This is a genomic window from Pollutimonas rozaliensis, assembly GCF_048751585.1.
GTDB lineage: Bacteria > Pseudomonadota > Gammaproteobacteria > Burkholderiales > Burkholderiaceae_B.
This window is the reverse complement of sequence record NZ_JAZHOB010000008.1, coordinates 168,028-281,158: the sequence shown is the minus strand read 5'-3', so window position 1 is coordinate 281,158 and position 113,131 is coordinate 168,028. Positions and strand designations below refer to the sequence as shown.

104 protein-coding genes, 2 tRNA genes and 1 other RNA gene (2 of these 107 running past the window's edge) are annotated in these 113,131 nt (G+C 61.1%); 70 read left to right on the top strand and 37 right to left on the bottom strand.

The window, feature by feature from the left end:
* The 9 genes from V0R37_RS16580 to V0R37_RS16540 all read left to right on the top strand — a co-directional run.
* Positions 1–799: the 3' portion of a TIGR03617 family F420-dependent LLM class oxidoreductase gene (locus V0R37_RS16580; RefSeq protein WP_420375562.1), read on the top strand. It extends 281 nt beyond the left edge of the window; 799 of the gene's 1,080 nt are visible here — the last part of the coding sequence; its start codon lies off the left edge, out of view; its stop codon occupies positions 797–799.
* Entirely contained in the window at positions 796–2,019 is a 1,224-nt protein-coding gene (locus tag V0R37_RS16575) for a CaiB/BaiF CoA transferase family protein (protein WP_420375561.1), read from the top strand. Before V0R37_RS16580 ends, V0R37_RS16575 begins: the two co-directional genes overlap by 4 nt.
* Positions 2,019–2,726: an NADPH-dependent F420 reductase gene (gene npdG / locus V0R37_RS16570; protein ID WP_420375560.1), complete on the top strand. Its 708-nt coding sequence runs from the start codon at positions 2,019–2,021 to the stop codon at positions 2,724–2,726. Before V0R37_RS16575 ends, npdG begins: the two co-directional genes overlap by 1 nt.
* Positions 2,723–3,694: a 2-phospho-L-lactate transferase gene (gene cofD, locus V0R37_RS16565; protein WP_420375559.1), complete on the top strand. Its 972-nt coding sequence runs from the start codon at positions 2,723–2,725 to the stop codon at positions 3,692–3,694. The genes npdG and cofD overlap by 4 nt, the downstream gene beginning before the upstream one ends.
* The gene (cofC, locus tag V0R37_RS16560; protein WP_420375558.1) at positions 3,694–4,365 is read left to right on the top strand and encodes a 2-phospho-L-lactate guanylyltransferase; all 672 of its coding nucleotides are present in this window, start codon (positions 3,694–3,696) and stop codon (positions 4,363–4,365) included. Before cofD ends, cofC begins: the two co-directional genes overlap by 1 nt.
* A gap of 93 nt (positions 4,366–4,458) precedes the next feature.
* Positions 4,459–5,424 carry a Bug family tripartite tricarboxylate transporter substrate binding protein gene (locus tag V0R37_RS16555; RefSeq protein WP_420375557.1) on the top strand — a complete coding sequence of 322 codons (966 nt, stop codon included), beginning with the start codon at positions 4,459–4,461 and terminating at the stop codon, positions 5,422–5,424.
* Between the two features lie 30 nt (positions 5,425–5,454).
* A complete protein-coding gene (locus tag V0R37_RS16550; RefSeq protein ID WP_420375556.1) occupies positions 5,455–6,237 on the top strand; it encodes an enoyl-CoA hydratase-related protein in 783 nt (260 codons plus the stop codon).
* Positions 6,238–6,345: 108 nt separating this feature from the next.
* Positions 6,346–6,729: a Zn-ribbon domain-containing OB-fold protein gene (locus V0R37_RS16545; protein WP_420375555.1), complete on the top strand. Its 384-nt coding sequence runs from the start codon at positions 6,346–6,348 to the stop codon at positions 6,727–6,729.
* Positions 6,726–7,895, top strand: coding sequence for a thiolase (locus V0R37_RS16540; RefSeq protein ID WP_420375554.1), 1,170 nt, complete (start codon positions 6,726–6,728; stop codon positions 7,893–7,895). Before V0R37_RS16545 ends, V0R37_RS16540 begins: the two co-directional genes overlap by 4 nt.
* Positions 7,896–7,951: 56 nt before the next feature.
* Here the strand turns inward: V0R37_RS16540 and V0R37_RS16535 are convergent, their stop codons facing one another.
* On the bottom strand, positions 7,952–8,776 hold the full coding sequence (locus tag V0R37_RS16535) for a metallophosphoesterase (protein WP_420375553.1): 825 nt from the start codon (positions 8,774–8,776) through the stop codon (positions 7,952–7,954).
* 17 nt (positions 8,777–8,793) lie between these two features.
* Between V0R37_RS16535 and V0R37_RS16530 the strand changes: the two genes are divergently transcribed.
* The 7 genes from V0R37_RS16530 to glnQ all read left to right on the top strand — a co-directional run bounded on the left by V0R37_RS16530 (position 8,794) and on the right by glnQ (position 14,336).
* Positions 8,794–8,869 (top strand) — tRNA-Lys (locus tag V0R37_RS16530).
* Positions 8,870–9,244: 375 nt separating this feature from the next.
* The gene (locus V0R37_RS16525; RefSeq protein WP_420375552.1) at positions 9,245–10,255 is read left to right on the top strand and encodes a methionine ABC transporter ATP-binding protein; all 1,011 of its coding nucleotides are present in this window, start codon (positions 9,245–9,247) and stop codon (positions 10,253–10,255) included.
* Positions 10,252–10,911 carry a methionine ABC transporter permease gene (locus V0R37_RS16520; RefSeq protein ID WP_420375551.1) on the top strand — a complete coding sequence of 220 codons (660 nt, stop codon included), beginning with the start codon at positions 10,252–10,254 and terminating at the stop codon, positions 10,909–10,911. Before V0R37_RS16525 ends, V0R37_RS16520 begins: the two co-directional genes overlap by 4 nt.
* A 19-nt stretch (positions 10,912–10,930) precedes the next feature.
* Positions 10,931–11,722: a MetQ/NlpA family ABC transporter substrate-binding protein gene (locus V0R37_RS16515; protein ID WP_420375550.1), complete on the top strand. Its 792-nt coding sequence runs from the start codon at positions 10,931–10,933 to the stop codon at positions 11,720–11,722.
* 155 nt (positions 11,723–11,877) lie between these two features.
* Complete coding sequence (gene glnH, locus V0R37_RS16510; RefSeq protein ID WP_420375549.1) at positions 11,878–12,633, top strand: glutamine ABC transporter substrate-binding protein GlnH; 756 nt, start codon at positions 11,878–11,880, stop codon at positions 12,631–12,633.
* Between the two features lie 138 nt (positions 12,634–12,771).
* Positions 12,772–13,611 carry an ABC transporter permease subunit gene (locus V0R37_RS16505; protein WP_420375548.1) on the top strand — a complete coding sequence of 280 codons (840 nt, stop codon included), beginning with the start codon at positions 12,772–12,774 and terminating at the stop codon, positions 13,609–13,611.
* A complete protein-coding gene (glnQ, locus tag V0R37_RS16500; RefSeq protein WP_420375547.1) occupies positions 13,608–14,336 on the top strand; it encodes a glutamine ABC transporter ATP-binding protein GlnQ in 729 nt (242 codons plus the stop codon). Before V0R37_RS16505 ends, glnQ begins: the two co-directional genes overlap by 4 nt.
* A 63-nt stretch (positions 14,337–14,399) precedes the next feature.
* Here glnQ and V0R37_RS16495 read toward each other — a convergent pair whose 3' ends face one another.
* From V0R37_RS16495 to V0R37_RS16485, 3 genes are all read right to left on the bottom strand, one after another.
* The gene (locus tag V0R37_RS16495; protein WP_420375546.1) at positions 14,400–15,101 is read right to left on the bottom strand and encodes a DUF6776 family protein; all 702 of its coding nucleotides are present in this window, start codon (positions 15,099–15,101) and stop codon (positions 14,400–14,402) included.
* A 190-nt stretch (positions 15,102–15,291) separates the two neighbouring features.
* A complete protein-coding gene (murU, locus tag V0R37_RS16490; protein ID WP_420375545.1) occupies positions 15,292–15,987 on the bottom strand; it encodes an N-acetylmuramate alpha-1-phosphate uridylyltransferase MurU in 696 nt (231 codons plus the stop codon).
* Positions 15,987–17,030, bottom strand: coding sequence for an aminoglycoside phosphotransferase family protein (locus V0R37_RS16485; protein WP_420375544.1), 1,044 nt, complete (start codon positions 17,028–17,030; stop codon positions 15,987–15,989). The genes murU and V0R37_RS16485 overlap by 1 nt, the downstream gene beginning before the upstream one ends.
* A gap of 142 nt (positions 17,031–17,172) precedes the next feature.
* On the opposite strand from V0R37_RS16485, the gene V0R37_RS16480 reads away from it, so the two are divergent.
* The 3 genes from V0R37_RS16480 to rsmA are packed head-to-tail and all read left to right on the top strand — an operon-like array spanning position 17,173 to position 21,825.
* Positions 17,173–19,554 carry an LPS-assembly protein LptD gene (locus V0R37_RS16480; protein ID WP_420375543.1) on the top strand — a complete coding sequence of 794 codons (2,382 nt, stop codon included), beginning with the start codon at positions 17,173–17,175 and terminating at the stop codon, positions 19,552–19,554.
* On the top strand, positions 19,551–21,035 hold the full coding sequence (locus tag V0R37_RS16475) for a peptidylprolyl isomerase (protein WP_420375600.1): 1,485 nt from the start codon (positions 19,551–19,553) through the stop codon (positions 21,033–21,035). The genes V0R37_RS16480 and V0R37_RS16475 overlap by 4 nt, the downstream gene beginning before the upstream one ends.
* 4 nt (positions 21,036–21,039) lie before the next feature.
* Positions 21,040–21,825: a 16S rRNA (adenine(1518)-N(6)/adenine(1519)-N(6))-dimethyltransferase RsmA gene (gene rsmA, locus V0R37_RS16470; RefSeq protein ID WP_420375542.1), complete on the top strand. Its 786-nt coding sequence runs from the start codon at positions 21,040–21,042 to the stop codon at positions 21,823–21,825.
* Positions 21,826–21,895: 70 nt separating this feature from the next.
* On the opposite strand, the gene V0R37_RS16465 is transcribed toward rsmA, so the two are convergent.
* Positions 21,896–23,125: a nucleoside recognition domain-containing protein gene (locus V0R37_RS16465; RefSeq protein WP_420375541.1), complete on the bottom strand. Its 1,230-nt coding sequence runs from the start codon at positions 23,123–23,125 to the stop codon at positions 21,896–21,898.
* 144 nt (positions 23,126–23,269) lie between these two features.
* Here V0R37_RS16465 and V0R37_RS16460 point away from each other — a divergent pair, with 144 nt between their 5' ends.
* Complete coding sequence (locus tag V0R37_RS16460) at positions 23,270–25,492, top strand: acyl-CoA dehydrogenase (RefSeq protein ID WP_420375540.1); 2,223 nt, start codon at positions 23,270–23,272, stop codon at positions 25,490–25,492.
* Between the two features lie 21 nt (positions 25,493–25,513).
* Here the strand turns inward: V0R37_RS16460 and gloA are convergent, their stop codons facing one another.
* From gloA to glyQ, 6 genes are read right to left on the bottom strand one after another with little or no spacing between them, the layout of a single operon-like run.
* Positions 25,514–25,909, bottom strand: coding sequence for a lactoylglutathione lyase (gloA, locus tag V0R37_RS16455; RefSeq protein WP_420375539.1), 396 nt, complete (start codon positions 25,907–25,909; stop codon positions 25,514–25,516).
* Positions 25,910–25,952: 43 nt separating this feature from the next.
* The gene (locus V0R37_RS16450) at positions 25,953–26,834 is read right to left on the bottom strand and encodes a M48 family metallopeptidase (protein ID WP_420375538.1); all 882 of its coding nucleotides are present in this window, start codon (positions 26,832–26,834) and stop codon (positions 25,953–25,955) included.
* Positions 26,821–27,549 (bottom strand): lysophospholipid acyltransferase family protein, encoded by a 729-nt coding sequence (locus V0R37_RS16445; protein ID WP_420375537.1) that lies wholly within the window; start codon positions 27,547–27,549, stop codon positions 26,821–26,823. Before V0R37_RS16445 ends, V0R37_RS16450 begins: the two co-directional genes overlap by 14 nt.
* 2 nt (positions 27,550–27,551) lie before the next feature.
* Positions 27,552–28,091 (bottom strand): D-glycero-beta-D-manno-heptose 1,7-bisphosphate 7-phosphatase, encoded by a 540-nt coding sequence (gmhB, locus tag V0R37_RS16440; RefSeq protein ID WP_420375536.1) that lies wholly within the window; start codon positions 28,089–28,091, stop codon positions 27,552–27,554.
* Positions 28,088–30,238 carry a glycine--tRNA ligase subunit beta gene (gene glyS / locus V0R37_RS16435; protein WP_420375535.1) on the bottom strand — a complete coding sequence of 717 codons (2,151 nt, stop codon included), beginning with the start codon at positions 30,236–30,238 and terminating at the stop codon, positions 28,088–28,090. Before glyS ends, gmhB begins: the two co-directional genes overlap by 4 nt.
* The gene (gene glyQ, locus V0R37_RS16430; protein ID WP_420375534.1) at positions 30,238–31,146 is read right to left on the bottom strand and encodes a glycine--tRNA ligase subunit alpha; all 909 of its coding nucleotides are present in this window, start codon (positions 31,144–31,146) and stop codon (positions 30,238–30,240) included. Before glyQ ends, glyS begins: the two co-directional genes overlap by 1 nt.
* A 180-nt stretch (positions 31,147–31,326) precedes the next feature.
* Between glyQ and V0R37_RS16425 the strand changes: the two genes are divergently transcribed.
* The 5 genes from V0R37_RS16425 (at position 31,327) to V0R37_RS16405 (ending at position 36,725) form a co-directional block, all read left to right on the top strand.
* Positions 31,327–32,094: a crotonase/enoyl-CoA hydratase family protein gene (locus V0R37_RS16425; protein ID WP_420375533.1), complete on the top strand. Its 768-nt coding sequence runs from the start codon at positions 31,327–31,329 to the stop codon at positions 32,092–32,094.
* 64 nt (positions 32,095–32,158) lie between these two features.
* Entirely contained in the window at positions 32,159–33,685 is a 1,527-nt protein-coding gene (locus tag V0R37_RS16420) for a fumarate hydratase (protein ID WP_420375532.1), read from the top strand.
* A gap of 165 nt (positions 33,686–33,850) precedes the next feature.
* Complete coding sequence (locus tag V0R37_RS16415) at positions 33,851–34,681, top strand: HTD2 family dehydratase (protein ID WP_420375531.1); 831 nt, start codon at positions 33,851–33,853, stop codon at positions 34,679–34,681.
* A complete protein-coding gene (locus V0R37_RS16410) occupies positions 34,678–35,916 on the top strand; it encodes a CaiB/BaiF CoA transferase family protein (protein WP_420375530.1) in 1,239 nt (412 codons plus the stop codon). The genes V0R37_RS16415 and V0R37_RS16410 overlap by 4 nt, the downstream gene beginning before the upstream one ends.
* Entirely contained in the window at positions 35,916–36,725 is an 810-nt protein-coding gene (locus V0R37_RS16405) for an HpcH/HpaI aldolase/citrate lyase family protein (protein WP_420375529.1), read from the top strand. The genes V0R37_RS16410 and V0R37_RS16405 overlap by 1 nt, the downstream gene beginning before the upstream one ends.
* A 12-nt stretch (positions 36,726–36,737) precedes the next feature.
* On the opposite strand, the gene folK is transcribed toward V0R37_RS16405, so the two are convergent.
* Genes folK through hda form a run of 4 tightly spaced genes read right to left on the bottom strand, consistent with a single transcriptional unit; the run spans position 36,738 to position 40,049 of the window.
* The gene (gene folK, locus V0R37_RS16400; protein WP_420375528.1) at positions 36,738–37,226 is read right to left on the bottom strand and encodes a 2-amino-4-hydroxy-6-hydroxymethyldihydropteridine diphosphokinase; all 489 of its coding nucleotides are present in this window, start codon (positions 37,224–37,226) and stop codon (positions 36,738–36,740) included.
* Positions 37,227–37,272: 46 nt separating this feature from the next.
* Positions 37,273–38,634 carry a polynucleotide adenylyltransferase PcnB gene (gene pcnB, locus V0R37_RS16395; protein ID WP_420375527.1) on the bottom strand — a complete coding sequence of 454 codons (1,362 nt, stop codon included), beginning with the start codon at positions 38,632–38,634 and terminating at the stop codon, positions 37,273–37,275.
* 9 nt (positions 38,635–38,643) lie between these two features.
* Positions 38,644–39,345, bottom strand: a complete 702-nt coding sequence (locus V0R37_RS16390) for an HAD family hydrolase (protein WP_420375526.1) — start codon at positions 39,343–39,345, stop codon at positions 38,644–38,646.
* On the bottom strand, positions 39,342–40,049 hold the full coding sequence (gene hda / locus V0R37_RS16385; protein ID WP_420375525.1) for a DnaA regulatory inactivator Hda: 708 nt from the start codon (positions 40,047–40,049) through the stop codon (positions 39,342–39,344). The genes V0R37_RS16390 and hda overlap by 4 nt, the downstream gene beginning before the upstream one ends.
* A 133-nt stretch (positions 40,050–40,182) precedes the next feature.
* Between hda and purM the strand changes: the two genes are divergently transcribed.
* Positions 40,183–41,235, top strand: a complete 1,053-nt coding sequence (gene purM / locus V0R37_RS16380) for a phosphoribosylformylglycinamidine cyclo-ligase (RefSeq protein ID WP_420375524.1) — start codon at positions 40,183–40,185, stop codon at positions 41,233–41,235.
* A gap of 47 nt (positions 41,236–41,282) precedes the next feature.
* Here purM and miaA read toward each other — a convergent pair whose 3' ends face one another.
* Positions 41,283–42,224: a tRNA (adenosine(37)-N6)-dimethylallyltransferase MiaA gene (gene miaA, locus V0R37_RS16375; RefSeq protein ID WP_420375523.1), complete on the bottom strand. Its 942-nt coding sequence runs from the start codon at positions 42,222–42,224 to the stop codon at positions 41,283–41,285.
* Entirely contained in the window at positions 42,221–44,122 is a 1,902-nt protein-coding gene (gene mutL / locus V0R37_RS16370; RefSeq protein ID WP_420375522.1) for a DNA mismatch repair endonuclease MutL, read from the bottom strand. The genes miaA and mutL overlap by 4 nt, the downstream gene beginning before the upstream one ends.
* Before the next feature lie 171 nt (positions 44,123–44,293).
* Between mutL and V0R37_RS16365 the strand changes: the two genes are divergently transcribed.
* Entirely contained in the window at positions 44,294–44,935 is a 642-nt protein-coding gene (locus tag V0R37_RS16365; protein ID WP_420375521.1) for a VTT domain-containing protein, read from the top strand.
* 29 nt (positions 44,936–44,964) lie between these two features.
* On the opposite strand, the gene V0R37_RS16360 is transcribed toward V0R37_RS16365, so the two are convergent.
* Genes V0R37_RS16360 through V0R37_RS16350 form a run of 3 tightly spaced genes read right to left on the bottom strand, consistent with a single transcriptional unit; the run spans position 44,965 to position 47,723 of the window.
* Positions 44,965–46,326 (bottom strand): N-acetylmuramoyl-L-alanine amidase, encoded by a 1,362-nt coding sequence (locus V0R37_RS16360; RefSeq protein ID WP_420375520.1) that lies wholly within the window; start codon positions 46,324–46,326, stop codon positions 44,965–44,967.
* Positions 46,257–46,814 carry a tRNA (adenosine(37)-N6)-threonylcarbamoyltransferase complex ATPase subunit type 1 TsaE gene (gene tsaE / locus V0R37_RS16355; RefSeq protein WP_420375519.1) on the bottom strand — a complete coding sequence of 186 codons (558 nt, stop codon included), beginning with the start codon at positions 46,812–46,814 and terminating at the stop codon, positions 46,257–46,259. The genes V0R37_RS16360 and tsaE overlap by 70 nt, the downstream gene beginning before the upstream one ends.
* Before the next feature lie 9 nt (positions 46,815–46,823).
* A complete protein-coding gene (locus V0R37_RS16350; RefSeq protein ID WP_420375518.1) occupies positions 46,824–47,723 on the bottom strand; it encodes an AEC family transporter in 900 nt (299 codons plus the stop codon).
* Between the two features lie 199 nt (positions 47,724–47,922).
* Between V0R37_RS16350 and V0R37_RS16345 the strand changes: the two genes are divergently transcribed.
* The 3 genes from V0R37_RS16345 (at position 47,923) to V0R37_RS16335 (ending at position 50,548) form a co-directional block, all read left to right on the top strand.
* Positions 47,923–48,909: a tripartite tricarboxylate transporter substrate binding protein BugE gene (locus tag V0R37_RS16345; protein WP_420375517.1), complete on the top strand. Its 987-nt coding sequence runs from the start codon at positions 47,923–47,925 to the stop codon at positions 48,907–48,909.
* An 85-nt stretch (positions 48,910–48,994) separates the two neighbouring features.
* Positions 48,995–49,069 (top strand) — tRNA-Arg (locus V0R37_RS16340).
* 276 nt (positions 49,070–49,345) lie between these two features.
* On the top strand, positions 49,346–50,548 hold the full coding sequence (locus V0R37_RS16335; RefSeq protein ID WP_420375516.1) for a DnaJ domain-containing protein: 1,203 nt from the start codon (positions 49,346–49,348) through the stop codon (positions 50,546–50,548).
* 175 nt (positions 50,549–50,723) lie between these two features.
* On the opposite strand, the gene ybaK is transcribed toward V0R37_RS16335, so the two are convergent.
* Together ybaK and xerD are read right to left on the bottom strand one after the other, a co-directional pair.
* Positions 50,724–51,233, bottom strand: a complete 510-nt coding sequence (ybaK, locus tag V0R37_RS16330) for a Cys-tRNA(Pro) deacylase (RefSeq protein WP_420375515.1) — start codon at positions 51,231–51,233, stop codon at positions 50,724–50,726.
* A 72-nt stretch (positions 51,234–51,305) separates the two neighbouring features.
* The gene (gene xerD / locus V0R37_RS16325; RefSeq protein ID WP_420375514.1) at positions 51,306–52,259 is read right to left on the bottom strand and encodes a site-specific tyrosine recombinase XerD; all 954 of its coding nucleotides are present in this window, start codon (positions 52,257–52,259) and stop codon (positions 51,306–51,308) included.
* Between the two features lie 125 nt (positions 52,260–52,384).
* Here xerD and modA point away from each other — a divergent pair, with 125 nt between their 5' ends.
* Genes modA through V0R37_RS16310 form a run of 3 tightly spaced genes read left to right on the top strand, consistent with a single transcriptional unit; the run spans position 52,385 to position 54,576 of the window.
* Entirely contained in the window at positions 52,385–53,140 is a 756-nt protein-coding gene (gene modA, locus V0R37_RS16320; protein WP_420375513.1) for a molybdate ABC transporter substrate-binding protein, read from the top strand.
* 12 nt (positions 53,141–53,152) lie between these two features.
* Positions 53,153–53,842: a molybdate ABC transporter permease subunit gene (modB, locus tag V0R37_RS16315; RefSeq protein ID WP_420375512.1), complete on the top strand. Its 690-nt coding sequence runs from the start codon at positions 53,153–53,155 to the stop codon at positions 53,840–53,842.
* Positions 53,839–54,576: an ATP-binding cassette domain-containing protein gene (locus V0R37_RS16310; RefSeq protein WP_420375511.1), complete on the top strand. Its 738-nt coding sequence runs from the start codon at positions 53,839–53,841 to the stop codon at positions 54,574–54,576. Before modB ends, V0R37_RS16310 begins: the two co-directional genes overlap by 4 nt.
* Here V0R37_RS16310 and V0R37_RS16305 read toward each other — a convergent pair.
* Positions 54,528–55,400, bottom strand: a complete 873-nt coding sequence (locus V0R37_RS16305; RefSeq protein ID WP_420375510.1) for a TOBE domain-containing protein — start codon at positions 55,398–55,400, stop codon at positions 54,528–54,530. The two genes, V0R37_RS16310 and V0R37_RS16305, sit on opposite strands and share 49 nt — an antisense overlap.
* A 55-nt stretch (positions 55,401–55,455) precedes the next feature.
* Here V0R37_RS16305 and V0R37_RS16300 point away from each other — a divergent pair, with 55 nt between their 5' ends.
* The 12 genes from V0R37_RS16300 to V0R37_RS16245 all read left to right on the top strand — a co-directional run bounded on the left by V0R37_RS16300 (position 55,456) and on the right by V0R37_RS16245 (position 69,698).
* Complete coding sequence (locus V0R37_RS16300; protein ID WP_420375509.1) at positions 55,456–58,110, top strand: PD-(D/E)XK nuclease family protein; 2,655 nt, start codon at positions 55,456–55,458, stop codon at positions 58,108–58,110.
* Positions 58,100–61,438, top strand: coding sequence for a UvrD-helicase domain-containing protein (locus V0R37_RS16295; RefSeq protein ID WP_420375508.1), 3,339 nt, complete (start codon positions 58,100–58,102; stop codon positions 61,436–61,438). The genes V0R37_RS16300 and V0R37_RS16295 overlap by 11 nt, the downstream gene beginning before the upstream one ends.
* A gap of 34 nt (positions 61,439–61,472) precedes the next feature.
* Positions 61,473–61,570, top strand: an RNA gene (gene ffs, locus V0R37_RS16290) — signal recognition particle sRNA small type.
* A gap of 97 nt (positions 61,571–61,667) precedes the next feature.
* Positions 61,668–63,755 (top strand): DNA polymerase III subunit gamma/tau, encoded by a 2,088-nt coding sequence (locus V0R37_RS16285; protein ID WP_420375507.1) that lies wholly within the window; start codon positions 61,668–61,670, stop codon positions 63,753–63,755.
* A gap of 43 nt (positions 63,756–63,798) precedes the next feature.
* Positions 63,799–64,125, top strand: coding sequence for a YbaB/EbfC family nucleoid-associated protein (locus V0R37_RS16280; protein ID WP_420375506.1), 327 nt, complete (start codon positions 63,799–63,801; stop codon positions 64,123–64,125).
* The gene (gene recR, locus V0R37_RS16275) at positions 64,125–64,733 is read left to right on the top strand and encodes a recombination mediator RecR (RefSeq protein WP_420375505.1); all 609 of its coding nucleotides are present in this window, start codon (positions 64,125–64,127) and stop codon (positions 64,731–64,733) included. Before V0R37_RS16280 ends, recR begins: the two co-directional genes overlap by 1 nt.
* Before the next feature lie 90 nt (positions 64,734–64,823).
* Positions 64,824–65,864: an ABC transporter substrate-binding protein gene (locus V0R37_RS16270; RefSeq protein WP_420375504.1), complete on the top strand. Its 1,041-nt coding sequence runs from the start codon at positions 64,824–64,826 to the stop codon at positions 65,862–65,864.
* Positions 65,857–66,666: an ABC transporter ATP-binding protein gene (locus V0R37_RS16265; protein ID WP_420375503.1), complete on the top strand. Its 810-nt coding sequence runs from the start codon at positions 65,857–65,859 to the stop codon at positions 66,664–66,666. Before V0R37_RS16270 ends, V0R37_RS16265 begins: the two co-directional genes overlap by 8 nt.
* A gap of 1 nt (position 66,667) precedes the next feature.
* Positions 66,668–67,462: an ABC transporter permease gene (locus V0R37_RS16260; protein ID WP_420375502.1), complete on the top strand. Its 795-nt coding sequence runs from the start codon at positions 66,668–66,670 to the stop codon at positions 67,460–67,462.
* 88 nt (positions 67,463–67,550) lie between these two features.
* A complete protein-coding gene (gene mnmH, locus V0R37_RS16255) occupies positions 67,551–68,681 on the top strand; it encodes a tRNA 2-selenouridine(34) synthase MnmH (RefSeq protein ID WP_420375501.1) in 1,131 nt (376 codons plus the stop codon).
* On the top strand, positions 68,659–69,039 hold the full coding sequence (locus tag V0R37_RS16250; RefSeq protein WP_420375500.1) for an RNA-binding S4 domain-containing protein: 381 nt from the start codon (positions 68,659–68,661) through the stop codon (positions 69,037–69,039). The genes mnmH and V0R37_RS16250 overlap by 23 nt, the downstream gene beginning before the upstream one ends.
* A gap of 80 nt (positions 69,040–69,119) precedes the next feature.
* Positions 69,120–69,698 carry an NUDIX domain-containing protein gene (locus tag V0R37_RS16245; RefSeq protein WP_420375499.1) on the top strand — a complete coding sequence of 193 codons (579 nt, stop codon included), beginning with the start codon at positions 69,120–69,122 and terminating at the stop codon, positions 69,696–69,698.
* A gap of 22 nt (positions 69,699–69,720) precedes the next feature.
* On the opposite strand, the gene V0R37_RS16240 is transcribed toward V0R37_RS16245, so the two are convergent.
* On the bottom strand, positions 69,721–70,884 hold the full coding sequence (locus V0R37_RS16240) for an aminotransferase class V-fold PLP-dependent enzyme (protein ID WP_420375498.1): 1,164 nt from the start codon (positions 70,882–70,884) through the stop codon (positions 69,721–69,723).
* 152 nt (positions 70,885–71,036) lie between these two features.
* Positions 71,037–72,041 (bottom strand): GlxA family transcriptional regulator, encoded by a 1,005-nt coding sequence (locus V0R37_RS16235; RefSeq protein ID WP_420375497.1) that lies wholly within the window; start codon positions 72,039–72,041, stop codon positions 71,037–71,039.
* A gap of 41 nt (positions 72,042–72,082) precedes the next feature.
* On the opposite strand from V0R37_RS16235, the gene V0R37_RS16230 reads away from it, so the two are divergent.
* Complete coding sequence (locus V0R37_RS16230) at positions 72,083–73,228, top strand: DJ-1/PfpI family protein (RefSeq protein ID WP_420375496.1); 1,146 nt, start codon at positions 72,083–72,085, stop codon at positions 73,226–73,228.
* Positions 73,229–73,243: 15 nt separating this feature from the next.
* Here the strand turns inward: V0R37_RS16230 and V0R37_RS16225 are convergent, their stop codons facing one another.
* Genes V0R37_RS16225 through tal form a run of 4 tightly spaced genes read right to left on the bottom strand, consistent with a single transcriptional unit; the run spans position 73,244 to position 76,964 of the window.
* Positions 73,244–74,314 (bottom strand): PA0069 family radical SAM protein, encoded by a 1,071-nt coding sequence (locus V0R37_RS16225; RefSeq protein ID WP_420375495.1) that lies wholly within the window; start codon positions 74,312–74,314, stop codon positions 73,244–73,246.
* Between the two features lie 51 nt (positions 74,315–74,365).
* Positions 74,366–75,502, bottom strand: coding sequence for a winged helix-turn-helix domain-containing protein (locus V0R37_RS16220; protein ID WP_420375494.1), 1,137 nt, complete (start codon positions 75,500–75,502; stop codon positions 74,366–74,368).
* Between the two features lie 29 nt (positions 75,503–75,531).
* Positions 75,532–75,960 (bottom strand): VOC family protein, encoded by a 429-nt coding sequence (locus V0R37_RS16215; RefSeq protein WP_420375493.1) that lies wholly within the window; start codon positions 75,958–75,960, stop codon positions 75,532–75,534.
* Positions 75,961–76,004: 44 nt separating this feature from the next.
* Complete coding sequence (gene tal / locus V0R37_RS16210) at positions 76,005–76,964, bottom strand: transaldolase (protein ID WP_420375492.1); 960 nt, start codon at positions 76,962–76,964, stop codon at positions 76,005–76,007.
* Positions 76,965–77,163: 199 nt separating this feature from the next.
* Here tal and carA point away from each other — a divergent pair, with 199 nt between their 5' ends.
* Genes carA through V0R37_RS16195 form a run of 3 tightly spaced genes read left to right on the top strand, consistent with a single transcriptional unit; the run spans position 77,164 to position 82,339 of the window.
* Complete coding sequence (gene carA / locus V0R37_RS16205) at positions 77,164–78,318, top strand: glutamine-hydrolyzing carbamoyl-phosphate synthase small subunit (protein WP_420375599.1); 1,155 nt, start codon at positions 77,164–77,166, stop codon at positions 78,316–78,318.
* A gap of 9 nt (positions 78,319–78,327) precedes the next feature.
* On the top strand, positions 78,328–81,570 hold the full coding sequence (gene carB, locus V0R37_RS16200; protein WP_420375491.1) for a carbamoyl-phosphate synthase large subunit: 3,243 nt from the start codon (positions 78,328–78,330) through the stop codon (positions 81,568–81,570).
* Positions 81,571–81,583: 13 nt separating this feature from the next.
* Positions 81,584–82,339: an SDR family oxidoreductase gene (locus V0R37_RS16195; RefSeq protein ID WP_420375490.1), complete on the top strand. Its 756-nt coding sequence runs from the start codon at positions 81,584–81,586 to the stop codon at positions 82,337–82,339.
* Here V0R37_RS16195 and V0R37_RS16190 read toward each other — a convergent pair.
* Both V0R37_RS16190 and V0R37_RS16185 read right to left on the bottom strand, forming a co-directional pair.
* The gene (locus V0R37_RS16190) at positions 82,336–82,782 is read right to left on the bottom strand and encodes a YchJ family protein (protein WP_420375489.1); all 447 of its coding nucleotides are present in this window, start codon (positions 82,780–82,782) and stop codon (positions 82,336–82,338) included. The two genes, V0R37_RS16195 and V0R37_RS16190, sit on opposite strands and share 4 nt — an antisense overlap.
* Positions 82,783–82,812: 30 nt before the next feature.
* The gene (locus tag V0R37_RS16185) at positions 82,813–83,460 is read right to left on the bottom strand and encodes a histidine phosphatase family protein (RefSeq protein WP_420375488.1); all 648 of its coding nucleotides are present in this window, start codon (positions 83,458–83,460) and stop codon (positions 82,813–82,815) included.
* A gap of 139 nt (positions 83,461–83,599) precedes the next feature.
* On the opposite strand from V0R37_RS16185, the gene V0R37_RS16180 reads away from it, so the two are divergent.
* Both V0R37_RS16180 and greA read left to right on the top strand, forming a co-directional pair.
* On the top strand, positions 83,600–84,931 hold the full coding sequence (locus V0R37_RS16180) for a solute carrier family 23 protein (protein WP_420375487.1): 1,332 nt from the start codon (positions 83,600–83,602) through the stop codon (positions 84,929–84,931).
* Positions 84,932–85,244: 313 nt separating this feature from the next.
* On the top strand, positions 85,245–85,721 hold the full coding sequence (gene greA, locus V0R37_RS16175) for a transcription elongation factor GreA (protein WP_420375486.1): 477 nt from the start codon (positions 85,245–85,247) through the stop codon (positions 85,719–85,721).
* Positions 85,722–85,956: 235 nt separating this feature from the next.
* On the opposite strand, the gene V0R37_RS16170 is transcribed toward greA, so the two are convergent.
* Entirely contained in the window at positions 85,957–86,526 is a 570-nt protein-coding gene (locus V0R37_RS16170; RefSeq protein ID WP_420375485.1) for a YhbY family RNA-binding protein, read from the bottom strand.
* Positions 86,527–86,543: 17 nt separating this feature from the next.
* Between V0R37_RS16170 and V0R37_RS16165 the strand changes: the two genes are divergently transcribed.
* The 5 genes from V0R37_RS16165 (at position 86,544) to V0R37_RS16145 (ending at position 92,249) form a co-directional block, all read left to right on the top strand.
* Complete coding sequence (locus V0R37_RS16165) at positions 86,544–87,179, top strand: RlmE family RNA methyltransferase (protein ID WP_420375484.1); 636 nt, start codon at positions 86,544–86,546, stop codon at positions 87,177–87,179.
* A 122-nt stretch (positions 87,180–87,301) separates the two neighbouring features.
* Positions 87,302–89,197, top strand: a complete 1,896-nt coding sequence (gene ftsH, locus V0R37_RS16160; protein ID WP_420375483.1) for an ATP-dependent zinc metalloprotease FtsH — start codon at positions 87,302–87,304, stop codon at positions 89,195–89,197.
* Between the two features lie 18 nt (positions 89,198–89,215).
* The gene (gene folP, locus V0R37_RS16155; protein WP_420375482.1) at positions 89,216–90,055 is read left to right on the top strand and encodes a dihydropteroate synthase; all 840 of its coding nucleotides are present in this window, start codon (positions 89,216–89,218) and stop codon (positions 90,053–90,055) included.
* The gene (glmM, locus tag V0R37_RS16150; RefSeq protein ID WP_420375481.1) at positions 90,052–91,398 is read left to right on the top strand and encodes a phosphoglucosamine mutase; all 1,347 of its coding nucleotides are present in this window, start codon (positions 90,052–90,054) and stop codon (positions 91,396–91,398) included. The genes folP and glmM overlap by 4 nt, the downstream gene beginning before the upstream one ends.
* Positions 91,399–91,463: 65 nt before the next feature.
* Positions 91,464–92,249, top strand: coding sequence for a GNAT family N-acetyltransferase (locus tag V0R37_RS16145; RefSeq protein WP_420375480.1), 786 nt, complete (start codon positions 91,464–91,466; stop codon positions 92,247–92,249).
* A 6-nt stretch (positions 92,250–92,255) separates the two neighbouring features.
* On the opposite strand, the gene ppx is transcribed toward V0R37_RS16145, so the two are convergent.
* Positions 92,256–93,746: an exopolyphosphatase gene (gene ppx / locus V0R37_RS16140; RefSeq protein WP_420375479.1), complete on the bottom strand. Its 1,491-nt coding sequence runs from the start codon at positions 93,744–93,746 to the stop codon at positions 92,256–92,258.
* A gap of 195 nt (positions 93,747–93,941) precedes the next feature.
* Here ppx and ppk1 point away from each other — a divergent pair, with 195 nt between their 5' ends.
* The 13 genes from ppk1 to V0R37_RS16075 all read left to right on the top strand — a co-directional run bounded on the left by ppk1 (position 93,942) and on the right by V0R37_RS16075 (position 109,739).
* On the top strand, positions 93,942–96,011 hold the full coding sequence (ppk1, locus tag V0R37_RS16135; RefSeq protein WP_420375478.1) for a polyphosphate kinase 1: 2,070 nt from the start codon (positions 93,942–93,944) through the stop codon (positions 96,009–96,011).
* A 104-nt stretch (positions 96,012–96,115) separates the two neighbouring features.
* On the top strand, positions 96,116–97,159 hold the full coding sequence (gene pstS / locus V0R37_RS16130; protein WP_420375477.1) for a phosphate ABC transporter substrate-binding protein PstS: 1,044 nt from the start codon (positions 96,116–96,118) through the stop codon (positions 97,157–97,159).
* A 165-nt stretch (positions 97,160–97,324) separates the two neighbouring features.
* Complete coding sequence (gene pstC / locus V0R37_RS16125) at positions 97,325–98,263, top strand: phosphate ABC transporter permease subunit PstC (RefSeq protein WP_420375476.1); 939 nt, start codon at positions 97,325–97,327, stop codon at positions 98,261–98,263.
* Between the two features lie 15 nt (positions 98,264–98,278).
* Entirely contained in the window at positions 98,279–99,139 is an 861-nt protein-coding gene (gene pstA, locus V0R37_RS16120) for a phosphate ABC transporter permease PstA (protein ID WP_420375475.1), read from the top strand.
* 40 nt (positions 99,140–99,179) lie between these two features.
* Positions 99,180–99,956 (top strand): phosphate ABC transporter ATP-binding protein PstB, encoded by a 777-nt coding sequence (gene pstB / locus V0R37_RS16115; protein ID WP_420375474.1) that lies wholly within the window; start codon positions 99,180–99,182, stop codon positions 99,954–99,956.
* Between the two features lie 114 nt (positions 99,957–100,070).
* On the top strand, positions 100,071–101,246 hold the full coding sequence (locus tag V0R37_RS16110; protein ID WP_420375473.1) for a S8 family serine peptidase: 1,176 nt from the start codon (positions 100,071–100,073) through the stop codon (positions 101,244–101,246).
* A gap of 16 nt (positions 101,247–101,262) precedes the next feature.
* Positions 101,263–101,514: a hypothetical protein gene (locus V0R37_RS16105; RefSeq protein ID WP_420375472.1), complete on the top strand. Its 252-nt coding sequence runs from the start codon at positions 101,263–101,265 to the stop codon at positions 101,512–101,514.
* A 329-nt stretch (positions 101,515–101,843) separates the two neighbouring features.
* Positions 101,844–103,220: a substrate-binding protein gene (locus V0R37_RS16100; protein WP_420375471.1), complete on the top strand. Its 1,377-nt coding sequence runs from the start codon at positions 101,844–101,846 to the stop codon at positions 103,218–103,220.
* A 62-nt stretch (positions 103,221–103,282) separates the two neighbouring features.
* On the top strand, positions 103,283–104,137 hold the full coding sequence (locus V0R37_RS16095; protein ID WP_420375470.1) for a branched-chain amino acid ABC transporter permease: 855 nt from the start codon (positions 103,283–103,285) through the stop codon (positions 104,135–104,137).
* Complete coding sequence (locus tag V0R37_RS16090) at positions 104,134–106,050, top strand: branched-chain amino acid ABC transporter ATP-binding protein/permease (RefSeq protein WP_420375469.1); 1,917 nt, start codon at positions 104,134–104,136, stop codon at positions 106,048–106,050. The genes V0R37_RS16095 and V0R37_RS16090 overlap by 4 nt, the downstream gene beginning before the upstream one ends.
* Positions 106,047–106,751, top strand: a complete 705-nt coding sequence (locus V0R37_RS16085) for an ABC transporter ATP-binding protein (RefSeq protein WP_420375468.1) — start codon at positions 106,047–106,049, stop codon at positions 106,749–106,751. Before V0R37_RS16090 ends, V0R37_RS16085 begins: the two co-directional genes overlap by 4 nt.
* Before the next feature lie 30 nt (positions 106,752–106,781).
* Positions 106,782–108,761, top strand: a complete 1,980-nt coding sequence (gene acs, locus V0R37_RS16080; protein ID WP_420375467.1) for an acetate--CoA ligase — start codon at positions 106,782–106,784, stop codon at positions 108,759–108,761.
* 195 nt (positions 108,762–108,956) lie between these two features.
* A complete protein-coding gene (locus V0R37_RS16075) occupies positions 108,957–109,739 on the top strand; it encodes an AraC family transcriptional regulator (protein WP_420375466.1) in 783 nt (260 codons plus the stop codon).
* Between the two features lie 48 nt (positions 109,740–109,787).
* Here V0R37_RS16075 and V0R37_RS16070 read toward each other — a convergent pair whose 3' ends face one another.
* The 3 genes from V0R37_RS16070 to V0R37_RS16060 form a co-directional block, all read right to left on the bottom strand.
* Entirely contained in the window at positions 109,788–110,198 is a 411-nt protein-coding gene (locus V0R37_RS16070; RefSeq protein ID WP_420375465.1) for a DoxX family protein, read from the bottom strand.
* A 109-nt stretch (positions 110,199–110,307) separates the two neighbouring features.
* A complete protein-coding gene (locus V0R37_RS16065; RefSeq protein WP_420375464.1) occupies positions 110,308–110,778 on the bottom strand; it encodes an AMP-binding protein in 471 nt (156 codons plus the stop codon).
* Positions 110,779–110,917: 139 nt separating this feature from the next.
* On the bottom strand, positions 110,918–111,190 hold the full coding sequence (locus V0R37_RS16060; RefSeq protein ID WP_420375463.1) for a hypothetical protein: 273 nt from the start codon (positions 111,188–111,190) through the stop codon (positions 110,918–110,920).
* A gap of 92 nt (positions 111,191–111,282) precedes the next feature.
* Between V0R37_RS16060 and V0R37_RS16055 the strand changes: the two genes are divergently transcribed.
* Entirely contained in the window at positions 111,283–112,218 is a 936-nt protein-coding gene (locus tag V0R37_RS16055; protein ID WP_420375462.1) for a LysR substrate-binding domain-containing protein, read from the top strand.
* 26 nt (positions 112,219–112,244) lie between these two features.
* Here the strand turns inward: V0R37_RS16055 and V0R37_RS16050 are convergent, their stop codons facing one another.
* Positions 112,245–113,131 carry the 3' portion of an alpha/beta hydrolase gene (locus V0R37_RS16050; protein ID WP_420375461.1) on the bottom strand. Its footprint extends 1 nt past the window's final position, so 887 of the gene's 888 nt are visible here — the last part of the coding sequence; only part of the start codon is in view: it crosses the right edge, with 2 bases visible at positions 113,130–113,131; its stop codon occupies positions 112,245–112,247.

Sequence of the window (113,131 nt, the reverse complement as noted above, 5' to 3'; positions counted from 1 at the left end):
GAAAGGCCGGTTCACGCTGGGCCTTGGCCCTCAGGTGAAAGCGCACCTGGTGCGCCGTTTTGGGCTTGACTACACGCCGGCCGGCTCATGGATGAGGGATTATGTCGGAGCCGTACGCGCATTCTGGGACTGCTGGCAAAACGGCACTCGATTGAACTATGTCAGTGATCGCTACAAGCTGGATCTCATGGTCCCCTTGTTCAATCCGGGGCCGATGGAATTTACGCCGCCTCCCATTCATATTGCGGCGCTCAACACCGTCATGTGTCAGGTGGCGGGAGAGGTGGCTGATGGGTTCCGTCCCCATCCTGTTTGCACGCCACGATACATCAAGGAAGTAATGAAGCCCGCCTTCGCGCGGGGGGCCGAAAAAAGCGGCCGTAATGTCGCGGATATGGCAGTTGCCATGAAACCACTGGTTGCCGCTGCAGGCACGGAAGAAGAGCTAGAGAAGAAAATTCGCGATGTCCGCGCGCGCGTCGCCTTCTATGCGTCCACGCCGGCCTACCGCCCGGCCTTTGAAATCTGGGGCCTTGGAGACCTTGCCGATCGTCTTAGTGTGCTTTCCCGCGAGCAACGCTGGGAAGAGATGCCGGGCTATGTCGATGACGAAATGCTCAATACCTACGCTGTCGTCGGGCTGTATGACGAAATCGCCGACAAGATCGTCGATCGCTTCTCGGACACGCTGACGCATGTGGGATTCAGCATCGCAGTGAACAATGAAAAAGACGCCGAAACACTGCGGCCGATGATACGCCGCGTACAGGAAGGCACGGTTGTTACGGAGCAGGCATGAAAGGAGCACTATCGCACCTAAAGGTTCTGGATATGGCCAGGATTCTGGCCGGCCCCTGGTGCACGCAAAATCTCGCGGATATGGGCGCGGACGTCATCAAGGTGGAGCGTCCCGGCCGAGGCGACGACACACGAAGTTGGGGGCCGCCATGGATAAAGGATGTTCATGGCCAGGATACTTCCGACTCGGGATATTACGCTAGCTGCAATAGAAACAAGCGCTCTATTACCGTCGATATTTCATCGAGTGAAGGGCAGGAGATGATTCGCGAGCTCGCGGCTCAATGCGACGTTTTCATCGAAAACTATAAGCGCGGCGATTTGAAAAGATACGGCCTTGATTATGAATCCATAAAGAAGGTGAACCCGCGCATCGTTTATTGCTCCATAACCGGTTATGGGCAGGAAGGTCCATACGCCGATAAACCCGGCTACGACTTCGTATTTCAAGGGCTGGGCGGCATTATGAGCCTGACAGGCGAGCGAGACGACCTGCCTGGCGGAGGGCCACAGAAAGTCGGCATTGCCCTGTCCGACATCATGACTGGGATGTACGCGACGATCGCGATTCTGTCCGCGTTGGAGTATCGCAATGTAAGCGGAGCGGGCCAGTACATAGATATGGCTCTTCTTGATTGCACAGTGGCCATGGGTAGCAACCAGGCGACGGCTTTCCTGTTGAACGGCCAGATTCCGAAGCGATTCGGGAATGCGCACGCGGCAGTGGTTCCCTATCAGGCCTTTGAGGTCGCTGATGGCCACATTATCGTGACAGTTGGAAATGACGGCCAGTGGCAGCGCTACTGCAAAGTGATGGGCCGTCCCGACTTGGCGGGCGATGAACGGTTCTCCACAACGAGTAACCGCATCATCAACCGCGACGCGTTGGTTCCGGAGATTGCGCGAACCATGCTGGAGCGTTCACGTTCCGATTGGCTTGAAACCCTGGAGGCCGCCGGAGTCCCCTGCGGGCCGATAAACAACTACAAAGATGTTTTCGAGGATCCGCAGGTCCGTTATCGAGAACTGCGTGTGGATGTGCCGCGCAGCGATGAAGGGGTCGTTCCGGTCCTGGCAAGCCCGTTGCGGCTGATGGGTACTCCCGCAAGCTATAGGCTCGCTCCTCCTGCTCTGGGAGAACACACTGAACAGATACTGACTTCCTATCTTGGGAAGTCTAAGGATCAAATCGAGCAGTTGCGTACTCGGGGGGTCATCTAGTGCCTGAAATTCTGGATATTCAACAACTGGCCGAAGCCGGGAAGCTGACAATAGCGATTATTGGCGGCACCGGCGATCTAGGTTCGGGCCTTGCGAAGGCGTGGTCGCGGAGCGGACATCGCATCGTTATCGGCTCTCGTTCACCCGAGCGTGCGGCCGAGCTGGTACAAGGCTTGGGTAATGCCCAAGCTCTTTCCTATGCTCAAGCCGCGGCGCAAGGGGATGTCATTGTGCTCGCAGTGCCATTTGGCAGCCACGAACAAGCATTGGACGAAATTCGAGAGGGCGCCGAAGGAAAGATTGTCATAGATGCCGTAGTGCCCCTCGTGCCTCCACGTGTGGCGACTGTGCAATTACCTGCTGAAGGATCAGCAGCTCAAATCGCGCAACGTATTTTGGGGCCGGAAAGCAGAGTGGCATCCGCATTTCATAATGTCGGCGCCTCCAAGCTTCATTTGGGAGAGCGGGTCGACTGCGACGTTCTGGTTTTCAGCGACGACAAGGAAGCTCGCGATGTGGTGATCAAGTTGGCGAGCCAGGTGGCCAGCCGTGGCGTGGATGGCGGCCCATTGGCGAACTCGGCAGCGGCGGAAGCGCTGACCTCTGTCTTGATAGGCCTGAATCGGCGCTACAAGGTATCCGCGGCTGGGATACATATCACAGGCCTGGATGGTGACAGTACCGATCGGCGCGACTTGAAAAAATGATACCGGCCGAATCCTTGTTCCGCCCTGCAGGGCGCGTCGTCGCTTTGTGCGGCGGTGTTGGCGGCGCCAAGCTCGCGCGTGGCCTTGCGGACCTGCTGGGGGGCCGGCTTCAAATTATCGTCAATACAGGCGATGACTTTGAGCATCTGGGTTTGTCCATTTCTCCAGATATCGATAGCGTGTTGTATGCATTGGCGGGCCTCAATGATAAGGAGAAGGGGTGGGGACGGGCAGGAGAAAGCTGGTCTTTCATGCAAGAGCTGGAGCGATTTGGCGAGGAAACTTGGTTTCAATTGGGGGATCGAGATTTGGCGGTGCATGTCGCTCGGACTCGCGCTCTGCAAAGCGGGCAGACGTTAAGTGAGGTTACATCTGGCTTCGCCGAAAGACTTGGGATAGAGGCCTCTGTCATCCCCATGTCCGATGACAAAGTGCGGACTATCGTGCATGTCGATACGTCAGAACTGCCCTTCCAGCACTACTTTGTGAAACATCAGTGCCAACCCAAAGTATGCGAACTGGAATTTAGAGGTGCTGCCGAGGCAAGGGTAAGTCCTCAAGCATTGTCCGCGCTACACGCCAGCGACCTGGCTGCGATTATGGTGTGCCCATCCAATCCCTATCTGAGTATCGGGCCTATGCTCGCAATACCTGGGATTCGCCACGCTCTCGAGAAGACGAGCGTTCCGATTCTCGCCGTATCGCCGCTTGTTGGAGGAAGGGCTGTAAAAGGCCCCCTCTCCAAGCTTATGGAAGAGCTGAGCGTGCGGCAAGGGAATGAGGGGATTGTTCAGTACTACGGCGACTTACTGGACGGCCTAATAATCGACGAAACAGACAGTTGCATGCGTGATCAACTGGGCCTGCCCGTAATGGTCGCACAAACCTTGATGTCGAACGAGGTGGATCGTCGGACATTGGCTGCCGCCGCCATTGATTTTGCGAAGTATCTTGGGAGTGAGGCCTGATGATTGCGGCCGACCTTCCGATTCCACGGGTCTGGGCCATCGTCCCTGTAAAAAGACTGAGTCTAGCCAAACAGCGGCTGGCTCCGGTTCTTACCGATGGCCTTCGCGCAGCGCTTGCTTTGGCCATGCTAGCGGATCTATTTGAACTCCTTAAGGAGCTTCCATTTTTGGCTGGAATTGCCGTTGTCAGCAACGATGCACGAGTCAGAGCCATGGCTCCGGCAGGAGCATTGCTGCTCAACGACCCTACCGAGTCCGGCACGAATAGCGCCGTACAGCACGGCTTGCGGATGGTGGAGCCTCTGCACTCGGATGCATTGATGATCCTGCCAAGCGATATTCCTTTCGCACAAGCAAGCGAACTGTTGAAAGTCGCACAGGCGCTCGAAAATGAATCACTCATTATTGTTCCCGACCGTAGGGGGGTTGGAACAAATTTATTAGCGGGCTACCGCTTCGATGCAATGGATACAAGCTTTGGTGTCGATAGTTTCAAACGCCACGTGTCCAATGCAATGGCAATAGGCATGACGCCGCGGGTTCTTGAGTTCCCGGGGATAGGTTGGGACGTAGACCTGCCGGAAGACCTGCATGTCGATGAAGTCCTGAGCTGCTATTCGAGTGGACGCCATACCCGCGCATTCTTGAGTCGAATAGCCGTGAGTGCATAAAGCCCGCTTTTGGAACCCGCGACGCATCTCGTCTGGGTATGTGCTTAGGCAATTTACTTGCCGTGCTTTTTATAAATCATGGAGAAGACAAAAATGAAAAAATATTGGATAAACCTTGTGCTGGCTCTTATCATACCGGGCGCGGCTGTAGCCGCAGAGGCCACATTTCCCCCGCAACAGATCAGGGTGATAGTGCCGTTCACGCCAGGCGGTCCAACTGATCTCATCGGGCGTCTTGTTGCGAAAGGCTTGCAGGAAAAGCTTAAAGTTCCTGTCGTTGTCGAGAATCGCGGAGGCGCCAGTGCAATTATCGGAGCGGAGGCCGTTGCGAGGTCGACCCCGGATGGCTCCACGCTTTTGTTCAATGCCACGCATCATGTCACCAATCCGGTTTTCTTCAAGTCGCTGCCGTATGACACGAAAGCCGATTTTTCTCCCATTGCACTGGTTGCCGGCATGGCCAGCGCACTTGTCGTTAATCCCCAGAAAGTCCCGGCACGCTCTGTAAGCGAGCTGATCAGCCTGGCCAAAGAGAAGCCTGATCAGTTATCAATGGCAACCTTTGGGGGCGCAAACCAGTTGTCCAGCGCCTTGTTCGAGTTTATGGCGGGTGTCGAGATTGAAGATATCAACTATAAGGGCGCGGCTCCGGCCCTGAATGATGTCATCGCGGGACACGTACCCATGATGTTCAACTCCCTGGTAACTGTCGCGCCCCATGTCCAGGCAGGCAAGATTCTGGCTTTGGGCGTCACCGATTCCAAGCGGTCCAGCTTGATGCCAGAGGTGCCGACAATTGCCGAAGCGGGACCTTTGCCCGGTTATGAGGCTGTGGCTTGGTTTGGACTTTTCATGCCTCGGGATAAAGACAACGAGGTGTCCGAGAAGCTTGCCGCCGTCATGAAGGAAGTGCTTGCCGGTTCGGAATTTCGCGAGCAGTTGAAAAAAATGGGTGCGGAGCCTGGAACCATAGTCGGGGAGGATTTCCAGAAGTTCGTCGATGCGGAGCTGGTTAAGTGGGCTCAGGTTGGCGCGCGGGCTGGCATAAAAAAGCAATAAATTTTTTGTTATCGAAGGTGCTTAGTGATCATGAAGAGCGAGCTTAACTTCTGCAGCGTGAATTGCGTTGAACACGTTTTGATTATTACGATCAATAGGCCGGAAGTGCGTAATGCTCTTCATCCGCCCGCATCTATTGAATTGAATCAGATTTTCGATAATTTCTTTGCTGATCCAATGTTGCGCGTGGCGGTATTGACAGGTGCCGGAACCGCCTTTTGCGCCGGAAATGATCTGAAGCATCAGGCCGGCACAAAAGCACAGGCCTTGCCGGCTGGCGGTTTTGGAGGAATCACGGCAAGGTGGCAGCGAACTAAACCCGTTATTGCCGCAGTCAACGGCCTTGCCTTTGGTGGCGGATTCGAGATTGCGCTCTCATGCGATCTGATTGTTGCGGCTGACAGTGCAGCCTTTGCCCTGCCGGAGGCGAGGGTGGGCGTTGTTGCCACGGCCGGAGGCTTATTGAGGTTGCCGCGTCAGTTGCCGATGAAAGTGGCGATGGCCCTTATCGTCGCCGGACAACGCCTGTCGGCTCAGCGCGCGTATGAATTTGGGTTGGTGAACGAGGTGGTCCCGCAAGAAGAAGTGCTGAACACCTCATTGGAGTGGGCCAAGGAAATAGCACAGGCTTCGCCAGCGGCTGTGCGTGCCGCTATGCAAGTTGTCGATCAAGGGCTATCCGAGCCGGCCATTGAACAGCTATATGTGCGGCAGAAGTCGCTATCGGCGGTGAAAGAGCTCTATGCAAGCCCGGATTTTACCGAGGGGCCGCGCGCTTTCTCGGAAAAGCGCCGTCCCGTCTGGCGGACTTAGCTTATACCTTTAGCCTCACGTTCATCGAAGGCGCGAAGCTCGCCAGCGAAGCCGGGGGGGGCGGTTTGATCTCGGGGCCATCCGAGTTTTTATGGAAAGAGATGCGATATGGAGCAAACAATAGAAGGACCGCAGGCCCATTATTTCAAGGGGTTGGCCAGTGGGGTTTTTGAGATACAGCATTGCCGGGATTGCGGTATGAACCAGTTCTTTCCGCGAGTATTGTGCCATCACTGCGGAGGCACTTCGCTTGAATGGATGCTTCCGTCCGGGGCCGGTGTCATCTATTCCTACAGCATCGTGCGTCGCAAGCTTGAGTCAGGTGGCGATTACAACGTGGTTTTGGTCGATTTGGAAGAGGGTGTGCGTGTGATGAGCAGTGTACAGGGCATTGAGCAGAATCGAATCTTCATCGGTATGCCGGTTCGCGCTTATGTAGAGGTGAATGAAGGCACTGGCACGCTCTATTTCAAAATGGAGGAATCGGCATGAGTGATGGCATTAAAGGCGAGGTTGCCATTGCCGGAATAGGGACGGCGGGTTTAGGCGAGGCCGACGGCTACACTGAAATGGAAATTCTGGCCCAAGCGGCTACTCGAGCGGTCGCCGATGCTGGACTTTCCATGGCCGATATCGACGGCATTGCGACGTGCAGCTCCTCGGCGACCATGTGGGCCATGCCCGTGGTGGAGTATTTGGGCATACGCCCATCATTCATAGAAAGCACCATGCTGGGCGGCTCGAGCTTTTTGGCGCATCTGCTGCCCGCCATTCTGGCTCTAAAAAGTGGGCAATGCAATGCGGTCCTGGTTTGCTATGGGAGCACTCAGCGTAGTGCGCAGTTTGGACGGAAGGATGGGGTGCGTGCCCGTGCAATGCTCGACCCGCAGCCGTATGAGCAGCCTTACCAGCCGCTGTCGCCAATCACTTCCTATGCCTTGGCCGCACAGCGCCACATGCATGCATATGGCACGACGCGCAGGCATTTGGCGGAGGTGGCCGTGGCAGCCAGACGCTGGGCGCAACTGAATCCCGAAGCTGCCAAGCGCGACCCTTTGTCCATTGACGAGGTTCTTGGCTCTCGCATGATTTCGGATCCCCTGTCGCTGCTGGATTGCTGTCTTGTGACGGACGGTGCGGGCGCTTATGTATTGCTGCGTTCCGACCGGGCCACTGAGTTACCGCAAAAAGCCGTTTATCTGCATGGGGCTGCTACCGCGGTTTGGAATCGCCAAATATCGTCAATGCATGACTTGACGGTGACCGCGGCAGCGGAGTCGGGGCCAAGGGCGATGAAGATGGCAGGTGTTACCCATAAAGATATCGATGTTCTTGAGCTGTATGACGCCTTCACGATCAATACCTTGCTGTTTTTGGAGGACTTGGGGTTTTGCAAGAAGGGCGAGGCTCCGGACTTTGTAGAGCATGGCGGAATTGCGCCGGGGGGGCACCTGGCGGTCAATACCAACGGAGGTGGGCTTTCCTGCATACATCCCGGAATGTACGGCATCTTCCTGTTGATAGAGGCGGTCAGGCAACTACGCGGCGTCTGCGGCGAACGGCAAGTGCCGGAGGCCCGGATTGCGATGGTTCATGGCAATGGCGGTACGCTGTCCAGTCAGTCGACGGCAATTCTTTCGAACGAGCGATACTGGTGAACTTGACGTCGCCATAAACACTGAGCCCGGAACAAGTCCTATTCCGGGCTCAGTGTTTATGGCGTGCTCAACTCTATTATCAGATTAGGATCGAATAGCTTGTTTTCGCCGATTCCATCGATGACGTAGCCGCGGGGGTTGCAGACTACACGTGTGCCGTTTACCTGATAGTCGAAGCTGTCATGCGTGTGTCCGTGTATCCATAGCGTGGCGCGGTCCTCGCCCATCAGATATTCGCTGTCGGATACGAAACAGGTATTGATTTGCGAGGTTTTGAATCGTGCATGTATGCTTTTCGGAGAGGGGGCGTGATGGGTGATAACGACGGTAAGGCCATCGAACGGCTTATCAAGGCGTTGCTCCAGCCAGGCCCGATTGCGATTGAACATCGCTTCGAGCTCATCGGGACTCAATGTGGTTCCCGGAGTCAAGTCCGACTTGATGCGGCTGAAATCATAGGTAAATTTGAGGGCTTGAGCGATGGCTTGTTCACGGGGGGCGCCCGGCCCCTCAAGATTGAAGTCAGTCCATAATGTGCTGCCAAGAAAACGGATGCCATTGAGCACGATTTCTTCATTATCAAGAATCCGGATCTGAGTTCCCTCGGCGTGGCGCTTTAGCTGCGCGACAGTTTCCTTAATGCTGCTGCCGTAGAACTCGTGGTTTCCCGGCACATACAGCACAGGTTTGTCTATACGGCTAGCCCAGGTGATGGCTTGCATTGGCCTGCTGATGTCCCCGGCCAGCACAACGATGTCGGCATCGGCGTCGGGCAGCGGCAAGCCCGCTTGGCCAAGATGCAGATCGGAAAGTATGTTGAGTCGAACGTTACGTGATTCAGGCATTATTGTTGATTTGACAGCATTTTTAAAACCCGCCATAATCTCGTTCTTCGGTTGGGTCGTTAGCTCAGTTGGTAGAGCACCGGACTTTTAATCCGTTGGTCGCGCGTTCGAGCCGCGCACGACCCACCAACCCGCTTGTCAAAACACCAGCCATAGGCTGGTTTTTTTGTGGCCGCTACTTATGGCCGCTATTGGCGGCCGCTATTGGCCGCCATTTTTTAGCCGCATGATCGGGAAGCCATGCATTCGGCTTTACTATACCGCTTTTAAGGCCAGGTTTGAAGGGCCGCCCTTGTCCAGGGCAGAGCGACGACACTACATTTGAACGCCGCGATTTGAATACCGCGACAAGCAGGCGGACACGCGCGCTTCGTACATGATTTTTTGTGCATTCTATATAGCTTTAAATTATTATAGTTTGCAAATATACCCTATGTGGTTATGTTAAATTGTGTCGCCATCCTCCGGGTTGGCGTACCGACTCTTTCAGCCCATGCCCATATTTTGATCCGCCTAGAAAACATCCGCAAAACCTACGAATCACCTGGCCGCATCTCGCATGCCTTGGCCGGCGTGGATCTGCATATCCGGCAGGGCGAGATCTTTGGCATCATCGGCCGTTCGGGCGCTGGAAAGAGCACGCTGATCCGCATGCTGAATCTATTGGAGCGGCCCACGCAAGGGAAGGTCTGCGTGCGGGATCAGGACATCACTCAATTCACCGAGGCGCAGTTGCGGCAATACCGGCATCAAGTCGGTATGGTGTTCCAGCATTTCAATTTGCTGCGCTCGCGCACAGTCCTGGACAATGTGTGCTTTCCGCTCAAGCTGGCCGGCATGGCTCGAGCCGAGCGCCTGCGGCGCGCTCACGAGGTACTTGCCCTGGTCGGCTTGACGGAACACGCCGCCAAGTATCCCCGTCAACTGTCGGGTGGGCAGCAGCAGCGCGTGGGCATTGCCCGGGCGTTGGCCAATCGGCCCGAGATACTGCTGTGCGATGAGGCCACATCTGCCCTGGACCCGGAAACGACGCAGTCCATACTGCGCCTGCTGCTGGATATCAACAAGCGGCTGGGCCTGACCATTGTGCTGATTACGCACGGCATGGATGTCATACGCACGGTATGCGACAGGGTGGCCGTCATCGATGCCGGCATGATTGTGGAGTCCGGCGAGGTGCTGGATGTATTCCTGCATCCGCGTCATCCGGTCACGCAATCGCTGTTGTCGGAAAGCGGAATAGATGCCGAAGGCTGGCGCGACATGGCCCAGGGCATAGGCGGAACCCTGATACGGTTGAGTTTCCGGGGCGAGGCGACGGTGCAGCCCATGCTGAGCCGGGCCAGCCGCGAACTTGGATTGGACCTTAGCATCCTGCAGGGATCGGTCAGCCGCATCAAGGACACGCCCTATGGACAACTGGTCATTGCGGTGCAGGGCGATCCGCAAGGGCAGGAAAAGCTGAATGGGCTGTTTGCCCAGGAAGGCGTCGAATACGAGGTGTTGCGGCCATGATATTTGCCAATATGGATTGGGCCCTTATCGGCGAGGCCACTATCGACACCTTGTTGATGACGGGCTTCTCATTGGTATTCACCATCATCATCGGCCTGCCCCTGGGCGTTTTGCTGTTCCTGACCAGCAAACAGCAAATGCTCGAGAACGGCCCCATCTATCATGTGCTTTCATTCGTGGTGAATGTGCTGCGGTCGGTGCCTTTCCTGATCCTGCTGATCGTCATGATTCCCTTCACGCGGGTGTTGGCCGGCACTTCGCTGGGGGTGGAAGGGGCTGTGCCCCCCCTGGTCGCCAGCGCCGCGCCGTTTTTTGCCCGTTTGGTCGAGAACGTTTTGCGCGAGCTCGATCCGGGCGTGTCGGAGGCCTGCCGCGCGATGGGCGCCAATTCGCGCCAGACCGTCCTGATGGCCTTGGTTCCCGAAGCCACCACCGGCATCGTGGCGGCCATCATCGTGACGGCGATTGCCCTGGTGGGCTACTCGGCCATGTCCGGAGTGATCGGCGGCGGCGGCCTGGGCGATCTGGCCTTGCGTTTCGGATACCAGCGTTACCAGACAGACGTCATGGTCGTGACGGTTGTCATTCTTGTCGTAATGGTGCAGCTTTTGCAGGTTTTCGGCGACAGGCTTGTCGCCAGGCTGAACCGGAAATAATGTTATCAAGGAGTCTGTTATGTTCGTGAAAAAAATTGTGCCGGCCCTGGCCGTCAGCCTTGCCGCCCTGATGGCCGGCACAGCCGCCAACGCTGAAAAGCTTAGCGTGGCCGCCACTCCCGTGCCTCATGCCGAGCTGCTCGAGCTGGTCAAGCCCGTGCTGGCCAAGGACGGCGTGGAGCTGGACATCAAAGTGTTCACCGATTACGTGCAGCCCAACCAGCAAGTGGCCGATGGGCAGATCGACGTCAACTTCTTCCAGCACAAGCCCTATCTGGATTCCTTCAACAAGGAGCACAAGACCAAGCTGGTCACGGTCGGCCTGGTGCATGTCGAGCCTTTCGGCGCCTATTCCAGCAAGATCAAAGACACCAAGGACCTGAAGGACGGCGCGCTGATCGCCTTGCCCAATGATCCGTCCAATGGCGCACGCGCCTTGCTGTTGCTGCAGAAGCAGGGCCTGATCAAGCTGAAGGATCCTTCCAATATTCTGGCCACCTCGCGCGATATCGCCGAGAACCCCAAGAAGCTGAAGTTCCGCGAACTGGAAGCCGCCACCTTGCCGCGCATTCTGCCCGACGTCGACCTGGCGCTGATCAACACCAACTACGCTTTGGAAGCAGGCCTGAATCCGGTGAAGGATGCCTTGTTCATCGAAGGCTCCGATTCGCCCTATGCCAATATCGTGGTCACGACCGAGGCCAGGAAAGATGATCCGGCGGTCAAGAAACTGGTCAAGGCGCTGAACAGCCCCGAAACCAGAAAATTCATTGCCGATCAGTACAAGGGCGCCATCGTTCCCGCCTTCTGATTGCTGCCAACACGGCTTTCCGTATGCGTAAAAAGCGGCTTCTTGCCGCTTTTTTTCGGTTACCATACGCTTTTTATGGTTGCCGCCACAAGCGGCCGCCACAGGAACCGCTCATATTCGAGTATTGGCCGTCCACGGTAAACAAGGAGACATGTATGTTCAAAAATAAATTCAAAGCTGTTCTGGCCGGACTGGCGCTTGCCCTGGCATTGCCCGCTGGCAACGCGGCCGCCCAAGCCAAGGAATTGCTGGTTGCAACCGACACGGCCTTCGTTCCGTTCGAGTTCAAGCAGGACGGAAAATATACAGGCTTCGATATCGAGCTATGGGATGCCATCGCCAAGCAGGCCGGCCTTAAATACAGTCTGCGCCCCATGGATTTCAACGGCATCATTCCGGGCCTGCAAACACGCAATATCGATGTGGCCCTGGCGGGCATCACCATCCGTGACGATCGCAAGAAGGTCATCGATTTTTCCGATCCCTATTACGAAAGCGGCCTGGCGATTCTTGTCGGCAAAGACAACAACACCATCAAGACCGCCAAGGATCTTGAAGGAAAGATGGTTGCGGTAAAAATCGGCACGGCGACGGTGGACTACTTGAAGGCCAATGTGCCCAACGCAAAATTGAAGCTGTTCCCCAATATCGACAATGCCTTCCTTGAGCTGGCCACGGGCCGCGTCGACGCCGTCGTGCACGACACCCCGAACCTGCAGTATTTCGCCAAGACCGGCGGGCAGGGCCGTGTGAAAGTGGTGGGCTCGCTCAAGAGCGGGGACTTCTACGGCATCGCCTTCCCCAAGGGCAGCGATCTGGTGCCCACCGTCAACAAGGCGCTCAAGGCCCTGCAGGACAATGGCCAGTACGACGCCCTGTACACCAAGTGGTTCGGTCAAAAGGTCAAGTAAGCCCGACTCGATTCATGACGGATGACGGCGATCCGGCAGTCCGGCGATCCGGTGGGTTCCCACCGCCGGATCGCCGTTTTTCATTGCAACGGCGCAGGTTCGCACGCGGGCGGCGTCCATTTTCCTTAAGGCAATCACGTGACTTTTGAATGGTCTGTCATTTGGGACGCCATGCCCAGCCTGCTCGAAGGCACGAAAATGACGATACAAATCACCTTGCTTGGTTTGATCGGCGGAACGCTTATCGGCTTCCTGACCGGCGTCGTCACGACTTACGTCAAAGTGCTGGTCACCTGGAAAAGCACGGCAATCGCGATTGCCACCGTGATCGTCCTGTATCTGCTGATGCGCCTGGCTTCATGGTTCGGCACCCAATTCCTGTCCGGTGTGCCGGACTGGGCATGGCTGGCGCTGCAGGCTGCTATCGCGGTCGGCCTGTTGCTGCGTTTCTCGGCATATATACCGGTGGCGCTCTCCTTCCTGGCGCAAGTGTATATTCTCTTGATACGCGGTACGCCCATCGTCGTGCAGGTGATGTTCATTTATTTTGCGCTTCCGCTGATATTTGGCTGGCGCATCGATGCGGTGCTGGCGGCCATCTTTACATTGGTCATCAACTCGGGGGCCTACATCGCCGAGATCGTGCGCGGGGCCTTGCTGTCGGTGCCCAAGGGACTGAAAGAAGCGGGCCAGGCCATGGGCCTGCCGTTCTACAAGATACTGGCCTTCATCATCGGTCCGGTCGCCTTGCGCCGCATGATCCCGGCGATGGGCAATCAGTGCATCATCAGCCTGAAGGATTCATCGCTGTTCATCGTGATCGGCGTGGCCGAGCTGACCCGGCAGGGCCAGGAGATCATCGCCAGCAACTTCCGCTCGGTCGAGATATGGGGCGCCGTGGCGGTTCTTTACCTGATTCTGACCGGGTTCATTGCGCTGGTGCTGAAGTTTGTCGAACACAGGACACAGATCGTATGAGCATTGTTGAATTCAAGAACGTCGTCAAGCGTTTCGGCTCCAGCGTGGTGCTAGATGGCATCGACCTTACGATAGAGAAGGGCGAGGTCGTTGTGGTGGTGGGGCCGTCCGGGTCGGGCAAGTCCACCTTCCTGCGCTGCATCAATGTGTTGGAGACCATCGAGGGCGGCGACATCATCGTCAATGGCCTGAGCGTGCTGGGCAGCGGCCCGGAGGTGCGCGAACTGCGCCGCGAAGCGGGCATGGTCTTTCAGCAGTTCAATTTATTTCCGCAATTGACGGCGCTGGAAAATGTCATGTTCGGGCCGGTCCACACGCGCGGCGCGCCGCGCAAGCAAGCCCGCGACGAGGCGCAGGCCCTGCTGCGCAAAGTGGGGCTGGGCGAGAAAATGGATAATTATCCGGGCCAGCTATCGGGCGGGCAGCAGCAGCGCGTGGCGATTGCGCGCGCTTTGGCGATACGCCCGCAATTGATGCTGTTCGACGAGCCCACTTCGGCGCTCGATCCCGAATTGCGCCACGAAGTTCTTAAGGTCATGCAGGACGTGGCCGAGGAAGGCATGACCATGGTGGTCGTCACGCACGAAATGGAGTTCGCGCGCAAGGTGGGCACGCGGCTGATTTTCATCGACCAGGGCAAGATTTCGGAAGACGGCCCGCCCAATGAACTGCTTAGCAATCCGCCCAGCCAGCGCCTGAAGGACTTCCTGCAGCACGTGTCTTAAGGGCGTGGGCGGTAGGCAACCGGTACGGCCCGCAACGCCCGGGCGTTTGAACCGCCAGTGTTTTTAGCGGGGTACCCGTATCGTCCGGGTCGCCACTGTCTTCTCGGAACCTTCACGCATGATTTTTATGGTCACCTGCCGGGGGGTGAAGCCTTCGGGCAGAGGCAGGCTGCCGCCCAGGTGGGTGTAGCGCTGCAATTCAACCTTGAAGGCGGGCAGGTCTATGTGGCCCGACTTGCCGTTGGCGTATCGTCCCGCCACATTCAGTTCGGCCTGACCGGTAAAGGTGTCCGTCTTGCCTTGATCCTGCATGACCAGGATCAGGTAGTCCAACTGTCCATCCTTCGCCTCGAAAGAAGCCGCGCGTATGCCGGGCGAGGTGCCGCGTGGGTCGGGCGGCATGGCGTCGACAAACAATTGCAGGTCGGATGTCAGTTTCGCGGCCTCTTCCTTTGCTTTCCTCAGTTCGACGGCCTGGGCCTGGAGGTTGGCGCGGGTCTCGGTCAGGTCCCGTGTCTGCTGGTTGAGCTGGGATTGCAGACGCTGCTTATCCATATTGACGCTATTCAGGTCGTAATGCAACTGTTCGGATTGCTCGACGGTAAGGCGGATGGGGCCGTAGCTTTTTTGCAGGAACAGCAGCCCCCCCGAACCCAGCACCACGCCTGTGAACATCAACACAAGCCATCGCGGTATGCGGCGTCGGCTGCGGGTCGAACCGTATGCCGTGGGCTTGAAGACGTGACGTTTGGAGGAACCGAGCATGGGTAGATATATCCTGTGGTGCAAGGGCAGTGAGCCCGCGTGTGCCGGGCTCTTACCGAAAAGCCTTAAAGCATAGACCGTATTCCGGAAAGGAAACAGTTATTGCAGGCCTTCGTTTCGCCTTGCCAGTTTTTGAAACATTAGTAATGGGCGCGTAGCGATAAATTGTAACGCGCGCGGGAAGCGGCTGCTAGCCGGTCAGGCGCCGGTCAAGAGCCGCCAGGCGTTCCGGCGTTCCCACGTCGACCCAATCGCCGCCGTGTCGGCTGCCGACGACTTGGCTTTGGCGCATGGCCTCGCGCAACAACGGTGCGAGCGGGGCGGGACGACCGGGCTCCAGCTTCTGAAACAAAGCGGGGTCGTACACACCGATGCCCGAAAATGTCAGGACGGGATCCGACGAGACGCCGTCCTTCAAGCCAAGATGGCCGGTATCGCCCAGACGAAAGTCGCCGCGGGGATGCTGTGCGGGGTTGTCGACCATGAGCAGCCAGGCCAGCTTGCCGCGCAGCTTGATATCGGCGGCGATGGCGGGCGCTCGCGCCGGGTTCCAGTCGCACCAGACATCGCCGTTGATGACGATAAAGGGCTCGTTGCGGAAGAAATGCAGGGCCTGGGCAATGCCGCCGGCGGTTTCCAGGGCTTGGGTTTCGGCCGAGTAGGAAATATCGACGCCATGGCGCCGGCCGTCGCCCAGCGCGTCTTCGATCTTCTGGCCGAGCCAGGCATGGTTGATGATCAATTCCCTTACCCCCGCTTCGGCCAGGCGCCGTATGTGCCATACGATCAGCGGCTGGCCGCCGACATTCAGCAGCGGTTTTGGGGTGGTGTCGGTCAGCGGGCGCATGCGTTCGCCGCGGCCCGCGGCGAGTATCATTGCCCGCATCAGAACGTGTATCCCGTGGTCACCTGGCGGTTGTCGAGCTTGTCGAGCAGACGCAGCAGCGGACGAAAAACGCCGTAGCGCTCCGCGACCTGTCTTGCATAGGCGTTGACCCGGGGCATGTGGTCCAGATAGTGATGCTTGCCGTCGCGGTGCGACAGCCGCGCAAAGACGCCCAATATGCGCAGATTCCGCTGCAGGCTCATCCATTCATATGCGCGATGAAAATCGGCGAAGTCGCCGGCTATGGGCAGGCCGGCGGCTTTGGCGGCTTCCCAATAGCGTATGGCCCAATCCAGTTGCTGGGGCTCTTCCCAGGTGGTGCGCGCATCCATGACCAGCGAAGCGATGTCGTAGCCGATGGGGCCTACCAGGGCGTCTTGATAGTCGATGATGCCCGGCTCGCCGCCGTCGGGGGCGAGCATGATATTGGGCGAATGGAAGTCCCGATGCACCAAGACCGAGGCCTGCCGCACGTTGTCCGCGATCAGGAGGTCGAAGGCGTCGCGCAGCACCGCCTGTTCGGATTCGCTAAGGGAGGCCTGGCAGTGCTTCTGTGCATACCATTCGGGAAAGACGGTCAGTTCCTGGCCCAGCCGTTGCGCATCGTAGGCGGGCAGGCCGGTGGTGGGGGCGCCTTGCAGGCGCACCAGCGCGGCCAAGGCTGCGCGGTAGATTTCCTGAAGCCGGGAGTCGTCCAGGCCAGACTGTATGGCTTGGTAATAAGTCTGTTCGCCCAGGTCGGAAAGCAGCAGGAAGCCTTCTTGCACATTCTGCGCAAGAACGGCCGGGACATTCAGGCCGGCCTGCCGGAGCAGGCCGGTTACGTGCAGGAATGGCCCGCAATCCTCGTGATCGGGCGGGGCATCCATGACGATGGCCGTGCCGCCGGACGATTGAAGGCGATAATAGCGGCGGAAACTGGCATCGCTGGAAGCCGGCCGCAGCGTGGCAAGATCCAGTCCATGCGGCGCGGCTATGCCCTGCAGCCAGTTTCTTAGCGTTGTCAGGCGGGTATCGGCGGGGGAATTCAAGTTTTGTTCCATTGAAGAAGAATCGATAAATACCGCAATCGGCGGACATGCTTTCACCCGGCATGCGCCGGCTTCTCTATAATACCGGGTCGCCAATCCTTACGGTTCGGCTACTGTGCCAAAATATAGTCTGTTTTCAGGAGACGAAATCCTCGTGCGTTTGGTTTGGTGGGCAATTCTATTCGCTATCGGTGGCGTATCGACGGCGCAGGCGCAACAGCCTGCCGCGGATACGGCTACGCGATCAGGCCTGCCGGCACTTCAGGTGGCGCCGAACCTGCGATTGCACAAGAATGTGGACGATAACGAGATGTCAGCCTTCATGGTGGGCGACAAGATGGAAACCGATCCGGACGGCAAGGTCATCTTGACCGGTTCGGCCGAAGTGCGGCGCATCGACTCCATCGTCAAGGGCGATTACATCGACTACGAGCGTTCCACGGGCCAGGTCCGGGTGCGCGGCAACGGCCTGATCATACGCGACGCAAGCGTGATCACCGGCCCTTCGCTGGACTACAACATCAACAGCGAAACGGGCGAGGTCAGCGATCCGAATTTCTGGCTGGGCGCCACCGGCGGGGCCGGCACGGCCAGCCGGGCCGATATCTTCAGCCGCAGCCACATGCGCCTGGCGGATGTGAATTATTCGGGATGCCCGTGTCCCGATCCCTCGTGGTATATAAAGTCGCCCAAGGTCGACCTGCATTTCGATGAAAACGAAGGCATCGCGCGCAATGGCGTGCTGTACTTCAAGGACGTACCCATCCTGTATTCGCCCTGGCTCAGCTTTCCCATCAAAAAAGAACGCAAATCGGGATTCCTGCTGCCTACCTACGGAACGTCCAGCTCGGGCGGGTTCGAGCTTACGCTGCCCTATTATTTCAATCTGGCGCCCAACTACGATCTAACCGTTACGCCGCGCTACATGGCCAAGCGGGGGCTGCAACTGGGCGGGGAGTTCCGCTATCTGGGCAATAGCTACAGCGGTCAGATATACGGCACCTACCTGGCGGACGACAGGGTGGCCGATCGCAAGCGCTGGTACTACGCCGCCCAGCATACTCATAGCCTGGGGGGCGGGGTCAATGCATCGTTCGACATCAGGCGCGCGTCGGACGACGATTATTTCCGTGATTTCTCGTCCTTCGGCCTGAACGAAGCCAGCTATACCTATCTGCCCAGCAACGCGGGTTTAAGCTGGAGCGGCTACCGGTATTTCAATGCGTCCCTGTATGCCTACAAATACCAAACGCTGCAGGACACGACATCGGGAAGCTATCTGGTTCCGCAGTATGACCGCCTGCCCGAGCTGTACGTACGCGGCGCGCGCTACAACTGGGCGGGCTTCGATGTCCAGTCCGACAACTACGCCACGCGTTTCGTTCGCCCGGTTTATTCCGGTTCGTTGTTCCCCAACGTATGGGACAAGCACATCGGCCCGGACGGCACGCGCTATTCGTCCTATACGACGGTAGCCTATCCCATTGTCCGCGCCGGCTGGTACGTGACGCCCAAAGTCGGCCTGCACCTGAGCCAATACAATACCGAATGGCACACCAGGGACAATCCCGGCTTGCTGGGCTATCCGCGCAGCCAGTCGCGTGTGCTGCCCATCATGTCGGTCGATTCGGGCATGGTGTTCGAGCGCGATACGACCCTGTTCGGCAATGACTCCATCCAGACGCTGGAGCCGCGCGTTTACTACCTGCGTGTACCTTACCGCGACCAATCGCAAATTCCTGTATTCGATACCTATTACGCCGATTTCAATTTCGCGCAGGCTTTTGACGAAAACATATTCAGCGGCGGCTGGGATCGCATCGCCGATGCCGACCAATTGACGGTCGGCCTGACCACACGATGGCTGGATGCCGAATCGGGCTTCGAACGGCTTTCCTTGTCGGCGGCGCAGCGCATTTACTTCCGCGACCAGCTCGTTACCTTGTATCCCACGGATAAACGACGCACGAATACCAAGTCGGACTATCTGTTCGGCGCCGCCGCGGCCTTGACCGACAAATTCTCGGTACGCTTCGATGCTCAGTACAATCCTGAATCCAAGGATCGCAACCGCATGACGGCGGGATTCCGCTGGGAGCCCAAGCGCCTGGCGACGTTGTCGCTTGCCTATCGCTATCAACGCGATCCGCGGCTGGTGGCCGATCCATTTGCGGGCGATCAGCCCGGCTATATCGACAACAGCAAGGAGCAGGTCTCCGTGACGGGTCAATGGCCGCTGACTAATAAATGGTATGCCCTGGGCCGCTATGATTATTCCTTGCAGGAAAAACGCTCCACCCAGTCCATTCTGGGTCTGGAGTACAAAGGCGATTGCTGCTGGACCGCGCGCGTCGTAATGCAGCGCTATGCCGTATCGCGCGAGAAGGCCAATACGGCCATGTTCTTCCAGTTGGAACTCTCGGGCCTGGGCTCGCTGGGCACCGATCCCATGAAATTGTTGAGCGAACGGATCTCGGGCTATCAATCCGTTACTCCCCCTATACCGGAAAAAACCACCTTCGAGAGGTATGAATAATGCGTAGTCTGCATGCTAAGCGCTGGCTTGCGCCCGTTCTGATTTCCTTGGCGAGCGTCATGTTTTCGGGCGCCGCCTGGGCGGCCAAGCCGGCCTCCAAGTCCGCACAGCCCGCTCCGGCGCAAGCTTCCGAGCAGTTCGTCGATGGCATTGCCGCCGTCGTCAACAAGCACGTCATTACCTTGCAGCAAGTCAACACCCAGGCGCAAGCGGCTCAGGAACAATTGAAGCGCCAGAATATCCCGGTTCCCGAGTTCGCCGTGCTGCAGAAGCAGGTGCTGCAGCGCATGATTACCGAAGAACTGGAACGCCAGGAGGCCGAACGCCTGGGCATACGTGTGTCCGATGCCCAAGTCGATAACGCCGTCCAGACCATTGCGCAACGCAATCGCATCAGCGTGGACAAGCTGCGGCAGGAAATCGAAAAGTCCGGCGTGCCTTGGGATACCTACCGCAGCAATCTGCGCCAGGAGGTGCGTCTGGACATGTTGCGGCAGCGCACTGTCGACAGCACGATCACCATTTCCGATGCCGAGATCGACGCTTTCCTGAAAAGCCAGGGCAATGGGATCAACCCGCCGCGGCAAGCGGCGCAGCAGGCCGCAGCCGCGCCAGAGCAGCAAGGACCGCAGGTCCTTGGCCTGGCCCAGATACTGGTGGCGGTGCCTGAAGGCGCTCCCGCCGCGCGTGTGCAGGAATTGCGCAAGAAAGCCGAAGGCCTGCTGGCCCGGCTGCGTGGCGGCGCCGATTTCGCCGGCGTGGCGGCCGCGTCTTCCGATGGTCCCCAGGCGCTCAATGGCGGCGAGCTGGGCGTGCGCCCCGTCAACGGCTGGCCTGATCTGTTCCTGAGCGCCACCCAGAACCTGAAGGCGGGCGAAGTCAGCGGCATCGTGCAGAGCGGCAATGGCTTCCATATACTCAAGGTCCTGACGCGCGGTCAGCCGGGACAGCGTCCGGCGGAACCCCAGTTGCAATCGATGGCTCCGCAAACGGCTCCCGCGCAGCAGGGGCCAATGATGGTTACCCAGACCCATGCGCGCCATATTCTTATCAAAACCACCAAGGTCATGTCCGATGCAAAGGCCGAGGCGCGGCTCAAGCAGCTGCGTCAGCGCCTTGCCAACGGCGATAGCTTCGAGGATCTGGCCAAGCGCAATTCCGAAGACGTTACGGCGCCGCAGGGCGGCGACCTGGGCTGGCTTACACCGGGTGAAACGGTGCCGGCATTCGAGCAGGCCATGAATGCGCTCGAGCCTGGCCAGATCAGCGAGCCGGTGAAATCGCAATTCGGCTGGCACCTGATCCAGGTGCTGGAGCGTCGGACCAAGAATATGGAAAAAGAGTTCAAGCGCATGCAGGCGCGCCAGATTCTGTTCGAGCGCCGCGTCGAACCGGCCTTCGAGGATTGGCTTAGCCAATTGCGCGGCCAGGCATACATCGACAACCGCCTGGATCCGCAATCGAACCGTAATCGCCGCTGATTTCATGGCTCATCAGGCACGCAAGCGCTTCGGGCAGCATTTCCTGGTCGATGAAGGCGTCATAGACGCCATCGTGCGGGGGATTGCGCCCAAGCAAGAGGACACGGTTGTCGAGATTGGCCCGGGCCTGTCCGCGCTGACCGGACCGCTGATGCAAAGATTGGATCATCTGACGGTGGTCGAGATCGATCGCGACTTGGCGGCGCGGCTGCGGCATCAATACCCGAAGGATCGCCTGACGGTGGTCGAGGGCGATGCGCTGGCTGTGGATTTTTCCGCCCTGGGCAGCGGCCTGCGCATCGTCGGCAACCTGCCCTACAATATTTCCAGCCCCTTGCTGTTCCATCTGATGGAGTGCGCGGGGCAGGTCCTTGACCAGCACTTCATGCTGCAGCGCGAAGTCATCGACCGGATGGTGGCCCAGCCTTCCTCGGGCGACTACGGCCGTTTGTCGGTCATGCTGCAGTCGCGCTATCGCATGCACAAGCTGTTCGATGTTGCGCCTGAAGCCTTCGATCCGCCTCCGCGTGTGGTGTCGGCCGTCGTGCGCATGGTGCCGCTGCCCGAGTCGCGGTTGAAGCCGAAAAGCGGGAAGGCGTTCGAGCAGTTGGTGGCCCGCGCGTTCGCGCAACGGCGCAAGATGTTGCGGCGCGGCCTGGCGGATTGGGCCGGCTTGATAGACTGGGACGGCCTGGGCATTCCTGCCACGGCGCGTGCCGAAGAGCTGGCGGTGCCTCAATTCATCGCGCTGGCCGACAGTCTCCTGGATGCGGGTGTTTTGAAAGCCTGACCGAGGCCGGAAAGGTCCGCGGCTCTTTGCTGCCAGCCATCGATGGTCAGGCTCCGGTCCCGTTGCGGCATCAAGCAAAAAACCAGTAGCAGACCCCTATGGATGCCAGCAGCCCCGCAAAATCGGCGATCAGGGCGCAGCCCACGGCGTGCCTGGCGCGCTGGATGCCCACCGCGCCGAAATACACAGCCAGTACGTAGAATGTCGTTTCGGTGCTTCCCTGCACGGTGGCTGCCAGCAGGGCGGGGAAGCTGTCCACGCCGAAATGCTGCATGGTTTCTATCAGCATGGCCCGCGCCGCACTGCCCGAGAAAGGCTTGACCAGCGCCGTCGGCAGCGCGTCGACGAATCGCGCATCCAGGCCGGCCGCATGCACCAGCCACCGTATGGCGTCCAGAGCGACATCAAGCGCGCCCGACGCCCGCAATACGCCGATGGCGCACAGCATGGCGACCAGGTAGGGCAGCAGATTGCGCGAAATATCGAAACCTTCTTTGGCGCCTTCGACAAAGCATTCGTAGACTGGAACTTTCTTGTATGCGCCCGCCAGCAGGAAAGCCATAATGATGCTGAACAGCGTCAGGTTGCCCATAAGGGACGACATGGCGCTGATGGCCGCGCTGCTGAGTGTGGCCAGCAAGGCCATGAAGCCGCCCAATATCAGGACCAGTCCGCCTATCCAGGCCAGCACGACGGGATCGTGCAGCCTTAGTCTTTGCATGAGCGCCACGGCCAGCAGGCCCGCCAGCGACGAGGCCGAGGTGGCCAGCAGAATGGGAAGAAAGACCATCGTCGGGTCGGGGGCTCCCTGCTGGATGCGGTACATGAAGATACTGACGGGCAGAAGCGTGAGCGATGAGGCGTTCATTACCAGGAACAGGATCTGCGCATTGGTGGCCGATTTCGGATCCGGGTTGAGCGTTTGCAACTCGCGCATCGCGCGCAGGCCGATAGGCGTGGCGGCGTTGTCCAGGCCGAGCCCATTGGCGGCGAAATTCAGGGTGATCAGGCCCAGTGCCGGATGGCCCGCCGGCACCTCGGGCATCAGGCGGCGAAACAGCGGCGCCAGCAAGCGGCCCAGTCCTTCTATGAGCCCCGCCGATTCGGCGATGCGCAGAAAGCCCAGCCACAAGGTCAGGGTGCCGAACAGCAGGATCATTATCTGGACCGAGAGCTCCGCCATGTCGAAAAGACCGAGCACGATGCGCGAGAAGACCTCGGGGTCGTCCAACGCAATCCATTGGTACAGGCCTGAAATCGAAGCCACTACGAAGAACGCAAGCCAGAGGGTATTGAGCATGAAGCGCCGTTTAAGGACAGTGGTAGGCAGAGCCAGATTGTCGCAGACTCTGCGCAAACAGGGATAGTCCCCCGGGATGCTGTTCAGCGATCCTTCTTTCGGGGGATAATGGCCGATATCGAGAATTGCAAAAAAGGGAGCAACATGAACTGGAGAGCCTGGCGCCGCCAGTGGCTGACCGAGCCTTTATACCGCATGGCGCGCGAGGCCATGCCGCGGCTTTCGCCTACCGAGCAGGAGGCCATCGAAGCGGGCGATGTATGGTGGGATGCCCAGCTGTTTTCGGGCAAGCCCGATTGGCGCCAGTTGCTGGATGTGCCGCCGGTGTCGCTGACGCCGCAAGAGCAGGCCTTCATGGATGGCCCGGTGGCGCAGGTTTGCCGCATGCTGAACGACTGGCGGATTACCTGGCGGGACGCCGATCTTCCCGCCGATGTCTGGGCCTTCCTCAAGGAGCACGGCTTTTTCGGGATGATCATCCCCCAGGAATACGGCGGATTGGGTTTTTCGCCCTATGCCCATTCGGAAGTGGTGCGCCGGATTTCCGTGCGTTCCGTGACTGCGGCGGTCACCGTCATGGTTCCCAATTCCCTGGGGCCGGGCGAACTGCTTATGCAGTTCGGCACCCAGGAGCAGCGCGATCACTGGCTGCCCAGGCTGGCGCGCGGCCAGGAAATTCCCTGCTTCGGCCTGACCAGTCCCGAAGCGGGCTCCGACGCCGCCTCCATGACGGATACGGGCGTGGTGTGCCGGCGGCAAGTCGACGGGGTCGATACCCTTGGGATACTGCTGAACTGGCGCAAGCGCTACATTACCTTGAGCCCCGTCGCCACCGTGCTGGGCCTGGCCTTCAAGCTGTCCGATCCCGACGGCCTGATCGGAGACGATCCCGAGCCGGGTATCTCCGTGGCCTTGGTGCCGACTCATCTGCCGGGGGTGCAAACCGGCCGCAGACACCTGCCCGCATTGCAGGCTTTCCAGAATGGGCCCACGGAAGGCCAGGATGTCTTTGTGCCGCTGGATGCCTTGATCGGCGGTGTGGAGCAGGCCGGGAAGGGCTGGCAGATGCTCATGAGCGCGTTGGCTGCGGGTCGGGGCATCTCCTTGCCGTCGCTTTCGGCGGCCGCCTGCACCTTTGCCGCCCATACGTCCGGCGCCTATGCGCGCGTGCGCACCCAGTTTGGGGTGCCCATAGGAAAATTCGAAGGCGTGCAGGAAAAGCTTGGGCGGCTGGCCGGCAATGCCTATCTGGTCGAGGCCGCGCGGCGCTATACCTGCGCGGGCCTGGAGCTTGGCTACAAGCCGGCGGTGGTGTCGGCCATCATGAAGCTGCATGCCACCGAGCGCATGAGGCAATCGGTTAACGACGCCATGGACATCCATGCGGGCAAGGCGGTCATCGACGGCCCCCGCAACTATCTGGGCAATCTGTACCGGGCGCTGCCCGTGGCCATCACGGTGGAAGGCGCCAATATCCTGACCCGCAATCTGATCGTATTCGGACAAGGGGCGATCAGATCGCATCCCCACCTGATGCAAGAAGTCGTCGCGCTGGCCGATAGCGACCAGCAGGCCGGCGAGGACGCCTTCGACGCGGTCATCTGGACCCACCTGGCACACAGCGCAAGGAATGCATTGCGCGCAACAGGAATGGCCTGGACGGCCGGACGGTTTGCCGCCGCGCCCCGCGAGGCCGGGGCGGCGGCTCCTTACTACCGGGGCTTGTCGCGATACGCGGCGGCATTCGCCCTGGTTTCAGAGATGACCCTGCTGACGCTGGGCGGAACCTTGAAGCGCAAGGAAATGCTGTCGGCGCGCCTGGGCGACATTCTTGCCGAGCTCTTCCTCGTGTCGGCGGTGCTCAAGCGCTGGCATGACGAAGGCAGGCACGAATCCGACCTGCCCCTGCTGCGTTTTTGCGCCTTGCAAGGCTTTGCCGTCATAGAAAAACGCCTGAACGAAGTGCTGCTGAATTTCCCGTCGCGCGGCCTTTCCTGGCTATTGCGCGGCTTATTGCTGCCGGCTGGCCTGGGCGCCGCCGCGCCGTCGGATGCATTGACCGCCGCGTGCGCGACGATATTGCTGGAACCTTCCGATACCCGCGACCGCCTGGTGGGCGCCGTCTGGGAAGGGCACGACAGCCCCAGTGTCGAGCTGCTGGAGCGTGCCTATGGATTGGTGATCGAGGCGCAGCCGTTGCTGGACAGGGTCAAGCATGCCGGCCTGAAGGACTGGCGGCTGGCCCATGCCAAAGGAGCCATTACCGACGAGCAGGCCAAGCTGCTGGAAGCGGCCGAAGACGCGGTTGCGCAGGTCATCGAGGTGGACGATTTCGCGCCGGGCGAATTCGCCCGGCCGCCGGCATAAGGCTGCCGATGTGCTTAAGCTTTAGTCGACCCTTTCCTTGCGCTGGATCAGTTCGATCTTGTAGCCGTCGGGGTCTTCCACGAAGGCAATGACGGTCTGGCCATGTTTCATGGGGCCCGCTTCGCGGGTCACACGGCCGCCTTTTTCCTTGATGCGCGCACAGGCGTCATAGGCGTCCTCGACTTCCAGGGCGATGTGGCCGTAGCCATTGCCCAGATCGTAGGCCGGCGTGTCCCAGTTGTGGGTCAGCTCGATGACGGCGCCTTCGTCCTCGTCCTGGTAGCCGACAAAGGCCAGGGTGAATTTCCCGTCGGGGTAGTCCTTCCGGCGCAGCAGCTTCATTCCCAGCACATTGGTGTAGAAGCTCAGTGAACGGTCCAGATCGCCTACGCGCAGCATGGTATGTAGTAAACGCAAGAAAATCTCCTTGAGGTTGATGGGCTGAACGGTAAGGGGCGCTTCAAATCAGGGGAAGCGAACCCGGATTGTGTTGCCGAAGCACATCGCGCGAGCGCTCGAAGCCCGGAAGTATGCGGCCGACTTCGCGCCAGAAGTCCTTGCTGTGATTCATTTCGCGCAGATGCGCTATTTCGTGCGCAATGACGTAATCGATGACGTCATGGTCAAAGTGTATCAGGCGCCAATTAAGCATGATATTGCCATCGCTGCTGCACGAGCCCCAGCGGGTTGCCGCCGACGACAGCCGCCAGCGCCGGATGGTCAGCTTGTTGGCGTCCAGGAAATGCCGCAGGCGTTGTTCGAACCACTCCTTGGCCTGCTGCTGAAGCCAGGCATGGACACTGTCCCGTATGCGATTGCGGTCGGCGCCCGGGGGAAGGGCCAGGGACAGGATATCGCCATTCTCCGGCTCGAAAGGCCGGCCGCCGAATGCACTGGTCTTTCTTGCTCCGTTCAAGTCCAGGACGATGCGCCGGCCCAGATAGGGAATGCTTCCGCCCGGTTGCCATAATGTGTCCGCCGTGGCCAGATGCTGCTGCCGGGCCCGCAGCGCGCGCAGCTTGTCGAGGATCCAGGAGGCCTTTTCCACCACCGCGGCGTCGATCTGCCCAAGCGTGACCCAGTTCGGCGCGGTGACTTGCAGCCCATCGTCATTGATGACCAGGCCTATGCTTTTGCGGCGCGAGCGCTGCAGGACAAAGCCTATGGTCTGCGCGGGGGTGGCGACTTCCCGCCAGCGCGCATTCTGCGGCAGCGAGGGCGGGCGCGCCGTGGTGACGGCGGCCGGTTCGCTGGCCGGCGGCGGGGCGGGAATGGGCTGTATTGCCGGCGAAGTCACCGCTGGAGCATCTGAAAACAGCTCCAGCTGTCTATTGGGATCCATATCGTTCGGGATTGAGCACGCGCATTTCGGATTCGATCCAATTACGCACTTTTTCGTTCACGGCGTCCGGCTCCAGGCCGGCGGGATCGATCAGGGGACCTATCGATACGGTCACCAGCCCGGGCTTCTTGATGAAGGCTTTGCGGCGCCAGCATTCGCCGGCATTATGCGCAACCGGGATGATGGGAGTGTTGGTGCGTGTGGCCAGCAGCGCGCCGCCCATCTTGTATCGGCCGGCCTTGCCCGGCGCGATGCGGGTTCCTTCGGGAAACAGGATGGGCCAGCGGCCGGCGTCGATGCGTTCCTGGCCGATGCGCACCACTTGTTCAAAGGCATCCCTGCCTTTGGAACGGTCTATGGGTATCATGCGCAGCAGGGCCAGGCCCCACCCGAAGAAAGGCACCCAGTGCAGTTCCTTCTTGTAGACGAAGCACAATTCGCGCGGCATATAGGCGGGAAAGAACAGGGTTTCCCAGGCGGATTGATGCTTGGACAACAGGATGGCGGGACCATCGGGAAGGTTTTCAGCGCCTTTCAGCTGCCAGCGTATGCCCAGGATGGTCTTGGCTCCCCAGACAGCCAGGCGCGGCCAGCCCACCGTCAGCTTGTAGCGCCAGCGCAGCGGCAAAGGGGACCACAGCACGCAGGCCAGGGCGTAGGGGATGACGGTGACGATAAGGAACAGCTGATACAGGGTTGCGCGCAATACAGCCATGATCATTCCTCGGACAGCCAGGCATCCACGACCGAGGCCAGGTCTGCGCGGATTTCAGTGCCTGCCGGGAGAGGCCCCTGGCTACGGGTTTTTTCTCCGTTGCCGGTCAGGACCAGCCAGGTCGCGCAGCCCGCCAGGCTGGCCGCCTGCAGATCGCGCAGCGAATCGCCGGCGGCGGGTACATTCTTCAGGTCGATGTCATAGCGGCGTGCGATGTCCCGAAACAGGCCGGCCTTGGGCTTTCGACATTCGCAGCCATCGTCCGGACCGTGCGGACACACGAAGATGGCATCGATGGCGCCGCCCGCCTGGGCGGCTTCGCGCCGCATTTTGGCATGGATGGCATTGAGCGTGTCCATGCTGAACAGGCCGCGCGCGATGCCGGACTGATTGCTGGCGATGACCACGCGCCAGCCGGCGCGCGAAAGGCGGGCAATGGCCTCCATGCTGCCCGGCAAGGGAGTCCATTCGTCGGGATGCTTGATGAAGGCGGCGCTGTCCTGGTTGATGACGCCGTCGCGGTCGAGTATGGCAAGTTTCACTGGGCTAACCTGGAAATATCGGCAACCTGGTTCATGACTTGATGCAGGTCGTGAAGCAGGGCCAGGCGATTGGCCCGCAGGGCTGGATCTTCGGCCATGACCATGACGTCGTTGAAAAAGTTATCGACCGCGTCCCTGGCCTGGGCCATGGTGGCCAGGCTGCCGGTGAAATCGCCTTCGGCGAATTGCGCCTGAGCTTGAGGCTTGAGCCGCGCAATGGCGCTGGCCAGGGCTTGTTCCGCCGGCTCGGCAAGCGTCCCGTGATCGACGGCGCCCAGGGCGCCATCGGCTTTCTTGAGCAGGTTTGCAATACGCTTGTTGGCGGCCGCCAGGCTATCCGCTTCCGGACGTTCGGCGAAACCGGCGCAAGCCCGTATGCGCGCCTGGACCTGGTGCAGCGCGGGTTGCAGCGCCAGCACGGCATCGACCACGTTGCGGTCGAAATCGTTGGCCAGTTGGTTGCGATAGCGTTCGTAGATGAAGGCCTGGACCTCGGCGACGGTCGCCTCGCCCAGTACGCCGGCTTTGAACATGCCGGCCGCGAACGCCAGCAGATCGGGCAGGCGCAGGGTGGCGCTGTCGTTGATCTTCAGGTAGCCGCCCGCGCCCAACTGCTCGAATGCGCTGATCAGGCCCAGGGCCGCGCGCCGCAAGCCGTAGGGATCGCGTTCGCCGGTGGGCACCAGGCCTATGCCCCAGATACCCATCAGCGTTTCGACCCGTTCGGCGATGAACAGCACAGCGGAACTTAAGGTGCCGGGGTCGACGGGGGCGTCCAGGCGTATGCGGTACTGGTTTTTCAGGGCCAGAACGACATCGTCGGGTTCGCCATCGGCAGCGGCATAGTAGGCGCCCATGATGCCCTGCAGTTCGGGGAACTCGGCCACCATGTTGGAACCCAGATCCGCCTTGGCCAGGAGCGCGGCGCGGTCGGCATGCCGGACATCGGCGCCCAATTGGCCGGCTATGTATCCGGCTATCGCGCGCACCCGCTCGACGCGTTCGAGCTGGGAACCGAGCTTGTTGTGATACACGCTGGTCGCCAGCCCCGCGACCCGGTCGGCCAGCGGGATCTTGCGGTCGGTTTCGAAGAAGAATTGCGCATCGGCCAAACGCGGCCTTACCACGCGCTGGTTGCCTTCGACGATATGCGCCGGATCGTCGACCTGCATATTGCTGACGATCAGGAAGCGGTGAGTGAGCTTGCCGCTGGCCGGCTCGAATAGCGGGAAATACTTCTGATTCAGGCGCATGGTCAGGATCAGGCATTCGGGCGGCACTTGCAGGAACTGTTCTTCGAATTCCCCGACGTAGACTGTTGGATGCTCGACCAGCGCGGTCACTTCTTCAAGCAGGGCATCGACCTCGGGACCGGCGCCGATAGTGGCGCCCAGGGCTTGCGCCTGCTTCTGGAGCTGCTGTTCGATCAGGGAACGCCGCTTTGAGAACGACGCGATGATCCTTCCTTCGTCGTGCAGCTGGCTTTCGTAGGAGCCGGGCGCGGCGATGGAGATGGCCTGGGGAGCCATGAAGCGATGGCCCAGCGTGCTGCGTCCGGCATCCAGACCCAATGCCTGGACGTCGATGATATCGTCGCCCCACAGGGCAATGAGCCGGTGCGCGGGGCGAACGAATTTGACGCTGGTGACGCCGTCGGCCAATTGGTAGCGCATGACTTTGGGAATGGGCAGGCCGGCGATGGCGTGGTCCAGCGCTTCTTGCAGCCCCGCTGCCAGCGTTGCGCCGTTGGCAACGCCTTTGGCGTACAGGTAATCCTGCTTGCCGTCGGACTCGCGGATCAAGTCGGAGGCCGTCAACTGCGCCAGGCCCTTGCCGGCCAGCTTCTTGGCCAGTGCCGGGGTGAGTTCGCCGTTTTCGGTCAGGCCGATCTTGGCGGGCATGAGTTTTTCGGTATAGGTTTGTTCCGGCGCCTGATCCAGGACGGCGTCCAGGCGGACGGCCAGCCGGCGCGGCGTGGAAAAGTCTTCCGTGCCGCATTCCGGCGCAAGCAGATTATGCTGCGCCAGGATCTTGCGTATGCCTTCGGCAAAGGCCAGGCCCAATTTCTGCAATGCCTTGGGAGGAAGTTCTTCGGTAAGCAGTTCTACCAGCAGGGGCCGGATGTTCGTGGCGGAGGCGTTCGTCATTATGCGGCCTCCGTGCCAGCGGTTTTGACCAGCATGGGAAATCCTAGTTTCTCGCGTGAATCGTAATAAGCCTGCGCGACGGCGCGCGACAGATTGCGGATGCGGCCTATGTAGGCGGCTCGTTCCGTGACGCTGATGGCTCCGCGGGCATCCAGCATGTTGAAGGTGTGCGCCGCTTTCAGCGTGGCTTCGTAGGCGGGCAGGGCCAGAGGAACTTCGATGAGCCGCTGCGCTTCGCCTTCATAGTCGCTGAAGTGGGCGAACAGCATGGAGGTCGATGCGTGCTCGAAATTATAGGTGGACTGCTCCACCTCGTTCTGGTGGAAGACATCGCGGTAAAGGACTTTCCGTCCGTCTGCGCTTTCGGTCCAGACCAGGTCATAGACGCTTTCCACGCCTTGCAGATACATGGCCAGCCGTTCCAGGCCGTAAGTGATCTCGCCCGTGGTGGGCGTGCAGTCCAGGCCGCCGACCTGCTGGAAATAGGTGAACTGGGTCACTTCCATGCCGTTCAGCCAGACTTCCCAGCCCAGGCCCCATGCGCCCAGCGTGGGGTTTTCCCAGTCGTCCTCGACGAAACGGATGTCGTGCACCTTGGGGTCGATGCCCAGTGCGACGAGCGAACCAATATACAGGTCGATGATTTCGGGAGGGGCCGGCTTGAGCACGACCTGGAACTGATAATAGTGTTGCAGGCGGTTGGGGTTCTCGCCATAGCGGCCGTCTTTGGGCCTGCGCGATGGCTGAACGTAGGCGGCGCGCCATGGCTCGGGTCCGATCGAGCGCAGGAAAGTGGCGGTGTGCGAGGTGCCGGCGCCCACTTCCATGTCGTAAGGTTGCAGTAGCGCGCAGCCCTGCCGATCCCAATATTGCTGAAGCGTTAAAATAATTTGCTGAAAAGTGAGCATGAGCGAAGGCCAGTAAACCGAAAAGCTGCAAAATCTCTCGATTTTAACTGGTTCCGCCAGGAAGAAGGATTGTCCGGATCAAGATTATCGGCAATTGGTCGTATGATGCGGGCTTGTCGATTGTTAGTAACGCAGGCGGTGTCGACCGCGGTGCAGGGAACTTTTTTAAAGGAAGGTGCTATGTCCGACTTGGTGAAAGTGGAAATAATCGAACAGATTCAGATTATTACGGTTAATCGGCCCGAGGCGCGCAACGCCGTCAATTACGAAACCGCCCACGAACTGGCCAAGGCGTTCGACGCGCTCGATGCCAACGACAATGTGATGATCGGCATCCTCACGGGCGCGGGCAATACCTTTTGCTCGGGCATGGACCTGAAGGCTTTCGCCCATAACGGCCAGCGGCCGCTGGTCGAGGGCAGGGGGTTTGCCGGCCTTTGCGAAAGGCCGCCCAAGAAACCACTGATTGCGGCCGTCGAGGGCTATGCACTGGCCGGAGGCTTTGAAATGGCGCTTTCCTGCGATCTTATCGTTGCGGCCAACAACGCCAGTTTCGGTTTGCCTGAAGTCAAGCGCGGCATCGTGGCGGGCGCCGGCGGCATGCTTAAGCTGCCCAGCCGGATTCCCTACCATATCGCCATGGAGGCGGTGCTGACCGGCGAGATGCTCCCGGCGGCCCGCGCACATGCCTACGGCCTGGTGAATCGCCTGGTGGAACCTGGCAAGTCCCTGGAAACCGCCCTTGAACTGGCGCGCATCATTGCCGCCAACGGCCCGCTGGCCGTGCAGACAGCCAAGAAGATCGTTACCGAGTCGCGCGATTGGCGCCAGGCCGACATGTTCGACTTGCAGCGCCCTCGCGTTGCGCATATCTTCGCATCGGCCGATGCGAAGGAAGGCGCGACCGCGTTTGCGGAGAAGCGCAAGCCCGTGTGGCGCGGCAAATAAGCCTGCGCCGTCAGAAAGAACCAGCGGGCCCGCCGGCCCGCCATTTTTACGATAGCCAAGTCCCATGACAACCACCATACGAGAAAGCGACCTGATCCAGTCCATTGCGGACGCGGTGCAGTTCATCAGTTTTTATCATCCCGCCGACTACATCCAGCATCTGGCCCGTGCCTACGAGCTTGAGGAAAGTCCCGCGGCCAAGGACGCCATTGCGCAAATTCTGACCAATTCACGCATGTGCGCCGAAGGGCACAGGCCTATTTGCCAGGACACCGGCGTGGTCAACGTGTTTCTGAAGATCGGCATGAACGTGCGTTTCGATACGCGGCGCAGCATGCAGGAGCTATGCGACGAGGGCGTGCGCCAGGGCTATCTGAATCCCGACAATCCCTTGCGGGCGTCGATTCTGTCCGACCCCTTGTTCACGCGCAAGAACACGCGCGACAACACGCCCTGTATTGTCAATGTCGAACTGGTCGCGGGCGACAAGGTCGATGTGCAGGTTGCTGCCAAGGGCGGCGGTTCGGAAAACAAATCGAAGTTCGCCATGCTCAATCCCAGCGATTCCCTGGTCGATTGGGTGCTCAAGACCGTGCCGCAGATGGGAGCCGGCTGGTGCCCTCCCGGCATGCTGGGCATAGGCGTGGGCGGAACCGCCGAGAAGGCCATGCTGATGGCCAAGCAGTCGCTCATGGAAGACATCGATATGTACGAGCTGCTGCAGCGCGGCCCGCAAAACAAGCTAGAAGAACTGCGCATCGACCTGTACCAGAAAGTGAACGCCCTGGGCATAGGCGCGCAGGGCCTGGGCGGATTGACCACTGTGCTGGATGTCAAGATACATACCTTTCCGACGCACGCAGCCTCCAAGCCTGTGGCCATGATCCCCAATTGCGCGGCGACCCGTCATGTGCACTTCGAGCTGGACGGCTCCGGTCCGGCCCAGTTGACGCCGCCTTCGCTGTCCGACTGGCCCGATGTGCATTGGGCTCCCGATTACAACAAATCCCTGCAGGTCGACCTGAATACGCTGACACGCGAGCAGGTGGCCAGCTGGAAGCCGGGCCAGACATTGCTTTTGTCCGGAAAAATGCTGACCGGCCGCGACGCCGCCCACAAGCGCATCCAGGACATGCTGGACCGGGGCGAGAAGCTGCCGGTGGACTTCACCAACCGGGTCATCTATTACGTCGGTCCGGTCGATCCGGTCCGCGAAGAGGTCGTGGGGCCCGCGGGCCCGACCACCGCGACGCGCATGGACTCGTTTACCGACATGATGCTCGAGAAAACCGGCCTGATTTCAATGATAGGCAAGGCCGAGCGCGGCCCCGTCGCCATCGAATCCATACGCAAGCACGGTTCCGCCTACCTGATGGCCGTCGGTGGCTCGGCCTACCTGGTGTCCAAGGCTATCCGGGGCGCCAAAGTGGTCGGCTTCGAGGACCTGGGCATGGAGGCCATTTACGAGTTCGATGTAAAGGACATGCCGGTCACGGTGGCCGTCGACGCCAAGGGCACATCGGTTCACGAGACCGGCCCAAGGGAATGGCGGGCCCGGATTGCGGAGATACCGCTGGTGCCCGTTCAATAGGCTTGTGCCTGCCCGGATACGCTGTGATCCGGGCTTTTTTTTCGGTGGCAATCCTGTGGTTTGATTTCTCCAAACCTGGGCTTATTCAAAAACGAATTCAAAAAAACACGCCGTGCAGGCAAGCTATAGCCTGGCTTATTTCTAATCTGACCTTGGAAACAATTCATGACGACACAGGATCCCGCATCGTGGATAGGACGTAAGGAAAGCTGCGACGACAATATCGACGTCGGGCACATCGCAAGAATGGCTCTTAGCCTGGATGCGGCCGCGCCGGCGGAGGGCGACCCCTTACCCCTGCTGTGGCACTGGGGCCTGTTCATAAAAGCCTTGCCGTATCGCGAGCTCGGGGACGATGGCCATCCCCGGCGCGGCGGTTTCCTGCCGCCGGTCGATGACCGCAATCGCATGTGGGCCGGCGGGCGCCTGCAGTTTTTGCAAGCCTTGCGGGTGGGTACGAAGGGACGCCGCGAGTCCACCATATCGGCCGTCACTGAAAAGGAAGGGCGCAGCGGCAAGCTGCTGTTCGTAACCGTAAAGCATGAATATCTCCAGGGCGACGCGCTGTGCATTTCAGAAGAGCAGGATATCGTTTATCGCGAACCCAGCCCGCCCAAGCTAGAAGGCGCCGCGGTCGCGCCCAAGGCGCAGTGGTCAGAGATCGTGGTGCCCGATCCGATCATGCTGTTCCGCTACTCGGCCGTCACCTTCAATGGGCACCGGATTCACTATGACGAGCCCTATACCACCCTGACCGAAGGCTATCCGGGCCTGGTCGTGCATGGTCCCATGATCGCCACCCTGATGTGCCGCGCATTCACCAATGCGAATCCCGGCAAGCAGGCCGTTGCACTGTCGTACCGCGGCTTGCGGCCCCTGATTTCGCCCAGGCCGTTCAATGTGGCGGGAGCGCTGGGGGACGACGGCAGCGCGAATCTGTGGGCCGAACAGGGCGGCACACTGGCCCACCAAGCCGAATTGAGGTTCAAGCCATGAGCACAGACAAGCAAAGCGCGCCAGCCCATAGGCAGGCTTCTGAAGGGGGCTCATCGCCCCGGCCGCTGGATGGCATTACGGTAATCAGCCTGGAACATGCCATCGCGGCGCCATTCTGCACCCGCCAGCTGGCGGATCTTGGGGCGCGTGTGATCAAGGTGGAGCGTCCGGGGGCGGGGGATTTTGCACGGGGCTACGACGAACGGGTCAAGGGCCTGGCGTCGCATTTCGTGTGGACCAATCGGTCCAAGGAAAGCCTTGCTCTGGACTTGAAGCATCCCGATGCGGCCAGGATATTGGGCAGTTTGCTGGAACAGGCCGATGTGCTGGTGCAGAACCTGGCGCCGGGCGCCGCGGCGCGCCTGGGCCTGTCCTTCGACGCCTTGCATAAACTGCACCCACGCTTGATCGTATGCGATATCTCCGGTTATGGCGAAGGCGGCCCATACCAGGACAAGAAGGCCTACGATTTATTGATTCAAAGCGAAAGCGGCTTCCTGTCGGTGACGGGCGGGCCGGAAAGCCCGGCCAAGGCGGGATGCTCGATTTCCGACATCGCCGCCGGCATGTATGCCTACAGCAGCATTCTGTCGGCCTTGCTGCTGCGCGAGCGTACGGGGCTGGGCAGCCGCCTGGACGTGTCCATGCTGGAAAGCATGGTCGAATGGATGGGGTTTCCCATGTATTACGCCTTTGACGGAGCGCCTCCGCCTCCGCGGGCCGGAGCGGCCCATGCCACCATTTATCCTTATGGCCCGTTTCCTGTCGGCGATGGCACCGAGGTCATGCTGGGGCTGCAGAACGAGCGTGAATGGGCAGCCTTCTGCAAGACCGTCCTGGGGCAACCCGAGCTCGCCAACGACAGCCGCTTCAGTTCCAACACCTTGCGCGTGGCCAACAAAGAGGCCTTGCGCGTCCTGATCGTTACCGCCTTTGCATCCTTGTCGCACGAGCAGGTCATCGAGCGCCTGGAACAGGCCAGCATAGCCAATGCGGGGGTGAACACCATGAGCGATGTCTGGGCGCATCCTCAATTGGCGCAGCGTCAGCGCTGGCGCGAGGTGGACAGCGCGGCGGGTCCGCTGCCGGCCTTGATTCCCCCGGCGACCAGTTCGGCCTTCCAGGCCCGCATGGACCGGATTCCCGCCTTGGGCGAGAACTCATCGGCCATCCTGGCGGAACTGGGCTATACGGCGGAACAAATCGAAGCATACGCCCGGCAGGGAATAATCTGATGACTACGAAAATACGATCGGCGCTCTTCGTGCCCGCAAGCCGGCCTGAGCGATTTGCCAAAGCGCTGGCGGCAGGCGCGGACGCCGTGATCATCGACCTGGAGGATGCGGTCGAGCACAACATGAAGGATGCGGCCCGCCAGCATGTGCGCGAATTTGCGCAGGCGCATCCGCAGGCTTCCTTTCTGCTGCGCGTCAATGATGCGACGACGTCCTGGTTTGCCGATGATCTGGCGGTATGCGCCGAATTCTCCGCTGTCGCCGGCATTTTGCTGCCCAAGGCTGAATCGGCGGAACAGGTCGGGAAGGCGTTTGCCGCCGGCAAGCCGGTGCTGCCCATCGTGGAAAGCGCGGCGGGCGTGCTGGCGCTGAGCGAAATGGCGGCCTCGCCGGGCGTCGAACGTTTGTCCTTCGGCAGCCTGGACTTGATGCTGGAGCTGGGTACCGCGCCGGATACGGCAGGGGCGCAATTGCTGCTGAACCATATCCGCTGCCAGATTCTGCTGCACAGCGCGGCGCACCGCCTGGCGCCGCCGCTGGATGGCGTGTATCCCGACTTTGCCAATAAGGATGGCCTGGCGGCCGTGGCCCGGCAGGTGCGCGACATGGGCTTTAGCGGGATGCTATGCATACATCCCGCGCAGGTGCCGGTCATCCATTCGGTTTTTGCGCCGGCCGAAGGCGAACTCGATTGGGCGCGCCGCGTCGTTGCGGTGGCGCAGGAAACCGGTTCGTCGGCCTTCCAACTGGATGGCAAGATGGTCGATGCCCCGGTCATCGAGCGCGCGCGCCGGATGCTGGAAGGCTGATCCGGATCGCCGTCAGATCAATTGCAGCTTCTGGTTGGCGCATGCATCCAGCAGCGCCGCCAGGCTGCCTTGCCGCAAGCGCAGCGTGGGCGGCGCCAGTTCCGCCAGCGGCCGCAAGACAAACGCCCGTTCGTGCATGCGGGGATGCGGCACGATCAGGTGGGGTTCGTTGATTTCCTGGTCGCCGTAAAGCAGCAGGTCCAGGTCCAGGGTACGCGGAGCGTTGCGGTAGGGGCGCAAGCGTCCGTGGTCCTGTTCGATTTTTTGCAGGACGGCCAGCAGCGCGTCCGCATCCAGCGCCGTTTCGATGGCCGCCACCGCATTCACATAATCGGGTCCGCTGGAGTCAACGGGGGCGCTGCTATAGAACCGCGATAGCCGCAGGGCGCTTATGCCGGGTACGCAAGCAAGTTCCGCCGCCGCCTGCTTCAGGCTGGCCAGCGCCTCGCCCAGGTTGGCGCCCATGCCGATGTAGGCCAGCGTCATGGACGGGACAGGCATGCCTTGGCGCTGCGGCGCAGCGGAATCGGGGCGGCGGGCATTGAAGTCAAGCCTGAGTGGGTGCCGGCCTGTTGGCCTGCCTTCGCCTGGGGCTGCGGCGGCGCTTGCCTCCGGCTGCCGGCGCTTTGCCTCGATTCTGGGCCTGGTAGGACTCTATCATTTCGCCGCGCGCGGCATCATCGGCATTGGCCAGGTCCATCCACCACTGAGCCTGGACGCTATCGACTTCGCGCGCCTCGGCCCGCAATTGCAGGAAATCGACCGCGGCGCGGAAACGGGGCTGCTCGGCCATGCGCCAGATGGACTTGGCATTGGCGCGCTCGAAACGGGCCTGCATGAACCAGATTTCCCGCATATCGGCCTGGAAGCGTCGTTGTATGGCCAGCTTGCGGGTCTGTTCCTCGACCACGGAATCGGCGGCCAGCATCAGTGCCTGGGCAGGATGTTCACCGGTGCCGCATAGCTCCTGCCAGCGTTTGTTGACCAGTTTCCACAACAGGGCCGCAAAAAGAAAACTGGGGCTGATGGTTTTGCCCGCCCGTACCCGGGCATCGGTGCGGGCCAGCGCCAGATCGACGAATTGTTCGCCGCCGTCCTCTTTGAAGATCAGGTCGATAAGCGGCAGCAGGCCCTGATGCAGGCCTACCGACTGCAACTGGCGCAGGCAGTCCATGGCGTGACCGCAGGTAAGCAATTTCAGGATTTCGTCGAACAGGCGCGACGAGGGCACGTTCTCGATGAGGGGGGCGAGACGCACAATGGGTTCGCGCGTGGCCGGATCTATGGTGCCGTTCAGCTTGGCGGCGAACCGCAAGGCGCGCAGCATGCGGACCGGGTCTTCGCGGTAGCGTTGTTCGGGGTCGCCTATCATGCGCACGACGCGCTTCTTCAGGTCGGCGACGCCGCGGTGGTAATCGATGACTTCTTCGTTGATCGGGTCGTAATACAAGGCGTTCAGGGTGAAGTCGCGGCGCGCGGCATCTTCTTCCTGGGAGCCGAATAGATTGTCGCGCAGAATGCGCCCATGTTCGTCGGTGTATTCGTCGCTGCCGGCATTGGCCCGGAAAGTCGAAGTCTCGATGATTTCCTGGCCGAAAACCACATGCACCAGTTGGAAGCGCTTTCCGATGATGCGCGCGCGCCGGAACAGTGGGCGGATCTGGTTCGGTGTGGCGTTGGTGGCAACATCGAAATCCTTGGGCTCCAGGCCCACGATCAGGTCCCGCACCGCACCGCCCACGATATAGGCGTCGAAGCCCTCATGGCGCAAGACTTCGCAGACTTTTATGGCGTGGCGCGAGACATTGCGCCGGTCTATTCCATGCTTTTCACGCGGTAGGCGCTCAGGCCCCCGCACTGGCGAGGAGAACAGGCGTCCGACAAAGTTTTTTATTGTTTCTGTAAGCATGGGCGTATTTTAGGACTTTGCGTCCTGCATGTCCTTGAATAAATCAAGAATCCGCCAGCCTCGTTCTTGCGCCACCCGGCGCAATACGGGACTGGGATTGGTTGCAATGGGATGGCTGACCGCTTCCAGCAGCGGCAGGTCGTTGGGCGAGTCGCTGTAGAAATAAACGCGTTCGAAGCCGCTTAGCGACAGGTTCATGCCCGCCAGCCACTCGTTCACGCGGATGACCTTCCCGGCCTGGAAGCTGGGCGTGCCCTGGATGCGGCCGGTGTAGCGGCCGTCCCGGGTCTCGGCAAGGGTGGCGATCAGATGGGGGATGCCGAAGGCGCGCGCAATGGGCGCGGTCACGAATTCGTTGGTCGCCGTCACGATGGCGCACAGATCGCCGTCATCCATGTGGCGACCGACCAGTTCTTGCGCCGACGGCAGGATCGCGGGGCGCACGACTTCGGCCATGAAGGCTTCGTGCCATTCAGCCAGTTCCATGGGGCTGCCGCGAGTGAGCAGGCCCAGCATGAATTCGGCCGACTCCTCGGCGGTCAGCTTGCCCGCGTTGTAGCGCTCCATCAGTTCTTCGTTGCGGCGCTGCGCCTCGGCGGGGTCGCCCGCCCGGCCTGTGCGCGCAAGAAAGTCGGCCCATTGATAATCGCTATCCAGGGGCAGCAAAGTGTGGTCGAGATCGAACAGGGCCAGGCGTTTAGCGGATGTCATGAATTATCGGATTCTTTGGTCGGCTGGCTGGAGGCCAGCAGGTCTTTCAGCAAGGGCAAGGTAATGGCCCGGTGTTTTTCGAGCGAGTAGCGATCCAGTGCGTCGACCAGCGCGCTCAGCCGGCCCATGTCGCGTGCGTAATGGGTCAAGACCCAACTTATGACTTCGGGTGAAAGTTGCAGCCCGCGCTCGCCGGCCCGTTTCCGCAAGGCCTGCGCGCGATCATCATCAGAGAGCAATTCCAGCCGGAATACCAGGTCCCAGCCCAGCCGGGTGCGCAGGTCTTCCCGCAAAGGCATGGCCAGCGGCGCGCGGTCGCCGGCCAGAACCAATGCAAAGCCGTTGTCCGCGGCGGCGACCTCGCGCCAGCGATTGTACAGGGTGAACAGGGCCGCCTGGCCATCGTCATCCAGATGCTGCACGTCGTCCACGGCAATCAGCCGGTAGTGCAGGGCCTCGGAGGTGGCTATCTCTTTCAGGGCGGCGGCGGTGTCTTCGCGGCCGAAATAAAGCGCATCGCCGCCGGTGGCGACGGCCTGAAGCAGGTGGCTGCGGCCCGCGCCGGCGGGACCCCACAGGTAAATGGCGCGGCCCGGCCGCAGGTTGCGCAAGGCGTCCAGGACCTCGTCATTATCGCCGGCAACGAAGTTGTCGAGCGATGCCGGAGAGGGCGGTAGAAGGTCGAGTATCAGCTGCTGCGTCATGTATCGTCTACAGTGAGGCTGCCGGTTGCGCCGGCCCTGGCATGCCCCGGGCGTGTTTTTGCCGCGTTCATCGTAAAATCAGGCTTGGTATTTAATTAAACACGCAATTCTTACACATCCCACGGCATTTCTCATGACAAACAAACATTCCGCTTCCTTGACCTATCGCGACGCAGGTGTCGATATCGATGCCGGCGAAGCCCTGGTCGATCGCATCAAGCCGCTAGCCGCCAAAACCATGAGGGCCGGCGTGATGGCCGGCATAGGCGGCTTTGGCGCATTGTTTGAGGTGCCGCGCCACCTGAAGGAGCCCGTGCTGGTGTCCGGCACCGACGGGGTCGGGACCAAGCTTCGGCTGGCCTTTGAATGGAAGCGCCATGATACCGTGGGCATAGACCTGGTCGCCATGAGCGTCAACGATATCCTGGTGCAGGGTGCCGAACCTCTTTATTTCCTGGATTATTTCGCCTGCGGCAAGCTGTCGGTGGACACCGCCGCCAGCGTGGTGGGCGGCATAGCCAAAGGTTGCGAACTGGCCGGCTGCGCATTGATAGGCGGGGAAACCGCCGAGATGCCGGGCATGTATCCCGACGGCGAATACGATCTGGCCGGCTTTGCCGTGGGCGCGGTCGAGAAATCGCGCATCATCGACGGCAAGTCCATTGCCGTGGGCGACGCGATTCTGGGGCTTGCATCCAGCGGCGCCCATTCCAACGGTTTTTCCTTGTTGCGCAAGATTCTTACCCACGCCAATGCCAGGCCCAATCAGGACCTGGGCGGCCGTTCGCTGGAAGACGCCGTCATGGAGCCCACCCGCATCTATGTCAAGCCGGTCCTGGCGGCGCTGGCCGAGCATGGCGACGCCATCAAGGGCCTGGCCCACATTACGGGCGGCGGCCTGCTGGATAATGTGCCGCGCATTTTGCAGCCCGGCTTGACGGCGCGCCTGTATCGCGACGCCTGGACCATGCCGGAACTCTTCACTTGGCTGCAGCAGAATGGCGGCGTGGCCGATGCCGAAATGCACCGGGTCTTCAACTGCGGCATAGGCATGGTGATGGTCGTGCCGGCCGGCAAGGCCGATGCGATCGCCGCAACGCTGACTGCGCACGGCGAGCAGGTCAGCCGTTTGGGCGAGATCGTCCGGCAGGACGGCCCCGACGCGCCTCAAACCGTCGTCGTCTAGCTTGCCTGTGTAAGGCGGCGCCTGAACGGCACCGCCGCTTTTTGGCCTTAGCGCGCCGCGGGCCAGTGGGCCGCGGCCGCATCCACGACGCGCTCGGCAGCGTCCGGAGCCAGGCAGTCGACCACATGCCGGGCGGGCAGTGAACGCAGCCAGGTCAGCTGGCGCTTGGCCAATTGCCGCGTTGCGGCGACGGCTTGATCCACGGCCTGACCCAGGCCGTTTTTTCCGTCAAGGTAATCCCATATCTGCCGGTATCCCACGCAACGCATCGATGGCAGGCCGGTGTGCAGGTCGGGCCGCTGATACAGGGCACGCACCTCTTCGACCAAACCCATGTCCAGCATCGCCTGGTAGCGCTGCGCGATCCTCGTATGCAGAGCGAGCCGGTCGGACGGCTCCAGGCTGACAGTAATGAATGGCGGCGTATCGCCGTGCCGTATCGGCGGGTCTTTCAGCCAGTCGGACATGGTTCGGCCGCTGATCCGGTGGATTTCAATGGCCCGCTGCAGCCGTTGGCTGTCGTTGGGAGCCAGCCTGGCGGCGGTGTCGGGATCGTAGCGGGATAGCTGGCGGTGCAATTCGGGCCAACCCAATTCGCGCGCTTCGCTTTCTATGGCGGCGCGCACGGCCGCATCGGCGGCCGGAAGTTCATTCAGGCCCTCGCGCAGCGCCTTGTAATACATCATGGTTCCGCCGCAAAGCAAGGGCAGCCTGCCCCGGGCGGCGATATCGGCGATCAGGACGCTGGCGTCGCGCTGGAACTCCGCCGCCGAGTACGACTGGGCCGGATCGCGTATGTCCAGCAGATGGTGCGGAACCCGCGCCTGTTCATCGCCAGACGGCTTGGCGGTGCCGATATCCATGCCGCGATAAATCGTGGCCGAGTCCATGACGATGATCTCCACCGGCCAGCGTTCGGCCAGCGCCAGCGTGGCGGCGCTTTTTCCGGCCGCAGTGGGGCCGGCCAGGCAGATAACCGGGATAGTCATTGGCCGCGCATGAAAAGCTTGTCCAGCTCGCCGACTTTCCATTGCACCCAGGTGGGGCGCCCGTGGTTGCACTGATCGGCTCTTTCGGTTTGCTCCATCCTGCGAAGCAGGCCGTTCATTTCGTCCAGGGTAAGGCGCCGATTGGCTCGTACCGATCCGTGGCAGGCCATGGTCGAGAGCAGCTCATTGCGTTGTTCAGTCAGGCGCGGCGATACGCCGACGCTGGCCAGGTCGCGCAGCACGCCGCGCGCCAGCGATTCGATGTCGCCATTGGCCAGCAAGGCGGGCACGGCCCGCACGGCGACGGAGGCCGGGCCGGCCGCCCGAAGATCAAGTCCCAGCGCGGCCAGCGTGCCGGCGTGCTCCTCGACCAAGCCGATTTCCTTTTCGCTCACGCCGAAAACGACGGGGACCAGCAGTTCCTGGCGCGGCAGGTTCTGCGCATCCATGGCCTTCTTCAATTGCTCATAGACCACGCGCTCATGCGCGGCATGCATGTCGACCAGCACCAGCCCCGCCTGGTTCTGGGCAAGGATATAGATGCCATGCAATTGGCCCAAGGCCATGCCCAGCGGAAACTCGTGCATGGGCTGCTGGCCTGGCTGCGTGTCGATCGCGGTATCGGATGCTTCGATGGGCCGGTAAAGCGACTGCCAGTCAGCCGCTTGTCCGGCGCCGTGGTCGCGCAGGCGGAAGGCCTGCTGCATTTGCGGGATTTGAAAGGACGAGGGTGCGGGAGGGCGGCCGTCAAGCGCCGAAAAGGGCCGCGCAGACGCCTGGCCCGGATGGCCGTAAGCAGCGGAATAGGGCGAATCACCAGCGAGGTTGGCCGTGCCATCCCCGGCCCTGTCGCCGTGTTCCGCAACGGGCTGTACGCTTTCTGGGCCGCCCTGCCCGGTCAGCGTGTGGCCGCCCGCCGCCGACAGCGCCTGGGTCAGTGCCTGCCCCACAAACCGGTGGATCGCGCCGCTGTCGCGGAAGCGCACCTCGTGCTTGGCCGGATGCACGTTCACATCCACCGTGGCCGGATCGACGGAAAGAAACAGCACGTAGGCCGGCTGGCGGTCGCCATGCAGGACGTCGGCGTAGGCCTGGCGTACGGCATGCGCCACGGTGCGGTCCTTGACGTAGCGTCCATTCACATAAAGATACTGCCGGTCGGCGCGGCTGCGCGCATAGGTGGGGCGGGTAATCACGCCTTGCAGCGTGATCAGGCCATGCTCATGCAGGACTTCCAGGCCTTGCTCGATGAAGTCGGAGCCCAATACATCGCGCACCCGCTGTCCGATGTCGGTGGCGCGCCAATTGCGCTGCGCCTTGTCATTGTGGAACAGCCGGAAAGCGATATGAGGCTGGGCCAGCGCAATGCGGTCCAGCGCATCGATGCAATGTCCATATTCGGTGGCCTCCGCGCGCAGGAACTTGCGGCGGGCCGGGACCTCGTCGAACAGTTGTCGCACATCGATGGTGGTGCCGACAGAGCCCGATGCGGGCGTGGGCGCGCCATGCGAAGCCTGGATCTGCCAGGCATGGGGCGCATCGGCTGTGCGTGAAGTAAGCGTAAGCCGCGCCACCGACGAAATCGAGGCCAGCGCCTCGCCCCGGAAACCCATCGACGCGACGGATTCCAGTTCGTTCAGCGAGGTGATTTTATTGGTGGCATGACGAGTCAGCGCCAGTGTCAGCTCATTTTGCGGAATCCCTGTGCCGTCGTCGCTGACGGCGATCCGGCGGATGCCGCCGCCATCCAGACGCACCTCGATCGCGCGCGCTCCGGCATCGATGGCGTTTTCCAGCAGCTCCTTCAGAACGGAGGCCGGCCGCTCGATGACCTCGCCGGCAGCAATCTGACTGATGAGCTGGTCGGGAAGTTGAGCGATAGAGCGACGTTCAGGCATTGCGGCTTTCCGTTGATGTCGAGGCTGGGCACCCGCGCCGGCATGGAAGGGCCCGGCGCGCAGGATGTATGGTATTGCGTATTAATCTGATTTTAGCCGGTCGGGAGCGCATGCTCTTTTACGGCCGGGCTGAACAGCGCTATATTGCTGTAACTTTTTTTGGTAGCGGATATGCTTGATCTCTTCAATATGATTCTCCATATTGACCAGTTCCTGGGAGACTGGGTGGCACAATATGGCGAATGGATTTACCTGGTGCTTTTCCTGATTATTTTTGGCGAGACGGGCCTGGTCGTTCTGCCGTTCTTGCCCGGCGATTCTCTGCTGTTCATTGCCGGCGCTTTCGGCGCCTCGGGCCTGCTGGATCCGGTAACGCTGTCCAGCATATTGATCGCCGCGGCTGTATTGGGGAACACCGTCAATTACTCCATAGGCCGATATATCGGACCCAAGGTATTTACCAGCAATTCCCGCTTCCTGGATCGGAACGCATTGATCAAGACCCACGCGTTCTATGAAAAGCACGGCGGCAAGACCATTGTCCTGTCGCGTTTTCTGCCGATTTTCCGCAGCTTCGCGCCTTTTGTGGCGGGAGTCGCAAGCATGAACGTCCTGCGCTTCCAGCTGTTCAATATTTCGGGCGCGGTCCTATGGGTGGGTGGGCTGGTTACCCTGGGTTACTTTTTCGGCAATGTGCCCATCATCAAGGAGCATTTGAACACCATCGTCCTGATTGGTGTCAGCGCCGCCGCCGTTCCCGTCGTGCTGGGTACGCTATGGAAGCTGTTCAAGCGTAAATCGCCCTCGGTCTAGCAAAGGGACGGGCGGCGCGGCCGCCCCGTTCAGGCCCGGCGTGCAAGCGCCGGGCTGGACGCGAAGTAGCCGCTGATGCCCGTCAGCATGGCCCGCGCTATCTTGTCCTGATGCCCGGGGCTGCGCAGCAGGCGCTCTTCCTCGGGGTTGCTGATAAACGCCGTCTCCACCAGGATGGACGGGATGTCGGGCGCCTTCAATACCGCAAAGCCGGCCCGCTCCACGCTTTTCTTGTGCAGGCGATTGATTTTTCCGATTTCGCCCAGAACCTGGTCGCCCACGCGCATGGAATCATTGATCTGGGCCGCGGTGGAAAGATCCAGCAGGACCTGCGCCACCTGCTTGTTATGCGAACCCAGGTCGACGCCGCCGATCAGGTCGGCTTCGTTCTCGCGTTTGGCCATCCAGCGCGCCGCCGCGCTGGTGGCGCCGTTCTGGGATAGGGCAAAGACGGACGACCCGCGCGCGCTGGGCTTGATCCATGCGTCGGCATGTATGGAAATGAACAGGTCGGCCTTGACGCGGCGCGCCTTTTGCACCCTGACATGCAAAGGCACGAAGTAGTCATTGTCGCGCGTCAGGTAGGCCCGCATATTCGGTTGCGAGTCAATCAGCTTCTTCAGCCGGCGGGCGATGCTCAGGACGATGTCCTTCTCGCGCGTGCCGTTGCGCCCTATGGCTCCCGGGTCTTCGCCGCCATGGCCGGGATCCAGGGCGATCAGTATGGGCCTGTTGTCGCGGCGCGGCTCCGACGCGAGGGGCGGCGGCGCGGCGGGCGCCCTGGGCGGCTTGGCCACGGGCGGCAGTTTCTGTCCCGGCATTGAGGGCACGGGGACGTCGGGCGGTGAATTTTGCGCCAGGTCTTCAAGCACTTCGGCCAGCGGATCCTTGTCGGCCTCGTTCATGATGGCCAGCAGAGGGTCTTGCGCTACCTTGGGATACAAATCGAGCACCAGGCGGTATTTGTATTCGCCGATGGGCTTGAGCGTGAAGACCTGCGGCGCAATGGGCTGTTTCAGATCGAGCACCAGCCTGACCACATCGGGCCGGTTCTGAGCCACCCGCACGGCGCTGATGTAAGGATCGTTGGGCTTGATCTTGGAAACCAGGTTATTGATGGTAGCGTTGATGCTAAGGCCCTGGATGTCCACGACCAGCCGATCGGGATGCTCGAGTATGAAGTGCTCCGCCTTGAGCTCGCTGTCCATTTCCAGCGTGACCCGGGTGTATTCATCCGCCGGCCAGGTGCGCACCGCAACGATGGTTGCAGCATGTGTCAGTGCGGGGATGACCGGCAGGATGAACAGGCTGCCGGCGGTGGTTATGAGTCGGCGCCGGGAGATTCCCGCTGGGGGGATACGGGATGGGGAAGGGCAAGAGTCGTCAGCCATAATTTTCCTTTGTCGCTATGGGCCGTTAGGCTGGCGTACCGCCCGATGTCTGCATATTCCAGGTGGATATCGAGGTCTGGAGGCGCCAATAAAGCGCCTGCTTGCTCTGGCCATTCGATCAAAACCACCGCTTCTTTTTGCAGTATATCGCGAAATCCAGCATCCACCCATTCCCGCGAATCGCTAAACCGATAGAAATCAAGGTGATAGAAGTATAAGTTAGAAAGATTATAGCTTTCAAGCAGTGCGTAGCTGGGACTTTTTATTCTTCCGGTGATCCCCGACGCGCGCAACAGGGCCCGGGCGAAGCTGGTTTTGCCCGCGCCGAGGTCTCCGCGCAGGTGGATCCTGCCTCCGCGCCGCGTCGCGCCGACCGCCGGGTGGGTGCCGCAAAGCAGGGGGGCAAGTCGGGAAGCTAGCGTTATCGTGGCTTCTTCATCCGGCAAAAATACTCTACTTCGGTCAATATCTTGATTTTCTTGTTTCATGGCGGGTTCTCAGTGTAAGGGTCCCACCATTAACCAGAAGGGAATGGTCAGGGCAGACAGCAGGGTTCCGATCGACATCGTAACGGCCACCAGCGATCCGTTGCCGCCCATCCGGGCCGCCAGGACGTGGGCCGATGACGCGGTGGGCAAGGCGCCAAATAGCAACAGTATCTGCCGTTCGACCAGTGTCAGCCCAAGCGCCCACCCGATAAAAATAGCAAAGATGGGGGTGATCATCAAACGCAGGGCGATCATCCAGCTCATGAGCTTGACGCCCCCTTGGCCGCCGCTGAGGGATAGGGTCGCACCCACGCACATCAGCCCGATGGCGATGGCGCAAGCGCCCAGGCGTCCGAGCGTCGCATCGATGGCGCGGGGTATGGGGACGCCGAAGATATTGCACAGCAGGGCCAGCAGGGTCGCGATAATGAAGGGATTGCGGACAATTTCCCGGAACACCTTGCCGCCATTCTGGCGCGCCAGCGCATGCACCGCCGCTATATTGGAAATGGGCACGGCAAATCCCACCAATACCGCCATGATGGTCTGTCCCTCGGAGCCGGCCAGTCCGCCGGCCAGCGACAGGCCTATATAGGTATTGAAGCGATAGCCGCATTGAGCCACGGATGCGTGGGTGATGGGCGAGGGCTTCAGCACGGGTACAGCCAGCCACGCCATGGCCACGCCAAAGCCCATGACGGCAAGTGTGGCCTGCAGCAATGTGTAGGTGCCCGACAGGCTTAATGGCGTTTGCGTGATCGAATGAAAGAGCAGGGCCGGAAACAGCACGAAGTAGACCAGTTGCTCGGCGCCGCGAAAAAAATCGCCGGAAAACCTGAGCTTGTGGAAAAGCAGCCACCCCAGCCCGATGAGCAAGAAATCAGGCAATACGAGTTGAATGACGGACATAAAAAACCAAGGGTGCAGGACAGGTGGACCGGCCGCGTTCAGCGGTTTGCAAGCTTTTCCGGGGTCGAAGAATAGGTAGTAACTAGCAGAGACAGGGAAGCTTGATAGCTGTTATCCTGCCACAAAAATCAGTGAGCTTAGCTGAAATCTGGGCGGCTTGTTTTGTAAATCCATTCGTTTTTTACGGAGTAATTACTAGATGGTTAAATTCCACAATCGATTTGCCGCCGTTGCGCTGGCCGCTGGCGTTGCCTCGCTGTTCGGCGCCTCCGCGCAAGCTGCCGATTATCCGACTCAGGCCATTCGCGTCATCGTTCCGTTTGCACCCGGCGGCTCCACCGATATCGTGGCTCGCATCGTTACCCAGCGCATGAGCCAGGAATTGGGCCAGACCATGGTTGTCGAAAACAAGGGCGGCGCAGGCGGCGCCATCGGCGCGGCGGAAGCGGCTCGCGCCAAGCCTGACGGCTACACGCTTTCCATCGCCACCGTATCCACCATGGCGGTCAACTCGGCGTGCCGTCCCAAGGATCTGCCCTACGATCCCCTGAAGGACTTCATGCCGGTCACCAATTTCGCCAATGTGCCCAACGTGATCGAAGTCAATCCCAAATTCCCCGCCAAGAATTTCAAGGAATTCGTCAAGGCGCTTAAAGACAATCCGGGCAAGTACACGCACGGCAGCTCGGGTACATGCTCGGTGCTTCACCTGTTCGGCGAAGCCTTCAAACAGGCCACCGGCACCGATGCCATCCACGTTCCCTACAAGGGTTCGGGCCCGGCCGTGACCGATGCCGTCGGCGGCCAGATCGACAGCATGTTCGACAATCTTCCTTCGTCCATGGGCCAGATCCAAGCCGGCGGATTGCGCCCATTGGCCATCGCCTGGCCCGAGCGCCTGAAATCCTTGCCAAATGTCCCCACCTTGGCTGAAGAAGGCTACCCCCAGTTGAACCAGCCCGCCTGGTACGGCTTGCTGGCTCCCACCGGCACTCCTCCCGAAATCATCAAGAAACTGCGCGATGCGGCAGTGGTGGCATTGAAGGATCCGAAAGTCGTGGAAACGCTTGAGAAGCAAGGCGCCGCTCCTTCCGGCAACACGCCTGAAGAGTTCGCCAAGGAAATCAAGACGCAGTACGACTGGGCCAAGGAAGTTGTGGCCAAGGGCAATATCAAGCTCGAATAGTGCTGTAGGACCGGTTGTAAAATCGGAAACAGGCCGGGGCGCAAGCCCCGGTTTTTTTGTGCTTTATAATCTCAAGCCCAAACGCGTCCCTGTAGTTAAATGGATATAACTTTCCCCTCCTAAGGGAAGATTGCAGGTTCGATTCCTGCCGGGGACGCCATCAGAGAAGAGAACAGCCATCTCTCTGAAACTTGCCGATTTACGCTCTCGCTTCTTCCAGAGGTATAGGCAACTTCATGCATGATTCAAAAAAACCGCATATTCTGCAACAATAAGCGGAAAATGTATTTGTTTGAAACTCAAGCTGAACAAATGATCATGAATAATTCTACAGGCTTTCATATAACGGCCGTTGCTAAGAATAGGCAACAGTCAGGCATTGTTCAAGCGTGCATACTCAAAGTGCCGACAGTGGCTGGCTTAATCTAAACTTGGTATGACAGAACGTTTTCATACCCATTACGACAATCTAAAAGTCGCTTCTGATGCGCCGCTCATGGTAATCCGAGCCGCCTATAGAGCGCTTTCTCAACAATATCATCCAGACAAGAACCCTAACGATCCACGTGCGACTCGGATTATGGCCATTCTAAATGCGTCATATGATGTTCTGTCGGACCCCGCAAAGCGTAAGCTACACGACGCTGAAATTGCGCGCCGTCGGCAGCAATCTGAGCAGGCTAGGATGGATAGTGCACCTAAGCCAAAGGCTGCTCACCAGCCGTCATCGCCGCCGCATCGCCCTACGTCAGGGAAAGCTCAAAGCAGTGTTTCACGACCTGCACCAACTGAATTTACATCTAATGGGTACAACTGGCCGATTGCCATAATTATTCTTGCCATTGTTGCCCTGCCTTTACTCGTATATTGGCGGTTGCCGGAGCCTACCTCCAGAGCTCCAACTGCGACAGTTCCGACCTATCTAGATCCTCTTGAGCGAAGCAGAAACTCCTCCTCCTTGTTGGCAGATACTAGAACTACCGCGCCAACGGAGCGTACTCCCGCTATTGACGCGGTCATGGGTCGAGTTACTAGTCAAGCGCTCAATTTACGCTTGGGACCAGGTGTCGAGCATCCCGTCATAAGGCGCTTATTGTTTGCGGAAGAGGTCAAAGTGACAGGATCAGATAATGATGGCTGGCTTGCCGTTTCATATAACGGAGAGGAGGGCTATGTAAATGGCGCATTCATAGCTATTGGCGAATCACAAACTACGCTTCAAAAGCTATGTCCTCTAGAACCGCTGTCGCCCGCAAATGGAACTGTATTCACCAGCACTCAAAACGGTGAGCACTCGTTGACTGTTACCGCTCCCGAGTCTGATAATTTACTCCTGAAGCTGAAAGACCGAGCAGGTACATCTGTATTTTTAGCCTATGTGGAGCAGGGAAGGACGGTGACATTTAATACCATACCAGATGGTGATTATCAGGCTTGGTTTGCTACAGGAAAAGCCTTCAGCAAAAAATGTGGCCGATTTACAGAAGGTTCAATTGTGAGCTTCGATTCAGTCTTTAGAAACTATCGAATTCAACAAGCAGGCTATCAACGGTACGCCACGACTCATATGACCTACAAGTTGCGGCGTACCCAAAATGGCAATTTTCAGCCAATGCAGGCTAGGCCCGAGCAGTTCTAGCAGTACTACCTTCCCGAGCCAATATAGGGACTGCTAGGTTGGGTCGTTGTCCGACGCGGTAAAGGAAATATTGATATTGCTTTTTTTGAATGCGATAGCTGGCATGCAGTTTATCGTTGCCCCTAGTCTTTTGCGACAGGCAAATGGCTATATAAAGGTCGGCAAGGCGGTATCTTCATCTATGCTTTGACTTTTCTTTGTGCAGGCCAGCATTCACCAGCTTTGCTTCCAGCAGTCGGATTAGTGCAGCTGGCGGCACGCCCACCAGATAGCCGCGCCGCCCGCCATTCACATAGATGACGGGCGCATCCAGCAGTTCCGCTTCCACCCACACCGGCATCTTTTTGCGCGTTGCGAACGGCGATGTCCCGCCCACCATATAGCCGGAGTGTTTTTGCGCCATATCGACGGAGCAGGGGCTGACCTTCTTGGCTCCTATCTGTCGCGCCAGATTCTTCGTCGATACTTCGCGGTCGCCATGCATGACGATCACCAGCGGCTTGGCGTTTTCGTCTTCCATGATCAAGGTCTTGGCGACCTGGTGCAGGTCCAGGCCCAATTGCCTGGCGGCTTCCATCGCGCCGCCGTGGTCGACATACTCGTAAGGGTGCTCGGTGAACACGATACGGTTTTTTTTCAGCAACTGTGTCGCCGGCGTTTCCGAGACATGTTTGTCTTTAGCCATGTTTTCAATGAATCAAAATAGACAAGAATCGCGCACTGCGGGAAACCAAAGCGCGGCATGCCGCCGATACCGTCATGCGCGGGGATGATGTTTCGCATGCAGCGCCTTGAGCCTTTCGCGCGCCACATGAGTATAAATCTGCGTGGTCGAAATGTCGGCGTGGCCCAGCAGCATCTGCACCACCCTCAGGTCGGCGCCATGATTCAGCAAGTGCGTGGCGAAAGCATGCCGCAGCACGTGGGGAGACAGGGGCGCGTGGATATCCGCCAGCGCGGCGTATTTTTTCACGATCAGCCAGAACGACTGCCGGGTCATGGCGGCGGCCCGGGCCGTAATGAAAAGGGCATCGCACTGGCGCGCACCCAGCAGTTCCGGACGCGATTGCTTCAGGTACAGCTCTATCCAATACTGGGCCTCGTCGCCCAGCGGCACCAGCCGGTCCTTGCCGCCTTTGCCCAGGACGACGCGCACGACGCCTTCGGTCAGGCTTACTTCCAGTGCGCCCAGGCCGATCAGTTCGCTGACCCGCAGGCCGGTCGCGTACAGCGTTTCCAGCATGGCCCGGTCGCGCAGGCCCAGTGCGCTGCGCGTGTCGGGGGCCTGGAGCAGGGCGTCCACCTGGTCTTCCGACAAGGTCTTGGGAAAGCGGGCGGCCTGCTTCGCGGCCCGCAAGGTCAGGCATGGGTCATTGCGGACAATGCCCTGGCGCAAGGCCCACAGGTAGTAGCGCCTTAAGGCGGCCAGGCGCCGGTTGGCGGTGGTGGCCTTGCTGCCGGCATGTTTGGCGGCAAACCAGTCCTGTATGTCGGCGGCATCGGCCTGCTCCAGCGTCTTGTGCATTTTGGCGTGCAGCCACTGGGCGAAGGCGGTCAGGTCGCGCCTATACGCCGACAGCGTATTCTGCGCCAGGCCGTCTTCCAGCCAGATGGCATCCAGGAACGCGTCGATAGTGGCAGGGGGTGAAAAGGTCAAGATGGTCGTAGGCCAATGAAGGTTCAAGGGAGCGGGCAGCTCAAGCGATTGCATCTTATCGCAAGGCTGGGTTGACGAATCGTTATATAGGTATATATATTACGAGTCAGGCATCGGGGCGCGGGCTCCAGGCATGGCCATGGAATGGTTATCGCCGGCCTCCTGAAAAAAGGAAAGAGATGAATACGAAGAAATTCATTGCAGCGGCGGCGCTGGCAAGCATGGGATGGCACGCGCAGGCTTCGGCGGGCGATTTGCTGGTGGGGGCCGCCTCCAGCCTGACCAATGCCTTGACCGAGATTGCAACGGTGTTTCAGCAGGAGCATCCCGATACCAAGGTGTTGATGAGCTTTGCAAGCTCCGACGCCGTCGCTGCGCAAGTCATCCAGGGTGCTCCCATGGACGTCTTCGCTTCGGCGGACCAGAAGGCCATGGACAAGGCGGTTGAGGCCGGCAGCATAGCCGCCGGCACTCAACGTAATTTTGTCCGCAACGAGGTGGTGCTGATTGTGCCGGCCGACAGCAAGCTGGGTATCGATTCGGTGGACGGCCTGAAGGCGGGCGGGGTCAAGCGCATCGCCTTTGGCAACCCGGCGACCGTGCCCGTGGGCCGCTACACGAAGGCGGCGCTGGAGCATAGCGGCGACTGGGATGCCGTCAGGAAACATGAAGTGCTGGGCCAGAATGTGCGCCAAGTGCTGGATTATGTGGCGCGCGGGGAGGTAGACGCGGGTTTCGTATTCGCCACCGATGCCGCCATCATGCCCGGCAAGGTCAAGGTGGCGGCCAAGCTGTCCACACCCGTACCTGTCTTGTATCCGATCGCACTGGTCAAGCGCGACGGCCGAAACCCGCAAGCCCAGAATTTCGTGGATTTCATTTCCTCCGCCAAGGGCCAGGCGATATTGACCAAATACGGCTTCTCCCAACCGTAATCCGGGCCGTTCATGTCTGATGTTAGTGTTCCCCTGCTGTTGTCGCTCAAGGTGGCGGGCTGGGCCACCTTCTTTTCCACCATGCTGGGTGTTTCGATTGCCTACGGCCTGTCGCGCTGGCGCTCGGCATGGTGCGATGCCCTGGATGCGGTGCTGACTTTACCGCTGGTCCTGCCGCCTACGGTCATCGGTTATTACCTGCTAGTTCTGTTGGGGCGCCGCGGCTGGCTGGGGTCATTCCTGGCGGATTGGGGCATCGTACTGGTCTTTACCTGGCAGGGGGCCGTGATCGCCGCAACGGTGGTTGCCTTCCCCATGGTGCTGAAAGCCGCCCGCGCCGCCTTCCAGGGTGTGGACCCCGCCCTGGAGAACGGCGCCCAGGTGCTGGGGGTAAGCGCCAGCGGCACCTTCTTCAGGGTGACGCTGCCGCTGGCCCTGCCCGGCATCCTGGCCGGCGTATTCCTGGCCTTTGCGCGCGCTCTGGGCGAATTCGGAGCCACGCTGATGATAGCGGGCAGCATCCCCGGGAAAACCCAGACCTTGTCCATTGCGATCTACGAGGCGGTGCAGGCGGGCAACGATGGCGTGGCCAACATTCTGGTGATAGTGACATCTTTCACCTGCATCGCGGTCTTGTGGATTGCCGGCAGACTGGCTCCGGACCGATCGCGAACGATGAGCCAGCGGACGGCTTTGCGATGATGCACCTGGATATCAAGCGGCGCATGCTTGCGGGCGCCAGGCAATTTCTTCTGGACATCCGGATAGACGCCAAGGCGCGCCGCATAGCCCTGTTCGGGCCTTCCGGCGCCGGCAAGACATTGACTGTGCAGGCCATTGCCGGGTTGATGCGTCCGGACAGCGGCTGCATACGGGTGTCTGGAACGACTTTCTACGATTCCCGGCAAGGCATTTTCCTGCCGCCCCAGCAGCGCCGGGTGGGCTATCTGCAGCAGGACTACGGTCTGTTTCCCCATTTGACGGTCGCGCAGAACGTGGGGTTTGGCCTGAGCGGCGGCTGGCTTAATCCCCGAGGCCGAACGCTGCCCCAGGCGGCCCGGCGCTGGATCGAGTCGTTCGAGCTGGACGGAATCCTGAACAGCTATCCGGCCGAAATATCCGGAGGGCAAAAACAACGTGTCGCCCTGGCTCGCGCGCTGGCGGTGGAGCCCGGCGTGCTGCTGCTGGACGAGCCCCTGTCCGCGCTCGATGCCGGCCTGCGCGAACGAATGCGCGATGAGCTGGCCGCGTTGCAGGCCAGGCTGGATATTCCGACGATTCTTATTACGCACGATCCCGACGATGCGCTGGTGCTGGCCGACCGCATCTACCAGATACAGGACGGACGGATTGTGGATGAATACGATCCGTCGCAACTGCCGTCGCGTCAGTCCAGAACGCCCACCATCACGCTGGATGCCTTGAAAATTGCATAGGCTTCCTGTTGTTCCCGCAGATTCATCGATGCCAGGCTTTCCATGCTTAGGATGGCGGCCACAATCTGGCCGCCCGGCAGCTCGATGCAGGCCTCGGCATTGACCGCGCCTTCCACGATGCGGCAGATGCGTCCGCGCAATTGATTGCGGGCCGACAGTTTCAGGCCTTTGCCGGGCAGTCCCACCATGACCGAAGACGCCTTGATGAATGCCAGCGCCCGCTTGCCCGGTTGCAGCCCCAGGTTCTGCACGCTTTCGCTGGTGATGGAGGCGACGATCTCGATGCCGCCCTCCAGGTCCAGGACGACTTCATCGTTCACCGCGCCGTGTTTGAGGCGGGCGACGGTACCGGGCAGCTTGTTGCGCACCGATGTCTGTACCATCATGTTCTGTATGAACTCCAGGTTTTGAGGCGAGGAACCGCTGGCCGCGGCCAGCCGCGCCATGAAGCGCTCGTGTTCCTTGCTGAGTAATTGATACAGCTGCAGCAGCTCTTGGGCACGCTGCGTCAGATGGGCGCCGCCGCCGCGCTGGCCGCCGGTGCTGCGCAGCACCAGGGGCTCGCCGGCCAGGTTGTTCATGGTGTCCACGGCATCCCAGGCCGCTTTGTAGCTCAGGCCGATTTTCCGGGCGGCCGCGCTGATGGAGCCTTCTTCGCTTATGGCGGTCAACAGCGCCATGCGCTTTTGGCTTCCCCAGTTTTGCTGGCCCGAACGAAACCATATCGAACCGCTCAATTCGATGTCGGCGGCGCGGGAAGGGGCGTTGTCCTGATTATGCATGGCACCCAGTTTAGGGCCTCTCAATGCTAAAAGGAAAGCCATCTGTCGTGCCGAGTCGTTAGAATGGACCCCTTGCAAATAGCGGCGCCCTAGAACGATGGATATATTCGACTCCGTGGATCTGGACGAGCTTTCGGGACCCGATTCCGAAAGCACACTGGTCCTGACGGTCAACAATCGCCATGCGCGGCGCGTGCTGGCCGAGTTGTCGGCCGGTCTGGGCTCGGGCCGCAGCGTCATGGCAGTACCCGATATCCTTCCCTTGTCGGCCTGGCTGAAAAGGGCTGCGGATCGGCTGTCCTTTGTGCCCGAATCGCGACAGGCCATGCACACGCTCGACGCTTTCGGGTCGCAACTGCTGTGGCAGCATGTCATCGCCGAGGCCGAGGCGGACCATGTCCTGCTGGACGTCGTTCAAGCCGCGCGCCTTGCCGCTGAAGCCGATCGCCTGGCCGACGATTGGCGCATCCGGGTTCCGCCGGAATACGAAACGTCCGACTATCAACGCTTTCGCGTATGGCGCGCCAACTACCGGGCGGCGTTGGACAAGATGGATATGGAGGATGGCAATACGGCCTACGAACGCATTTGCCAGGCCTTGGCCGGGGGCGTTCTGGATGTGGATTTCGATACGCTCGTCCTGGCGGGTTTCAATGAATTATCGCCACGCTTGTCCGGCATGCTGTCCGCCATGCGGGACCGGGGCGTACGCATGCGGACGCTGGCCCGCCCCGCGCAAGAGCCGGCAAGCCTGCAAAGGGTGCAAGCGCCCGATCCGGACGGCGAGTGGAAGCTGGCGGCACAATGGGCGGCAGATCAACTGGAGCGGAATCCCACTGGCAGGTATGCCATTGTGGCGGCGCGGCTGGAGGCCGACGTGGCATTGGCGCACCGCTATCTGCGCGGTGCTTTGGACCGCGGCACGCCGGGCCGCCCCATGGCGTATAACATCGCGGTAGCCCGGCCGCTGGCGGAATGGCCGCTGGCCCGGGCCGCCCTGCTGTGGCTGCGGGTCATGGCGGACTTCTCCCAGAAGAAGTTTTGCGCGCCCGCCGACGCCGGGGCCGCCTTGCTGGCGGGAGGGTGCCGCGCCGACGCCCAAGAGGCGGCCGGCCGGGCAAGCATCGACGCGCTTTGGCGGCGGCGCGCCCGGATCAAGGTGTCGGAAACGGATTTCGCTTCGGCGCTGGATCAGCACGCACCCCGTCTTGGCGAGGCTTGGCGGCTTTGCCGGCAGGCGCTGGACTGCCAGTCGGGGCCGGCGACCGTGGACATCTGGAGCCAGCGCTTTCGCCTGTGTTTGCAAACCCTGGGGTTTCCCGGCCAGTCCGTGCTCGACAGCCATGCCTTTCAAGCGGTCGAGGCCTTCGATGGACTCCTGGACAGCCTGGGCCGCCAGGCCGCGGTGGCCGGACGGATGGGGTTCTCCGGGGCCGTGGGATTGTTGCGGCGGCTTGCCCAGCAGACGCCTTTCCAGCCGCAGCGCGATCCGGATGCCCGGCTCGATGTGCTGGGATTCCTGGAGTCGGAAGGAGGGCGCTGGGACGGCGCCTGGGTGCTGGGACTGACTGACGAGGTCCTGCCCGCCACACCCAAGCCCAATCCCTTCATCCCCATGGCGGCCTTGCGGCAGGCCAACGCGCCGCGTGCCACGCCCGAGCGCGAACTGCATTGGGCGATGACGCTGTATGCCAGCCTGCTGGAATGCGCGCCGCAGGTCTGGCTCAGCCATCCCCAGCGCGAGGGCGAGCGCGAACTGCGCCCCAGCCCATGCATTGCCGGCCTGGAAGCCCGGGCTTCACAGCCGGTTCCTGGAACATCATCCGAATGCCGATTGGAGCGCCTGCTGGATGAGCAAGGGCCGCCATTGCGCAGCCAGGGCAAGACGCGCGGCGGCATCGCCGTCATCGATACGCAGGCGCGCAATCCTTTGTGGGCATTCGTGAAGTATCGGCTCGGCGCCAGCCGCTTGAAGGGCTATGCGGACATATCCGACCAGAATGCCCGCGGCCTGTTGCTGCATCGGGCCGTGGAGCTGGTCTGGCAGGTATTGGCCGACCAGGAAAATTTGCTGCGGCTTTGGAGCGATGGCGGGCTCGACATGCTGGTGGAGCAATCCGTACGGCGGGCCGCCGACGAGTGCCTGGTCGATTACGGTGCGACGCTGCGGGCGCTCGAGGCCGCGAGAGCCATTGCCATCGTGCATGAATGGCTGGCCCTGGAGCGGGCGCGCATGCCGTTCCGGGTACGCGACGTCGAGCAGGAATACGCTTGGCTGCACGGTCCGCTGGAGCTCAGCCTGCGGCTGGACCGCATCGACGAGCTGCAAGATGGCCGGCTGGTGCTGATCGATTACAAGTCAGGCAATGGGAATATCGACCCGAAGCCGGACTGGATGCGTGCGCGGCCGGTGGGACTGCAACTGCCTTTTTACGCGGCGGTGCTGGCCGAGGAGAATGCGCAAGTCGTTGCACTGGTCCTGGCCAAGCTGCATGCCCGCGATACGCTGGTAAAGGGCTTGGCGAAAGAGGACTACGGCTTTAAGGGGCTATCCGCTCCGCAAGACTGGCCCGATTTCGCCGGCTATTCCTGGGAGGGGTTGATGGCGCAATGGCGCGGCGCCATTCATGCGCTTGCGGACGAGTATGTGGCGGGCCATGCGGGCAACCGGGCCTTGCGGCCGGACGATCTGCAATACTGCGACGTGCTGCCTTTTTTACGTTTGACCGAGGAATACAGGCGTGACGACTAAACAGCCCAGCGACAGCGCCGTCCGCGCCGCGGCCATCGACCCCACGCAATCCTTTCTTATCCAGGCACCGGCCGGTTCGGGCAAGACGGAGCTGCTGACCGACCGCATCCTGGCGTTGCTGGCCACCGTCAGCCGGCCCGAGGAAATCGTGGCCATCACCTTTACGCGCAAGGCGGCATCCGAAATGCATGCCCGCGTCCTGGCCAAGCTGCGGGCCGGCCAGGAGCCGGCTCCTGAAGAGCATTACAAGCGGCGCAGTTGGGAACTGGCGCGCCGGGCCATGCAGCGCGACCAGGAACTGGGCTGGAACCTGCTTCAGTATCCCGCCCGTCTTGGCATACGCACCATCGACTCCTTCTGTACCTATCTGGTCCGGGCCATGCCGTGGTTGAGCGCGTTGGGGGGGCTGCCGGCCATAGCCGACGATGCGCGCGAACACTACGAAGCCGCGGCACAGGCCACGCTGGATATGGCGGACGATAACGAGTCGGTTGCGGCCCTGATCGCCCATCTGGATGTGGATGTCCGCGCGGCGCAGGGCCTGCTGGCCAATATGCTGGCCAGCCGCGATCAATGGCTGCCTTTGCTTGGCCCGGGCGGCAATGTCGATCAATTGCTGCGCAGCCTGGATGGCGCCATTGAAGCCGACCTGGCCCGTTTGTCGCGCGCCATGCCGCCCGGCTGGGCGGCGGCGCTGGCGCCCCCGGTCTCCCGCGCGGCCAATGTGCTGGAAGGCAGCGGCGAGTCCATGGATTTAAGCGCCCTGAAACACTGGGACGGACAACCCTTCGGCGACGATATATCCAGCCTGCCGCAGTGGCAGGCGCTGGCCGCCATCCTGTTGACGGGCAAGAATACCTTGCGGCGCACCGTGACCATCAAGCAGGGCTTCCAGGCCAAGGCGGACTACAAGGACGAGTTCCTGGCCTGGCTCAAGGCCATGCCCGAAACCGACGAATGGATTGCAGCCCTTGCCGATATCCGCTGCGCGCCGGGCAATGGCTATAGCGCCGAGCAATTGGAAGTCCTGAACCTGCTCATCGAGGTGCTCTGGCTGGCCGCGGCGCAATTGAACTTGCGCTTCACCGAGACCGCCGAGGTGGATTTCACCGAGATTTCGCGTCGCGCCGTGCAGGCCCTGGGACAGGTGGACGATCCGAGCGATCTGCTCTTGTCGCTCGACGCGGCCATCCGCCATATTCTGGTGGACGAGTTCCAGGACACCAGCCAGTCCCAGATTGAATTGCTCGAGCGCCTGACCTCGGGCTGGATGCAGGGCGACGGACGCACGCTGTTCGTGGTGGGCGATCCCATGCAATCGATCTATCGGTTCCGCAAGGCCGATGTAGGGTGCTTTCTTAAGGTCAAGGAAGACGGGCTGGGCGATATCGCGCTGACGGCCCTGGAACTGAAAGACAATTTCCGCTCGCAGGCCCACCTGGTGGATTGGGTGAATGCCACTTGCGGGCCAGTGTTTCCCAAAGAGAATCATCCTGGCTTGGGCGCAATCAAGTACACGCCGTCGGTGGCATTCAATGACGGCGTGCATGGGCTGGGCGTGGAGTTTCATCCTGTGTGGTCGCGCAAGGGGGAAGAAGAGGGCGGCGCCGCCGATTCCGCCATGGTGGCCGAGTCCATCGCCATCCAGCTTGCCAAGGAGGCCTTGCAAACGTATCAGGACAGCGAGCACCCGGTTGCGATTCTGGTCCGGGCGCGGACGCACTTGGACGATATCGTCCATCGCCTGACGCGGGAAAACATCCCTTGCCGCGCGGTCGAACTGGTTTCTCTGAAATCGCGCCAGGTCGTCGTGGACCTGGTGCAGCTGGCGCGGGCCTTGTCGCATCCGGCGGACAGATTGGCCTGGCTCTCGGTGTTGCGAGCGCCATTCTGCGGCCTTACGCTGGAGAGCCTGCACGCTTTGTTCGGCGCCGACCTGAATGCCGCAATACCCGCCGTCTTGTCCGCATGGCTGGCGCAGGACCAGCGCGGCGATTCGATCCTGGACGACAGCGAGGCCAAGCGCCTGCGCCGCGCCGCCACGGTCCTGCTCGATGCCTCCAATGCATCGGGAACCATACCGTTCGCATCATGGCTGGAAGATTGCTGGCGCCGGCTGGGCGGTTTCGATGTATATGGCGGCGCCAGCGATGCGGCCGATGCGGAACGCCTGTTCCGCCTGATCGAGGATCTGGCTCCTTACGGGAATCTGGATCCGGAAATGCTGGAGGACAGGCTGGAGAAACTCTATGCCGCGCCCAACAGCAGCGGCAAGGCGGTCGAGGTCATGACCATACACAAGTCCAAGGGGCTGGAATTCGAGACCGTGATTCTGACCGGTCTTCATCGGCGCCCCAAGGGCGACACGCCGCCGTTGATGCGTTTCGAGCACAGCGAAGGCGCATTGCTGCTGGGACCGATCCGGCACAGGGCGGCCGAGGAGTCCGAGCCGGTTTCCGTCTATTTGGCGGAGCGCGAAAAAAAACGCGCCGCCTATGAAACCGATCGCTTGCTGTATGTGGCCTTGACGCGGGCCCGCCGGCAACTGCATCTGATCGGCGAAGTCGGCCTGGATGGGGAAATGCAGGTAAAGCGGCCCGCCGGCGCATCGCTGCTGGGGCGCTTGTGGGACTATATGAAAGCGCCGCAGATTCCCGAGGCGTCCGAGCTGGATGCAGGCCCTGCGCCGTCGGCCGCGACGGGCGGGCAGCGCTTCCTGCTGCGCATGCCCCTTGCCTCCTTGCCCGAGCCGCCGACCGGCGTCACCGTTGCCAGGCCGGGCACACCCTGGCAATGGCGGTCGGAATCCGGCGATGAAAGCACCATCGGCACGGTAGCCCATGCCTGGCTGGAGCACATGGGAAAGGAAGGCGCGGACGCCTGGTCGCCCGAGCGCGTCGATGCCTGCCTGCCCATCTTCCGCCGGCAACTGAGCCGTGCCGGCCTGGCCGAGGCGGGGCTGGACGGCGCCGCGCAGGTTTTACGCGAAACGCTGGCCGCCACCCTGTCCAGCCAGAAGGGACAGTGGCTGCTTCGGGTTGCGCAGGCGCATCGGGAATGGTCGCTGCTGGACGTCAGCGGCCGCGTTTCAGTCATCGACCTGGCCATTTCGCAGGAGCGGGACTGGCTGGTGGTGGACTACAAGACGGGCGTGCCGCGCCAGGGCGAGGGCCTTGATGCTTTTGCCGCACGCATGCGCGAACGCTATCAGGAGCAGATCGAGCGCTATTGCGCTCACGTCAGCGCCTTGGACGGCCGGCCGGCGCGCGGTGCGCTGTACTTTCCCCGCGTCGATGTGTGGGTGGAGTTTGCGCCGGCGCTGCAGTAAACGCAACGCGCAAAGTCCTGTTAAACTCTTACTCGGCGGGCCCCTTCGCATGGTTCGGCGGTGAATCTGGTCAGGTCGGGAACGAAGCAGCCACAGTCGCTCAGAATCAGTGCCGAAGTCAGGCTCGCCCTTCCCCTTTCTTCATTTACCCCCAAATACCCCAAGCAGCGTCGAATCCGGTACACTTTTTGTTTATCTTTTCGATAGCTTCCGGTTTCAAGCTCATTGCATGACTTATCTGGTACTGGCGCGTAAATGGCGGCCACGTTCGTTTGACACCCTTATCGGCCAGGACCACGTGGTTCGTGCCTTGACGCATGCGCTTTCCACGCAGCGACTGCATCATGCCTGGTTGTTCACGGGCACCAGGGGGGTGGGCAAGACCACGCTGTCGCGCATCCTGGCCAAGTCCCTGAATTGCGAAACCGGCATCACGGCTACGCCCTGCGGTACCTGCCGCGCCTGCACCGAAATCGATGCCGGCCGATTCGTCGATTATGTCGAGCTCGATGCGGCGTCCAACCGGGGCGTCGAGGAAATGACGCAATTGCTTGAGCAGGCGGTCTACGCGCCCGGCAGCGGCCGCTTCAAGGTCTACATGATCGACGAAGTCCACATGCTGACCGGCCATGCGTTCAACGCCATGTTGAAGACGCTGGAAGAGCCGCCGCCTCATGTGAAATTCATACTGGCGACCACCGACCCCCAGAAGATTCCCGTTACCGTCCTGTCGCGCTGCCTGCAATTCAATCTGAAGCAGATGACGGGCGAATCCATCGTCGGGCATCTGAAAGAAGTCCTGGACCAGGAAAGCATCCCGTTTGAAACGCCCGCCTTGCGCCTGCTTGCGCAGGCCGCCTCCGGCTCCATGCGGGATGCGCTGTCGCTGACCGACCAGGCGATCGCCTATAGCGCCGGCAACCTGACCGGCGAGGCGGTCCAGGGCATGCTAGGCACCATCGACCAACGCCATCTGGTCGAGCTGTTGCAAGCCCTGGCGGCCGGCAGCGCAGCCAAGGTGCTGGACGTCGCCAACGAACTGGCGGCGCGCGGCCTTTCCTATACGGGCGCCCTGGGTGACCTGGCCGTGCTGCTGTCGCGCATTGCCATCCAGCAGCGGATTCCAGGCACTATACCGGCCGACGATCCGCTGGCCGAAGACATTGTTCAGCTTGCCGGCGTGCTGCACCCGGACCAGGCCCAGCTTTTCTATTCAGTGGCCGTGCATAGCCGCCAGGAACTTTCCCTGGCGCCCGATGAGTATGCAGGCTTTGTCATGGCCTGCCTGCGCATGCTGGCGCTGGTGCCCGTGAATGCGCCGGCGCCGCCTGCCCCGGGCCCAACCGGGCCTGCGCGCGCCGAGTCGCCCGGGATGGCGGACGCAGCGCCGCTGCGGCCGGAACCCGAAGCGGCGCCCGAACCATCGCCGGCGGCATTCGCCGGCCAGGCTGAGGCCGCATCGCCAGAGCCAACGCCCGCCAGGGCTTTGCGCAACGAGGCGCCGGCGGTTCGAGTCAACGCCGAGGCGGCTGCGCGCCCCGCTATTCCGGCGCGTCCCGCTGCCATCCCGGAAGCCGACGATGTCCCCGCGTGGGAAGATGCGCCGCAAGGCTCCTCTCAGGCGTCCCCGCCGGCCGGCCATGCCGTCAGGCAAGATCACCCCGTAAATGCTCCGGCGCCGACCACGGCCCAGGCATCCGCGGCGGCGGGCACGCCGGATGATGACGCCGGCGGTTTCGAAACCATGCATATTCCCGACCAGGAATATTTCGATGATGCGGGATACGAGCCTATCGGACTGGGCGATTCCGGGGGCGACGAGGCATCGGGCGATTTCGCGCCGCCCCAAGGTGCGCAAGAAGATATCGTGCCCGCTCTGTTCGCCGCCGAACGCAAAAAGGCCAAGGCCCCCCGCCCGCGCGACATGACCGCGCAGGCGTGGCCGGCGCTGGCGGCTTCGCTTCCCCTGACCGGATTGGCCGCCGAGCTGGCCCGCCAAAGCGAATGGCTCGGCTCGCAGGGCGAGCAGGTCACGCTGCGCGTTGCCATACGCACCCTGGCCGAAAGCCCGGGCAAGGCGCGGCTGCGCACCGTTCTGTCGGAGTATTTCGGCACGGTGATCCAGTTGGATGTGGAATACGGCGCCACCGGCGATGAAACCGCGCATGCCGTCGAACAGATGCAAAGGGCCGAAAGGCAGAAAGAGGCCGAGCAGGCCGTCGCCAACGATCCTTTCGTGCAAACGCTCGTCAACGAGTTCGGTGCCCAGGTGGTGCCCGGCTCGATCAGCGCCACACCCCGGAACCGGGCTGCGTAGGCGCTTTTCTTCTTTGTTTTTAAATTCTTCAGGAAAACCAACCATGATGAAAGGTCAGATCGCCGGTTTGATGCGCCAGGCCCAGCAGATGCAGGAAAACATGAAAAAGGCGCAGGAAGCCTTGGCGGAAATCATCGTCGAGGGCGCTTCCGGCGGCGGCCTGGTCAAGGTGTCCATGAGCTGTCGGCATGACGTCAAGCGCGTCACCATCGATCCCAGCCTGTTGGCCGACGACAAAGACATGCTGGAAGATCTTGTGGCGGCGGCGTTCAACGATGCTTTGCGCAAGGCCGAAGCCACTTCGCAGGAAAAAATGGCGTCGGTCACGGCCGGCATGCCCATGCCTCCCGGAATGAAGCTGCCGTTCTGATGCAAGCGCCGCTGCCCGAACCCGAACCGCTCACCACGCTCATAGAGGCCCTGCGCCGCTTGCCGGGCGTCGGACTGCGTTCGGCCAGGCGCATGGCCTACCACTTGATGCAGCACGACCTTGGAGCCGCGGATCAGCTAAGCCGCGCGCTGGCGTCGGCCGTGAAGGACTTGCGCCACTGTGCGCAATGCAACGGTTTCGCCGAGGAAGAGGTCTGCGCCACCTGCGCCAATCCCAAGCGCGACGGTTCCGTGCTTTGCGTCGTCGAAACGCCCGCCGACCAGAACATGATCGAATCCAGCCACGGGTATCGCGGCCTGTATTACGTGCTGATGGGGCGCCTGGCGCCGCTGGAAGGCGTAGGCCCCCAGGAACTGCAGTTCGACCGCCTGGTGAAGCGGGCCTCCGACGGCGTCGTGCGCGAGGTCATATTGGCCACCAACTTCACGGCCGAAGGCGAAACCACGGCGCACTATCTATCGGAGCTCCTGCGCGCCCAGGGCCTGTCGGTAAGCCGGCTGGCGCGCGGCGTACCCGCCGGCAGCGAGCTGGAATACGTCGATGCCGGAACCATCGCCTGGGCCCTGATGGAGCGGCGCAGCACCTGACCTGTACGGGCGGCATGGTGCAACTCCCGATAATCAGGTGGAATATTCTCGGGTAATATCAGGAAATAAATTTTTTCCAGGAGACTTCCCATGTCCGTATCGCGTCGTGATTTGCTCAAATTGGCCGGCGTAGCCGGTGCCGCAACCGTGGCCCCAGGTCTTGTCCGTGCCCAAGCGCTTGAAAAGAAAGAAGTAACCATCGCTGTGGGCGGCCAGGCGCTTATTTATTATCTGCCCTTGTCCATCGCCAACATCAAAGGCTATTTCAAGGACGAAGGCCTGGATGCCAAGATCGTCGACTTCGCGGGCGGATCCAAGGCCTTGCAGGCAGTGGTCGGCGGCAGCGCCGATGTCGTTTCGGGCGCGTTCGAGCACACCATCAACTTGCAGTCCAAGGGTCAGGCCTACCGCGCCTTTGCGCAGCAAGGCCAGGCCCCCATGATCGTGCTGGTGGTTTCCAAGAAAACCATGGCCGACTACAAATCGCCGGCCGACTTGAAGGGCAAGAAAATCGGCGTTACGGCGCCCGGTTCCTCCACCAACATGATGGCCAGCTTCTTCCTGGCCCAGCATGGCCTGAAGCCCACTGATGTTTCCTTTGTCGGAGTGGGCGCCGGCGCCGGCGCCATTACCGCCATGCGCACCGGCCAGATCGACGCCATGGCCAACCTGGACCCCGTCATCAGCACCCTGATCAAGGAAGACGCCGTCAAGGTCATCGCCGATACGCGCACCCTGAAAGACACCCACCAGATTTTCGGCGGCAACATGCCATCGGGCTGCCTGTATACCTCGCAGGAATTCATCGACAAGAATCCCAACACCACCCAGGCACTGGCCAATGCCATCGTGCGCGCCGACAAATGGATACAGGCCGCCAGCCCCGACGAGATCGCCAAGGTGGTCCCCGAAGGCTATCTGCTGGGCGATCCGGAACTCTACAAACTGGCCCTGAAAGGCAACAAAGAAGCGCTGTCGCCGGACGGCAGCGTGGCTGAAGACGGCCCGAAAACCGCGCTGAAGGCTCTGGCCGCCTTCGTCCCCAACTTCCCGGCCGACAAGATCGACATTTCCAAGATCTGGACCAACGACTTCGTTGCCAAGGCAAACAAAAAATATCCCCATGCTTGATGCCGCACTGTTGCTTGAAAACATTACCTGCACCTTCGCGTCCAACGAAGGCGCGGGTAAAAGCTATACCGCTGTAAAAGAGGCCTCCATCGCCATCGCCCCGGGCGAATTCGTTTCGGTGGTGGGGCCCACCGGCTGCGGCAAGTCCACCCTGCTCAATGTCGGGGCGGGCTTGCTGCAGCCTTCATCGGGCCAGGTCAAAGTCTTCGGCAAGTCGCTGCAAGGCGTGAATCACCGCGCCGGCTACATGTTCCAGGGCGAAGCCCTGATGCCCTGGCGCAGCGCCTTGGCCAATGTCACCGCGGGCCTGGAATTCGCCGGCATTCCGGCCGAACAGGCCAGGACGCAAGGCCTGGAGTGGCTGAAAAGAGTGGGGCTGGGCGGATTCGAGAACCGCTATCCGCACCAGATGTCCGGCGGCATGCGCAAGCGCGCCATGCTGGCGCAAACGCTGATACGCGACCCTGACATCATCCTTATGGACGAGCCCTTCTCGGCGCTCGATGTCCAGACGCGCCAGCTAATGGAAAACGAGGTCCTCGATCTGTGGATGGCCAAGCGCAAGGCCGTGCTGTTCATCACGCACGATCTGGACGAGGCCATTGCCATGAGCGATCGCGTGGTCGTGCTGTCGGCCGGGCCCGCCACGCATCCCATCGGCGAGTTCGATATCGATATCCCGAGGCCGCGCGACGTCGCCGAAGTGCGCAGCAATCCGCGGTTCATCGAGTTGCACAAGGCCATCTGGGATGTCTTGCGCGAAGAAGTGCTAAAGGGCTATGCCCAACAAAAACGGGCCTGAGATGTCGAAGCCAATCAAATCCAATTCCCTCTACTTGCGGTTCTGGCAGATATTGATGCTGGTCATTGTCCTTGTCGCCTGGCACCTGGCCTCGCAAGACAGGAATTTTGCCTTTTTCTTCGGACAGCCGGTCGAAGTGGCCAAGGTCATATGGGCCTGGTTCGTGACCAATGCCGATATTTACCGGCATCTGGGCGTGACACTGACCGAAACCGTGCTGGCTTTCGTAATAGGCACGGTCGCCGGCCTGGGTTTCGGCCTCTGGCTGGGCCTGTCGCGCGGCGCCAGCGCTTTGCTCGACCCCTATATCACCGCCGCCAACTCCATGCCGCGCGTCATCCTGGCGCCGATATTCGGCATGTGGTTCGGCCTGGGCATCTGGTCCAAAGTGGCGCTGGCCGTGACCCTGGTGTTTTTCATTGTGTTCTTCAACGTCTACCAGGGCGTGCGCGAGGTCAGCACGACCTTGCTGGACAATGCCCGCATGCTGGGCGCCAACCGCAAGCAATTGCTGCGCCATGTGTATATCCCCTCGGCCACCAGTTGGGTTTTTTCCAGCCTGCACACCTCCGTCGGCCTGGCTTTCGTGGGGGCGGTGGTGGGTGAATACCTGGGCTCGGCCAGCGGCGTCGGCTACCTTATCCTGCAGGCCGAAGGCACGCTGGACGTGAACACGGTGTTTGCGGGCATCGTGGTCCTGACTATCTTCGCCTTGTTGCTGGATGGATTGGTAACCCTGGTGGAAGACCGCTTGCTGGCCTGGAAGCCCAAGGCGGGCGAAACCGAGAAACTGTAGTCTTCATGACAACACCGATATGTCTTGCGGGCCGCGGCCGCGTTGCGGCTTGCCGCCGCCGGCAAGGCCTTGCGATACAGGTGCTTTAATGCGTGGGAACAGCGACGACTACCGCGCCATCTTCCTGAACGATGTGCCCATCCTGGATGTCCGCGCCCCGGTCGAGTTCGCCAAGGGCGCCTTTCCGCAAGCCTTGAACCGTCCCCTGATGGACGACGACGAACGCGTCCGGGTCGGCACCTGCTACAAGCAGAAGGGCAGCCAGGCCGCCATCGATCTCGGTCATCGTCTGGTGGCGGGCGCCGTCAAGGCTGAACGCATTCAGGCCTGGGCGGACTTTGCCCGCGCCCACCCCGATGGCTATTTGTACTGTTTCCGTGGCGGATTGCGCTCGCAGATCAGCCAGCAATGGCTGAAGGCCGAGACAGGAATCGATTACCCGCGCATACTTGGCGGCTACAAGGCAATGCGCGGCTTCCTGCTTCAGACGATGGACTCGGTGATATCCGAATGCGGCTTCATCCTGCTCGGCGGACTGACCGGCGTGGGCAAGACGGAGCTTCTGGAACAACTGGACAACGGCATCGATCTGGAGCGCCATGCGCGGCATCGCGGGTCCAGCTTCGGCCGTCACGCTACACCGCAGCCGGTGCAGATCGATTTCGAAAATGCCCTGGCCATCGATTTTCTGAAGAAGCGTTCCCGGGGCTTGCGGTCGTTCGTCCTGGAAGAAGAGAGCCGCATGATAGGCCGTTGCTCGTTGCCGTTTGCTCTGCACCAGAAGATGCCCGGCTACCCGTTGATCTGGCTGGAAGACAGCCTTGCCGGTCGTGTCCAGCGTATTCTGGGCGACTACGTGATTGACCTCTGCGCGGAATTCATCGCCCTGCTTGGCGACGAGGCGGGCTTCACCGCTTTTGAAGAGCGGCTCAGGCACTGCCTCCGCAAGATCGTCAAGCGCCTGGGATGGGAACGTTATCAGCGGCTCGCGGGCATCATGGATGCCGCCTTGGCGGAGCAGCGGCGCAGCGGGTCGCTTGATTTGCATCTGGGGTGGATAGAAGGCTTGCTGAACGAATACTACGATCCCATGTACGCTTATCAGCGCGAGCAGAATGCCGGGCGCATCGTGTTCGTCGGCGAGCAGCAGGCGGTGGCGGAGTACCTGCGCCACCGTAAAAACCGGGAGGATCATCATGGACAAGATCCGGATCGATAAATGGCTTTGGGCGGCCCGCTTCTACAAGACCCGCAGCCTGGCGGCGGATGAAATCGGCAAGGGCAGGGTGTTGGTGAACGATCTGCCCGCCAAGCCCTCGCGCGAGGTTGCGGTGGGCGATCTGGTCAGCGTCCGCAAGGAAGATCCCGCTGTCCAGGTGCGTGTATGCGGGCTGAGCAGCGTGCGCGGGCCTGCTTCCGTGGCCAGCCGGCTGTATGAGGAAACACCCGAAAGCGTGGCGGCGCGCGAGCGGGCCGCCGAAATGAGGCGGCTTGCGCCCGGACCGGCCCATGACATGGCCGCCGGACGGCCTACCAAGCGCGACCGAAGGCGGATCGATTTTGCGCGGGGCAAGTAAACTAAGCAGCCCGGCTGCGCGGGCATCCGCCGGTGCCGCTGCTTGAACCCCCGTCCTGTATGCCTTCTATGAGTACGCCCATGACCGAGCCCGCCGACGCGCATCTGATCGAAACCCTGCTTGACAGCCAAACCCTGTTCGACGGAAGCTTCCTGAAGGCACGCCGCGACACCGTGCGCCTGCCGGACGGCAAGAGCGCCAGCCGCGAATACATCGTGCATCCCGGCGCGGTCGTCATCATCCCCTTGCTGGATGATGATCATGTGCTGGTGGAGCGCCAGTTCCGCTACCCCGTCAGCCGGGTCATGACGGAGTTTCCTGCAGGCAAACTCGATCCCGGCGAAGACCCGCTGATCTGTGCAAAGCGCGAACTGCTGGAAGAAACGGGCTTCAGCGGAGGGCAGTGGGCCTATGCCGGCGCGATGCATCTGGCCATTGCCTACTCCACCGAGATCATCCATATTTTCTTTGCGCGCAAGCTTATTCCCGGACCGCCGCAATTGGATGCCGACGAGTTTCTGGAAGCCCGGGCCATGCCTGTGCAAGACCTGCTGGACGCATGCCGCAAGGGCGGCATTACCGATGCCAAGACTCTTACCTGCACATTGTGGCTGCAGAACGTTCGCGCCGGCGCCTGGACTTTGGACTGGAAGGACTGATTGGAGCGTTGGCCGCCGACATTCAGGCCTTTTCCATCTTCCTTGCCGGCTGTTCCGTTTGCTCCATCTTGTTTAAGGCCGCCGCCAGGCTGGCGACCGTGCGATCCACGTTGTGCAGCTTGTCCAGGCCGAACAAGCCGATGCGGAAGGTCTTGAAGCCTTGCGGCTCGTCACATTGCAGCGGCACGCCCGCCGCGGCTTGAAGGCCGGCCTGGGCGAATTTCTTGGCCGATTGCATGCCATCGTCGTCGGTGTAGCTGACCACCACCCCGGGAGCCTCGAAGCCTGGCGCGGCCACGCTTCTGTAGCCTTTTTCCCGCAACAACCGGCGCACCTTGTCGCCCAGTTCCCGCTGTTCGGCGCGCACCTTTTCAAAGCCATAGGCCTCGGTCTCGGCCATGACGTCGCGCAACACGGTCAATGAATCGGTGGGCATGGTGGCATGGTAGGCAAAGCCGCCTTGCTCATAGGCTTCCATGATTTGCAGCCATTTGCGCAAATCGCAGGCGAAGCTGGTGCTGGTGGTGGTCTCGATCTTCTTGCGGGCCGAATCGCCCAACATGACCAGCGCGCAGCATGCCGAAGCCGTCCAGCCTTTTTGTGGCGCGCTGATCAGGACGTCGACGCCCACGGCCCGCATGTCGACCCAGATCGTGCCGGAGGCTATGCAATCCAGCACGAACAGTCCGCCGGCCTCGTGTACCGCCGCCGCCAGCTGCAGCATGTAATCGTCGGGCAGCATAATGCCCGACGCGGTTTCCACATGAGCGGCAAAGACCAGGTCGGGCTGGTATTCCTTGATGGCCGCCACGACGTCCTCGATGGCCGGAGGCGCAAAAGCCGCCTGCTTGCCATCGTCCACGGGGCTGGCCTTCAGGACCCGGGTTTCGGAGGGAATGCCGCCCATGTCGAAAATCTGGCTCCAGCGAAAACTGAACCAGCCATTTCGGATCACCATGCATTTTTTGCCTGTCGCGAACTGGCGCGCGACCGCTTCCATGCCGAAGGTGCCGCTACCAGGCACCACAATCGCCGATTCGGCGTTATAGACATGCTTCAGTGTTCTGGAAATGTCCTTCATCACTCCCTGGAAAGCGCCGGACATGTGATTCAGGGCGCGGTCGGTGTACACCACCGAATACTCGAGCAATCCATCAGGGTCGACATCAGGCAGCAGGCCGGACATGGTGTTCTCCAAAAATAGCGCATGAGGGGCTTGACCGGATGCGCGGGACAGGAAATCGCCGATCTCCCGCAGGGCTTTGCCGCCTGGGGCGGCAATCAGCCGATTTTAGACGCATTGCGCCGCCAGGGTAAGCCCATGCGGCGCGGCCATGTTCAAACGGCAGGAGGGGCGCCATCCCGATAGGCTTGCGGCGTAAGGCCGTGCCGCCGGGAGAAGGCCCGCTGCAGCGCATCCACCGACCGGAACCCGCTGCGTTCCGCGATTCTGTCCTGTGTCCACCGGGTTTGACGCAGCAACTGCGCGGCAACCGTCAGGCGCGCCTGTTCCACGAAACGGGCCGGCGTGCTGCCGGTCTCGGCTGCGAACGCGCGGGCGAAGTGCCGAGGGCTCATCCGGACCCGTCCAGCCAGCGCCTGAACCGACAGATCCCCTTGGGGATGCATGCTTATCCAAGCCGCCAGTTCCCGCAAGCGGTGGCTGGCGGCAGCTTGAACCTGGAGCATCTGGCTAAGTTGCGGATGCTCCCCGCCCCGAAGCAGCGGTAGCGCCAGCGTGCGGGCGATTTCCACTGAAACGGCATGGCCCAGGTCGTCTTCGACCAATGCAAGCGCAAGCTCGATGCCTGTCGTGACGCCCGCCGAGGTCCATACGGGACCGTCGTGTACGTAGATGCGCTCGCGCAGTACTTGAGTCTGCGGACGCAGCGCTTGCAATTGGTCGCAGACGCGCCAATGCGTGGTGGCCTCGCGGCCGTCCAGCAGGCCGGCCGAAGCCAGTGCGAATGCGCCGCTGCATACACTGGCCACCCGGCGCATTTGCGCGGCGGCGCCGGCCAGCCACACGGCGACGCCCTGTTCGACGATGGCCGCGCGCACGGCGGGTTCGTCGCCGCCCGCCACGATCAGCGTATCGATGATGGGCGGCAGTTGGCTCAACGCGCAGGTATCGGCGAAACTCACGCCGCCGCTGGTCAGGACAGTGCCCCCGAAAGGCGATGCGATATGCAGGCGGTAGGAGCCGGGACGCATTTCCTCGGCCTTGCTGAATACACTGGCCGGGCCGGCAACGTCGATCACCTCCACGCCGTTGAACGCGACGAGGACGACATCCCTGGCAGAAAGCGCGGTTTCTTCGTCCTTGTGGGGCAGGGCAGGCATAGCTAGACTCGATACATTACGGTTATGGAAGGGAGGCAGCCATGCTTAGCTTACTACGGGCGATGCTGGGCGCAAGCATTGCGGCATTACTGCTGGCTGCATGCGAGGGGCGAGCGCCCCTGCCGCCCGCGCCGGACGATATCGCCCTTGCCCAGCGCCAGAAACAGGCATTCGTCGAAGCCTTGAAGCCAAGTCGGAGCGGCCGGCCGGTGGTCGCTGTGCTGGCCTTGAACCAGGGTACCGAAATGACGGATCTTCTGCTGCCGCACGCTGTGTTGAAACGGGCCGACGTGGCCGACGTGCGCATCGTCGCGCCGCGTCCCGGCCGGGTGGCGCTGTACCCCGCGCTGCGGATCGAAGGGGTGCGGGACTTCTCCGGTTTCGATCGCACGCATCCCTCGGGCGCGGACTATGTCATCGTGCCGGCCATGGATCCCGATGACGATCCCGCCGTCCTCGCCTGGCTGCAAGGGCAGGCGCAGCGGGGCGCGCGGATAATCGGCCTATGTTCCGGCGCCCGGGTGCTTGGCCGCGCCGGGCTGCTCGATGGCCGGCGTTTCACCGGCCACTGGTACGACCGCGATACATTGCTTGACCACCCCGGTGCGACATACGTGCCGCATCAGCGCTATATGGTCGATCGCGGCGTTGCCACCACGACGGGCATAACGGCTTCGGTGCCGGCCACGCTCGCGCTTGTGGAAGCCATCGCAGGTCCGGACAAGGCGCGAGCCGTCGCCCGGGATATGGGGGTCGACAGTTGGGATACGCGGCACGACAGCGCGCTCTTCGGCCTGAACGCGGGTCGGGCTTGGGAATATGTGTTGAACAAGGCTGCGTTCTGGCGCGACGAGCGCTGGAGTATCGAGGTGGAGGATGGCACCGACGACGTTGCCCTTGCGCTGGTTGCGGATGCCTGGTCGCGCACCGGCCGCGCCAGCATCCAGGCGGCGTCGGCGTCCGGCCCGGTTACCCTGCGCAGCGGCCTTGTGCTTATGGCGCAACCGCTTGCCGGCCAATCGCCGCGCCTGCCTTTTCCAAAAGGACTGAAGCCGGTTCGGCAACTGGACCGGGCTTTGTGCGACATCGCCGAGCGCTACGGGACTGCGCGGCGCGACTGGGTCATGCAGGAGATGGAATACGCCGGACCCGATCCGGCGGCGCCCGGCCTGGCCTGCGCCGGGTAAATGGCGGGCGGATGGTTAAAACAGATCCAGCTGGCGCTTGTTTTCGGCTGGACGGCGGAAAAGCGACGTATCCAGGGGGTGCCGGGTCAGGTTCAGGCCGGCTTTCGCACAGGCCTTCCTGAAGCGCTGCTCAAGAAGGTCGGCAAACACGCCGCTGCCTTTCATCCGGATGCCGAAGTCGGAGTCATAAGCCCGGCCGCCGCGCATCTGCTTGATCAGATTCATGACGTGCGCCTCTTTCAAGGGGTGGTGGGCCGCCAGCCATTCGCGGAACAAATCGGCTATTTCAAGCGGCAGCCGCAGCAGGACGTAGGCGGCGTCCCTTGCGCCCGCGTCCTTTGCGCTGAACAGGACTCTTTCCATGTCGTGGTCGGTCACCGAGGGAATGACGGGCGCGACGATGACACCGGTGGGTACCCCGGCCTCGCTGAGTTTGCGCAGCGCCTCCAGGCGCGCGCCGGGCGTGCTGGCGCGGGGCTCCAGAGTGCGGACGATCTCGCGGTCCAGCGTGCCGACCGACATGAACACCCGGACCAGGTTCTTGCCGGCCATTTGCGCGAGCAGCTCGATATCCTGGGTGACCGAGGCGGACTTGGTCGTAATGGCGACCGGGTGATTGAATTCCTGCAACACAGCCAGGATTGAAGCCGTTATCCGTAGCCGCCGTTCTATGGGCTGGTAGGGATCGGTGTTGGCCCCAAGCGCTATCAGCTTGGGGACATACGAAGGGCTGGACAGGGCCTTGCGCAATAGGTCAGCCGCGTTGTGCTTGGCATAGAGCTTGGTTTCGAAGTCCAGGCCGGGGGAATGGTTCAGGTAGGCATGCGTGGGCCGCGCATAGCAGTATATGCAGCCATGTTCGCAGCCTCTGTACGGATTGATGGACTGATCGAAAGGAATGTCCGGCGAATCGTTGCGCGAAATGATGGATTTGGCCGTTTCGGCGGTGACGGTCGTGGCCGGCTTGGGAGTGCCGTCCGTCTGGCTTGTTTCCCATTCGTCGTCGAACGATACGCGTTGGAAGGCCTCGAACCGGGACGTCCCGTTCGACAGGCTGCCCCGGCCTTTGATGGGTGTGGCGCGCATGGCGTATCCCCGCTATATACTGTATAAATACACAGTATATAGCGCCTATGCCTACGATGCGAATTGAAATTTCTCGAATGAATGCAGCTTTTCTTCGATGATGCGTTTGTGCGTGGACCGGCGGCCTTTCCCCACCCATGTCCAGGCCTGCAACAGCAGTTCGCGGCGGGCGCGATCCGCCTTCAGGTCCAGAACCGCCACGATTTCGTCATCGACCAGCACCGGCAGCCCCATATACCCATAAATGCGCTTCTCCTTGGGCACATAGGCTTCGAACAAGTGCTCGTAGTCGAAGAACATCTTCAGCCGCTTGCGCTGGATGACCAAGGGATCGAAGGGCGAAAGAATATGAACGCCTGCCGTTTCCGATGGGATATCGGCCACTGTTTCGGGGAGCGACCAGTGTTCGGCCTTGCCGGCGCCGTCTATCGCCACGGGAATCAGCTTCCCTTGTTTCACCCGTTTCTCGATGGCCTGGCGAAGCAGGGGCTTGCGCCCGGCGTTCAGGTGACAGGCCGAGTCCAGGCTGACCAGGCCCTGCGATCGCAGCGCCCTGTCCAGTAGATAATCGATGACCTGTTTCTCGCTGGCTTTCCTGGGCGGTCTGTCCCATTGAAAATGCCGGTCCATAAGCTCGTAGGTCTTCAGCATGCCGGTACGTTCGCTGACCGTCAGTTTGCCGATGTGAAAAGCCAATTGCAATGCCCGTTTCGAAGGCTTTCTGCTGGCCCAGGCATGATCTTTTTCCACCAGTTCGTCGTCATCGATATCGCGTATCGATAATGCCCCGTTGTCGCGAACGCGAGTGATCACTCTGCGAAGCTCGCTTTCCGTCACGGAGCTGAACCAGCTTCGCGGCGACAGGCGCTGCTGTTTCATGTCGCCCATGAAGAATCGTAGATCGTCGGCCGGAATGTACGACAAAGCGTGAGTCCAGTATTCGAACACCGTCTTGTCCACGGTCTGCGCCTGCCGCAAATGATCGCGCCGGTAATCGGGAATCCGTGTCCAGAGAATGTGGTGGTGGCAGCGCTCGATGACGTTGATGGTGTCGATCTGCACATAGCCCAGGTGCCGGACTGCCGCAGGCGTGGCTTGGGGGCCGCCGCCGAACGGGGCGTCGGCATCCAGTCTTTGGGCCCGCAGCCATAGCCGGCGGGCCTGCGATTGGCTTATATCGAGCCGCATGCTTGCTTAGTGTCCTGGACGAAAGCGGTTCAAAAAGTGACTTTGACGGATGGGGCGCTGCGCTGCGCCGGCCCATGGAATACCGCTTCGATATTGTTGCCGTCGGGGTCGATCACAAAAGCCGCGTAGTAGTCGGGGTGGTATTCACGCAATCCCGGAGCGCCGTTATCTTTGCCGCCATGATCCAGCGCCGCCTTGTAAAAGGCGGAGACCATGGCCTGGTCGCGTGCCTGGAACGCCAGATGAACGGGACCGGTCAGCCGGCCCTGCGCAGCCGGGCTATCGGCGCTGGAGACGACGAGCTCGTCGGCCCAGAAAAAACCGTCGCCGGTACCGCCCATGGGTATGCCCAGGGTGTCGAGGATGGCGGAATAAAAGGCCCGGCTGGCGTCCAGGTCGCGCACTACCAATTGGATGTGGTCGATCAATCGGCCGCGATGCAATTCATGTATTTCCATTGTTTCTCCGGTTCAACCATTTTTAGCTGTTTGCACCCTGGCTTCTATTTTTGCCGCGCCTGCGCAATGAGCGCGTCCAGCTTGATTCCGTCCGCCGTGAACACGCGTATGCCTTCGGCCAGTTTCTCGGTCGCCATGGCGTCCTGGTTCAGTTCGGTGCGGAACGCGACCTCGTTGCTGGCCACCCATTCGGGCGCGGTTTTCCGGGCTTCCTGCGGGTCGAGAGCCCGTTCCAGCGGTTCGGTGCTTTGCGAAAGCTGATTCAGCAGGTCGGGACTGATGGTCAGCAGGTCGCAGCCGGCCAGCGCCCGTATTTGGCCGATATTCCGGAAACTGGCCCCCATGATTTCCGTGGGGATGTCGTAGGCCTTGTAATAGTCGTATATGCGCTTTACCGACAGCACGCCTGGGTCGGCCGCGCCGGCATTGGCGGCTTCGTCCCATTGGGCGCCCGCCGCTTTCTTGTGCCAGTCGTAAATGCGGCCCACGAAAGGCGATATCAGCTGCGCCTTGGCCTGGGCGCATGCCAGCGCCTGGGGCAGGGCGAACAGCAAAGTCATGTTGCAGCGTATGCCTTCGGCCTGCAATACCTTGGCGGCCTGGATGCCTTCCCAGGTGGATGCCAGCTTGATCAGCACCCGTTCGCGCTCGATGCCGGCGCGCAGGTACATGCCGATAATCTGGCGGGCACGCTCGATGCTGGCTTGCGTATCGAAGGATAGCCGTGCGTCGACTTCGGTCGATACCCGGCCGGGAATGATACCCAGGATTTCCTTTCCGAAAGCGACCAGCAACTGATCGGCCAGCTCCGCGCTGGAGGCGCTGGCGTGATCCGCCACTGTTTTTTCCAGCAGATGCCGGTTTTCTTCTTGTTGCACCGCCTTCAGGATAAGCGATGGGTTGGTCGTGGCATCGGTGGGGCGATGCTTGCGCATGGTATCGAAATCGCCGGTGTCGGCGACGACGGTTGTAAACTGACGCAGGGAATCGAGCTGGTTGGACATGATTTTTTACACCGTTCAAGACAATACGAGGCGGGCCGCGGCGTATTAATCGCCGCTTTGCAAACTGTAGACTATTTCAGCAAAGCCTACAGGCGCAAGGCGCGGCCTTGTACCGCATTTACACCCATTTAATTAGACCTTAGCAGTCTCAAGGTATAATTAGAAGGTTTAATTATTGACTTTACAACCGGGGTTTACAGTGCTGCCGTCACTCTTTTCCGAGGGGTCTGTCCAGGCTCCCACAGCAATTCTTGCCTTGGCGGACGGTACCATCTTCAAGGGTGTCTCTATCGGCGCCGATGGTTATTGCGTCGCCGAAATCGTCTTCAACACCGCCATGACCGGGTATCAGGAAATTCTGACCGATCCCAGCTACAACGGGCAAATCGTTACCCTTACCTATCCTCATATCGGCAATACCGGCGTCAACGACGAAGATGTCGAATCCACGCAGGTGCATGCGGCCGGGCTGGTCGTGCGCGACTGCTCGCTGCGCGTCTCCAACTTCCGTGCCACGCAATCCCTGCCCGATTACCTGAAGGCGCAGGGCGTCGTGGCCATTTCCGGCATCGATACCCGCAAGCTCACGCGCATACTGCGCGACGGCGGGGCGCAGGGCGCCTGCATCCTGGTGGGCGACGATGCCGAACGCGCCGTGCAACTGGCCCGCGACTTCCCGGGCATGTCGGGCCAGGACCTGGCCAAGGTGGTCTCCATCAAGGCTTCGAACGACTGGCATGCCGGCACATGGCAATTGGGCAAGGGTTTTTCGCAACCCGACAGCCATACCTACCACGTCGTGGCCTACGACTACGGCATCAAGACCAACATTCTGCGTTTGCTGGCCGATCGCGGCTGCCGCATCACGCTGGTTCCGGCGCAAACTCCCGTGGCCGACGTGCTGGCCCTGAAGCCGGACGGCATCTTCCTGTCCAACGGCCCCGGCGATCCCGAACCTTGCGATTACGCCATCGATGCCTGCAAGGCGGCGCTTCAGCAAAAGATACCTTTGTTCGGCATATGCCTGGGACAGCAGATTCTTGGCTTGGGCATGGGCGCCAAGACCATCAAGATGAAAACCGGCCACCATGGCGCCAACCATCCCGTACAGGACCTGGATACGGGCCGGGTGTTCATCACCAGCCAGAATCACGGCTTCAATGTCGATCCCGATTCCCTGCCGGCCAACGCCCGCGTTACGCATGTATCGCTGTTCGACGGCACGCTGCAAGGCTTCGAGCTCACCGACAGCCCCGCATTCTGCTTCCAGGGCCATCCCGAAGCCAGCCCCGGCCCACACGATATCGTGGTGCTCTTCGATAAATTCATCAGCCTCATGGCCAATAAAAAATAATTCAGCAATATGCCAAAGCGTTCAGATATAAAAAGCATTCTCATCATTGGCGCGGGCCCGATCATCATCGGTCAGGCCTGCGAATTCGACTACTCCGGCGCACAGGCCTGCAAGGCCCTGAAGGCCGACGGCTACCGCACCATATTGGTGAACAGCAATCCGGCCACCATCATGACCGATCCGGAGACGGCCGACGTCACCTACATCGAGCCCATCACCTGGCAGGCCGTCGAAAAAATCATCGAACGGGAAAAACCCGATGCGTTGTTGCCCACGATGGGTGGCCAGACGGCGCTCAATTGCGCGCTCGACCTGGTCCATCAAGGCGTGCTTGAAAAGTATGGCGTCGAACTGATCGGCGCCAACGAACATGCCATCGAGAAGGCCGAGGATCGCCAGAAATTCAAGCAGGCCATGACCAAGATCGGCCTGGAGTCGGCCAAGTCCGGCGTGGCTCACTCCATGGATGAGGCCTGGGAAGTCCAGCGCCGCATCGGCGACGAAGCCGGCAACGCCGGCTTTCCCGTGGTCATCCGCCCCAGTTTCACCATGGGCGGCTCGGGCGGCGGCATCGCCTACAACAGCGAAGAGTTCGAAAGCATTTGCAGGCGCGGCCTGGAAGCCTCTCCCACCAAGGAATTGCTCATCGAGGAGTCGCTGCTGGGCTGGAAAGAATACGAAATGGAAGTCGTGCGCGATTGCGCCGACAACTGCATTATCGTCTGCTCGATCGAGAACCTGGACCCCATGGGCGTGCATACGGGCGACTCCATCACCGTCGCGCCCGCGCAAACCCTGACCGACAAGGAATACCAGATCATGCGCAACGCATCGATCGCGGTATTGCGCGAAATCGGCGTCGATACGGGTGGTTCCAACGTGCAGTTCGCGGTCAATCCGCAGACCGGCCGCATGATCGTCATCGAGATGAATCCGCGCGTGTCGCGCTCCTCGGCGCTGGCCTCCAAGGCCACGGGTTTCCCCATCGCCAAGGTGGCGGCGCGCCTGGCCGTGGGCTATACGCTGGACGAACTCAAGAACGAAATCACGGGCGGCGCCACGCCGGCGTCGTTCGAGCCTTCGATCGACTACGTGGTGACTAAGGTTCCCCGTTTTGCCTTCGAGAAATTCCCCCAGGCCGATTCGCGCCTGACCACGCAAATGAAATCCGTGGGCGAAGTCATGGCCATAGGCCGGACCTTCCAGGAATCCTTCCAGAAAGCCTTGCGCGGGCTGGAAGTCGGCGTCGACGGCCTGAATCAAAAAACCACCGATCGCGAGAAGCTGCAGATCGAGCTGGGCGAGCCCGGCCCGGAACGCATCTGGTACGTGGGCGACGCCTTCGCCCAGGGCTTCAGCCTTGAAGAAGTCCACGGCTTGACCAGCATCGATCCCTGGTTCCTGGCCCAGATCAAGGAAATCGTCGATATCGAGCTCGCGCTCGAACAGAAGACCCTGGCCGACCTGGACCACGACACCGTCTGGCAACTGAAGCGCCGGGGCTTTTCCGATCGTCGCCTGGCCTTCCTGCTGGACACCTCGGAAGCCGAAGTGCGCAAGTTGCGCCATCAGCTTGGCGTCCGCCCGGTCTACAAACGCGTCGACACCTGCGCCGCCGAGTTTCCGACCCGCACGGCGTATATGTATTCCACCTACGAAGACGAGTGCGAGGCCGCGCCCACCGACCGCAAGAAAATCATTGTGCTTGGCGGCGGCCCCAATCGCATCGGGCAGGGCATCGAATTCGATTATTGCTGCGTGCACGCAGCCCTGGCATTGCGCGAAGACGGCTATGAAACCATCATGGTCAACTGCAATCCCGAAACAGTTTCCACCGACTACGATACCTCCGATCGCTTGTACTTCGAGCCCCTTACGCTCGAAGACGTGCTGGAAATCGTCCACAAGGAAAACCCCGTCGGCATGATCGTGCAGTATGGCGGCCAGACGCCGCTGAAGCTGGCGCGCGCCCTCGAGGCCAATGGCGTGCCCATCATCGGCACCAGCCCCGAATCCATCGACGTGGCCGAAGACCGCGAGCGCTTCCAGAAGCTGCTGAACAAGCTGGGCTTGCGCCAGCCGCCCAACCGCACGGCGCGCACTGAAGGCGAAGCCCTCGCCCATGCCTCTGAAATCGGCTACCCCCTGGTGGTGCGCCCCAGCTATGTGCTGGGCGGGCGGGCCATGGAAATCGTTCACGAGCAGCAGGACCTCGAGCGCTACATGCGCGAAGCCGTCAAGGTCAGCAACGATTCGCCGGTCCTGCTGGATCATTTCCTGAACAACGCGACCGAGGTCGACGTGGATTGCCTGGCCGACGGCGAAACCGTGTTCATCGGCGGCGTCATGGAGCATATCGAACAGGCCGGCGTGCATTCCGGCGATTCGGCCTGCAGCCTGCCGCCGTACTCCCTGTCGGCCGAGATCATCGCCGAGATCAAGCGCCAGACATCGCTGATGGCGCGCGCTCTGAACGTGAAGGGCCTGATGAACGTGCAGTTCGCCATCCAGGACGGCGACGTGTATGTGCTTGAGGTCAATCCGCGCGCCTCGCGCACGGTGCCCTATGTATCCAAGGCGACCGGACTGCAACTGGCCAAGATCGCGGCACGGGCCATGGCGGGCAATACGCTGGCCGAGCAGGGCATACGCAAGGAAATCGTTCCCTCCTATTACTCCGTGAAAGAAGCGGTGTTCCCCTTCGTCAAGTTCCCGGGCGTGGACACCATCCTGGGGCCTGAAATGAAATCCACCGGCGAAGTCATGGGTGTGGGCATGAGCTTTGGCGAGGCCTTCGTCAAGTCGCAATTGGCGGCCAGCGTATTGCTGCCCGAATCCGGCACGGCGTTCATCAGCGTGCGCGCGCAAGACAAGCCGCGCGCCGTGGAAGTGGCCCGAGGCTTAAGCGAGCTGGGCTTCAAGATTGTCGCCACTCGCGGCACGGCCGCGGCGATCGAGGCGGCCGGCCTGGAAGTTCAGGTGGTCAACAAGGTCACCGAAGGGCGTCCGCACATCGTCGACATGATCAAGAACGGCGAAATCGCGCTGGTCATCAACACGGTCGAAGAGCGGCGCAACGCGATCGCCGATTCGCGCATGATACGCACCAATGCGCTGGCGGCCCGGGTAACCTTCTTCACCACCATAGCGGGCGCGCGCGCGGCTGTCGAAGGCCTGCAATATATGCGCCAGGGCGATGGCCTGAAGGTGTATTCCCTGCAAGACCTGCACGCTTCTTTGCCGGCCCAATAAGGGCGGCGCGTTCATGAGGCGCGTGTTCATCACCGGGGCGAGCAGCGGCATAGGCGCCGCGCTCGCCCTGTTTTATGCGCGGCGCGGCGATCGGCTTGCCCTGCTGGGCCGTCGCCGGGATGCCTTGCTGGCATTGCGGGACAGCCTGCCGGGCAGCCATCGCATTTATGTGGCCGATGTCCGCGACCGCGCCGCCCTGCATGCGGCCGCGCAGGATTTCCTGGCCGAAGGCCCGGTCGATATCGTCATCGCCAGCGCCGGGATCAGCGCCGGGACGCTTACCGAGGAACTCGACGATTTCCAGGTATTCGAATCCATCGTTGCAACCAACCTGAATGCCACCGTGGCCACCTTCGAGCCGTTCATTGCTTCGATGAAACAGCGCGGGGCTGGCCGCCTGGCCGGAATCGCCAGCGTGGCGGCCGTGCGCGGCCTGCCTGGGGCGGGCGCCTACAGCGCGTCCAAGGCGGCTGTCCGGACTTATTGCGAAAGCTTGCGGGTCGAGTTGAGCCGGACGGGGATCAAGGTGGTGACGATTGCTCCGGGCTTCATCCAGACCCCGATGACGGCGCATAATCCCTACAAGATGCCTTTCCTGATGCCGGTGGACCGGTTTGCGGAACAGGCCGCGGCGGCTATCGACAAGGGCGTATCGTACAAGGTGATCCCTTGGCAAATGGCCGGGGTGGCCCGCTTGCTGGGCCTGGTGCCCGACAGGCTATACGACTACTTTGCTTTCAAGCGCAAGCGCAAGCCCCGGGTGCATTAAGTCCGCGTGGCCATGGGCAGCGACGCATCGAAATCGGCGTCGCCATCGACATAAAACCAATGTCCATTTTCCAGGACGAAGCGGCTGCGCTCGTGTAGCCGATGGGCGCGTCCCGCTTCCCGGTAGCGCGCCGTGAAAACGACTTCCGCCTGCGTATCGTCCAGCCTGCTGTGGCTTTCCACGATCAATCCCAGCCAGCGTATGCCATGCGCCTGGCCCGGCGGAGCCAGATCCAGGCCGGCCGGCCGGGTCAAGGGGTGCCAGGTCGCCAGCAGGTAGGCCTCCAGGCCCAGCGCATAGGCGGTGTATCGGGATCGCATCAAGCGCTCGGCATCGGGCGCGGACGCCTGCCCGTCTATAAAGCGCTGGCAGCAAGCGGAATAGGAAAGGCCCGGCCCGCCGCCGCAAGGGCAAGGGGCCGCGCCGGGCTTGTCTTGTTTCATGCGCGGCTCCGTATCTTGTGCTGATCGGCCTTAAATGACATCGTCCAGAGCGGCCATGGCCAAGTGTTCGGTTTGGCCCCATTCCCGGATGTGCCAGCGCCTGTTCTCGTCGATGGCGAACTGATTGATGCTGGTGTTCAGGATGGGATCGGGCCGGACGGCGTCCAGCGGCAGGCCGTTGGCAATGCGCCAGGCGATGTCGATGACGCCGCCGTGCGAAAACACCATGATGTTCTTGCCTTGATGGTCGCGCGCCAGGCCCTCGAAGGCTTGAGCGATGCGCGTGGAGAATGCCCTCAGGGTCTCTCCCTTTTCTACCTCCTGGTCGGGGTCGCGGAAATTAATCCGGCATCCGTCTTCCTGTTCGCCATTCAGCAGCGCCCAATCCTGCCCCTCGTAGATGCCATAGCAGCGTTCGCGCAGGCCTGCATGGCGTTCTATGGGCAGGCCGAAATGGCCGGCCGCGTCGCGGGCGGTTTCATAGGCGCGAACCAGGTCGCTGGCGACGATCAGGTCGATCTTTGCATCGAAAGAGGGCGAGCGCAGATGGCCGCTCAGTTGCCGGGCCTGCTGGACGCCGACGGCGCTAAGCGGAATGTCCAGCCAGCCCTGAAGCCGTCTGTCCGCATTCCATTGGGTCTCGCCGTGGCGTATCAGCCAGAATCGGGTGGTATTCACGTAATGCACTCACTTAAGGATGAATCGGATGGCGCTGGAGACACAACAGTATATTAAGTGTTGCGGTCCGATGCTTCGCGACCGTACACTCTCGCCTCAGTAAAACAGCAATTCAATTCCAATAAAGGGCGCGTATCCCATGTCGAACACTTATTTTCCGCGCTGGCGCAAAGTCCAGAGCAACGCCAGCGGCGTCGTTGTCCAGCCTGACGAATGCATGTCCTGGCCGCAGAACATTGCCATGGGCGCCCAGCACGTCGTGGCCATGTTCGGTTCGACGATACTGGCGCCCTTGCTGATGGGCTTTGATCCGAACGTCGCCATCCTGATGTCGGGTATCGGCACACTGATCTTCTTCGTGTTCGTGGGCGGCAGGGTGCCCAGCTACCTGGGCTCCAGCTTCGCCTTCATAGGCGGCGTGATCGCGGTGACCGGCTATGCGGGCGCCGGGGCAAATGGCAATATCGGCGTGGCGCTGGGCGCCATCATTGCCTGCGGTTTCGTTTATACCCTGATCGGCCTGGTGGTATGGTGGATGAATGCGCGTTCCGGCGGGGCCAGCCAGTGGATCGATACCTGGATGCCGCCCGTCGTGACCGGCGCCATCGTTGCCGTCATCGGCCTGAATCTGGCGCCCATCGCGGCCAAGGGCGCCATGGGCGGTTCCACTTTCGACGCCCTGATGGCGCTCATGACAGTGCTGTGCGTGGGCGGAATCGCCGTCTATACCCGAGGCACCACCCAGCGCCTGCTGATCCTGGTGGGCCTGCTGCTGGCCTGCGTCATCTATGCGGTGCTCACCAATGTATTGGGCATGGGCAAGCCCATCGATTTCAGCGGAGTGGCCAACGCCGCATGGCTGGGGCTGCCGCAGTTCGCGGCCCCCGTGTTCCAGTTGCATGCCATGAGCGTGATCGTGCCGGTGGCCGTCATCCTGGTGGCCGAGAACCTGGGCCACATCAAGGCGGTCAGCGCCATGACGGGGAAAAATCTGGACGTCTATCTGGGCCGGGCCTTTGTGGGCGACGGCGTGGCCACCATGGTCTCGGGCGCGGTCGGAGGCACGGGCGTCACGACCTATGCCGAGAATATCGGCGTCATGACGGTTACCCGCATCTATTCCACCCTGGTTTTCGTGGTGGCTGCCTGCATCGCCATCCTGCTGGGCTTTTCGCCCAAGTTCGGGGCGCTGATCCAGGTCATTCCCGGGCCGGTCCTGGGCGGGATGTCCGTCGTGGTGTTCGGCCTGATCGCCGTGGCCGGCGCCCGTATCTGGGTGGTGAATCAGGTCGATTTCAGCGACAACCGCAATCTTATCGTGGCAGCCGTCACCCTGGTGCTGGGCGCCGGCAATTTCTCTATCCAGTTCGGGGCGTTCAAGCTGGACGGCATCGGCACGGCAACCTTCGGCGCCATCATTTTGTACGCGCTGCTGCGTTTGGGATCGGACAAGGGCAAATCGCTGCTGTAAGGCAATCAGTATCGATAATTTACAAGGAAAAATAGTTTATTTTCAATAGTTTGACCGGTTTTTAAAGGCTGCTTGCATTCGGCTCGGTCAAAGGCTTGCAATTTCCTTGAAGTTTGCCGACAATAGCTACATATCCCCGGTTTGCATCCAGGCCGGGGTTTTATTTTGGACTAGACCTAATTGTTGTTTACAGCTATAAAAAACCAGCAATTCCTTTAGTTCGCATCAATGGGCGGTATTCTCCGCCCTAGTAATTTACTAATAGGCGCTCCTTTGTGGGGAGCGTCTTTTTACTTTTTATTCAGGAATACCTATGTCTGCGATACCGTTGACAACACGCGGCGCTGAGCGCTTGCAAGCAGAATTACATCGTTTGAAGACCATCGAGCGTCCTGCGGTCATTAATGCCATCGCCGAGGCCCGCGCCCAGGGCGATCTATCTGAAAACGCCGAATACGACGCCGCGCGCGAACGCCAGGCCTTCGTTGAAGGGCGCATCCAGGAGCTGGAAGGCACCTTGTCCAATGCTCAGGTCATCGACCCGGCTTCGCTCGATGTCGACGGCAAAGCCGTGTTCGGCGCCACCGTCGAAATCGAAGACCTGGCATCGGGCGAACGCGTTACCTATCAAATCGTGGGCGACGTCGAGGCCGACATCCGGGCCAACCTTATTTCCGTCTCCAGCCCCGTGGCCCGGGCCCTGATCGGCAAAGGCGAGGGCGATGTGGTCGAAGTCAAGGCGCCGGCGGGCATACGCGAATTCGAAGTCCTTAACGTCAGCTATCTGTAGCAGGCCGGCGGCGCACGCCATCCTCTTGTAAAATACCCGCATAACCGGCCGTTTGCGGCCGGGCAGCAAAAAAGCCCCCACGCCGCGCCTTCGGCTTGCTGCCCCCAAAGGGGGCGCTTTTTACCTTGGGGCGGCCCGGCGGAAAAAAAAGCCCATACACAGAACGTGTTGGGCTTTATAATTTGCGCGCCGCGAAGCCGCGCGCCATGAAAGCGCATGCCGGCTTGGCCGGCGGTCAGCGTTTTCCGGGGCGTAGATTGCGGCGTGCCCCGGCACGCAACGATAGCGCGCTGCCAGAACGGCGCGGTATGCCATGATCGGCGCGATCAGCCGATGCCGCGCTGGCGCGTCGAGCGCGAGGCGCCGCTGTTTCGGGTTTGTCGGTTTTCTGGGCGGCGCGCTTGGCTTTTTCTGTGCGGCGGGTTCGCGTCAGGCCTTCAGCGGCCTGTTTCTTGGGCGTATGGGGTTCCGACGGCTTGCGTACCGCTCGGGTCGCGTACTGTTCTTCGGCCTTGGCACGCTGGGCCGCGACATCGGGCCGATAGATAATCAGTGTTTTGCCAAGGTGGTGAACCAGCGCGCACGACAGGGTCTCGCAAATGGTTTCCTGCATGGCGTTGCGCGCTTCGCGTTCCTCGCCAGCTATGCGGACCTTGATCAATTGGTGCGCATTCAGGTTGAGGTCGATTTCTTTGAGCACCGATTCGGTCAAGCCGCGGTCGCCAATCAGAACGACCGGGCGCAAAGGGTGGGCGGCGGCGCGCAGGGCGCTACGCTCTTGGGAAGTAATGTCGAGTTTGGGCATATTGAGATTGTACGGGAATGGCCAAAAAAAAATTCTCAAAAGAATGGATTCAGCAACATATTAATGATCCCTACGTCAAAATGGCGCAACAGAAGGGGTACCGGGCGCGGGCGGCTTTCAAGCTTTCCGAGATTCTCGATACCGAAAAACTGATGCGCCCCGGCGATACGGTCATCGATTTGGGTTCCGCGCCGGGCAGTTGGTCGCAAGTGGCCCGCGAGCGCCTTGTGGCTTCGGGCGGGGTCATCAATGGGCGAATCATCGCGCTTGACATGCTGCCCATGGAGCCCGTTGCCGGGGTGGAGTTCATCCAGGGCGACTTCCGCGAGGATGCCGTGCTCGAGCAATTGAAAAATATGCTTGGAGGCGCGCAGGTGGACCTTGTTATATCCGACATGGCCCCCAACTTATCAGGAGTAGGCTCGGCGGATTCAGCTAGAATTCAGCATGTGTGCGATCTGGCCCTGGATTTTGCCTGCGGGCACCTGAAGCCCGATGGCGCATTGATCGTCAAGGCCTTCCACGGCAGCGGTTTCTCGCAGATCGTCGAATCCTTCAAGCGGCACTTTCAAAAAGTCGTCGAACGCAAGCCCAAGGCATCGCGCGACAAGTCGTCCGAGACCTTTCTTGTAGGGCGGCGTTTGAAGCAGTAGGGACACAAGGGTTTTCTTAAACGCGATTCCTTCTATCGAGTAGAATGAGTCATTGACATACTTGTTTTGCTGCCGTTATTGCGGGGGTTTGGCAAGCCGAAGTTACAAGTAGGAGGTTGGCTTTGAACAACTCGTTTTCCAAGGTTGCGATCTGGATGGTGATCGCGCTGGTCCTGTTTACTGTATTCAAGCAGTTCGACGGGCGCGCGACCACGGCCGAAACCGTGACCTATACCCAATTCATGAATGACGCCCAGGCGGGCCGCATCAGCAAGGTGGATATCCAGGGCGACACCCTGTTCGTCACCCCCGATGCCGGACGCCCCTACAGCCTGACCTCGCCCGGCGATCTGTGGATGGTGCCTGAATTGGTCAAGTCCGGCGTGCAGGTTTCCGGCAAGGCTCGCGAGGAACCCTCCTTCCTGACCAGCCTGTTCATCTCGTGGTTCCCCATGCTGCTGCTGATCGGCGTATGGGTATTTTTCATGCGCCAGATGCAGGGCGGCGGCAAGGGCGGGGCGTTCAGCTTCGGCAAATCGCGCGCCCGCATGCTCGATGAGAACACCAACCATATTACGTTTGCCGATGTCGCCGGTTGCGACGAAGCCAAGGAAGACGTCCAGGAACTGGTCGACTTCCTGCGCGATCCCACCAAGTTCCAGCGCCTGGGCGGACGCATTCCGCGCGGCGTGCTGATGGTCGGCTCGCCCGGCACCGGCAAGACCTTGCTGGCCAAGGCCATTGCCGGCGAGGCCAAGGTCCCGTTCTTCAGCATCTCCGGTTCCGATTTCGTGGAAATGTTCGTTGGCGTGGGCGCGGCCCGCGTACGCGACATGTTCGAGAATGCCAAGAAGCAGGCGCCTTGCATCATCTTCATCGATGAAATCGATGCGGTCGGCCGCCAGCGCGGCGCAGGCCTGGGCGGCGGCAACGACGAACGCGAACAAACACTGAACCAGTTGCTGGTCGAGATGGACGGCTTTGAAACCGGCCAGGGCGTATTGGTGGTTGCCGCCACCAACCGTCCCGATGTGCTCGATCCGGCGCTGCTGCGCCCGGGGCGCTTCGACCGCCAGGTCGTGGTGTCCCTGCCCGATATCCGCGGACGCGAGCAAATCCTCAAGGTCCACATGCGCAAGGTGCCTCTGGCCACCAACGTCGATGCGCTGGTGCTGGCGCGCGGCACGCCCGGTTTCTCGGGCGCCGACCTGGCCAACCTCGTCAACGAAGCCGCGCTGTTCGCGGCACGCCGCAATGGCCGCACGGTCGACATGAGCGACTTCGAAAAGGCCAAGGACAAGATCATCATGGGCGCGGAGCGCCGCTCGCTGATCATGCCCGAAGAAGAACGCCGCAACACGGCTTACCACGAGTCGGGCCACGCCCTGGTCGCACGCATGCTGCCCAAGACCGATCCCGTGCACAAGGTCACCATCATTCCGCGCGGCCGCGCGCTGGGCGTGACCATGCAGTTGCCCGAAGGCGACCGCTACAGCATGGACAAGGAACGCCTGCTGAACACCATCGCCGTATTGTTCGGCGGCCGCATCGCCGAAGAGGTCTTCATGAACCAGATGACCACGGGTGCATCCAACGACTTCGAACGGGCCACGGCGATAGCGCGCGACATCGTTACGCGCTATGGCATGACCGATTCGCTGGGGCCGGTGGTCTATGCCGAAAACGAAGGCGAGGTCTTCCTTGGCCGCAGCGTGACCAAGACCACCCATGTGTCCGAAGCCACCATGCAAAAGGTCGATCACGAAATTCGCGCGATCATCGATCAGCAATACACGGTCGCGCGCAAGATCATCGAAGACAACCGCGACAAGATGGAAGCCATGACGGCAGCCTTGCTCGAATGGGAAACCATCGACGCCGACCAGATCCAGGACATCATGGAAGGCCGTCCGCCGCGTGCGCCGCAACCCCCGTCGTCCAATAACGATGCGTCGGGCACGACGCCGCCCACCGGCCTGACGTCGGCCGGGGGCAATGCCGCCGCAACGCCGGTATAGGTTTCATCCAGCACGCGAATGAGTTCATCTTTGCTTTGTGGGCGCTTCGAGCTAAGTCTCGAGCGCCCATTGATAATGGGAATCGTCAACGTCACTCCCGATTCCTTCTCGGATGGCGCTGCGCATTTTGAAACCGCCGCCGCGGTCGCGCATGCCCATGCCCTTATCGATCAAGGCGCCGACATGCTCGATATCGGGGGCGAGTCGACGCGGCCCGGTGCCGAGCCGGTCTCGATCGGGGACGAACTGGCGCGCATCCTGCCCGTGATCGAGGCCCTCAAAGGCTGCGGCCTACCCTTGTCTGTCGATACCTTCAAGCCGGAAGTCATGCGCAGCGCCCTGGCCGTGGGCGCGGACATGATCAACGACATCTATGGCTTTCGCCGCCCGGGGGCGCTGGAGGCCGTTGCGGAGTCGAACTGCGGCCTGTGCATCATGCATATGCAAGGTGAGCCCAAAACCATGCAGCAGGCGCCGCGATACGGCAATATCCTGGCCGAAGTGGAACGCTTCCTGCGCGAGCGCAGCGCGGCCGCCCTGGCCGCCGGGGTGGATCGCCGCCGCATTGTTCTGGACCCGGGATATGGCTTCGGCAAGACGCCGGCGCAAAACTACCAGTTGCTGCGGGAATTGCGGAATATAGATACTGACGGATACCCCTGGCTGATCGGCCTGTCGCGCAAATCGATGATAGGCCACGTCATCGGCCGCGAGCCGGCCGAACGCGTGTTCGGCAGCGTGGCTGCCGCGCTGGCCGCCGTGGCCCGGGGCGGACATATAGTACGTGTGCACGATGTCGCTGCGACCGTGGATGCGATAAAAGTGTGGCGAGCAATCGAACTCGGAGATTTTCTATGACAGAGCGTAAATATTTTGGCACGGACGGTGTGCGCGGCGAAGTGGGCGGACCCACGATCAATGCCGAGTTTGCGCTTCGACTGGGTTACGCCGCCGGCCGCGTGCTGGCGCGCAAGTACCCGGGGCGTGGGCGCCCGGCTGTGGTCATCGGCAAGGACACGCGTATTTCCGGCTATATGCTGGAATCCGCGCTGGAGGCGGGCCTGTCCGCCGCCGGCATCGACGTCCTGCTGGCCGGGCCCGTGCCCACGCCGGCCGTGGCCTACCTGACGCGGGCGCTTCGGCTGGTGGCGGGTATCGTCATCAGCGCTTCGCACAATCCCTATCAGGACAACGGCATCAAGTTCTTTTCGGCGCAGGGCATGAAACTGCCTGACGAGATCGAGGCCGAAATCGAAGCCGCGATCGACGAGCCGCTGGGCTGCGTCAGTTCCGAAGCGCTGGGCCGCGCCCGCCGTATCGACGATGCCGCGGGGCGTTATATCGAATTCTGCAAAAGCACGTTTCCCAACGAGCTCGACCTGTCGGGCCTGTCCATCGTCGTCGACGCCGCCAATGGCGCGGCCTACCACATTGCCCCCCATGTATTCCGCGAGCTGGGCGCCGAGGTCTTCGCCATCGGCTGCCAGCCCGACGGCCTGAATATCAATGAAGGCGTGGGGGCGATGCATCCCGAGCGCCTGGTCGAAGAAGTGAAGGCCAGGGGCGCCGACCTGGGCGTGGCGCTGGATGGCGATGCCGACCGTTTGCAGATGGTGGATGGCAGCGGGCGCCTGTATAACGGCGACGAACTGCTTTATGCGATCGTGCGCGATCGCATGACCCAGAAGCCGGTAGAGGGCGTCGTGGGCACGCTGATGACCAATTTCGGCTTCGAGAAGCAGATGGAGCAATTGGGCGTCGGCTTCGAACGGGCCAAGGTGGGCGACCGCTATGTGCTTGAAAGCATGCAGAATCGCGGCTGGCTGTATGGCGGGGAAAGCTCGGGTCATCTGCTCTGCCTGGATTGTCACACGACCGGCGACGGCATCATCGCGGCCTTGCAAGTCCTGACGGCCATGAGCCGCAGCGGACGCAAGCTGGACGACCTGGTGTCGGAGCTGAAAATGTATCCCCAGAAAATGGTCAATGTCCCATTGGCGCCCGGAACGCGGTGGCAGACGCATTCAGGCCTGCTGGCAGCCAAGGAAAGCGTGGAGCGTCAATTGAACGGACGTGGGCGGGTGCTTATACGCGCTTCGGGCACCGAGCCCAAGCTGCGCCTCATGGTCGAGGCCGAAGATGCCGCCCTGGCGGATCAAGGGGTGCAGCAGCTGCTTGCAGTGGATTTAACAAACGGGTAACGTGCTTATCAAATGCTTGAAACATTCTGCCTGCACACTACTGGAATGTTTACGGAGTTATATGCATGTTAGAGCTTGCCCGGATTCAGCCTGAAGCACCCCTTGGCACCGCCTTGCCCGATCTGGCCGCCCCCGGCGGGCTGGTCATGGGGCTGGCGCGAACCAATGAAGAGCTCGAGGCCATACAGCGCTTGCGCTACAACGTCTTCACCGAAGAAATGAATGCCGTGTTCCCGGACGCGGTCGACGGCCTGGACAGCGACCGCTACGATCCCTGGTGCGAGCACTTCATGGTCAAGGAAATCAACACGGGCCGGGTAGTGGGCACGTATCGGCTGCTGACTCCCGCCAATGCAAAAAAAGCCGGCGGCTATTATTCCGAATCCGAATTCGACCTGAGCGGCCTGGGCTCCATGCGCGACGAACTGGTCGAAGTGGGGCGTTCATGCACGCACGCCGATTACCGCAATGGTTCGGTCATCATGCTGCTCTGGTCGGGCGTAGCCACACTGGTGCAGCAGTCCGGCTTCCGATATGTGCTGGGTTGCGCCAGCGTCAGCTTGCGCGATGACGGCGTGACGGCGGCCGAGGTCTGGCGCTCCGCCAGCAAGTCCATGGCCGCCAATCCCCACTTGCCCCGCGTGGCGCCGCTGCATCGCTATCCTGTCGAACGACTGGGCAGCGAACTGCCGGCGCGCATGCCGGCCCTTATCAAGGGCTACCTGAAACTGGGTGCCACGATCTGCGGCGAACCCGCCTGGGATCCCGACTTCAATACCGCCGATTTTCCCGTCCTGCTGGATATGACGCGCATGGACATGCGCTACCGCCGCCACTTCGGCATGGAATAGACAGGCTCAGGTTTCAGCCAGGTCAAGGTCGAATCCGGCCTTGTTCCATTCGCGCTTTTCCGCTTGCAGCGAGTATTCCGACAGCGGATGCGATGCCAGCCATTTTTTATCGACGCTGATCACTATGCCTTTGCCGTTGGGCGTGATGGTCACGGGCAGGCTCTCCTGATCCTCCCGGCGGCGGGAAAGCAGTACGGCCAGCCGCAGGCAAAGCAGCGTCAATCGCCGGCCGCGGGCGAGTTCCTGCGTGGGCAGCTTGCTTATCTTGCCGTGATGGCCCAGTGCGAACAGCGCCAGCAATTGCTGATCGTCGTTGGAGAAGCCCGGCATGTCGGCGTGCTGCAGGATGTATGCGCTGTGCTTGTGGTATTCGGCATGGGCGATGCTTATGCCGATTTCATGCAGATCCGAGGCCCATCGCAGGGTGCGCTCCAGTTCCTGCTTTTCGGGGCTGTCGTCCAGGCCCAATTGATCGAAGAATTCCAGGGCGCTGCGCTTTACGCGCTCGGACTGGCGCGTATCGACATGGTAGCGCTTGATGAACTGGCGCACCGTCTCGTTGCGCTTGTCGTGTTCGGAGTCACGGCCCAGCAGGTCGTACAGCACGCCGACCCGCAAGGCGCCTTCGCCCGGAGCCATGGCCTTGATGTTCAGCTCCTGGAAGGCCGCCATCATGATGGCCAGGCCGCCCGCCAGCACGAGCGAGCGGTCATGCTTCAGGCCGGGCAGCTCGCTCATGATGACCTTGCCGTCCCGCACCAGCTTGGCCTTGAGCTTTTCCATGCCGTCCAGAGTGATGCCCTTGCGCGACATGCCGCCTTCCTGCAGCACGGCCAACAGGCCCTTGGCGGTTCCCGACGAACCGTAGGCCTCTTGCCAGCCGGTCTTGCGGTACTGCTTGGAAATGCCTTCCAGCTCGCGCCGGGCCGCCAGCTGCGCCTGCTGCATGCGCGCCTCGGTAATATGTCCGTCGGGAAAGAACTGCCGGGTATAGCTGACACAGCCCATGTACAGGGAGGACATGTGCAGTGGCTTGAAGCCCTTGCCGATGATGACTTCGGTCGATCCGCCGCCGATGTCTATCATCAGCCTGCGATTGGCCGAGGGCGGCAGTTCGTTGGTGATTCCCGAGAAAATAAGGCGGGCCTCTTCCTGCCCGGCGATGACCTCGATGGGAAAGCCCAGGGCCTCTTCCGCCCGGGGCAGGATCTGGTCCACGTTGCGCGCAATACGGAAGGTATTGGTGGCCACGGCGCGCACGCAATTCGGGTGGAAGCCGGCCAGGCGCTCGCCGAAGCGCTTCAATACCGTGATGGCCCGGGCGATGGCTTCTTCATTGATGATCTTCTGATCGTCCAGCCCCGCCGCCAGCCGCACCGATTCCTTGAGCCGGTCAATGGCATAGATTTGAGCGATGCCATCCTGCTGCACCACGCGTCCGATAGAAAGGCGGAAGCTGTTTGAGCCCAGGTCGACTGCGGCGAGTAGATGATCCATGATGCGTAGATTCGGGTGAGTATCGTGGGGATTATAGAGTCCGTGTCAATAACCAACGTTCGGATCGCTCAAGTCTGGTGAACGGAACGGGCATTTTGATAGTATGGGGTTTCAAGCGCCACAATATTCCAGGCTGTCATATAGCCGTCACAAAAATGAAGTAAAACATTCGACTATCCCGTTTCTGGCTAATTTATGCTTCCCTCATCGTCCGATCCCTCCCTGCTGAATCGTGAGCTGTCCCTGCTTAAGTTCAATGAACGGGTCTTGGCCATGGCCGAGAACCGAAGCACACCCTTGCTGGAACGGCTGCGCTATCTATGCATTGTCAGCTCCAACCTGGACGAATTTTTCGAGATACGCATTTCCAGCCTCAAGGAACAGTTGCGCCAGACGCCCGGTCTGGTCGGCGTGGACGGATACTCTCCCGGCGAGGCATTCGAGCGCGTGCAGCGTGCCGCCCACGAACTGGTCGACAAGCAGAACAGCCTGTTGACCAACCAGGTCATGCCCAAGCTTAAGGCGGAGGGCATCGCCTTGCTTGAGCCCTCGTGTTGGAGCGAAGAACTGCACGCCTGGGCGCATGCGGGCTTTCACCGCGAAGTCATGCCCATGCTGACGCCCATCGGGCTCGATCCGGCGCATCCTTTTCCGCGCGTCTACAACAAAAGCCTGAACTTCATCGTGGCCCTGTCCGGGCAGGACGCCTTCGGGCGCAGCGCCTCCATCGCGATTGTGCAGGCGCCGCGTGCGCTGCCGCGGCTGATCAAGGTGCCGCCGGAAATCGCCGGCGTTCCGCACGGTTATATCTTGCTGACGGCGCTGATCAGCGCCTTCGTCGGCGAGCTCTTTCCCGGCCTGGACGCCAAGGGCGTCTACCAGTGGCGGGTTACCCGCAACAGCGATCTGTTCGTGGATGAGGAAGAAATCACCAATCTTCGGCAAGCGCTGCAAGGCGAGCTGTCGCAGCGTAATTTCGGCGCTGCGGTCCGGCTTGAAATCGACCAATACATGCCGCCCGATCTCGAGGTCTTCCTGCAGAAGGAGTTCCTTCTGCAGCCCCAGGACACCTATCGTGTCAGCGGTCCCGTGAACCTGTCGCGCCTGATGCAGCTATGCAATGTGGTCGACCGCCCTGAACTGCTCTTTCCGGACCATCGCCCCAAGATCCCGGCGCCGTTCGATTCGGTGTCCGGCAACCCCGAAGAACTGTTCGCCGCCATTGCCGAGAAGGACCGTCTGCTGCACCATCCCTATCAATCGTTTCAGCCCGTGCTCAATTTTCTGACGGCGGCGGCCATGGACCCATCGGTCGTGGCCATCAAGCAGACCATATACCGCACCGGTGAAGATTCCGAATTGATGCGCCTGCTGTTGGCCGCCGCAAAGGCGGGCAAGGAAGTCACCGTGGTGGTCGAGCTGATGGCGCGTTTCGACGAACAGACCAACATCAATTGGGCCGCCAAGCTGGAAGAGGTGGGCGCGCACGTCAGCTACGGCGTCGTCGGCCACAAGACGCACGCGAAAATGGCACTGGTGCTGCGCCGCGAGAATGGCGGCATACGCCGCTATGGGCACCTGGGTACCGGCAACTACCATCCCCGCACCGCCCGGCTTTATACCGATTTTGGCCTGCTGACGGCCGACCAGAAGCTGTGCGAGGACATGGACAAGGTCTTTTCGCTGTTGACCGGACTGGGTGCGCGCCGGCCGCTGAAGCTGCTGCTGCAATCGCCCTTTACCCTGCATGAAACCATGGTGGCCCTGATCAAGAACGAGGTCGTGCATGCCAAGGCGGGCAGGAAGGCGCGCATCATGGCCAAGATGAACTCCCTGCTAGAGCCCATCATTATCGACGCCCTGTACAAGGCCAGCCAGGCGGGCGTGAAGGTAGACCTGATCGTGCGGGGCGCGTGCGCCTTGCGCGCCGGCGTACCCGGGCTGTCGGAAAACATTCGCGTCCGGTCCGTGATCGGCCGGTTCCTGGAGCACTCCAGGGTGTTTTACTTTTACAATGACGGGGCGGAAAACGTGTATTTATCGTCGGCCGACTGGATGGACCGGAATTTCTTCCGCCGTGTCGAAATCGGTTTCCCGGTACTCGACAAGTCCCTGAAGAAGCGTGTCATCAACGAGGCATTCATCTATGCCTTGCGCGACAATCAATTGGCCTGGCGCGCGCTGCCCAATGGCGATTACGTCAAGATAAAAAGCCGCGGCAAGCCTTTCAATCTGCATGAATGCCTGACGCAGCAGCTGAGCTAGTGAAAATGATGCGCATTGTCACGAACATGTCATATTTCCTACTTACTATATCGGTTGTGCAGGGTTGACCTGTCTTAACCAGTCTCAGTCAAGAGGATTCCTCTATGTTTAAACGCGTTCTATTGCAGGTTTCGGTCGGTATCGCTTTCGGCGCCGCTTCCTTGGCCGCCCATGCGGCCGATATCACTGGCGCGGGCGCTTCGTTCCCCTATCCCATCTACGCCAAATGGGCCGACCAATACCAAAAAGACACCGGCAACCGGGTGAACTATCAGTCCATCGGTTCGGGCGGCGGCCAGCAGCAGATCATTGCCAAGACGGTTGATTTCGGAGCATCCGACGATCCCATGAAGGCAGACGCGCTGGAAAAGAATGGTTTGTTCCAGTTCCCGGCCATTGTCGGCGGAACGGTTCCTGTCGTGAACGTCGAAGGCATCGAGCCGGGCAAGCTGAAGCTGTCGGGCCAAGTCATTGCCGATATCTTCCTGGCCAAGATCAAGAAGTGGGACGATGCCGCCATCAAGGCGCTGAACCCCGATCTGAAGCTGCCCAGCTCTTCCATCATCGTGGTGCACCGCTCCGACGGCTCGGGCACGACCTTCGGCTGGACCAACTACCTGTCCAAAGTATCGCCCGCCTGGAAGGAACAGGTCGGCGAGGGCAAGGCTGTAAAATGGCCCACAGGCCAAGGCGGTAAAGGCAACGAGGGCGTCGCCGCCTACGTTCGCCAGTTGAAGAACTCCATCGGCTACGTCGAGTACGCCTATGCCAAGCAAAACGGCCTGGCATGGACTCAGCTCAAGAACAAGGACGGCAAGTTTGTGCAGCCGACCCAAGCCGCATTCGCCGCAGCTGCAGCCAATGCCGACTGGAAGAGCGCGCCTGGCATGGGTGTGGTACTAACTGAAGAGCCCGGCGCCGAATCCTGGCCCGTTACCTCGGCCAGTTTCATCCTGGTGCATAAAAAGCAGGACAAGCCCGAAAACGGCAAGGAAGTGCTGGCATTCTTCGACTGGGCCTTCAAGAACGGCGACAAGCTGGCTGAAGAACTGGACTACGTCCCGATGCCCGACAGCGTGACGCAGCAGATCGCCGATGCCTGGAAAGCTGAAATCAAAGGCGCCGATGGTTCCGCAGTCTGGAAATAAAGGTTAAAAAGGGGGGCGATCCCCCTTTTTTCCCGGGCAAAGACGGTGCTGTCCTGATGGCGCCGTCTTTGTTGTGTAAAAATTACGGTTTGTTCCCTGCCTGCGGGTTTGTTCTCGTGTCCCAGCGCTTATGTCACCGATTCCGCGAAATGCTAGAAAATCCACATGAAAAATAATCAGAACGCGCTCATGGACTCTTTGTTCAAGAACCTGACCCGCACGTTTGCGTTCCTTGTTTTCATTTTGCTGGGCGCCATCATGGTCTCCCTGCTGTATGGCAGCCGGGAATCGATCGCCACCCACGGCATCGCCTTCCTGTGGACCAACAATTGGGACCCCGTCCAGAACGTCTATGGGGCCCTGGTGCCCATAACCGGCACCTTGCTTACCTCGGCCATTGCGCTGCTTATCGCGGTTCCGGTATCTTTCGGCATCGCGATGTTCCTGACCGAATTGTCGCCGGTATGGCTGCGCCGGCCGCTGGGCACGGCTATAGAAATGTTGGCGGCCATACCTTCGATCATCTACGGCATGTGGGGGCTGTTTGTTTTCGTCCCCTTGTTCCAGGAATACATCCAGCCCCATGTCATCGATTTCTTCGAGGGCGTGCCCGTGCTGGGCGATATTTTCGCGGGGCCGCCTTTCGGTATCGGCGTCTTCACGGCCGGGCTGATATTGTCCATCATGGTGATTCCCTTCATCACGGCCGTCATGCGCGACGTCTTCGAGCTGGTGCCGCCTTTGTTGAAGGAATCGGCTTACGGCCTTGGCAGCACGACCTGGGAGGTCGTCTGGAAGGTGGTGCTGCCCTATACCAAAAGCGGTGTGATCGGCGGCGTCATGCTGGGGCTGGGCCGCGCGCTGGGCGAAACCATGGCGGTCACCTTCGTCATCGGCAATGCCTTCAACCTGCCGTCGTCGATTTTCTCGCCGTCCAATTCCATCGCTTCGGCACTGGCCAACGAGTTCAACGAAGCGGGGGGAATGCAGAAATCCGCCTTGCTGGAACTTGGCCTGATCCTGTTCCTGATCACGACCATCGTGCTGGCTTTTTCCAAGCTCCTGTTGCTGCGCCTTGCCAAGGGCGAGGGCACTTCGCACTAAGCCGGACCCAGACTCATGTTTACTTCCGAATCCATCGTCAACACATCGAACTCGATCTACCGGCGGCGCCAACGCTTCAACAAGCTCATGCTGGGCCTGTCGGGCGCCACGGTCGTGTTCGGCCTGTTCTGGCTATGCTGGATCATCCTGACCTTGTTCACCAAGGGCGGCTCGGCCTTGTCCCTGACCCTGCTGACGGAAAGCACGCCGCCTCCCGGCGCGGACGGCGGCCTGCTCAATGCCATCATGGGCAGCATCATGATGGCCGCCGTGGCGACGATCATCGGCACGCCCATCGGTGTGCTGGCGGGAACCTATCTGGCCGAGTACGGCCAGCGCGGCTGGCTGGCGCCGGCCACGCGCTTCCTGAACGATGTGCTTTTGTCGGCGCCGTCCATCATTATCGGCCTCTTCATCTACGCCGTGTATGTGGCGCAGGTCGGCCATTATTCGGGCTGGGCGGGCGCTTTGGCGTTGGCCATACTGGTGATTCCCGTGGTGGTGCGTTCGACCGACAACATGCTGATGCTGGTGCCCAACAGTTTGCGGGAAGCCGCCGCCGCGCTGGGCTGCCCGCAATGGCGCATCGTCATGTACATCTGCTACAGGGCGGCCCGTTCGGGCATCATCACCGGCGTCCTGCTGGCGGTTGCCCGCATCTCGGGCGAAACGGCTCCATTGCTGTTTACCGCCCTGAACAATCAATTCATGTCCATGAACATGAATGCGCCCATCGCCAACCTGCCCGTGGTCATCTTCCAGTACGCGGCCAGCCCTTACGAGGACTGGAACCGCCTTGCCTGGGCGGGCGCCGTACTGATCACCTTGCTGGTGCTGGGCATAAATATTGCGGCCCGCAGCCTTTTTCGTAAATAAAACGTGGTGAAGGAGCAGCGCTCCTTGCCGGGAAACGACTATGCAAACCTCTACATCCGCCGAACGCACGAAACTGGAAGTCAAGAACCTGAACTTCTATTATGGCAAGTACCAGGCCATAAAAGACGTGAACCTGTCCATCAAGGAAAACAAGGTTACCGCGTTCATCGGCCCTTCGGGTTGCGGCAAGTCGACGCTGCTGCGCACCTTCAATCGCATGTACGAACTGTACCCGGGCCAGCGCGCCGAGGGCGAAATCAACCTGGATGGCGAAAACCTGCTGACGTCCAAGATGGATATCTCGCTGATACGGGCCAAGGTCGGCATGGTGTTTCAGAAGCCCACGCCGTTTCCCATGAGCATCTACGACAACATCGCCTTCGGCGTGCGCCTGTTCGAGAAGCTCAGCAAGGGCGAAATGGACGAGCGCGTCGAATGGGCCTTGTCCAAGGCGGCCTTGTGGAACGAAGTCAAGGACAAGCTGAATCAAAGCGGCAACGGCTTGTCCGGCGGCCAGCAACAGCGCCTTTGCATTGCGCGCGGCGTGGCCATCAAGCCCGAGGTCCTGCTGCTGGACGAGCCGTGCTCCGCGCTTGATCCGATCTCGACCGCCAAGATCGAGGAACTGATCGCCGAGATCAAGTCCGACTACACGGTGGTCATCGTTACCCACAATATGCAGCAGGCGGCCCGCTGTTCCGACTACACGGCATATATGTACCTGGGCGAACTCATGGAGTACGGCGAGACCGACCAGATCTTCGTCAAGCCCGCGCGCAAGGAAACGGAAGACTACATCACCGGCCGCTTCGGCTGATTGACATCAACGGTAGCAGTTTCGACTTGACGGTTCCCGGCCAGGCTTGCATGCTGTTTGCTACGGGAACGATGCAATGTCCTTGCATCGTTCCGTATCCGCAAGGAGAACGCCATGCCGCAAGACTCCGGCACGACAGGCCGCTATCTGGTGCTGCTTTGCAAGGACAGGCCCCAGGACGGCATCCGCAAGCTTTCCGAAGCCACGGGCGTCAGCATCGCCAGCGCCGCATCCACCGGCCAGGCGGGGCGCTCGGGCGCGCTGGGTCTGCACTGCGCGATCGTCTTTGAAAAAATAGGGGTCGCACTGCTTCATTGCGCGCCGGACCGGCAGCGCTTGCAGGATATCCGGTCCCTTCAGGACAATGACACGATTCTGGCGGTCGAGCCCGAAAGAACCGTACATGCCATTGTGGGGGCGGCGGCCGACGATATCGACGAGACGACGGTTACCTGGGGCGTGCGGGCCATAGGCGCCGACGTGTCGGCGCAGGCGGGAAACGGCGTCAAACTGGCGGTGCTCGATACGGGCATAGACGCCGGGCACCCCGATTTTTCCGGACGGCATATTGTCTCGCGTTCATTTGTGGACGGTCAGGATACGCATGACGGCAATGGCCACGGCACCCATTGCGCGGGCATCGCTTGCGGCCCCGTGGCACCCGCCGCCGCGCCGCGTTACGGGGTGGCGGGCGCCGCACAGCTCTTTGTCGGCAAGGTGCTTGGGGACGAAGGCCAGGGGGGTGACGGCGGCGTGCTGGAAGGAATCGATTGGGCCATCGAGAACCAGTGCGATATCGTGTCCATGTCGCTGGGCAGCACGCTTGCGCCCGGCCAAACCTATTCCAAGGTATTCGAAGAGGTCGCCAAGCGCGCCCTGGAAGCAGGCACAGTCATTATTGCCGCAGCGGGCAACGACAGCCGCCGACCGGATCACATTGCGCCTGTTTCCCATCCCGCGAACTGCCCTTCCATCGTGGCGGTGGCCGCGGTGGACCGCGACCTGAGGATTGCGCCTTTTTCCAGCGGCGGCCTGGTGCCGGACGGCGGCGAAGTCGATATCGCCGCCCCGGGCGTCCGCATTCTGTCCGCATGGCCGGGCGAACAGCGCTATAACACCATCAGCGGCACCAGCATGGCGACGCCCTTCGTTGCGGGCGTGGCGGCTTTGCATGCCGGCGGACAAGGCGGGCCCCGTGGCCCAGCACTGCTTCAGCGGCTACTGCAAAGCGTGACACGCCTGGACTTGCCCGAACGCGATGCCGGCGCCGGCCTGGTGAAGGCGCCCTAGGATACGGAGGCCGCAGATGGTTCGCAAGAAACTTCAGATACTGGTCGAGCACGCTTCGCTGGGACGCTTTTCGGAAATCGTCGAGGATTGCCGGCGGGCCGGCATGACGGTCGAGCGCCAAATGCGGACCGTGGGCGTTTTTTCGGGCTTTATCGAAGAAGATTCCAGGCTGGACGACATCTGCAAGGTGGCGGGCGTGCGCGAGGTCGAGGAATCCCGCGACGTCCACGGCCTTGACGGCCCCGATTCTGTAACGGCACCCAAGTAAAAGCCCGCATTCAATATCAAGGTTTACCCTCTGATTCCTTCATAAAGTCTGATTCAAGACAGTTAATGTCCTTTCCGAGTGAGTCCCGACGTATTGCTTTTGATAATCTTCGTCGCATCCGTACCCGCATACACAAATAGAAACAACAACGGATATCGCTCTTATACACGGCGAATAAAAGCATTCTTGCAGCGCTAAACGCGCCGCATGCCATAAAAATTCCCAGGTCGGTTGCATCTATTCCTTTTCAAGGGAAGGGCGCAGCTTGGCCAGAGAAGCACGGGGGATGGTTCGTAGCACGTCACAGAAGCACTCAAAGGAGATAGGAAGTGAAAGACACACATATCGATAATAACGAGACAGGCTCGACGACACGTCGCAGCTTCCTGAAAACCGGCACCGGGGTCGCGGGCGGCCTGCTGGTCCCCGGCGCATACAGTTCAGCCGCTTTTGCACAGAAGAAAGACTACCCCAAGCTGGGCAACTACCCAGAGGGCGTGGCGGGGGATACCGTGGTGGCCGGCCTTACCCTGGACCTTACCGGTCCCTATTCCGCCGAAGGGGCCGGGCAGAAGCGCGGCTTCGAACTGGCGGCCGAACTCATCAACAACGGCGATCCGCGCATCAAGAAAGTGTCGCCCCTGACCCAGAAGGGCATTCTGGGCAAGAAGATCGTGCTGGCCATCGGCGATGCCGAAACCAAGCCCAACAGCGCGGTGCAGGCGGCTACACGCTTTATCCGCCAGGACAAGGCCATGATGATTGCCGGCAGCGTCAGCAGTTCGGTCGCCATCGCTTTGCAAAATACCTGCGAACGCGCCAAAACGCTGTACTTTCCCATTATCAGCGGCTCCAGCGACACTACCGGCAAGGATTGCCGCCGCTACGGCTTCCGGCTGTGCCACCACGCTTACACAGCATCCAAGGCTATTGCGCCCGTGCTGGCCCAGGCCTACGGCAAGAAGATGAAGGCGATCCACCTGGTGCCCGACTACAACTACGGCCACTCCATCCACCACTACATGAAGCAGTTCACCGAGGAGCAGGGCTGGACGACCATCGACAACCCCCAGATACACCCGCTGGGCGCGACCGACTACAGCGCCTACCTGCTGAACATTGCCAATAGCGGCGCCGACATCCTGATCAACCACGACTACGGCGCCGACGCGGTCAACTCCGCCAAGCAGGCCCACCAGTTCGGCGTCCTGAAGAACATGAAGATGTGCGTACCCTATATGCCCGCCTACATGCTCGAGGAAGTCGGCCCGGAAATCATGGAAGGCGTGCACGGCACCATGGTCTTCTGGCATACCGAGTCAGAAAAGAACGAAATCGCCAAGGATTTCGTCGAGGCCTACGAGGCCAAGTTCAAGGCCAAGCCCCGCGATCCGGAGCATAACGCCTACATGACCATGCTGTTGTGGGCCGATGCGGTCGAGCGCGCCGGCACCTTCTACCCGGCCGCCGTCGTCGAGGCCTTCGAGGACAGCATCAACCACAAGCGTCCGTACACCATGGGCGGCGATGTCTATTTCCGCGCCGAAGACCATGACGGAGCGGCGAACTTTGCCGTGGTGCGGGGCAAGAAGCCGTCCGAAATCAAGAACAAGGACGATCTGGTCGACGTGGTCGCCGTGGCCAACGGCGTGGAAACGCTGCCGCCCATCGGTTACGCCGGCTGCAAGATGGCTCCCGCCGCCTAGTCTTTCGATACGGTTGTTTTCATAACAAGAAGGGGGACAGTATGCCTAGCCTGGGCCTATTCATGTCACAAGTGTTCAATGGTCTCGCGCTGGGGGTGCTGCTCTCCCTCATTGCGGCCGGCCTGACAATTATTTACGGCACGCTTGGTGTAATCAACTTTGCGCACGGCGCCCTGTTCGTGGTGGGCGCCTATGCCGGCTTTTCTATTTTCACGTCTACCGGCTCGTTTTTGCTTAGCATTGCCGGCGGTTCGCTGGCGGCAATGATCGTCGGCCTCATCATGGAGCGCGGCCTGATCAAGCGCTTCTACAACCGTCCCGTCGAAGACCAGATACTGGTCACCTTCGGGATCAGCATAGTCCTTGTCGAGATCATCCGCGCCATATTCGGCGGGGTCGGGCAGCGTGTGCCCGTTCCCTCGTGGGGCGAGGGCGTGGTCGACATGGGGTTCGTCGTCTACCCCCTGTACCGCATCCAGATACTGGCCATCGCGGCGGCGGCGCTGGGCCTGTGCTGGCTGGTGCTGTACCGCACGCGCCTGGGCCTCATTATCCGCTCGGGCATCGAGGACGCCCTCATGACGCGCTTGCTGGGCATCAATATCCAGCGCGCCTTCCTGGTGGTTTTCGGGGTGGGAGCGGCGGCGGCCGGATTTGCCGGCATGATCTACGCGCCCATCGTCTCCATCGTTCCCGACATGGGATTCCGGGTCCTTATCCAGTCGTTTGTCGTGGTGGTGCTGGGCGGGGTCGGGTCTTTCCCCGGGGCCATTCTTGGTGGGTTGATCGCGGGCCAGATCCTTAGCCTGACATCGCTGTTCAATCCGGTCTATTCCGATGTCATGCTGTTCGCAGCCATGGCGCTGGTACTTATATTGCGGCCACAAGGTCTGCTGGGTGTGGAGGGCAGGGCATGAGCCAGTCTGATAATTCCGTTGCCATCGAAGCCGGCGCAAAGGCGCCGCAAGGCCCGGCTCCCGAGGCGGCCGCAAGGCCGGCCGGGGCCCTGCGGCGCCGCTATGGAGTCGAATTCATAACCGCCATGGTGCTCTGCGCGGCGCCTTTCCTGGCTCCGCTGATCGGCGCCGGTCCCGATCTGCTGGGCCGGGTGCTTATATGGGGCCTGTTCGGCCTGGGCTTCGACCTGCTGTTCGGCTATGCCGGCCTCTTGTCATTCGGGCAGGCCGCGTTCTACGGTACCGGCAGCTTCGTCACCGCCTACCTGCTTACCACCGGCATCATTCCCAACATGCTGCTGGCACTGGTCGTGGCCATGCTGGTGTCATCCGTGCTGGGCTTGCTCATCGGCTATCTGACCCTGCGCCGCAGCGGCATCTACTTCGCCATGAGCACGCTGGCCTTCGCCGAAATGATCTATTTCCTTGAGTTCGGTCCGCTGCGCGACTGGACCGGGGGCGAGAACGGCATACCCGGCATTCCCGAGCCCGCCATAGACCTGGGTTTCTTCAGCTATGTGATCCAGCCAGGCTGGCCCATGTACACCTTTCTGGCGGCCATGTTCTTCCTGGGTTTCGTCATCGCCCGGCGCATCTCGCTATCCCCGTTCGGCGTCATCCTGACCGCCATCCGCGGCAATCCTATACGGGCCATGGCGGTGGGCCATCGCATACAGCGCTACAAGCTGGCGGTGTTCGTCGTCGCGGCGGCCTACGGCGGCGTGGCGGGCGGCCTGCTGGGCCTATTCCAGGGCTATATGCCGCCCGACGCCTTCAATCTGCACACCTCGGCGGAGCTCGTCATCCAGACCGTCATGGGCGGCGCGGGCACCTTGTTCGGACCCTTGCTGGGCGCACTGATCTGGCTTTACCTGTTCGAAGTCCTGCAATTCGTGGAAGCGGTGGGTCCTTATTGGAGACTGATACTGGGGGTCATCTTCGTGATCCTGGTCACGGTGTTCCGCCGCGGCATTTGCGGCGAGTTCATCGCCTGGCGCGACAAGCGCATGACGCGGCGCCTGGACCGGGCCATAGACACCCGTTCCAGCCATGGCGGGGGGCAGCGCGGGCAGGGCGTGCAGCTGCTGATGCGCAAGTCCGTATCGGCCGCCCCGGGCGTTCCCGTGCTTCAGGCCAACAACATTGCCAAGCATTATGGCGGGCTCAAGGCCGTCAAGGGCGTCTCGATCGCCGTGCAGGAAGGCGAGCTGCGCGGCCTGATCGGGCCAAATGGCGCCGGCAAGTCCACCTTCTTCAAGATGCTGGCGGGCGAAATCGAGCCCACCAGCGGCGAGGTCTTCCTGCGCGGCGGCAATATCACCGGCATCGGCGTCACGCAGGTTTGCCAGATGGGCATGAGCAAAAGCTACCAGGTCAACGAGCTGTTCGATGCCCTGACCGTGCGGCAGAACATCTTGATGTCCGTACTCGGGCAGAAGCGCGGCTCCTTCCGTTTCGATGCCTTGGCCAGCCTTAATGGCGTCAGCGGCTATGGCGAGCAGGTCGAGGCGGCAATGGAGCTGGTCGAGCTTTCCCACAAGGCCGACACCCCGGTCCACGAGCTGTCCTACGGCGAGAAGCGCCGGGTGGAAATCGGCCTGGCTCTTGCAACGGGTGCGAACGTCCTGCTGCTGGACGAACCCCTGGCGGGGATGAGTCCCGAAGAACGCGTGCATGCGGTGGCATTGCTCAAGAGCATCCGGCGCGGGCGCACCGTTCTTATTGTCGAGCACGACATGGACGCGATGTTCGAGCTGGCCGACAAGATCACCGTGCTGTACGACGGAAATTTCCTCGCGGAAGGCACCCCGCAAGAGATTCAAACCAACAAGGCGGTGCAGGAAGCATATCTCGGAGGCGTGGAAGAATCATGAATCTGCTCGAAGTCAACGGCATCAATACCTTTTACGGCGATTCGCATATTTTGTTCGATGTGTCGCTCGAGGTCCGCGAGAACGAGGTCGTGGCTCTGCTGGGCCGCAACGGCGCCGGCAAGTCCACCTTGTTGAAAACGCTGGCGGGGGCGCTTGCCCCCCAGTCGGGCAGCATTACGTTTGCGGGCACGCCCATCCACAAGATGCAGGCCCACGAAATTGCCCGGCTGGGCCTGCAGCTGGTTCCCGAAGAGCGCCGGGTCATAGGCGGCATAACCGTCCATGAAAACCTTCAGTTGGCCGCAATGACGGCCAAGAAGCCCCTGGGTTACGACGAAATCTATCGCACTTTCCCCCGGTTGGACGAACGGCGGACCAACAAGGGACGCGAGCTGTCGGGGGGCGAGCAACAAATGGTGGCGATTGCGCGCGCCATGATCCGCGACGCGCGCCTGATCCTGCTGGACGAGCCCTTCGAAGGGCTTGCGCCGCTTATCGTGCGCGACCTCATGAACGTATGCCAGGACTTGGCCAAGCAGGGCCGCACCATCGTCGTGGTCGAGCAGAACGTCACGGCGGCGCTGTCCATGGCCGACCGTTGCTATCTGCTCAATACCGGCCATGTGGTGTTTGGCGGAACGTCTCAAGAGCTGCAGCAAAAGCCCGAAATCACCAATCGCTACCTTGGGGCAGCAGCGTGAGTCCATGTATTTGTAGAAGGAGAATAAGCCATGTCGTCCACCATTGATTCCATACTTGTCGAAAGCCGCGTCTTTCCGCCGTCGGCCAAGACGATCGCGGGAGCGGCGATATCCGGCATGGAAAACTATAAGGCGCTGTGCGATGAAGCCGAGCGCGATTTCGAGGGCTTCTGGACCAGGCTCGCCCGCGAGCACCTTCAATGGCGCAAGCCGTTCACCCGGGTCCTGGATGAATCGAATGCGCCGTTCTACACCTGGTTCGACGATGGCGAGCTTAACGTTTCCGAAAACTGCCTGGATGTCCACCTGGAAAACGGCAATGCCGACAAGGTGGCGCTTGTTTTCGAGGCCGATGACGGCGCGGTGCAACAGGTCACCTACCGGCAGTTGCATGCACGCGTTTGCCGCATCGCCAATGGCTTCAAGGAATTGGGCTATGCGAAGGGCGACAGGGCCGTCATCTATCTGCCCATGTCCATCGAAGCCATCGCCACCATGCAGGCCTGCGCAAGGCTGGGCATAACCCATTCCGTGGTGTTCGGCGGATTTTCGGCCAAGAGCCTGCACCAGCGCATCGTCGACGTGGGCGCCACCCTGGTCATTACCGCCGACGCGCAACTGCGCGGAGGCCGCGCCATCCCCCTGAAGGCCGCCGTGGACGAAGCGTTGGCCGATGAGGGCGGCGAGATCGTCGGCAAGGTCGTGGTGTATCGGCGCGCCGGCATCGAGATTGACTGGAACGATGCGCGCGACGTATGGCTGCACGATCTGGAGAACGGGCAGTCCGATCAATGCGAGGCGGTGGCGGTCGAGTCCGAGCATCCCTTGTTCATCCTGTACACCTCGGGGTCCACCGGCAAGCCCAAGGGCGTGCAGCATTCGTCGGCGGGTTACCTGCTGTGGGCGTCCTTGACCACGCAATGGGTGTTCGACACCCGGCCCGACGATGTGTTCTGGTGCACCGCCGACGTGGGCTGGGTTACCGGCCATACCTATATTGCCTACGGAACCCTGGCGGCGGGACTGACACAGGTCGTTTTCGAGGGCATACCCACTTATCCGGATGCCGGCCGCTTCTGGAAAATGATCGAGCGCCACAAGGTCAGTATTTTCTATACGGCCCCCACCGCCATACGTTCCCTGATCAAGGCCGCGCAGGCCGATCCCGGCACGCATCCGCAGCGCCACGATCTTTCCAGCCTGCGTCTGCTGGGTTCGGTCGGCGAACCCATCAATCCGGAAGCCTGGATCTGGTACTACAACAATGTGGGCAACGGCCGTTGCCCCATTGTCGACACCTGGTGGCAAACCGAGACCGGCGGCCACATCCTGACGCCCCTGCCGGGCGCCACGCCGCTGAAACCGGGCTCTTGCACCTTGCCGCTGCCCGGCATATCCACGGGCGTGGTCGACGAGGCCGGCAACGAAGTTCCCTCGGGGCGAGGCGGCTTCCTGGTCATCAAGAAGCCCTGGCCCGCCATGATACGAGCGGTCTGGGGAGACCCGGAGCGTTTCAGGAACAGCTATTTTCCGGCTGATCTGAAAGGCTACTACCTGGCCGGCGACAACGCCCAGCGCGACGCCGACGGCTATTACTGGATCATGGGCCGCACCGACGACGTGCTCAGCGTATCGGGCCATCGCCTGGGCGGGACGGAAATCGAATCGGCCCTGGTGGCGCACGAGCTGGTGGCGGAGGCCGCGGTGGTGGGCCGCCCTGACGCCACCACCGGCGAGGCCATCGTGGCCTTCATCATGCTCAAGGTTCCCGTGCCCGACGGCAAGCAGGCGGAAGCCATCGCCAAGCGGCTGCGCGACTGGGTGGCCAACGAAGTCGGCCCTATTGCTAAGCCGCGCGATATACGCTTTGGCAACAATCTGCCCAAGACCCGCTCCGGAAAGATCATGCGCCGCCTGTTGCGCGTGGTGGCCGAAGGCAAAGAGGTCACGCAGGATGTGTCCACGCTGGAGAACCCCGACGTCTTGAAGCAGTTCACCGGAGTCTATTGAAAGGAAGGCGGAAAAAGGGCTGGCCGGCTTAAAGTCAAGGGCGGCCAGCCCTTTAAAAGTGGGGGTTTTCCTCCATGGCTATAACTACGCGTCTCTTTAGAATCAAGGCACGAATGAGCGCGATACATTGCGAATCGGTCGTCTTGATCATTATGTGTTGTAAGGCCATTGTGTATTGGGGGGTAGGGATTCGTAATGGAGTCGCAATTGAACAGCGGCGCGGCCTATCGCGGCGGTGTGCTGGCCGGCGGCCTTAGCAGGGATTTCGCCGATTCAACCATACTGACCGATCATTCCCACGAGATGGGTCAGCTCAAATTCGCCCTGAGCGGCGTCATGGTGGTGGCCAGCACCGAAGGCCATTGGGTCGTGCCGCCAACACGGGCGCTTTGGCTTGCGCCCAATGTGCAGCATCGCGTGCGCATGCTGGGCAAGGTCAGGCTACGCTCGGTTTTCGTCAATCCGGAATACTTGCATGGATTGCCGCCACGCAGCTGTCTGCTGCCGGCAACGCCGCTGTTCCGCGAGGTCATTACGGCGGTTGCCGGCTCCACATCCATAGCGCTGGCCAGCCGCCGGACCCGGCTGCTGATGGACCTGCTGCTCGAGGAGCTCACCGAAGAGTCCGTGACACCGCTACATCTGCCCGCACCGCGCGATCATCGGCTGGCGCGCATATGCACCCATATCCAGGAACATCTGGACGACATGAAGACCCTGCGGGAATGGTCCAAGGAACTGGGCTACGACCAACGCACCCTGCATCGCCTGTTCATGCAGGAACTGGGCATGTCCTTCCTGCAATGGCGCCAGCAGGCCAAGCTGCTGGCCGCCCTGGAGTGGCTGGCGGAAGGCCGTCAGGTACTGGGCATTGCGCTCGATCTGGGCTACCAGACGCAAAGTGCGTTTACGGCCATGTTCAAGCGCAATCTGGGTATTACGCCCAGCGACTTTGTCAGGTCGATGGCCGACACGTAGAATCCGGCGCAGCCACGCCGAAGCGCAGCGTTCGGATGACGTCCGAACTCAGTTCCAGCTTCCGCCTTTGCCGCCCATGCTGTAGCGGCCGGCTCCCAGCAAGGCAACGGCCAGGCTGCCGAACAGGAACAGCCCTTGAAGCTCCAGGCGCCATCCTCCGGTACCGGCCAGCTGGAATACATGGCCGGCGTGTGCCAGGGCAATGGCGACCAGCATGTTCAAGACGATCAGCAAGCCCCCCAGGCGGGTGTAGAAGCCCAGAATAAGAAGCAGCGGCGCAATCACTTCACCCAAATATACCGCCCATGCAAAGAAGGCCGGCATTCCGCGCGCCACGATCATGGATTCGATCGGGCCTATGCCATTGAGCAGCTTTGCGATGCCATGAAAAAGAATCAGCACGCCTATGGTCAGGCGCAAAATCAGCTTGCCCAGGTCGTCGAGGGTGGTCGGGGACATTTGGTACTCCGTTGTAGAGAAATGAAATCGGGCGCCAGCCTGGCCGGCTGGCACACATTATAGGAGGGGCATGCCGCGGCGCACGCCGCTGCGGGCGGACGGGGGCGGACTATTCGCCTTTCGCTTTCGCCAGCGCCTGATCCAGCAAGCCAGGCTCATAGGAAATGAACTCGTGGCCCCGGTAAGTGCGGACCAGGCCCTCGAACTGCGAGAAATTGATCTTGAGTTCGTCATCGCAGTGGATCAACTGATCGCCCTTGTCGTCCACGATGACGGCGGTGGGATGCACGTCGCTCAGCAACTGGTGCAACTGTTCGGTGGTGCTTTCACAATTGAGCGGAACGAGTATCTTGCCAGCCTCCAGGATGGCCAGGACACTGATCAGATATTCCAGTGAATGGGTGGCCGCGCACAAGGCGACGCGCGCGCCCGGGGTGGGGTCCTTCATTTGCAGCGCTACGGCCAGCGCCTTTGCGGCGGTTGCCAGCTCGGCATAAGTGACCTGGCTGTCGGTATCCTCGATGGCGACCTTCTCGCCATGCTGTTCGATCATGTTGTGCAGGAAATCAAGGGTAAGCATCTTTCTGCGGCCTATGCGTATTGACGGAATCCAGTGAGTATAGAGATCATTAACCGTAATTCCAGCCATAAAGCGCTAGGGTTTCCCCTTGTTTCCCATAAGGCGGCCGGCTCCCGCCCGTCCCCGGACTTCCTTGGCATCAGCGTAGCCGCAGGTCGGTCAGCCGCTTTGCCGCCAGACTCTGGCGATGCCGGACTTCAGACATCAGCCAGGCCGGCGCGCCAATATCCCTCAGCGTATGCTCGTCCATGCCGGCTACGGCGTCGATGGCGCTGATCCATGGGTCGCGGGCGGCTCTGCGTGTAGCGGCTTTCCGAACGGAGAGCCAAAGGCGCAGGCGCGCCAGAATGGAACGCTGCGGCGGGGCGGCGCCATCGAGGATGCGGCGGGCTTCGCAATTCAGGACTGCCATGCATTTCTCCTTAGTCTGTGTGACTCGTTTGGTAAGAATAATCTTCCAGCTCTCTACTGTGAATTGACTTGTTCTACATAGATTGGTTGGTTATGCTTACCAGCATGAGCCGACTGCCCTTGAACACCTTGCCCGCCTTTCGCGCGGCCGCCGAACTCCAGAACTTGCGCGCGGCGGCCGATGCGCTGCACCTGACGCATAGCGCCATCAGCCAGCAGATACGCGTCCTGGAAGAGCAACTGAGCTTTCCCTTGTTCGAACGCAGGGGGCGCCGCGTGGTGCTGAATCCGGCCGGCGAAGCCTTGCTGCGTGCCGTGCAGGGCGCGATGGCTCAACTGGACGATGGCGTACAGGCCGCCGCCGCGGCAGTCTGCGCGCTGGAGCAGCGCCTGCGGGTAACGGTGCTGCCTTCGTTCGCCCAGCGTTGGCTGCTGCCCCGCATGCATCGATGGCGCGAGCGGCATCCCGATCTGGCGCTTGAAATTGATGTTTCCCAGCAGGCGGTGGATTTGCAGCGGGAAGGTTTTCATGCGGCCCTGCGGCAGGGGGTGGGGCCGTGGCCGGGTCTGGTGTCCGAGCGCCTGTTCGATGCCCCCATGCCGTTGGTGGTGGTAGGCTGCGCCATCGACGCGCGGCGTTTGCTGGGTCAGCCGCCGGCGGCGCTATTGCGGGAACCCTTGCTCGGAGAGCGGGAGGTATGGCGACGGTGGTTTGAAGCGGCCGGGGTGCGCGCCCAGGTGACGCCCGTGGCGCAGTTCAACGATATGGGGCTGATGCTGCAGGCGGCGGAGCAAGGCATCGGTTTGACCCTCGCCCGCGAATTGCTGGCGGCCGACGCCATCCGTGACGGCCGCTTGATCAAGCTTTCGCCGATCGGGGTGGAATACGAAACCGGGCATACCTATCACCTTGTCTATCCGCCGGCGCTGCGCGATTGGCAGCCCTTGGCCGCCTTGCGCGCATGGATAAGCGATGAGCTGGAGCAGTCGCGCCAGTCTTTGGAGAACGCCGACAGCAATGCCTCTTGACCGCCGGATGCGGTTCGACCCGGCGATTACCGCTCGGCCAGGGCGCCGTCCTGGCGCAAGGACAGGCCGGCATGGCGCGTGAAGTTGCGGACCGCATCGCGATAGATTCCACTGCTGCTGGCGCCCGAGTGCGAAGCGCCGTCTATCTTCACCAGGTAGCGTTGCAAGCCGGGGTCGCCAGCCGATGCCAGCAGCGCATCGCTCATGGTGTGCGGAACCACGCGGTCATTGGTCCCATGCAGGAATAATATCGGCTGGCGTACCCGCTTTATGGCGGCCAGGGAATCAAAGGGCTGCGTAAGCACCAGTGCCAATCCTGGAATGTTTTCCCATCGGCTGCCGACGATCATGTCCCGGATGCTGGTAAAGGTCGATTCAAGTATCAGGCCCGCAAAATCGGGCTGGCCGGGCGTGGCCGCCAGCGCTACCGCAATGGCGCCGCCCAGGCTATGTCCGTACAGGAATCGCCGCGAGGGCAAGGGTTGCCGCCGTGCCAGTTCCCGCAAGGCGGCGCCGGCATCTTCCACGGCGCTGGATTGCGAAGGAAGTCGCGCGGTGGACGCCCCGAAGCCGCGATAGTCTATGGCCAGCACGGCATAACCCATATCGGCCCAGCGTTCGATGCGAAAGGCGCTGTCATTCAGGTTCCAGCGCGCGCCATGAAGGTACAGGACGGTCGCGGCGTCGGGAGAGGGATGGGCAAGGTACCAGGCGCGTACCGTATCGCCATTCTCCAGGGTCAGGTCGAAAATTTCCGTGCCTTGCGGCGGCTGGCGCCACCAGGGGCTCTCGCGCGATTCAATGGCGAATATGGTGGCGCGCTGCCAGCGGTCGAACATGACATAGCCGCCGGCCAGGGCAAGCAGTAACAGGCATGCCAGAATACGGATCAGGGGGCGCGGACGCAAACGCA

Excerpts from the sequence above, each read along its gene's own strand:
- V0R37_RS16180 (WP_420375487.1), top strand. The coding sequence starts at position 83,600 with ATGTCGAACACTTATTTTCCGCGCTGGCGCAAAGTCCAGAGCAACGCC.
- cofD (WP_420375559.1), top strand. The coding sequence starts at position 2,723 with ATGATACCGGCCGAATCCTTGTTCCGCCCTGCAGGGCGCGTCGTCGCT.
- V0R37_RS16335 (WP_420375516.1), top strand. The coding sequence starts at position 49,346 with ATGACAGAACGTTTTCATACCCATTACGACAATCTAAAAGTCGCTTCT.
- V0R37_RS16260 (WP_420375502.1), top strand. The coding sequence starts at position 66,668 with ATGTCGAAGCCAATCAAATCCAATTCCCTCTACTTGCGGTTCTGGCAG.
- ppx (WP_420375479.1), bottom strand. The coding sequence starts at position 93,746 with ATGGATCATCTACTCGCCGCAGTCGACCTGGGCTCAAACAGCTTCCGC.
- purM (WP_420375524.1), top strand. The coding sequence starts at position 40,183 with ATGACAAACAAACATTCCGCTTCCTTGACCTATCGCGACGCAGGTGTC.
- pstA (WP_420375475.1), top strand. The coding sequence starts at position 98,279 with ATGTTTACTTCCGAATCCATCGTCAACACATCGAACTCGATCTACCGG.
- V0R37_RS16065 (WP_420375464.1), bottom strand. The coding sequence starts at position 110,778 with ATGCTTACCCTTGATTTCCTGCACAACATGATCGAACAGCATGGCGAG.
- V0R37_RS16300 (WP_420375509.1), top strand. The coding sequence starts at position 55,456 with ATGGATATATTCGACTCCGTGGATCTGGACGAGCTTTCGGGACCCGAT.
- V0R37_RS16360 (WP_420375520.1), bottom strand. The coding sequence starts at position 46,326 with ATGGCTGACGACTCTTGCCCTTCCCCATCCCGTATCCCCCCAGCGGGA.
- rsmA (WP_420375542.1), top strand. The coding sequence starts at position 21,040 with ATGGCTCATCAGGCACGCAAGCGCTTCGGGCAGCATTTCCTGGTCGAT.
- V0R37_RS16345 (WP_420375517.1), top strand. The coding sequence starts at position 47,923 with ATGGTTAAATTCCACAATCGATTTGCCGCCGTTGCGCTGGCCGCTGGC.
- miaA (WP_420375523.1), bottom strand. The coding sequence starts at position 42,224 with ATGACTATCCCGGTTATCTGCCTGGCCGGCCCCACTGCGGCCGGAAAA.
- V0R37_RS16460 (WP_420375540.1), top strand. The coding sequence starts at position 23,270 with ATGAACTGGAGAGCCTGGCGCCGCCAGTGGCTGACCGAGCCTTTATAC.
- V0R37_RS16415 (WP_420375531.1), top strand. The coding sequence starts at position 33,851 with ATGACGACACAGGATCCCGCATCGTGGATAGGACGTAAGGAAAGCTGC.
- V0R37_RS16170 (WP_420375485.1), bottom strand. The coding sequence starts at position 86,526 with ATGCCCAAACTCGACATTACTTCCCAAGAGCGTAGCGCCCTGCGCGCC.
- V0R37_RS16305 (WP_420375510.1), bottom strand. The coding sequence starts at position 55,400 with ATGGCTTTCCTTTTAGCATTGAGAGGCCCTAAACTGGGTGCCATGCAT.
- recR (WP_420375505.1), top strand. The coding sequence starts at position 64,125 with ATGCAAGCGCCGCTGCCCGAACCCGAACCGCTCACCACGCTCATAGAG.
- glmM (WP_420375481.1), top strand. The coding sequence starts at position 90,052 with ATGACAGAGCGTAAATATTTTGGCACGGACGGTGTGCGCGGCGAAGTG.
- V0R37_RS16495 (WP_420375546.1), bottom strand. The coding sequence starts at position 15,101 with ATGCTCGGTTCCTCCAAACGTCACGTCTTCAAGCCCACGGCATACGGT.
- ybaK (WP_420375515.1), bottom strand. The coding sequence starts at position 51,233 with ATGGCTAAAGACAAACATGTCTCGGAAACGCCGGCGACACAGTTGCTG.
- folP (WP_420375482.1), top strand. The coding sequence starts at position 89,216 with ATGAGTTCATCTTTGCTTTGTGGGCGCTTCGAGCTAAGTCTCGAGCGC.
- ppk1 (WP_420375478.1), top strand. The coding sequence starts at position 93,942 with ATGCTTCCCTCATCGTCCGATCCCTCCCTGCTGAATCGTGAGCTGTCC.
- cofC (WP_420375558.1), top strand. The coding sequence starts at position 3,694 with ATGATTGCGGCCGACCTTCCGATTCCACGGGTCTGGGCCATCGTCCCT.
- V0R37_RS16250 (WP_420375500.1), top strand. The coding sequence starts at position 68,659 with ATGGACAAGATCCGGATCGATAAATGGCTTTGGGCGGCCCGCTTCTAC.
- V0R37_RS16190 (WP_420375489.1), bottom strand. The coding sequence starts at position 82,782 with ATGAAACAAGACAAGCCCGGCGCGGCCCCTTGCCCTTGCGGCGGCGGG.
- V0R37_RS16055 (WP_420375462.1), top strand. The coding sequence starts at position 111,283 with ATGCTTACCAGCATGAGCCGACTGCCCTTGAACACCTTGCCCGCCTTT.
- pstB (WP_420375474.1), top strand. The coding sequence starts at position 99,180 with ATGCAAACCTCTACATCCGCCGAACGCACGAAACTGGAAGTCAAGAAC.
- V0R37_RS16090 (WP_420375469.1), top strand. The coding sequence starts at position 104,134 with ATGAGCCAGTCTGATAATTCCGTTGCCATCGAAGCCGGCGCAAAGGCG.
- V0R37_RS16245 (WP_420375499.1), top strand. The coding sequence starts at position 69,120 with ATGACCGAGCCCGCCGACGCGCATCTGATCGAAACCCTGCTTGACAGC.
- V0R37_RS16365 (WP_420375521.1), top strand. The coding sequence starts at position 44,294 with ATGCTTGATCTCTTCAATATGATTCTCCATATTGACCAGTTCCTGGGA.
- V0R37_RS16095 (WP_420375470.1), top strand. The coding sequence starts at position 103,283 with ATGTCACAAGTGTTCAATGGTCTCGCGCTGGGGGTGCTGCTCTCCCTC.
- V0R37_RS16060 (WP_420375463.1), bottom strand. The coding sequence starts at position 111,190 with ATGGCAGTCCTGAATTGCGAAGCCCGCCGCATCCTCGATGGCGCCGCC.
- V0R37_RS16350 (WP_420375518.1), bottom strand. The coding sequence starts at position 47,723 with ATGTCCGTCATTCAACTCGTATTGCCTGATTTCTTGCTCATCGGGCTG.
- glnH (WP_420375549.1), top strand. The coding sequence starts at position 11,878 with ATGTTCAAAAATAAATTCAAAGCTGTTCTGGCCGGACTGGCGCTTGCC.
- mutL (WP_420375522.1), bottom strand. The coding sequence starts at position 44,122 with ATGCCTGAACGTCGCTCTATCGCTCAACTTCCCGACCAGCTCATCAGT.
- modB (WP_420375512.1), top strand. The coding sequence starts at position 53,153 with ATGTCTGATGTTAGTGTTCCCCTGCTGTTGTCGCTCAAGGTGGCGGGC.
- carB (WP_420375491.1), top strand. The coding sequence starts at position 78,328 with ATGCCAAAGCGTTCAGATATAAAAAGCATTCTCATCATTGGCGCGGGC.
- V0R37_RS16425 (WP_420375533.1), top strand. The coding sequence starts at position 31,327 with ATGTCCGACTTGGTGAAAGTGGAAATAATCGAACAGATTCAGATTATT.
- modA (WP_420375513.1), top strand. The coding sequence starts at position 52,385 with ATGAATACGAAGAAATTCATTGCAGCGGCGGCGCTGGCAAGCATGGGA.
- tal (WP_420375492.1), bottom strand. The coding sequence starts at position 76,964 with ATGTCCAACCAGCTCGATTCCCTGCGTCAGTTTACAACCGTCGTCGCC.
- V0R37_RS16410 (WP_420375530.1), top strand. The coding sequence starts at position 34,678 with ATGAGCACAGACAAGCAAAGCGCGCCAGCCCATAGGCAGGCTTCTGAA.
- glyQ (WP_420375534.1), bottom strand. The coding sequence starts at position 31,146 with ATGCTCACTTTTCAGCAAATTATTTTAACGCTTCAGCAATATTGGGAT.
- V0R37_RS16465 (WP_420375541.1), bottom strand. The coding sequence starts at position 23,125 with ATGCTCAATACCCTCTGGCTTGCGTTCTTCGTAGTGGCTTCGATTTCA.
- V0R37_RS16555 (WP_420375557.1), top strand. The coding sequence starts at position 4,459 with ATGAAAAAATATTGGATAAACCTTGTGCTGGCTCTTATCATACCGGGC.
- V0R37_RS16575 (WP_420375561.1), top strand. The coding sequence starts at position 796 with ATGAAAGGAGCACTATCGCACCTAAAGGTTCTGGATATGGCCAGGATT.
- greA (WP_420375486.1), top strand. The coding sequence starts at position 85,245 with ATGTCTGCGATACCGTTGACAACACGCGGCGCTGAGCGCTTGCAAGCA.
- V0R37_RS16110 (WP_420375473.1), top strand. The coding sequence starts at position 100,071 with ATGCCGCAAGACTCCGGCACGACAGGCCGCTATCTGGTGCTGCTTTGC.
- glnQ (WP_420375547.1), top strand. The coding sequence starts at position 13,608 with ATGAGCATTGTTGAATTCAAGAACGTCGTCAAGCGTTTCGGCTCCAGC.
- folK (WP_420375528.1), bottom strand. The coding sequence starts at position 37,226 with ATGCCTGTCCCGTCCATGACGCTGGCCTACATCGGCATGGGCGCCAAC.
- V0R37_RS16550 (WP_420375556.1), top strand. The coding sequence starts at position 5,455 with ATGAAGAGCGAGCTTAACTTCTGCAGCGTGAATTGCGTTGAACACGTT.
- V0R37_RS16225 (WP_420375495.1), bottom strand. The coding sequence starts at position 74,314 with ATGCGCGCCACACCCATCAAAGGCCGGGGCAGCCTGTCGAACGGGACG.
- V0R37_RS16220 (WP_420375494.1), bottom strand. The coding sequence starts at position 75,502 with ATGCGGCTCGATATAAGCCAATCGCAGGCCCGCCGGCTATGGCTGCGG.
- V0R37_RS16075 (WP_420375466.1), top strand. The coding sequence starts at position 108,957 with ATGGAGTCGCAATTGAACAGCGGCGCGGCCTATCGCGGCGGTGTGCTG.
- V0R37_RS16085 (WP_420375468.1), top strand. The coding sequence starts at position 106,047 with ATGAATCTGCTCGAAGTCAACGGCATCAATACCTTTTACGGCGATTCG.
- V0R37_RS16420 (WP_420375532.1), top strand. The coding sequence starts at position 32,159 with ATGACAACCACCATACGAGAAAGCGACCTGATCCAGTCCATTGCGGAC.
- V0R37_RS16515 (WP_420375550.1), top strand. The coding sequence starts at position 10,931 with ATGTTCGTGAAAAAAATTGTGCCGGCCCTGGCCGTCAGCCTTGCCGCC.
- pcnB (WP_420375527.1), bottom strand. The coding sequence starts at position 38,634 with ATGCTTACAGAAACAATAAAAAACTTTGTCGGACGCCTGTTCTCCTCG.
- pstS (WP_420375477.1), top strand. The coding sequence starts at position 96,116 with ATGTTTAAACGCGTTCTATTGCAGGTTTCGGTCGGTATCGCTTTCGGC.
- acs (WP_420375467.1), top strand. The coding sequence starts at position 106,782 with ATGTCGTCCACCATTGATTCCATACTTGTCGAAAGCCGCGTCTTTCCG.
- V0R37_RS16270 (WP_420375504.1), top strand. The coding sequence starts at position 64,824 with ATGTCCGTATCGCGTCGTGATTTGCTCAAATTGGCCGGCGTAGCCGGT.
- V0R37_RS16265 (WP_420375503.1), top strand. The coding sequence starts at position 65,857 with ATGCTTGATGCCGCACTGTTGCTTGAAAACATTACCTGCACCTTCGCG.
- glyS (WP_420375535.1), bottom strand. The coding sequence starts at position 30,238 with ATGACGAACGCCTCCGCCACGAACATCCGGCCCCTGCTGGTAGAACTG.
- V0R37_RS16450 (WP_420375538.1), bottom strand. The coding sequence starts at position 26,834 with ATGGATCCCAATAGACAGCTGGAGCTGTTTTCAGATGCTCCAGCGGTG.
- V0R37_RS16240 (WP_420375498.1), bottom strand. The coding sequence starts at position 70,884 with ATGTCCGGCCTGCTGCCTGATGTCGACCCTGATGGATTGCTCGAGTAT.
- V0R37_RS16070 (WP_420375465.1), bottom strand. The coding sequence starts at position 110,198 with ATGTCCCCGACCACCCTCGACGACCTGGGCAAGCTGATTTTGCGCCTG.
- V0R37_RS16195 (WP_420375490.1), top strand. The coding sequence starts at position 81,584 with ATGAGGCGCGTGTTCATCACCGGGGCGAGCAGCGGCATAGGCGCCGCG.
- V0R37_RS16485 (WP_420375544.1), bottom strand. The coding sequence starts at position 17,030 with ATGGAACAAAACTTGAATTCCCCCGCCGATACCCGCCTGACAACGCTA.
- V0R37_RS16535 (WP_420375553.1), bottom strand. The coding sequence starts at position 8,776 with ATGGCGGGTTTTAAAAATGCTGTCAAATCAACAATAATGCCTGAATCA.
- mnmH (WP_420375501.1), top strand. The coding sequence starts at position 67,551 with ATGCGTGGGAACAGCGACGACTACCGCGCCATCTTCCTGAACGATGTG.
- V0R37_RS16390 (WP_420375526.1), bottom strand. The coding sequence starts at position 39,345 with ATGACATCCGCTAAACGCCTGGCCCTGTTCGATCTCGACCACACTTTG.
- tsaE (WP_420375519.1), bottom strand. The coding sequence starts at position 46,814 with ATGAAACAAGAAAATCAAGATATTGACCGAAGTAGAGTATTTTTGCCG.
- V0R37_RS16545 (WP_420375555.1), top strand. The coding sequence starts at position 6,346 with ATGGAGCAAACAATAGAAGGACCGCAGGCCCATTATTTCAAGGGGTTG.
- V0R37_RS16405 (WP_420375529.1), top strand. The coding sequence starts at position 35,916 with ATGACTACGAAAATACGATCGGCGCTCTTCGTGCCCGCAAGCCGGCCT.
- V0R37_RS16235 (WP_420375497.1), bottom strand. The coding sequence starts at position 72,041 with ATGCCTGCCCTGCCCCACAAGGACGAAGAAACCGCGCTTTCTGCCAGG.
- V0R37_RS16445 (WP_420375537.1), bottom strand. The coding sequence starts at position 27,549 with ATGGCTGTATTGCGCGCAACCCTGTATCAGCTGTTCCTTATCGTCACC.
- V0R37_RS16520 (WP_420375551.1), top strand. The coding sequence starts at position 10,252 with ATGATATTTGCCAATATGGATTGGGCCCTTATCGGCGAGGCCACTATC.
- hda (WP_420375525.1), bottom strand. The coding sequence starts at position 40,049 with ATGACGCAGCAGCTGATACTCGACCTTCTACCGCCCTCTCCGGCATCG.
- pstC (WP_420375476.1), top strand. The coding sequence starts at position 97,325 with ATGAAAAATAATCAGAACGCGCTCATGGACTCTTTGTTCAAGAACCTG.
- V0R37_RS16165 (WP_420375484.1), top strand. The coding sequence starts at position 86,544 with ATGGCCAAAAAAAAATTCTCAAAAGAATGGATTCAGCAACATATTAAT.
- V0R37_RS16230 (WP_420375496.1), top strand. The coding sequence starts at position 72,083 with ATGCTTAGCTTACTACGGGCGATGCTGGGCGCAAGCATTGCGGCATTA.
- V0R37_RS16285 (WP_420375507.1), top strand. The coding sequence starts at position 61,668 with ATGACTTATCTGGTACTGGCGCGTAAATGGCGGCCACGTTCGTTTGAC.
- xerD (WP_420375514.1), bottom strand. The coding sequence starts at position 52,259 with ATGCAATCGCTTGAGCTGCCCGCTCCCTTGAACCTTCATTGGCCTACG.
- V0R37_RS16215 (WP_420375493.1), bottom strand. The coding sequence starts at position 75,960 with ATGGAAATACATGAATTGCATCGCGGCCGATTGATCGACCACATCCAA.
- V0R37_RS16145 (WP_420375480.1), top strand. The coding sequence starts at position 91,464 with ATGTTAGAGCTTGCCCGGATTCAGCCTGAAGCACCCCTTGGCACCGCC.
- V0R37_RS16280 (WP_420375506.1), top strand. The coding sequence starts at position 63,799 with ATGATGAAAGGTCAGATCGCCGGTTTGATGCGCCAGGCCCAGCAGATG.
- V0R37_RS16105 (WP_420375472.1), top strand. The coding sequence starts at position 101,263 with ATGGTTCGCAAGAAACTTCAGATACTGGTCGAGCACGCTTCGCTGGGA.
- V0R37_RS16540 (WP_420375554.1), top strand. The coding sequence starts at position 6,726 with ATGAGTGATGGCATTAAAGGCGAGGTTGCCATTGCCGGAATAGGGACG.
- murU (WP_420375545.1), bottom strand. The coding sequence starts at position 15,987 with ATGCGGGCAATGATACTCGCCGCGGGCCGCGGCGAACGCATGCGCCCG.
- V0R37_RS16310 (WP_420375511.1), top strand. The coding sequence starts at position 53,839 with ATGATGCACCTGGATATCAAGCGGCGCATGCTTGCGGGCGCCAGGCAA.